The sequence below is a fragment of the Glycomyces rhizosphaerae genome (assembly GCF_042647865.1).
Lineage (GTDB): Bacteria > Actinomycetota > Actinomycetes > Mycobacteriales > Micromonosporaceae > Glycomyces > Glycomyces rhizosphaerae.
In genome coordinates this window covers 255630-368022 of record NZ_JBHRWO010000010.1, presented here as the reverse complement: position 1 = coordinate 368022, position 112393 = coordinate 255630, and the positions used below count along the sequence as shown (strand labels likewise).

Annotated in this window: 106 protein-coding genes, 3 tRNA genes and 1 riboswitch (1 of these 110 running past the window's edge); of the genes, 74 read left to right on the top strand and 35 right to left on the bottom strand. The window is 68.6% G+C overall.

Going from position 1 to position 112393, the window contains the following annotated elements; all coding sequences use genetic code 11:
• Positions 1-1048: the 5' portion of a hypothetical protein gene (locus ACFO8M_RS11370; RefSeq protein WP_387974831.1), read on the bottom strand. Its footprint begins 896 nt before the window's first position; only the first 1048 of its 1944 coding nucleotides appear in the window; it begins with the start codon at positions 1046-1048; its stop codon lies off the left edge, out of view.
• A gap of 188 nt (positions 1049-1236) precedes the next feature.
• Between ACFO8M_RS11370 and ACFO8M_RS11365 the strand changes: the two genes are divergently transcribed.
• From ACFO8M_RS11365 to ACFO8M_RS11355, 3 genes are all read left to right on the top strand, one after another.
• Positions 1237-2187, top strand: a complete 951-nt coding sequence (locus tag ACFO8M_RS11365; RefSeq protein WP_387974829.1) for a hypothetical protein — start codon at positions 1237-1239, stop codon at positions 2185-2187.
• 590 nt (positions 2188-2777) lie between these two features.
• Complete coding sequence (locus ACFO8M_RS11360; RefSeq protein WP_387974826.1) at positions 2778-3752, top strand: hypothetical protein; 975 nt, start codon at positions 2778-2780, stop codon at positions 3750-3752.
• Between the two features lie 25 nt (positions 3753-3777).
• Positions 3778-5139 (top strand): FAD-binding oxidoreductase, encoded by a 1362-nt coding sequence (locus tag ACFO8M_RS11355; protein ID WP_387974823.1) that lies wholly within the window; start codon positions 3778-3780, stop codon positions 5137-5139.
• Between the two features lie 332 nt (positions 5140-5471).
• Here ACFO8M_RS11355 and ACFO8M_RS11350 read toward each other — a convergent pair whose 3' ends face one another.
• Positions 5472-6326, bottom strand: coding sequence for an aminotransferase class IV (locus tag ACFO8M_RS11350; protein WP_387974820.1), 855 nt, complete (start codon positions 6324-6326; stop codon positions 5472-5474).
• A gap of 156 nt (positions 6327-6482) precedes the next feature.
• Between ACFO8M_RS11350 and ACFO8M_RS11345 the strand changes: the two genes are divergently transcribed.
• From ACFO8M_RS11345 to ACFO8M_RS11320, 6 genes are all read left to right on the top strand, one after another.
• On the top strand, positions 6483-6923 hold the full coding sequence (locus ACFO8M_RS11345) for a Fur family transcriptional regulator (RefSeq protein WP_387974817.1): 441 nt from the start codon (positions 6483-6485) through the stop codon (positions 6921-6923).
• Positions 6920-7978, top strand: coding sequence for a CAF17-like 4Fe-4S cluster assembly/insertion protein YgfZ (gene ygfZ / locus ACFO8M_RS11340; RefSeq protein ID WP_387974814.1), 1059 nt, complete (start codon positions 6920-6922; stop codon positions 7976-7978). Before ACFO8M_RS11345 ends, ygfZ begins: the two co-directional genes overlap by 4 nt.
• 21 nt (positions 7979-7999) lie before the next feature.
• Positions 8000-8977, top strand: coding sequence for an asparaginase (locus ACFO8M_RS11335; protein WP_387974811.1), 978 nt, complete (start codon positions 8000-8002; stop codon positions 8975-8977).
• Between the two features lie 87 nt (positions 8978-9064).
• Positions 9065-9147 (top strand) — tRNA-Leu (locus ACFO8M_RS11330).
• Between the two features lie 143 nt (positions 9148-9290).
• Positions 9291-9908, top strand: coding sequence for a bacterial proteasome activator family protein (locus tag ACFO8M_RS11325; protein ID WP_387974808.1), 618 nt, complete (start codon positions 9291-9293; stop codon positions 9906-9908).
• A 168-nt stretch (positions 9909-10076) separates the two neighbouring features.
• The gene (locus tag ACFO8M_RS11320) at positions 10077-10763 is read left to right on the top strand and encodes a lysophospholipid acyltransferase family protein (RefSeq protein ID WP_387974805.1); all 687 of its coding nucleotides are present in this window, start codon (positions 10077-10079) and stop codon (positions 10761-10763) included.
• Here ACFO8M_RS11320 and ACFO8M_RS11315 read toward each other — a convergent pair.
• The 4 genes from ACFO8M_RS11315 to ACFO8M_RS11300 form a co-directional block, all read right to left on the bottom strand.
• Positions 10760-11734 carry a peptidylprolyl isomerase gene (locus tag ACFO8M_RS11315; protein ID WP_387974802.1) on the bottom strand — a complete coding sequence of 325 codons (975 nt, stop codon included), beginning with the start codon at positions 11732-11734 and terminating at the stop codon, positions 10760-10762. The genes ACFO8M_RS11320 and ACFO8M_RS11315 overlap by 4 nt on opposite strands.
• Entirely contained in the window at positions 11692-13038 is a 1347-nt protein-coding gene (locus ACFO8M_RS11310) for an MFS transporter (RefSeq protein WP_387974799.1), read from the bottom strand. Before ACFO8M_RS11310 ends, ACFO8M_RS11315 begins: the two co-directional genes overlap by 43 nt.
• A 79-nt stretch (positions 13039-13117) precedes the next feature.
• Positions 13118-14188 carry an inositol-3-phosphate synthase gene (locus ACFO8M_RS11305; RefSeq protein ID WP_387974796.1) on the bottom strand — a complete coding sequence of 357 codons (1071 nt, stop codon included), beginning with the start codon at positions 14186-14188 and terminating at the stop codon, positions 13118-13120.
• Positions 14181-14864 (bottom strand): PadR family transcriptional regulator, encoded by a 684-nt coding sequence (locus ACFO8M_RS11300; protein WP_387974793.1) that lies wholly within the window; start codon positions 14862-14864, stop codon positions 14181-14183. Before ACFO8M_RS11300 ends, ACFO8M_RS11305 begins: the two co-directional genes overlap by 8 nt.
• A gap of 345 nt (positions 14865-15209) precedes the next feature.
• Here ACFO8M_RS11300 and ACFO8M_RS11295 point away from each other — a divergent pair, with 345 nt between their 5' ends.
• Complete coding sequence (locus ACFO8M_RS11295; RefSeq protein ID WP_387974790.1) at positions 15210-18494, top strand: transglycosylase domain-containing protein; 3285 nt, start codon at positions 15210-15212, stop codon at positions 18492-18494.
• A gap of 65 nt (positions 18495-18559) precedes the next feature.
• Positions 18560-20107 (top strand): glycosyltransferase family 87 protein, encoded by a 1548-nt coding sequence (locus tag ACFO8M_RS11290; RefSeq protein ID WP_387974787.1) that lies wholly within the window; start codon positions 18560-18562, stop codon positions 20105-20107.
• Here the strand turns inward: ACFO8M_RS11290 and ACFO8M_RS11285 are convergent.
• A complete protein-coding gene (locus tag ACFO8M_RS11285) occupies positions 19998-21422 on the bottom strand; it encodes a CCA tRNA nucleotidyltransferase (RefSeq protein ID WP_387974784.1) in 1425 nt (474 codons plus the stop codon). The two genes, ACFO8M_RS11290 and ACFO8M_RS11285, sit on opposite strands and share 110 nt — an antisense overlap.
• Before the next feature lie 216 nt (positions 21423-21638).
• Between ACFO8M_RS11285 and murJ the strand changes: the two genes are divergently transcribed.
• From murJ to trxA, 6 genes are all read left to right on the top strand, one after another.
• Entirely contained in the window at positions 21639-23270 is a 1632-nt protein-coding gene (murJ, locus tag ACFO8M_RS11280; RefSeq protein WP_387974781.1) for a murein biosynthesis integral membrane protein MurJ, read from the top strand.
• Positions 23271-23409: 139 nt separating this feature from the next.
• Positions 23410-24912 (top strand): protein kinase family protein, encoded by a 1503-nt coding sequence (locus ACFO8M_RS11275; protein WP_387974778.1) that lies wholly within the window; start codon positions 23410-23412, stop codon positions 24910-24912.
• A gap of 13 nt (positions 24913-24925) precedes the next feature.
• Entirely contained in the window at positions 24926-25705 is a 780-nt protein-coding gene (gene sigM, locus ACFO8M_RS11270; RefSeq protein ID WP_387974775.1) for an RNA polymerase sigma factor SigM, read from the top strand.
• Positions 25702-26487 (top strand): hypothetical protein, encoded by a 786-nt coding sequence (locus ACFO8M_RS11265; RefSeq protein ID WP_387974772.1) that lies wholly within the window; start codon positions 25702-25704, stop codon positions 26485-26487. Before sigM ends, ACFO8M_RS11265 begins: the two co-directional genes overlap by 4 nt.
• Positions 26488-26678: 191 nt before the next feature.
• Complete coding sequence (gene trxB / locus ACFO8M_RS11260) at positions 26679-27611, top strand: thioredoxin-disulfide reductase (RefSeq protein WP_387974769.1); 933 nt, start codon at positions 26679-26681, stop codon at positions 27609-27611.
• A gap of 35 nt (positions 27612-27646) precedes the next feature.
• Positions 27647-27964, top strand: a complete 318-nt coding sequence (trxA, locus tag ACFO8M_RS11255; protein WP_387974766.1) for a thioredoxin — start codon at positions 27647-27649, stop codon at positions 27962-27964.
• A gap of 53 nt (positions 27965-28017) precedes the next feature.
• On the opposite strand, the gene ACFO8M_RS11250 is transcribed toward trxA, so the two are convergent.
• Entirely contained in the window at positions 28018-28725 is a 708-nt protein-coding gene (locus tag ACFO8M_RS11250) for a GNAT family N-acetyltransferase (RefSeq protein WP_387974763.1), read from the bottom strand.
• 307 nt (positions 28726-29032) lie between these two features.
• Here ACFO8M_RS11250 and ACFO8M_RS11245 point away from each other — a divergent pair, with 307 nt between their 5' ends.
• Positions 29033-30280 (top strand): aminotransferase-like domain-containing protein, encoded by a 1248-nt coding sequence (locus ACFO8M_RS11245; protein WP_387974761.1) that lies wholly within the window; start codon positions 29033-29035, stop codon positions 30278-30280.
• The gene (locus ACFO8M_RS11240) at positions 30277-31242 is read left to right on the top strand and encodes a D-alanine--D-alanine ligase family protein (RefSeq protein ID WP_387974758.1); all 966 of its coding nucleotides are present in this window, start codon (positions 30277-30279) and stop codon (positions 31240-31242) included. The genes ACFO8M_RS11245 and ACFO8M_RS11240 overlap by 4 nt, the downstream gene beginning before the upstream one ends.
• Positions 31243-31363: 121 nt before the next feature.
• Here the strand turns inward: ACFO8M_RS11240 and ACFO8M_RS11235 are convergent, their stop codons facing one another.
• The gene (locus tag ACFO8M_RS11235; protein ID WP_387974755.1) at positions 31364-31810 is read right to left on the bottom strand and encodes a hypothetical protein; all 447 of its coding nucleotides are present in this window, start codon (positions 31808-31810) and stop codon (positions 31364-31366) included.
• Between the two features lie 407 nt (positions 31811-32217).
• On the opposite strand from ACFO8M_RS11235, the gene ACFO8M_RS11230 reads away from it, so the two are divergent.
• Positions 32218-32793: a GNAT family N-acetyltransferase gene (locus tag ACFO8M_RS11230; RefSeq protein WP_387974752.1), complete on the top strand. Its 576-nt coding sequence runs from the start codon at positions 32218-32220 to the stop codon at positions 32791-32793.
• 321 nt (positions 32794-33114) lie between these two features.
• On the opposite strand, the gene ACFO8M_RS11225 is transcribed toward ACFO8M_RS11230, so the two are convergent.
• From ACFO8M_RS11225 to rpmH, 8 genes are all read right to left on the bottom strand, one after another.
• Positions 33115-34188 (bottom strand): ParB/RepB/Spo0J family partition protein, encoded by a 1074-nt coding sequence (locus tag ACFO8M_RS11225; RefSeq protein ID WP_387974749.1) that lies wholly within the window; start codon positions 34186-34188, stop codon positions 33115-33117.
• A gap of 3 nt (positions 34189-34191) precedes the next feature.
• The gene (locus ACFO8M_RS11220; RefSeq protein ID WP_387974746.1) at positions 34192-35205 is read right to left on the bottom strand and encodes a ParA family protein; all 1014 of its coding nucleotides are present in this window, start codon (positions 35203-35205) and stop codon (positions 34192-34194) included.
• Positions 35206-35696: 491 nt separating this feature from the next.
• Positions 35697-36380, bottom strand: coding sequence for a 16S rRNA (guanine(527)-N(7))-methyltransferase RsmG (gene rsmG, locus ACFO8M_RS11215; protein ID WP_387974742.1), 684 nt, complete (start codon positions 36378-36380; stop codon positions 35697-35699).
• A gap of 8 nt (positions 36381-36388) precedes the next feature.
• Positions 36389-36883, bottom strand: a complete 495-nt coding sequence (locus tag ACFO8M_RS11210) for a Jag family protein (protein ID WP_387974740.1) — start codon at positions 36881-36883, stop codon at positions 36389-36391.
• Positions 36884-36975: 92 nt separating this feature from the next.
• Complete coding sequence (gene yidC, locus ACFO8M_RS11205) at positions 36976-38094, bottom strand: membrane protein insertase YidC (protein WP_387976347.1); 1119 nt, start codon at positions 38092-38094, stop codon at positions 36976-36978.
• Positions 38094-38348 carry a membrane protein insertion efficiency factor YidD gene (yidD, locus tag ACFO8M_RS11200; RefSeq protein WP_387976344.1) on the bottom strand — a complete coding sequence of 85 codons (255 nt, stop codon included), beginning with the start codon at positions 38346-38348 and terminating at the stop codon, positions 38094-38096. The genes yidC and yidD overlap by 1 nt, the downstream gene beginning before the upstream one ends.
• A 74-nt stretch (positions 38349-38422) precedes the next feature.
• Positions 38423-38848 (bottom strand): ribonuclease P protein component, encoded by a 426-nt coding sequence (gene rnpA / locus ACFO8M_RS11195; RefSeq protein WP_387974737.1) that lies wholly within the window; start codon positions 38846-38848, stop codon positions 38423-38425.
• 57 nt (positions 38849-38905) lie between these two features.
• Positions 38906-39043 (bottom strand): 50S ribosomal protein L34, encoded by a 138-nt coding sequence (rpmH, locus tag ACFO8M_RS11190; RefSeq protein ID WP_091033296.1) that lies wholly within the window; start codon positions 39041-39043, stop codon positions 38906-38908.
• Between the two features lie 610 nt (positions 39044-39653).
• Here rpmH and dnaA point away from each other — a divergent pair.
• The 9 genes from dnaA (at position 39654) to ACFO8M_RS11145 (ending at position 51444) form a co-directional block, all read left to right on the top strand.
• Positions 39654-41555, top strand: coding sequence for a chromosomal replication initiator protein DnaA (dnaA, locus tag ACFO8M_RS11185; RefSeq protein WP_449267470.1), 1902 nt, complete (start codon positions 39654-39656; stop codon positions 41553-41555).
• A gap of 392 nt (positions 41556-41947) precedes the next feature.
• Positions 41948-43096, top strand: a complete 1149-nt coding sequence (gene dnaN / locus ACFO8M_RS11180) for a DNA polymerase III subunit beta (RefSeq protein WP_387974730.1) — start codon at positions 41948-41950, stop codon at positions 43094-43096.
• Positions 43097-43164: 68 nt separating this feature from the next.
• Positions 43165-44040 carry a phosphogluconate dehydrogenase (NAD(+)-dependent, decarboxylating) gene (gene gnd / locus ACFO8M_RS11175; RefSeq protein WP_387974727.1) on the top strand — a complete coding sequence of 292 codons (876 nt, stop codon included), beginning with the start codon at positions 43165-43167 and terminating at the stop codon, positions 44038-44040.
• A 22-nt stretch (positions 44041-44062) separates the two neighbouring features.
• Positions 44063-45199 carry a DNA replication/repair protein RecF gene (gene recF, locus ACFO8M_RS11170; protein WP_387974724.1) on the top strand — a complete coding sequence of 379 codons (1137 nt, stop codon included), beginning with the start codon at positions 44063-44065 and terminating at the stop codon, positions 45197-45199.
• Positions 45189-45644, top strand: coding sequence for a DciA family protein (locus tag ACFO8M_RS11165; protein WP_387974721.1), 456 nt, complete (start codon positions 45189-45191; stop codon positions 45642-45644). Before recF ends, ACFO8M_RS11165 begins: the two co-directional genes overlap by 11 nt.
• Positions 45645-45950: 306 nt before the next feature.
• Positions 45951-47909 (top strand): DNA topoisomerase (ATP-hydrolyzing) subunit B, encoded by a 1959-nt coding sequence (gyrB, locus tag ACFO8M_RS11160; protein WP_387974719.1) that lies wholly within the window; start codon positions 45951-45953, stop codon positions 47907-47909.
• Positions 47910-48054: 145 nt separating this feature from the next.
• The gene (gyrA, locus tag ACFO8M_RS11155) at positions 48055-50481 is read left to right on the top strand and encodes a DNA gyrase subunit A (RefSeq protein WP_387976341.1); all 2427 of its coding nucleotides are present in this window, start codon (positions 48055-48057) and stop codon (positions 50479-50481) included.
• Complete coding sequence (locus ACFO8M_RS11150) at positions 50482-51195, top strand: DUF3566 domain-containing protein (RefSeq protein ID WP_387974716.1); 714 nt, start codon at positions 50482-50484, stop codon at positions 51193-51195.
• A 172-nt stretch (positions 51196-51367) separates the two neighbouring features.
• Positions 51368-51444 (top strand) — tRNA-Ile (locus tag ACFO8M_RS11145).
• Between the two features lie 55 nt (positions 51445-51499).
• On the opposite strand, the gene ACFO8M_RS11140 is transcribed toward ACFO8M_RS11145, so the two are convergent.
• Positions 51500-52657 (bottom strand): hypothetical protein, encoded by a 1158-nt coding sequence (locus tag ACFO8M_RS11140; RefSeq protein ID WP_387974713.1) that lies wholly within the window; start codon positions 52655-52657, stop codon positions 51500-51502.
• Positions 52658-52907: 250 nt separating this feature from the next.
• On the opposite strand from ACFO8M_RS11140, the gene ACFO8M_RS11135 reads away from it, so the two are divergent.
• From ACFO8M_RS11135 to ACFO8M_RS11125, 3 genes are all read left to right on the top strand, one after another.
• Positions 52908-53495 carry a flavodoxin family protein gene (locus tag ACFO8M_RS11135; RefSeq protein ID WP_387974710.1) on the top strand — a complete coding sequence of 196 codons (588 nt, stop codon included), beginning with the start codon at positions 52908-52910 and terminating at the stop codon, positions 53493-53495.
• A 114-nt stretch (positions 53496-53609) separates the two neighbouring features.
• Positions 53610-53741, top strand: coding sequence for a DLW-39 family protein (locus tag ACFO8M_RS11130; protein WP_218125197.1), 132 nt, complete (start codon positions 53610-53612; stop codon positions 53739-53741).
• 98 nt (positions 53742-53839) lie between these two features.
• Positions 53840-53912, top strand: a tRNA-Ala gene (locus ACFO8M_RS11125).
• A gap of 59 nt (positions 53913-53971) precedes the next feature.
• Here the strand turns inward: ACFO8M_RS11125 and ACFO8M_RS11120 are convergent.
• Positions 53972-54835, bottom strand: coding sequence for an alpha/beta fold hydrolase (locus tag ACFO8M_RS11120; RefSeq protein WP_387974707.1), 864 nt, complete (start codon positions 54833-54835; stop codon positions 53972-53974).
• 206 nt (positions 54836-55041) lie between these two features.
• Here ACFO8M_RS11120 and ACFO8M_RS11115 point away from each other — a divergent pair, with 206 nt between their 5' ends.
• Positions 55042-55365: a helix-turn-helix domain-containing protein gene (locus ACFO8M_RS11115; RefSeq protein ID WP_387976338.1), complete on the top strand. Its 324-nt coding sequence runs from the start codon at positions 55042-55044 to the stop codon at positions 55363-55365.
• Here ACFO8M_RS11115 and ACFO8M_RS11110 read toward each other — a convergent pair.
• Together ACFO8M_RS11110 and ACFO8M_RS11105 are read right to left on the bottom strand one after the other, a co-directional pair.
• The gene (locus ACFO8M_RS11110) at positions 55362-55949 is read right to left on the bottom strand and encodes a ClpP family protease (RefSeq protein WP_387974704.1); all 588 of its coding nucleotides are present in this window, start codon (positions 55947-55949) and stop codon (positions 55362-55364) included. The two genes, ACFO8M_RS11115 and ACFO8M_RS11110, sit on opposite strands and share 4 nt — an antisense overlap.
• Complete coding sequence (locus ACFO8M_RS11105; protein WP_387974701.1) at positions 55946-56575, bottom strand: ClpP family protease; 630 nt, start codon at positions 56573-56575, stop codon at positions 55946-55948. The genes ACFO8M_RS11110 and ACFO8M_RS11105 overlap by 4 nt, the downstream gene beginning before the upstream one ends.
• Positions 56576-56720: 145 nt before the next feature.
• Here ACFO8M_RS11105 and ACFO8M_RS11100 point away from each other — a divergent pair, with 145 nt between their 5' ends.
• On the top strand, positions 56721-57254 hold the full coding sequence (locus tag ACFO8M_RS11100) for a COG4315 family predicted lipoprotein (protein ID WP_387974698.1): 534 nt from the start codon (positions 56721-56723) through the stop codon (positions 57252-57254).
• On the opposite strand, the gene ACFO8M_RS11095 is transcribed toward ACFO8M_RS11100, so the two are convergent.
• Together ACFO8M_RS11095 and ACFO8M_RS11090 are read right to left on the bottom strand one after the other, a co-directional pair.
• Positions 57251-57940 carry a response regulator gene (locus tag ACFO8M_RS11095; RefSeq protein ID WP_387974695.1) on the bottom strand — a complete coding sequence of 230 codons (690 nt, stop codon included), beginning with the start codon at positions 57938-57940 and terminating at the stop codon, positions 57251-57253. The genes ACFO8M_RS11100 and ACFO8M_RS11095 overlap by 4 nt on opposite strands.
• Entirely contained in the window at positions 57937-59613 is a 1677-nt protein-coding gene (locus tag ACFO8M_RS11090; protein WP_387976336.1) for a sensor histidine kinase, read from the bottom strand. The genes ACFO8M_RS11095 and ACFO8M_RS11090 overlap by 4 nt, the downstream gene beginning before the upstream one ends.
• A 96-nt stretch (positions 59614-59709) precedes the next feature.
• Between ACFO8M_RS11090 and ACFO8M_RS11085 the strand changes: the two genes are divergently transcribed.
• The 3 genes from ACFO8M_RS11085 to ACFO8M_RS11075 are packed head-to-tail and all read left to right on the top strand — an operon-like array spanning position 59710 to position 62816.
• On the top strand, positions 59710-60708 hold the full coding sequence (locus ACFO8M_RS11085) for a Bug family tripartite tricarboxylate transporter substrate binding protein (protein WP_387974692.1): 999 nt from the start codon (positions 59710-59712) through the stop codon (positions 60706-60708).
• A 2-nt stretch (positions 60709-60710) separates the two neighbouring features.
• Positions 60711-61295, top strand: coding sequence for a tripartite tricarboxylate transporter TctB family protein (locus ACFO8M_RS11080; RefSeq protein ID WP_387974689.1), 585 nt, complete (start codon positions 60711-60713; stop codon positions 61293-61295).
• A 12-nt stretch (positions 61296-61307) separates the two neighbouring features.
• The gene (locus tag ACFO8M_RS11075) at positions 61308-62816 is read left to right on the top strand and encodes a tripartite tricarboxylate transporter permease (RefSeq protein ID WP_387974686.1); all 1509 of its coding nucleotides are present in this window, start codon (positions 61308-61310) and stop codon (positions 62814-62816) included.
• 63 nt (positions 62817-62879) lie between these two features.
• Here the strand turns inward: ACFO8M_RS11075 and ACFO8M_RS11070 are convergent, their stop codons facing one another.
• Positions 62880-64034, bottom strand: a complete 1155-nt coding sequence (locus ACFO8M_RS11070; protein ID WP_387974683.1) for a DUF418 domain-containing protein — start codon at positions 64032-64034, stop codon at positions 62880-62882.
• A 185-nt stretch (positions 64035-64219) separates the two neighbouring features.
• Positions 64220-64954, bottom strand: coding sequence for a DUF2306 domain-containing protein (locus ACFO8M_RS11065; RefSeq protein ID WP_387974680.1), 735 nt, complete (start codon positions 64952-64954; stop codon positions 64220-64222).
• A gap of 141 nt (positions 64955-65095) precedes the next feature.
• Here ACFO8M_RS11065 and ACFO8M_RS11060 point away from each other — a divergent pair, with 141 nt between their 5' ends.
• Positions 65096-65779 (top strand): TetR/AcrR family transcriptional regulator, encoded by a 684-nt coding sequence (locus ACFO8M_RS11060; protein ID WP_387974679.1) that lies wholly within the window; start codon positions 65096-65098, stop codon positions 65777-65779.
• A 72-nt stretch (positions 65780-65851) separates the two neighbouring features.
• Here ACFO8M_RS11060 and ACFO8M_RS11055 read toward each other — a convergent pair whose 3' ends face one another.
• Positions 65852-67198: a dicarboxylate/amino acid:cation symporter gene (locus tag ACFO8M_RS11055; protein WP_387974676.1), complete on the bottom strand. Its 1347-nt coding sequence runs from the start codon at positions 67196-67198 to the stop codon at positions 65852-65854.
• 346 nt (positions 67199-67544) lie between these two features.
• Between ACFO8M_RS11055 and ACFO8M_RS11050 the strand changes: the two genes are divergently transcribed.
• The 7 genes from ACFO8M_RS11050 to ACFO8M_RS11020 all read left to right on the top strand — a co-directional run bounded on the left by ACFO8M_RS11050 (position 67545) and on the right by ACFO8M_RS11020 (position 73797).
• Complete coding sequence (locus ACFO8M_RS11050) at positions 67545-67997, top strand: fluoride efflux transporter FluC (protein ID WP_387974673.1); 453 nt, start codon at positions 67545-67547, stop codon at positions 67995-67997.
• Complete coding sequence (locus ACFO8M_RS11045; protein WP_387974670.1) at positions 67994-68356, top strand: fluoride efflux transporter FluC; 363 nt, start codon at positions 67994-67996, stop codon at positions 68354-68356. Before ACFO8M_RS11050 ends, ACFO8M_RS11045 begins: the two co-directional genes overlap by 4 nt.
• A 137-nt stretch (positions 68357-68493) precedes the next feature.
• On the top strand, positions 68494-71022 hold the full coding sequence (locus ACFO8M_RS11040) for a S8 family serine peptidase (protein WP_387974667.1): 2529 nt from the start codon (positions 68494-68496) through the stop codon (positions 71020-71022).
• A gap of 220 nt (positions 71023-71242) precedes the next feature.
• Positions 71243-71683: a hypothetical protein gene (locus ACFO8M_RS11035; RefSeq protein WP_387974664.1), complete on the top strand. Its 441-nt coding sequence runs from the start codon at positions 71243-71245 to the stop codon at positions 71681-71683.
• Positions 71684-71716: 33 nt separating this feature from the next.
• Complete coding sequence (locus ACFO8M_RS11030; protein ID WP_387974661.1) at positions 71717-72670, top strand: hypothetical protein; 954 nt, start codon at positions 71717-71719, stop codon at positions 72668-72670.
• A 46-nt stretch (positions 72671-72716) separates the two neighbouring features.
• The gene (locus ACFO8M_RS11025; protein WP_387974659.1) at positions 72717-73277 is read left to right on the top strand and encodes a hypothetical protein; all 561 of its coding nucleotides are present in this window, start codon (positions 72717-72719) and stop codon (positions 73275-73277) included.
• A 229-nt stretch (positions 73278-73506) separates the two neighbouring features.
• Positions 73507-73797, top strand: coding sequence for a hypothetical protein (locus ACFO8M_RS11020; protein WP_387974656.1), 291 nt, complete (start codon positions 73507-73509; stop codon positions 73795-73797).
• Positions 73798-74540: 743 nt separating this feature from the next.
• Here ACFO8M_RS11020 and ACFO8M_RS11015 read toward each other — a convergent pair.
• Positions 74541-74807, bottom strand: coding sequence for a hypothetical protein (locus tag ACFO8M_RS11015; protein WP_387974654.1), 267 nt, complete (start codon positions 74805-74807; stop codon positions 74541-74543).
• Positions 74804-76288 carry a hypothetical protein gene (locus ACFO8M_RS11010; protein ID WP_387974651.1) on the bottom strand — a complete coding sequence of 495 codons (1485 nt, stop codon included), beginning with the start codon at positions 76286-76288 and terminating at the stop codon, positions 74804-74806. The genes ACFO8M_RS11015 and ACFO8M_RS11010 overlap by 4 nt, the downstream gene beginning before the upstream one ends.
• A gap of 473 nt (positions 76289-76761) precedes the next feature.
• On the opposite strand from ACFO8M_RS11010, the gene ACFO8M_RS11005 reads away from it, so the two are divergent.
• From ACFO8M_RS11005 to ACFO8M_RS10975, 7 genes are all read left to right on the top strand, one after another.
• The gene (locus tag ACFO8M_RS11005) at positions 76762-77136 is read left to right on the top strand and encodes a hypothetical protein (protein WP_387974649.1); all 375 of its coding nucleotides are present in this window, start codon (positions 76762-76764) and stop codon (positions 77134-77136) included.
• A gap of 12 nt (positions 77137-77148) precedes the next feature.
• Entirely contained in the window at positions 77149-78996 is a 1848-nt protein-coding gene (locus tag ACFO8M_RS11000; protein ID WP_387974647.1) for an alpha/beta hydrolase, read from the top strand.
• Entirely contained in the window at positions 78993-79718 is a 726-nt protein-coding gene (locus ACFO8M_RS10995) for a hypothetical protein (protein WP_387974644.1), read from the top strand. The genes ACFO8M_RS11000 and ACFO8M_RS10995 overlap by 4 nt, the downstream gene beginning before the upstream one ends.
• Before the next feature lie 734 nt (positions 79719-80452).
• Positions 80453-81070, top strand: a complete 618-nt coding sequence (locus ACFO8M_RS10990) for a hypothetical protein (protein ID WP_387974642.1) — start codon at positions 80453-80455, stop codon at positions 81068-81070.
• Positions 81071-81324: 254 nt separating this feature from the next.
• On the top strand, positions 81325-81882 hold the full coding sequence (locus tag ACFO8M_RS10985; protein ID WP_387974639.1) for a hypothetical protein: 558 nt from the start codon (positions 81325-81327) through the stop codon (positions 81880-81882).
• Positions 81883-81914: 32 nt separating this feature from the next.
• Positions 81915-82583, top strand: coding sequence for a hypothetical protein (locus tag ACFO8M_RS10980; protein ID WP_387974636.1), 669 nt, complete (start codon positions 81915-81917; stop codon positions 82581-82583).
• On the top strand, positions 82580-83212 hold the full coding sequence (locus ACFO8M_RS10975) for a hypothetical protein (protein WP_387974634.1): 633 nt from the start codon (positions 82580-82582) through the stop codon (positions 83210-83212). The genes ACFO8M_RS10980 and ACFO8M_RS10975 overlap by 4 nt, the downstream gene beginning before the upstream one ends.
• Positions 83213-83281: 69 nt before the next feature.
• Here the strand turns inward: ACFO8M_RS10975 and ACFO8M_RS10970 are convergent, their stop codons facing one another.
• A complete protein-coding gene (locus ACFO8M_RS10970) occupies positions 83282-84022 on the bottom strand; it encodes an SDR family NAD(P)-dependent oxidoreductase (protein ID WP_387974631.1) in 741 nt (246 codons plus the stop codon).
• A 91-nt stretch (positions 84023-84113) separates the two neighbouring features.
• Positions 84114-84322: riboswitch (cobalamin riboswitch) on the top strand.
• A 41-nt stretch (positions 84323-84363) separates the two neighbouring features.
• Between ACFO8M_RS10970 and metE the strand changes: the two genes are divergently transcribed.
• The 7 genes from metE to tsaD all read left to right on the top strand — a co-directional run bounded on the left by metE (position 84364) and on the right by tsaD (position 91937).
• On the top strand, positions 84364-86616 hold the full coding sequence (gene metE / locus ACFO8M_RS10965) for a 5-methyltetrahydropteroyltriglutamate--homocysteine S-methyltransferase (protein WP_387974629.1): 2253 nt from the start codon (positions 84364-84366) through the stop codon (positions 86614-86616).
• A 151-nt stretch (positions 86617-86767) separates the two neighbouring features.
• A complete protein-coding gene (alr, locus tag ACFO8M_RS10960; protein WP_387976333.1) occupies positions 86768-87907 on the top strand; it encodes an alanine racemase in 1140 nt (379 codons plus the stop codon).
• A 77-nt stretch (positions 87908-87984) separates the two neighbouring features.
• Complete coding sequence (locus ACFO8M_RS10955) at positions 87985-89205, top strand: alpha/beta fold hydrolase (RefSeq protein ID WP_387974626.1); 1221 nt, start codon at positions 87985-87987, stop codon at positions 89203-89205.
• 51 nt (positions 89206-89256) lie between these two features.
• Entirely contained in the window at positions 89257-89733 is a 477-nt protein-coding gene (tsaE, locus tag ACFO8M_RS10950; protein ID WP_387974623.1) for a tRNA (adenosine(37)-N6)-threonylcarbamoyltransferase complex ATPase subunit type 1 TsaE, read from the top strand.
• Positions 89730-90434 carry a tRNA (adenosine(37)-N6)-threonylcarbamoyltransferase complex dimerization subunit type 1 TsaB gene (gene tsaB, locus ACFO8M_RS10945; RefSeq protein WP_387974620.1) on the top strand — a complete coding sequence of 235 codons (705 nt, stop codon included), beginning with the start codon at positions 89730-89732 and terminating at the stop codon, positions 90432-90434. Before tsaE ends, tsaB begins: the two co-directional genes overlap by 4 nt.
• A gap of 4 nt (positions 90435-90438) precedes the next feature.
• Positions 90439-90882, top strand: a complete 444-nt coding sequence (rimI, locus tag ACFO8M_RS10940; RefSeq protein ID WP_387974617.1) for a ribosomal protein S18-alanine N-acetyltransferase — start codon at positions 90439-90441, stop codon at positions 90880-90882.
• Entirely contained in the window at positions 90879-91937 is a 1059-nt protein-coding gene (tsaD, locus tag ACFO8M_RS10935; protein WP_387974614.1) for a tRNA (adenosine(37)-N6)-threonylcarbamoyltransferase complex transferase subunit TsaD, read from the top strand. Before rimI ends, tsaD begins: the two co-directional genes overlap by 4 nt.
• A gap of 4 nt (positions 91938-91941) precedes the next feature.
• Here tsaD and ACFO8M_RS10930 read toward each other — a convergent pair whose 3' ends face one another.
• Positions 91942-92349, bottom strand: coding sequence for a DUF6463 family protein (locus ACFO8M_RS10930; RefSeq protein ID WP_387974611.1), 408 nt, complete (start codon positions 92347-92349; stop codon positions 91942-91944).
• A gap of 59 nt (positions 92350-92408) precedes the next feature.
• Between ACFO8M_RS10930 and ACFO8M_RS10925 the strand changes: the two genes are divergently transcribed.
• A complete protein-coding gene (locus ACFO8M_RS10925) occupies positions 92409-93002 on the top strand; it encodes a TetR/AcrR family transcriptional regulator (RefSeq protein WP_387974608.1) in 594 nt (197 codons plus the stop codon).
• Here ACFO8M_RS10925 and ACFO8M_RS10920 read toward each other — a convergent pair.
• The gene (locus ACFO8M_RS10920) at positions 92992-94158 is read right to left on the bottom strand and encodes a Cmx/CmrA family chloramphenicol efflux MFS transporter (RefSeq protein WP_387974606.1); all 1167 of its coding nucleotides are present in this window, start codon (positions 94156-94158) and stop codon (positions 92992-92994) included. The two genes, ACFO8M_RS10925 and ACFO8M_RS10920, sit on opposite strands and share 11 nt — an antisense overlap.
• Positions 94159-94373: 215 nt before the next feature.
• Here ACFO8M_RS10920 and ACFO8M_RS10915 point away from each other — a divergent pair, with 215 nt between their 5' ends.
• From ACFO8M_RS10915 to ACFO8M_RS10870, 10 genes are all read left to right on the top strand, one after another.
• On the top strand, positions 94374-94994 hold the full coding sequence (locus ACFO8M_RS10915) for a mycothiol transferase (RefSeq protein WP_387976330.1): 621 nt from the start codon (positions 94374-94376) through the stop codon (positions 94992-94994).
• Positions 94995-95005: 11 nt separating this feature from the next.
• A complete protein-coding gene (locus tag ACFO8M_RS10910) occupies positions 95006-95992 on the top strand; it encodes a phosphotransferase (RefSeq protein ID WP_387974603.1) in 987 nt (328 codons plus the stop codon).
• Between the two features lie 39 nt (positions 95993-96031).
• Positions 96032-97486 carry a serine hydrolase domain-containing protein gene (locus tag ACFO8M_RS10905; RefSeq protein WP_387974600.1) on the top strand — a complete coding sequence of 485 codons (1455 nt, stop codon included), beginning with the start codon at positions 96032-96034 and terminating at the stop codon, positions 97484-97486.
• Entirely contained in the window at positions 97483-98469 is a 987-nt protein-coding gene (locus ACFO8M_RS10900; RefSeq protein ID WP_387974598.1) for a sensor histidine kinase, read from the top strand. The genes ACFO8M_RS10905 and ACFO8M_RS10900 overlap by 4 nt, the downstream gene beginning before the upstream one ends.
• A complete protein-coding gene (locus tag ACFO8M_RS10895) occupies positions 98466-99119 on the top strand; it encodes a response regulator (protein WP_387974595.1) in 654 nt (217 codons plus the stop codon). The genes ACFO8M_RS10900 and ACFO8M_RS10895 overlap by 4 nt, the downstream gene beginning before the upstream one ends.
• 111 nt (positions 99120-99230) lie before the next feature.
• A complete protein-coding gene (locus ACFO8M_RS10890; protein ID WP_387974593.1) occupies positions 99231-99731 on the top strand; it encodes a hypothetical protein in 501 nt (166 codons plus the stop codon).
• A gap of 83 nt (positions 99732-99814) precedes the next feature.
• Positions 99815-100294, top strand: a complete 480-nt coding sequence (locus tag ACFO8M_RS10885; protein WP_387974590.1) for an NUDIX domain-containing protein — start codon at positions 99815-99817, stop codon at positions 100292-100294.
• 403 nt (positions 100295-100697) lie between these two features.
• Positions 100698-101936, top strand: a complete 1239-nt coding sequence (locus ACFO8M_RS10880) for a PP2C family protein-serine/threonine phosphatase (RefSeq protein WP_387974587.1) — start codon at positions 100698-100700, stop codon at positions 101934-101936.
• Between the two features lie 105 nt (positions 101937-102041).
• A complete protein-coding gene (locus tag ACFO8M_RS10875; RefSeq protein ID WP_387974584.1) occupies positions 102042-103070 on the top strand; it encodes an endonuclease/exonuclease/phosphatase family protein in 1029 nt (342 codons plus the stop codon).
• 96 nt (positions 103071-103166) lie between these two features.
• Entirely contained in the window at positions 103167-103733 is a 567-nt protein-coding gene (locus ACFO8M_RS10870; RefSeq protein ID WP_387974581.1) for a dihydrofolate reductase family protein, read from the top strand.
• Positions 103734-103778: 45 nt separating this feature from the next.
• Here the strand turns inward: ACFO8M_RS10870 and ACFO8M_RS10865 are convergent, their stop codons facing one another.
• The 3 genes from ACFO8M_RS10865 to ACFO8M_RS10855 all read right to left on the bottom strand — a co-directional run bounded on the left by ACFO8M_RS10865 (position 103779) and on the right by ACFO8M_RS10855 (position 106565).
• Positions 103779-104324, bottom strand: coding sequence for a GNAT family N-acetyltransferase (locus ACFO8M_RS10865; protein ID WP_387974578.1), 546 nt, complete (start codon positions 104322-104324; stop codon positions 103779-103781).
• 87 nt (positions 104325-104411) lie between these two features.
• Positions 104412-105392: a S66 peptidase family protein gene (locus ACFO8M_RS10860; protein WP_387974575.1), complete on the bottom strand. Its 981-nt coding sequence runs from the start codon at positions 105390-105392 to the stop codon at positions 104412-104414.
• A gap of 84 nt (positions 105393-105476) precedes the next feature.
• The gene (locus ACFO8M_RS10855; RefSeq protein ID WP_387974572.1) at positions 105477-106565 is read right to left on the bottom strand and encodes a hypothetical protein; all 1089 of its coding nucleotides are present in this window, start codon (positions 106563-106565) and stop codon (positions 105477-105479) included.
• A 96-nt stretch (positions 106566-106661) separates the two neighbouring features.
• Here ACFO8M_RS10855 and ACFO8M_RS10850 point away from each other — a divergent pair, with 96 nt between their 5' ends.
• The 3 genes from ACFO8M_RS10850 to ACFO8M_RS10840 all read left to right on the top strand — a co-directional run bounded on the left by ACFO8M_RS10850 (position 106662) and on the right by ACFO8M_RS10840 (position 111239).
• Positions 106662-107240: a histidine phosphatase family protein gene (locus ACFO8M_RS10850; RefSeq protein WP_387974569.1), complete on the top strand. Its 579-nt coding sequence runs from the start codon at positions 106662-106664 to the stop codon at positions 107238-107240.
• A 340-nt stretch (positions 107241-107580) separates the two neighbouring features.
• Positions 107581-109863, top strand: a complete 2283-nt coding sequence (locus ACFO8M_RS10845; protein WP_387974567.1) for a glycoside hydrolase domain-containing protein — start codon at positions 107581-107583, stop codon at positions 109861-109863.
• Between the two features lie 50 nt (positions 109864-109913).
• Positions 109914-111239 carry a glycosyltransferase gene (locus ACFO8M_RS10840; RefSeq protein WP_387976328.1) on the top strand — a complete coding sequence of 442 codons (1326 nt, stop codon included), beginning with the start codon at positions 109914-109916 and terminating at the stop codon, positions 111237-111239.
• Here ACFO8M_RS10840 and ACFO8M_RS10835 read toward each other — a convergent pair.
• A complete protein-coding gene (locus ACFO8M_RS10835) occupies positions 111232-111891 on the bottom strand; it encodes a class I SAM-dependent methyltransferase (RefSeq protein WP_387974564.1) in 660 nt (219 codons plus the stop codon). The genes ACFO8M_RS10840 and ACFO8M_RS10835 overlap by 8 nt on opposite strands.
• Positions 111892-112067: 176 nt before the next feature.
• On the opposite strand from ACFO8M_RS10835, the gene ACFO8M_RS10830 reads away from it, so the two are divergent.
• Positions 112068-112319, top strand: a complete 252-nt coding sequence (locus ACFO8M_RS10830) for a hypothetical protein (RefSeq protein WP_387974561.1) — start codon at positions 112068-112070, stop codon at positions 112317-112319.
• The last annotated feature ends 74 nt before the right edge of the window (positions 112320-112393 follow it).

Sequence of the window (112393 nt, the reverse complement as noted above, 5' to 3'; positions counted from 1 at the left end):
GCACCGTCTCGGGGTAGGCCGTCGCCACGGCCGCGTGCCGGTCGGCGATCCACAGGACGCCGAGGCTGAAGACGACGCCGCCCAGGCCGTCGGCGGCGAGGGTCTTCCATTTCAGCGGCGGGCGTTTGACGAGCCAGAAGCAGCCGACGACGACCGCGATCGCCAGCATGATGTACACGAACGTGAGGCCGAGCGCGACGCCGATGCTGAACTGCCACAGCGCGACCAGCCATCCGGCCAGGGCCCAGCCGGGGCGTTGGCGCTCGGGCCGGAGGCCGCCGCGCATGGAGTAGCCGTGGCCGCGCGCGAGCATGGCCAGGGCCAGGACGATCGCGCCGGAGGAGAGCACGTTGAGGTGCCCGAGGTGCGCGAGTTTCCAAGGGGCGTAGGCGAAGGCCGCGGCGCCGACGGCCGATCCGGCGACGCGTGCGCCGAGTTGGCGCAGGAGGGCGTACATGCCGAGGAAGGCGAGTCCGAACGTGCCGATGAAGAGAAGGTTGTAGACGACGAGCGCGCTGGTGGCGTCGGTGACGGCGAGCGCGAGTGGGGCGTAGCCGAGGAGGGTGTCGGTGAACAGGAACGAGTCGGTGGCGGGCCAGAAGCTGTTGGTGCCCCAGATCCCGCCGGGGTCGTTTCGCAGGGCGTCGCCGAGCCAGCCGAGCGTGTAGGCCTGGAGCAGGGGGTCGCCGAGGTCGTGGGGGATGACGTGGTCGAGGTCGCGGGCGAGGGGCCAGGTCATGGCGACGGCGAGGAGGAGGCTGAAGAGCCCGGCGAGGGTCCATTCGCTGCGGGCGGCGCGGCGCAGGCCGCGGCCGAGGGCGCGCAGGCGGCCGGGCCGCGGCGGCTCGGGCGCGGGGTCGCTGACGGCGAAGCGCTGCCAGCGTTCGTGGTCTTTGATGTTGCTGTCGCCGGTGCCGGTCTTCGGTGCCTGGTCCGGGGCGATCGGGCCCGTGGGCGCGGGGGCCCCGGGTTCGCGCGCTTCGCCGGATTCGGATTCGGGCTTGGTGGTCGCCATGGGGTTCTCGCGGTCCTCGCTCGGTGCTGTCACGCACATCCTACGGACGGGTGCGCCGCCCGATACGCGCGCATGAGGACGCATCGGACGCCCGGTCCGGGATTCGCCGCGGACGGGGCCGTCACCTTTCCCGAGTTGGCTCGTTGAACGGGGTTGAGACCTGATACCCGCTGATGATCGGGTCGTCATCCGGACAAAGACGCAGTTGGAGAGACGTAGCAATGGGAAGTCACACCACGAAGCCCGGTAAGCAGTCCCGGGCCCAGACGCGTCCTCCGCTGCCGTACCCGGTGAACGACGGCCGGATCCCCCCGGCGATCCGGGAGGCCATGGACCGGCGCGCGCACCGGCGCAAGTCGCGCTTGGCGGCGATTTCGGCGGCTTCGATGCTCGCGGTCGGCGGTGCGGCCGGGGTGAGCATCGCGACGGCCGACGAACCGGAGGCCGGGAGCGGCAGCGAGGTCGTCTTCAGCGGCGACTGCGGCACGCTCGACGTGCTCTCGGCGACGTCGGCGCCGGACGCCTCGGAGCTGACGGTGGAGCAGGGCACGCAGGTCCGGTACACGAACGAGCTGGGCACGGACGCGTCGCTGCACGTGGGCGACGAGGTGTACGACATCGCCGGGGGCTCGAGCCAGGTGTTCGAGATGAACCGCTCCGCCGAGGTCGCGATGGTCCCCGACTGCCACGGCCTGTTCGCCGAGTACTCCTCGGCGCAGGTGCGGGTGGTCGAGTCGCAGTCCGACGATTCGCAGTCCGGCGGTGAAGGGCCGGGCGAGGAGACGAACGAGCTTCCCGCCATCGGCGACGATGACGAAGCGGCCCAAAGGGATCCGCAGGACCACGGCTCCGACGACTCCGGCACGGACGGCGCTTTCGGCGCTTACGGCGCCGACGGCGAGGTCCAGCAGGGCCCGGACGCCGAGGACGCCGCCGAGGTGGAAGAGCCCGCCGCGGAAGAGGAAGTGAACGCGTTCGGTCCGCCGCCTTCGACGGAGGACACCGGCGCGGGCGGCGACGCTCCCGCAGTCGAGGACGAGGTCGTGGCGGTCGACCCGAAGGCCGTGGCCGACGGGGCGAACGGCCTGCTGGCTCTCGTCGGGATCATCTGCCTGGTCGGCGTGTCCGCTGCAGTGGCCCGCACCCTTCTCAAACAGCGGGTGACGGCGTGACGCCGGTCCCCGCCCCGAGCCCGGCGCCGCAGGCGGCCGCCGCGACCGTTCCGACCAACGGTCTTCCCGCTCCGTATCCGCACGGCTCGCAAGCAGCCTCGGCGAAGCTTGCGAGCCGTAAATCGGCTGCGCCGTGGGTGCCGAGCGGGCGGGTCCGGAACCGGCGCGACCGGCAGCGCGCGGCCCGGTGCCTCACCGGCCCTGATCAGGCCCGCGCTTCGCGGGCCGCACGGTTGCGGCGCGGTGCGGTGGAGTCTCCGTGAGGCACTGAGGTTCGAGCGGTCGTGGATGGTCATTTCCTCCCCAGGTCCCACTCCGAACGCCCGTCCCAGTGCCTCACGGCCCCGCCGTGACTGCTGATTCTCAGCTTCGTTCGAGGCGCCCGCCGGTCAGGCGGGCGCTTCGTCGTTGCGGGGTCGTACGGTGCGAGAGACCATGGAGAGAGCATGATCACCGCAGCGGTTCAGGCGCTGTTGTGCAACCGTTACTGAACTCTCAATCAACCCTGCTTGTGATCGCTTCGATGACTGCTTTAGCGTGGGCCGCAGTATTCCGTTCGCTCCCCCGCAATGAACAGTCAGGTTCCAGTTGTGTCCTCCCAGCCCAAGCACGCCCCTTCGCGACGGCTCTGGCCTTACCTCGCCGTCCCGGCCGTCGCCGTGGTCATCGCCGCGACGATCTACGTCCTGGACCTCTCCGGCGACGACGGCGGCACCGGCGCTTCCGCCGACGGGACCCTGCCCGGTTCGCAGCAGTCCGCGGAGGACGACTCCTCGATGCAGCCCTCGGACGAGGAGCTGCACGCGGCCGCCCAGGACCGGCTCCAGGCCGACCTCGACGCGGCCCTCAGCGAGTACGTGACAGGTCTTGAGGACGAGAACTTCTACGTCTCGGTCGCGGCGGACGACAGCGAGTTCCAGCTCGCGTACGAGGGCGAGGTCCAGCACGACACGGCCTCGATCGTGAAGGTCGAGATCCTCACGATGGTGCTCGAGGAGTACGGGACGCTCGACGAGGTCCCGGACTGGCTGCTCGACAGCGCCGAGGCGATGATCAAGGACTCGAGCAACGACGCCACCAACGACATGCTGTACGGCGGGACCTTCGATGACGGCCACGACGCGATCCGCCAGGCGCACGTCGACTTCGGGCTCGAGAACACGAACCCGAACGAGACCGAGCAGTGGGGCAAGACCCTGACCACCGCGGTCGACCAGCTCAAGGTGCTGGAGCTCGCGCTGTACGAGGACGTGCTCGACGCCGAGCAGGTCGAGTACGCGCGCTCGCTCATGGGCGATCTCGCGGAATCGCAGCAGTGGGGCGTCTCGGCGGCGGCCGAGGACGGCGAGACCGTGTGGATGAAGAACGGCTGGGACACCCGCGATTCCATGGGCGGCGAGTGGGTGGTCAACTCGATCGGCGTGATCAACGGCGACACCGAGGAGCCGATCAAGATCTCGATCCTCACCGGCGGCTCGGCCTCCCACGAAGAGGGCATCGACCGGGTCGAGGAGCTTGCGGCGATCATCCGCGGGGTCGTGGACACCGACCCGTACGAGGAGTAGGTCCGCGAGGCTCTACCCTCGCGGGATGAGCGATCTGATCTCCGCGTTGACCGGGGCCGGGCTGGCGCCCGTGACCGATGCCGACGTCCTGGCCTCGCATTCGGTGGACCATGCCGCGCTCGTGCCGCCCGGACGCGCCGTCGCGCTCGTGCGCGCGCGTTCGACCGAGGAGGTCAGCGCCGTGCTGCGGGTCGCCGCCGAATTCGGCGCTCCCGTTGTGGCCCAAGGGGCCCGCACCGGTCTGGCCGGCGCGGCCACCGCCGTCGACGGTGCGATCCTCCTCGACCTCTCACCGATGGACCGGATCCTCTCGATCGACCCGGTGAACCGCCTCGCGGTCTGCCAGCCCGGCGTCCTCAACGCCGCGATCACCATTGCCGCAAGCGGATTCGGCCTCCGCTACAGCCCCGACCCGGGCTCGTGGCGGATCTCGACCATCGGCGGGAACATCGCCACGGCCGCGGGCGGCATGTGCTGCGTCAAGTACGGGACCACCCCCGAATACGTGCTCGGCCTCGAAGTCGTGCTCGCCTCAGGGGAGGTCATGCGCTGCGGCCGCGAGACCGCCAAGGGCGTCGCCGGCTACGACCTGGTGCGCCTGTTCTGCGGTTCCGAAGGGACCCTGGGGATCATCACCGAGGCCACGGTCAAGCTCTCGCCCGTCCCGGCCGGGCGCCTCACGCTCGCGGCGGTCTTCGACACCACCGCCGACGCCGGACGCGCCGTCACCGCGATCATGGCCGCCGGTGCCCAGCCGAGCCTGCTCGAACTCATCGACAACGTGCACCTGCGGGCCCTGGAAGCGCTGCGGCCCATGGGATTGCCGACTGAGGCCGCCGCCCTCCTGCTGGTGTGCGCCGACGCGGACCCGGCCGAGGAACTGGCCGCGATCGAAGCGCTCTGCGAAGAGGCCGGGGCCACCGAGGTCTACCGCGCCGGCGACGCCGAGGAGGCCGACGCACTCCTGGAATCGCGGCGCAGCGCCTACCACGCCATGGAGAAACTGGGAACGGTCCTGGTCGACGACATCGCGGTCCCCCGCTCGAAACTGGCCGAAGCGCTCGACGGCGTACAGGCCGCCGCCGCGAAGCACGGCGTGGTCATCGGCGTCATCGCCCATGCGGGAGACGGGAACCTGCACCCGAACATCATCGTGCACCCCGAGGACCCGGCCTCGCTCGCGGCCGGGCGCGCCGCGTTCGACGAGATCCTGGAGATGGCACTCGCCATGGGCGGCACCATCACCGGCGAACACGGCGTGGGAATGCTCAAACGCGATTGGCTGGCAAAGGAACTCGACCCGGTGAATCTCGCGGTGCAGCGACGGATCAAAGAAGCGCTCGACCCGCTCGGCATCCTCAACCCGGGGAAAGTCCTCGCAGGTTGAGCGGCACGCCGTGGTTAGCGCAGGGTCAATTCTGATGCGCCCGATACGGTTTCGTGTCGTTCCTGTGACACATTAATGGGGCCGCAGCGCTTGCCCATTCGCTGCGGCCCCGATAAAGTGGAGGAGCTCCACTTTTCATTGGCACCAGTAGGGCTGTGCCCGATTGCCCTTACTGGTTTTGTGCCCCCGGATTGTTCCGTGCCTCCCGGAAGACTGCCCATGTCCGTCCGTTTGGCTTGTCGGCGTGACCGGAACACTCATTACTATGAGGACCGTCTCTGGGCGTGGCCTGTGCTGAGCCTGGGAAGAACCTGGGAAACGATGTCAAACCGTTACGCAGGCACTTCGAATCCCGCGAGTTTGTCCAGCTCAGCCGTGATGTCGGGGCGCTGCGAGACGAGATCGCCGTCGATCTGAGTGATGAAGGCCACACCTCGAACCGAGGAGCTGAGCCACGCCGCTTCGGCGTTCTTCAAGTCCCCCACCGAGATCAGACGCTCGGTCGTCTTCAGGCCCGCCTTCGGGGCCTGCTCCAGCAGGTACGCGCTCGTCGTCCCCGGCAGGATGCCCGTCGAGGTCGGCGTGGTGCAGAGCGTCTCGCCCTCCAGCCACAGGAGCGAGGAGGTCGGGCCCTCCAGCGCGAAGCCGTCGGCCGAGACCCACAGGGCGTCGTCCGCGCCCTGAGTCTTCGCCCAGCGGGTCACCGCCATCATCGAGGCGTACGAGAGTGCTTTGACGCCGCCTAGAAGCCACGGGGCTTCGCCCCGTGCGTCGGCATTCACCCCCAAGGTCGCAGTGGCGATCTTCAGGCCGTCTCGGCGCGGCAGGATGCGTTCGCGCGGAACGGGGTCCACGGTCGCGTAGACGGTGGGCGGCCCGCCGTGCTCGCGGCCGCGGGTGGCGACCAGGCGCAGCGCGCCCTCGCCGTCGGCCCGCTCGCGCCAGGCCTCCAGGGCCTGTTCGGCGAGCTCGGCCATGTCGTTCTTCGCCGGCAGCTCGAACTCCATGCGGCGCGCGGAGTTCGCCATGCGGTCGAGGTGCTCCGAGAGCAGGAACGCCTGCCCGGAGCGGACGTTGATGGTCTCGAAGACGCCGTCGCCCCGGAGGACTCCGAGGTCGTCGGCGCACAGGAGCGGCGCGTCGGAGTCGACGACGCCGCGGTGCAGTACTGCGGTCACTAGTGCCATGAGCCCATTCTGCCCCGGTCCCCCGTCCACAAGCCCCCACCCACCACGAGAGGGGAAGATACCGTCCAGCGTTGCGCGGGGGTGCGACAAGAACCGGGCCCCGCGGCGCCCTTGTCACCCGAACGTGTTCCCACGCGGGCGCAGTACGATGCAACTATGCCCACCGAAGCCGAGGCCGAGACCGAACTGGCTGCGGTGCTGCGCTCCAAGGGCCTGCGCATGACCGCGCAGCGCCAGCTGGTCCTGGAAGCGGTCCGCGCCCTCGGGCACGCGACCCCCGAGCAAATCCACGAGCGCATCCGCGGCCAGGTCGAAGGCGTGAACATCACCACGGTCTACCGCACCCTCGACCTGCTCGAAGAGCTCCAGCTCGTCTCGCACACCCACCTCTCCCACGGCGCCCCCACCTACCACCTGTCCGGCGACCGCGGCCACGCCCACCTGGTGTGCCACCGCTGCGGCCGGATCACCGAAGTCGACCCTGCCCTGTTCGCGAACGCGCGCGAGGAAGTCGCCGACGCCAGCGGGTTCGTCATGGACATCGGCCACGTCGCCGTGTTCGGAACCTGCGCCGAATGCCTGGAGAAGCACGCATGACCGACATCGCACCGTCCCCGCTCCTGTCCCTGCGCGGAGCCGTCGCCACCGACGCCGGCCGCACCGCCTGGCACTACGGCGGGCCGCTCACGGAGCAGCGGACGGCGATGGAGACCGGCGCGCTGTTCGACCGCTCCGACCGCGACATCATCACGGTCACCGGCCCGCAGCGCCTCGAATGGCTGCACTCGCTCTCCACCCAGCACCTCACGAGCCTCAAACCGCACGAAGGCACCGAGACGCTCATCCTCTCCCCCACGGGCCGGATCGAGCACCACGCCAACGTCTACGACGACGGCGAGACGGTCTGGCTCGACGTCGAACCCGGCCGCGGCGAAGCGCTCCAGAAGTACTTGGAGCTCATGAAGTTCCGCACCGAGGTCGACATCGTCGACGCCTCCGGCACATGGGCGCTCTTCACCTACACGATGATCGAACCCGCCGACGAGCACGCGCCCGTGACGCAGCCGGTCCCGGTGGCGAAGTTCGCCTCGAAGGACATCCTGTCCGTCCCCACCGCGGTCCACCCCGGTTCCGCGCTCGACCGCACCGAAGGCTGGACCCGCCGCACCGACGCGCTCGGCGTCCCCACGTACGACGTCCTGCTCAAGCGCGAGGACATCGAATCCGAACTGCTCAAAGGCGACGCCGTCCCCGCCGGCACCTGGGCCTGGAACGCCCTCCGCGTCGCGGCCGGGCTGCCCGCCTTCGGGATCGACACCGACGAGAAGACCGTCCCGCACGAGGTCCACCACTGGCTCGCCGCCGCGGTGCACCTCGACAAGGGCTGCTACAGGGGCCAGGAGACCGTCGCCAAGGTCCACCACCTGGGACAGCCGCCGCGGCGCCTCGTCCTGCTCCACCTCGACGGCACCGACGAGCACCCGCCCGCCTCTGGCACCCCGATCACCTTGGGCGACAAGCAGGTCGGCGTCATCGGCACCGCCGTGCAGCACTACGAGCTCGGGCAGATCGCCCTCGCCATGGTGAAGCGGTCGGTCGCCGCCGACCCTGACGTGCGTCTCATCGCGGGCGATCAGGCCGCAAGCCTGTAACGGCCGGATTAGCCTCGCTGTATGAGTGCTTCCTACCGCGGCGGCGAACCCGTCGCCGAGATCGTCCGGTCCGGATTCGCCGAGAGCCTCCACCGGGGCAGCGTCGCCGTGACCGACCCGTCCGGGAACCTCGTCGCCTCGATCGGCGACACGGGTTCCGCGGTCTTCCCCCGTTCCTCCAACAAACCCATGCAGGCCGTCGCCATGCTCCGGGCCGGATGGGAGCCCGGCACCTCTGCCGACCTCGCCATCGCCTCCGCGAGCCACCGCGGCGAGGCCTTCCACCTCGCCCAGGTCGCCTCCGTGCTCGGCAGCGCCGGGATCGGCGAGGACCGGCTCCAGTGCCCGGCCGACCTGCCGAGCGACCCCGACGCCCGCACCGCGGTCATCGCCGACGGCGGTGCGACCCGCCGCGTCTACATGAACTGCTCCGGGAAGCACGCCGGGATGCTCGCCGCCTGCGTCGCGGGCGGCTGGGACCTCGCGACCTACCGCGACCCCGAGCACCCGTACCAGCGGCTCGTCATCGCCACCGTCGAAGAGCTCACCGGTGACCCGGTGCAGGCCATCGGCATCGACGGCTGCGGCGCACCCGTCCTCGCCGTCACCCTCGCCGGCCTCGCCCGCGCCTTCGCCCGCCTCGTCGAAGCCCCCGCCGGCTCTCCCGAGCGCCGCGTCGCCGATGCCATGCGCGCCAACCCGAAGCTCATCGACGGCACCAGGGGCCCCGACCACCGCATGATGACCGCCGTGCCCGGTCTGCTCGCCAAGGGCGGCGCCGAAGGCGTCCACGTCATCGCCGCACCCGGTGTCGGCGCGGTCGCAGTCAAGATCGACGACGGCGCCGGACGGGCCTCCACGCCGGTCGCGCTCCGGGCGATCACCCAGATCAGCGGCCTCGAGATCCCGCACGAATCCAAACCGGAGATCGACGCGCTCCTCTGGCCGGAAGTCCACGGCGGCGACCAGCCCGTCGGGCGCCTGCGCACCCTCTTGTGAGTGGGCTGCGACTCAACAAGGGCAATACCCCGTTGAACAGCAACGACCGGACACGGTAATATCGTCGCGTCGCAAGTACTGACACTCGCGCGAGTGGCGGAATGGCAGACGCGCTGGCTTCAGGTGCCAGTGTCCGTAAGGACGTGGGGGTTCAAGTCCCCCCTCGCGCACCGACAGGGCCCGGAGGTTTCGACCTCCGGGCCTTCTCGCTTCTTCCGGGCCGGTCGCGAGCGGGAACACCCCGCGATTCCGGCGCGTTAGGCTCGGGAAGAGGAACCGGAAGAGCATCGAGACGAGTGGGGCCACACCGACCATGACTGAAGCGAACAGCAAGCCGGAGCAGGGCGGCTACGAGGAGCGCGAGTCGGAGGACCCGCCGTTCATCGTCGACGCCGAGGGCAACCCGGTCACCGCCGACGCGGAAGCCTCCGAGGTCGAGCGCGAGGACCGGTACGAGTCCGACCCGACGAAGCTGGTCCCCGAACCGGCCAAGGTCATGCGCGTGGGCTCGATGATCAAGCAGCTCCTCGAAGAGGTCCGCGGCGCCGACCTCGACGACAAGGGCCGGCAGCGCCTTCGCGACATCCACCAGCGCTCGATCGCCGAACTCGAGACCGGGCTGGCCCCGGAGCTCCGCGACGAGCTCGAGCGCCTCTCGCTGCCGTTCAGCGCCGACGAGATCCCGACCGAAGCGGAACTGCGGATCGCGCAGGCCCAGCTGGTGGGCTGGCTCGAAGGCCTGTTCCACGGCATCCAGGCGGCGCTGGTCGCGCAGCAGATGGCGGCGCGTCTCCAGCTCGACCAGATGCGTTCTGGCGAGTTGAAGGCCCTGCCCGCGGGCGAGGACCTCCCGCCGCAGCTCCGGGCCGTGATGGCCGAGCGGGCGGCGCGCGGTGACGACCGCGACCACCATCCCGGCCAGTACCTGTAGTCGCGGCATATGGCTTAGACTCGGGCCTGCCTTCCCGGCGGGGTCCGGCCGCGCCCGCGGCGAAGGCCATGGGGTTTGCGGGTTCCGCCTGGAGCGGTCCGCGGGCCATAATTGGCTTCAACCGGATGCTTCCCATGCCGGGGTGAGACCACTGGAGAGCTGAACACGGTGCTGTACAAGACGTTGCAATGGACGGCCGCGCCGACCATCAAGCTCATCTACAGGCCATGGATCGACGGGAAAGAGAACATCCCCGAGACCGGTCCGGTCATCCTGGCGTCCAACCACCTTTCAGTGGCCGACCACTACTTTCTGGGTCTGACCACCAAGCGGCACATCGCGACCATGGCGAAGATCGAGTACTTCACCGGTGCCGGCGTGAAGGGCAAGCTCATCTCGTCGACGGTGAAGGCGCTCGGTCAGGTGGCCGTGGACCGCTCGGGCGGTCGCAAGAGCGCCGCGTCGCTGGAGCCGTCGCTCGAGGTCCTCGAGGAGGGCCGGGTGTTCGCGATCTTCCCCGAGGGCACGCGTTCGCCCGACGGGCGGCTGTACCGGGGCAAGCCGGGGGTGGCGCGTCTGGCGCTGACCTCGGGGGCGCCGGTGATCCCGATCGGTCTGATCGGGACGGAGAAGGTGCTGCCGATCGGCGAGTCGCGGCCGCGCGTGGCGCCGGTGGGCGTACGCGTGGGCAAGCCGCTCGACTTCACGCGGTACAAGGGCATGGAGAACGACCGGGTGGTGATCCGCGCCGTCACCGACGAGGTGATGGACGCGATCCGGCGACTCACGGGCCAGGAGTACGTCGACAAGTACGCGAAGCGCAACGGGTCCGGCAAGTCCGAAGGCGACGACTAAGGGCCGGTGGTCGTGGCGGCGCCGGTCGGCGTCGCCGTGCCGGTGGGAGTCGCGGTCCCGGTCGGTGTGCCGCCGGTCGTCCCGGGTGCGGGGGTGGTCGTCGCTCCCGCAGGGGCGGTCGCGGTTCCCGTTGGGGCCGTGGGCGTCTCGCCGATCGTTTCGGTTCCGGTCGGCAGGTCGCCGAGGTCGGTGACGGTGATCCCCCAGATCTCCACGGGCTGCGGCGGTGCGCCGTCGTATTCCACGGTCTCGGTGAGGGCCGCGATCTGGTCGAGGACCTCGTAGCCGTCGACGATGCCGCCGATGACGCTGACGCCGGCGGTGGGGACGGCCGCGCCGCGGATGAGCGCGAACGAGCTGCCCGCCTTGCCCTTGTCGTCGGTGATGAGCGCGAGCACGTCGGCCACGTCGTTCCCCGACATGCCGGTCTCGGCCTGGAAGCGCCAGCCCGGGCCGTACGACTCCTCCGAATCCGCTTCGGGGTCGGTGCCGGGGCTGCCGCAGCGCAGGATCGCGGTCGGGTCGACCGCCTGCGTGGTAAGCCGGTCGCATTCGTGCGAGGCGTAGAACGCGGTCTGGGACAGGTGCGTGAAGGCCTCGACGCCGCACGGCGCCAGGTCGCCCCACAGCATCACCACGATCTCGCCGTAGTTGGTCTGAACCGTGGCCAGGGATCGCTCAGCGGGAGCGCCGGGCTCCATCGGGTCGGCGCCCTGCCCGGCGTCGTCGGCCTCGGTCACCGTGCACCGCTCGGAGATGACCTCACCGGCCTCCTCGGCCTCGCCGTTCGTGTCGCGGAACGCGAGCCAGGCGACCGCCGCGACCGAACCGGCGGTGAGGAGCACGGCCCCGAGTCCGGCGAGCCCGCGTTTCCAGCTGCCGGTGCCTTCACGCTGCCAAGGGGCGGTGCCCCGGTACGGGTTGGCACCTACGTGCTCGTGCTCGGTCTCGCTTCCGGGGCGGGGGTCCATGATTCTGCATCGTACGGTGCCTCGTCTCGCGCGAGGTAGGCGTATCCGACGCAGATCAGACCGTAGGAGACTGCCACGGCGACCAGCGTGCCGGGCGCGTATCCGTCCTTCGGCACCACGACCGCGGCGGCGAAGAGGCCCGCGAGGTAGCCCACGTTGTAGACCGTGTCGTTGACGCTGAAGACGCGGCCGCGGAAGGCGTCCTCCACGCCCCGCTGAATACTGGTGTCCACAGTGATCTTCAGGCCCTGTGACGCGATGTTCACCAGCAGGACCGCGACCGCGAACATCACCGGTTTCATCGTCCCGGCGAGCGCGGCGACGATCACCGCGCACAGCGCCATCAGGACGACGATCCAGTTCTTCGGCCCCCACACGCGGGTCGCACGCGGCGTCGCGACCGCCGCCGCGAGCACGCCCACGTTGCCCAGGACCGCGAGCACCAGCAGCCACGAGATCGTCGTCGTGCGGGTCGGATCCGACTCGACGTCCCAGAAGAAGCCCATGAACAGGGCTATCGCGATGATGAACACGATCCCGTACAGGAACCGGTGCAGCCCTTGGACGGCCATGACCAAAGCCGGGCCCTTGCGACGACTCAGGTGCCGGAAACCCGCCCACATCCCCGAGGTGGTCTGCGCGATCCCCCGCCACAGGCCGCGGGCCGCAACCTCACTCGGCGGCGGGCCCAGGTCGGCGCGGCGGAACGAAGCGGCGACGATGAACGCCGAAGCGAGGTACCCGCAGCCGGCGGCCAAAGCGAGCATCGAATACGAGACGCCCGAGTCGAGGAGCTTCGCGATCCCGGTGGTCGCCAGGCCGAGGCCGTAGGCGAGCGCGCCGAGGGTCGAGGCGAGGGAGTTCGCGGTGACCAGGTCGCGGGCCGGGACGACCTGCGGGTGGGCGGCGCCGAGCCCCGCGAGGACGAACCGGTTGGCGGCGAGCACGATCATCGCGCACAGCACCCAGGACCAGTTGAAGCCCCCGGCGAGCGTCACACCGATGACGATCATCAGCGCGGCCCGCAGCAGATTGGCCCCGCCGATGAGGTTGCGGCGGCTGAACTGGTCCAGGACCGTGCCGACGTAGGGCCCGAGCAGGGAGTACGGGCCGAGGAGGACGGCGACCGCGGCCGCGTACCGGAACGGGTCGCTGGCCTCGCCGAGCGCCGGGTTGAAGAACACCGAGAGCGCGAGGGAGGCCTGGAACATGCCGTCCGCCGCCTGGGACGTCAGCCGCACCGCGAGCAGGTGCCGGAAACGGCGGTTGCCCACGAGGTGCCGAACGTATCCGTCGGTGCGCATTGTCCGAGGATAACGCCGGGGAATGCCAAGGGGGACCCCGAATTTTGAATCGGAGTCCCCTTTGCGGGTGCGTGGTGCGCTAAAGGCCCGCGATGAAGTTCTCGACGGAGATGCGAGCTTCCTCGTCCGAGAACTGCTTGGCCGGCGACTTCATGAAGTAGCTGGACGCGCTCTCCACCGGGCCGCCGTGGCCGCGGTCGAGGGCGATCTTGGCCGCGCGGACCGCGTCGATGATGACGCCGGCGGAGTTCGGCGAGTCCCACACCTCGAGCTTGAGCTCCGCGTTGAGCGGCACGTCGCCAAAGGTGGTGCCCTCGAGGCGGATGTACGCCCACTTGCGGTCGGTCAGCCACGGGACGTGGTCCGACGGGCCGATGTGGACGTCCGCGCCGAGCATCTCGTGCGGGATCTGCGAGGTCACGGCCTGCGTCTTGGAGATCTTCTTGCTCTTGAGGCGGGTGCGCTCGAGCATGTTCATGAAGTCCATGTTGCCGCCGAAGTTCAGCTGGTACGTGCGGTCCAGCCGCACGCCGCGGTCTTCGAACAGCTTCGCCAGCACGCGGTGCACGATGGTGGCGCCGACCTGGGACTTGATGTCGTCGCCGACGATCGGAATCCCGGCGTCGGTGAACTTCTGCGCCCATTCGGGGTCGGAGGCGATGAACACGGGGAGGGCGTTCACGAACGCGGCGCCCGCGTCGATCGCGGCCTGCGCGTAGAACTTCGCGGCCTTCTCGCTGCCCACCGGCAGGTAGCAGACCACGACGTCCGTCTTGGCCGCCTTGAGCGCGGCGACCACGTCGACCGGCTCGTCGGAGGACTCGGTGACCATCTCGGTGTAGTACTCGCCCAAGCCGTCGTGGGTCGGGCCGCGCAGGACCGGGACTCCCGTCGGAGGCACGTCGGCGAACTTGATCGTGTTGTTCTCCGAGGCGAAGATCGCGCTGGCCAGGTCTTGGCCGACCTTCTTCGCGTCGACGTCGAACGCGGCGACGAACTCGATGTCGCTGATGTGATAGTCGCCGAACTGGACGTGCATGAGGCCGGGCACCCGGTCCTCGGGCTTGGCGTCGCGGTAGTACTCGACGCCTTGGACCAGCGAGTTGGCGCAGTTGCCCACGCCGACAATGGCTACGCGGAGCTTACCCATCGCGCATGCCTCCTTTGCCTTGTTTATTTGGGTCTCCGGCGCTCGCGGCCGGATCGGGTGTTCCCTGGGCCGGGGCGGCCTGGTGTCGTCCCGGTTCGACGAATGGCTCGCCGAAGTCGTCGTGCCGCTCAGGGCGGCGGCTCTCCTCGGAGGCGATGAGCTCGTTGAGCCACCGCACTTCCCGCTCGGCGGTCTCGAGCCCGTGCCGCTGGAGTTCGAGCCCGTAGGCGTCGAGCCGCTCGGCGGTGCGGGTGAGGGCTTCGCGGATGCGTTCGCGGCGCTCCTCGACGCGGCGGCGGCGGGCCTCGAGGATCCGCAGGCGCGTGGCCGGGTCGGTGCGGGAGAAGAACGCGAAGTGCACCCCGAACAGGGCCTCGTCGGCCGATTCGGGGCCGGCGTCGGCCATGAGCTGAGCGAAGTGCTCTTTGCCTTCGGGTGTGAGCCGGTAGACCTTGCGGGCCCGGCGCCCAGTGAGCAGCGGGGTCTCTGCCGCACCCTCTCGGGGGGCTTCCTCGGCGATGAGTCCACGCTGACGCATGCGCTTGAGGGTGGGGTAGAGGGAGCCGTAGCTGAACGCGGCCCGGATGGCCCCGAGCAGGGCCAGCAGGCGTTTGCGCAGCTCGTAACCGTGCATGGGGGTCTCGTGCAGGAGCCCCAGGATGGCCAGCTCAAGCATCGCGTCCCTCCTCTCACACGGCGATCTAACGTTTTGATGTATCGGCTCGATACATCAGCGTTAACCATAGCGGCAGGCGCAAATCACGTCAAGGCAAGCGTCTACGCCCTGTTCAGGGGCGCTGTCATCCGCTAAGCTCGGGCCCACCAAGCGATCTAGCAGAGTTCTCTCAGATTCGATGTGCGAAACTGCGAGACGACCGGCCACCCCCCATGCCGGGAGTAGACCTTTGCGAAATCCGGTCTACCGGGCGCGTTCCCCTCGGGATGCTGCGCGCCGGGTGCACCGGGCCGACCGGCAAACCCCGGCCCATGCCTGGGTTACACAGCACGTGGATGGTTGAGCATGAGCGACTACGGTTATCGTCCCGCCCCGCCCCCCGAGGACGGACGGCCTCAGGGCCACGGCGCCGGACAACCGGACGGCCGCGCCTACGGCAACGCCCCCGGCGGCTCCGGCGGCAGGCAGGGCGACTCCGATTACGGCTGGGGCGGCGGATCCCAACAGCAGGGCGGCGGCTACGGCCAGGCCCCGCGGCCGCGCCAGCAGCCGTACGGCACACCTCCCTCCGGGCAGGCCCCGGTCGGTCGCGGCTCGGCCTCGGTCGGACGGCCCACCGGTTCGGCATCCGTGGGACGACCTACCGGCTCGGCATCCGTGGGCGGCGCCACCGGCAGCGCCTCGGTCGGCGGTGCGGGACGCACCGGCCGCGCCTCAGTGGGCTCCGCATCCGTGGGTTCGGCTTCGGTCGGCTCGGCGTCCGTGGGCTCGGCGTCCGTGGGCTCGGCCTCGGTGGGCGACTTCGACAGCGAGAGGACCGGCCGCGCCAGCGTCACCGGCGCGCGCCGCGCGGGCAAGGGTCCGCTGAACAAGAGCGACCTCGAAGCCGAGGGCGGCAAGAAGAAGCGCAAGCGCCTCGGCCGCAAGATGCTCGCCGCGATGATCGCGATGGGCGTCCTCTTCATCGCCGGCGTCACCATCGTCGGCTCCTATTTCTTCGTCACCGTGGACGACCCCGGGAGCATCTCCCGCGCGGGCGAGTCGTCCAGCTTCTACTTCTCGGACGGAACCCAGGCCGGCGGCTACGGCGAGACGCTGCGCCTGCAAGCCGAGGAGAATGAGATCCCCAAGATCGTGAAAGACGCGCTCATCGCCACCGAGGACCGCAAGTTCCGTGACCACAGCGGTGTCGACTTCACCCGCACCATGGGCGCCCTGGTGAACAACCTCAGCGGCGGCGACACGCAGGGCGCCTCGACGATCACCCAGCAGTACGCGGGCATGGTCATGGCCATCCGCAACGAGATCTCCTACGACCGCAAAGCGAAAGAAGCGGCCATGGCGATCAAGATGGAGCAGGAGTACTCCAAGGACGAGATCATCACGGCCTACCTCAACCTGGCCTGGTACGGGCGCGGCGCCACCGGGATCGAGGCCGCCGCCAAGGTGTACTTCAACAAGGGCCTCAACGACCTCACTCCCGGCGAGGCCGCGTACATCATCATGCAGGTCAAGTCCCCCGACGGTACGTACGACCCGTATTACGAGGACGTGTTCGACCCGGAGGCCACCCAAGCGCGGTGGGACTACTCCATGGGCGCCATGCTCGAAGAGGACTACATCACGCAGAAGGAGCGGGACGCCGAGGAGATGCCCGTCCCGATCGACGAGTTCAACTCCGCCGGTTCGTGGGGCGGCAACACGAACGTCGGCTTCATCATCAACGAACTCGACGGCTACGTCTTCGACGAGCTCCAAACCCGGTACGGCCTCACGAAGGCAGACCTGTACGGCGGCAAGGAGGGGAAGGGCGGCGGGTACTCGGTCACGCTCACGATCGACCCGACCATCCAGAACCAGCTCGCCGCCACGGGTTCCCGCGGCGAGATCGCGGTGGATACGAACGAGGCCGGCGAGTTCCTCAACGAGGCGGGCGAGGTCGTCGCGACCCGCGAAGAGGCCAAGAAGGACCTCACCAGCGAGGGCTACGCCCAATTCGAGAACACCAACGAGGAAGCGGCGCTGGAGGCGTACGAGAAGTACATGATGACGGCCATGGTCGCCATCGATCCCGAAACCGGGGACATCGTCGGCTACTACGGCGGCGACAACGGCTTCGGCGTGGACAAGGCCGGGCCCGAGTCCCCGCACCCGTCGTCCTCGACGTTCAAGATGATCACCGCCGCCACCGCCATCTCGGAAGGCGACTCGATCGACTCCTGGTTCAACGCGGACTCGCCGCGGAAGTTCGACAGCCTCACCGACAACGAGACCGAGCAGTGCATCGGCGGCGGCGAATACCCGAACTGCACCCTGCGCAACGGCAGCCAGGACAAAGACCTGGAGATGCAGCTCACCGACGCGGTGCGCGACTCGAAGAACACGCCGATGTACTCGATCGCCGAGAAATACGGCGCTTTCAAGGTCCTCGACTACGCCGACAAGATGGGTCTGAGCTTCATGAGCCAGGCCCGCTCGCTCACCGACTCCGCAGGCAAGACCTGGGACGACAGGAGCGTCAACTACCAGTTCTACGACGACGGCACCTACTCCCAGCACGGTATGGCGGTCGACGCCAAGGGCGAACCGGTGACCGACGGCTCCGGCAACTGGAACACGCTGGCTCCCGTCCAGGTCGATGGGGACTGCAACCCGATCGTGAACACCGAGGGCTACTTCATCCAGACAGAGGACGAGCGGCCGGTGCCTTGCCCGATCGGCGACAAGGGCGACACCGACCCGTTCTACAACCACATCGCGTTCGGCCAGTACCCGACGAGCGTGCGCGACATGGCCTCGGTCTACGCCACCATCGCCAACGACGGCGTCTACAACGAGTCGCACTTCGTCGCCGAAGTGAAGGACAACAAGGGCAACGTGGTCGAGGAGATCAACCCGCTCACGCTCGGCGAGCAGGCCATCGACTCGTCCGTGGCCCAAGACCTCCAGTGGGTCGGTTCGGAGATCGGCGGCGAGTCCGAGACCGACCAGCTCTCCCGCGACTACTTCGGCAAGACCGGTACGTGGGAGGCCAGCTGCGAGGAGTGCGAGTCCAGCTGGAACGCCCACGCCTGGTATGTCGGTGCGATCCCGCAGCTCTCCATCGCCGCGTGGGTCGGCAACGTGACCTCCGAATCCGATCCGATCGCCGACCCCAATGGCGACAAGAGCAACGTGTTCGGCTCGAACACCGCCTATCCGGTCTGGTTCAAGGCCATGGAGGGGATCCTCGAGGCGACCGGCTGGGAAGAGGAGTCGTGGGAAGGCAAGGCCAACGCCGGCAACGAGACCTGGTGGGACATCGAAAAAGCCGGCGTGAACGAGGGCGGCCAGTTCTGCGCCGCCAAGCCCGACAACGAGTTGTGCGCCAGCCAGCAGGAGGAGGAAGAGACCGAATGCGAGGACGGCGAGAACGGCAATAACGGCGGCGGCAACGGCAACCAAGAGGAGTGCGAGACTCCTCCGGAAGACGGCGCCTCGCCGTCCACCGATCCATCGGAGGACCCGAGCACCGACGACGAATGCGACGCCATCATCCCGCCACCCAGTTGCAACGAGGAGTCCACGGATCCCGAAGAGGGAATGACGTCGACTCCGGAAGAGGGCGACAACAACAACGGCAACGGTTGACCTCGCGGTTAACGCAGCGAACCGCAGATAGCGCCGAGACGGCGGCATGGGCCACAATAGGGCCCATGCCGCCGTCTTTCACTGAGCAGCCGCGTTCGGCCGAACGCCCCTCGGCCTCCCCCACCCTCACCGACCGCTTCGCCCGATTCGCCTCGGGCTTCATCGGCGGCCCCTTCGGCGACCACGCGGTCGACCCGCCCCGGCGCCGCTACTGGACGCCGATCCGGGTCATCCTCCTCACCGGACTCATCGCCTTCGCCGTCAACTGGCTCCAGAAATACCCGTGCGCGGCAGGCGGCTGGACCGACTGGTCCCAGTACACGAACGCCTGCTACACCGACATCCGCGCCCTGTGGGGCGCCGAGCGGCTCAACGAAGGCGCCATCCCCTACCGTGACCACCCGGTCGAATACCCGGTACTGACCGGCTGGTTCATGGGGATCCTGGGGCAGATCGCCTACCGCATCGGCTCCGTCGCGGGCACCGACGGCGGCCCGATCTTCTACCACCTCAACGCGATCGTCCTCTTCATCTGCGGCGCCGCCGCCATCGCGGTCCTCCACAAGATCCGCGAGGACAACCGCCGCACCGACCTCCCCGGACCCAACCCCGACCCGGCGCTCGTCAGATCCCGTCCCTCAAGGCCCTGGGACGCGATGATGCTCGCCGCCGCGCCCGTCATGCTCGTCACCGCCACCGTCAACTGGGACCTGTTCGCCATCGCCCTCTCGATGCCGTTCTTCCTGTACTGGCAGCGAAGCCGCCCCATCATGGCCGGGCTCTTCCTCGGCCTCGCCGTGGCCGCGAAGTTCTACGCGCTCCTGTTCATCGGCCCGCTCCTCGTACTCGCGCTGCGGCAGCGAAAACTCCTGCCCGCGCTCCAGACCACCGCGACCGCCGCCGTCGTCTGGGCCGCCATCAACGCACCCGTCGCCTACCTGTGGCCCGAGTCGTGGATGCGGTTCTTCGAACTCAACTCCGAACGCCCCGTCGACTGGGGCACCGGCTGGTACGTGCTGCGCGGCGTCACCGGCTGGGAGCGGCTCTGGGACTCCGAGTTCGTGAACGACCTCTACCTGGTCCTGTTCGCCCTGTCCTGCATCGGGGTCGCGCTCCTGGGCTGGCTCGCCCCGCGAGGCACCGCCAAGCGCGCCAGCGCCTGGCCGGGCCTGAAGCCGACCGCGCTCATGGACGACCTCATGCCGCGCCTGGCGCAGCTGTGCTTCCTCGTCCTGGCCGCGTTCCTGCTCTTCGGCAAGGTCTGGTCGCAGCAGTACGTGCTCTGGCTCGTCCCGCTCGCGATCCTCGCCCGCCCAAAATGGGGCGCGTTCCTCGTCTGGCAGGCCGCCGAGCTGTTCTACTTCATCGCCTTCTACGGCAAGATGCTCCAGGTCTCCGCCGAAGAGGACGGCCGCGGCATCCCCGAGGCGCTCTTCCTCACCGCCGCCGCCTCCCGCTGGATCATGGTCGCCTTCATGTGCGCCCTGGTGGTGCAGGAGATCCTCATCCCGCGTCTTGACGCGGTGCGAACCCTTCCCTCGCCGCCCAAGCCCGCAGCTCCGACTCCGCTTCCTCGCGCGGCATCGGGCCCCGCTCCAGCCGAAGCTCCTTGAGGTACGCCCAGGCCCGGCCCACCGCGGGGCCGGGCTCGAGGCCCAGGAGCTCCATGATCGCGTTGCCGTCGAGATCGGGGCGCACCGCGCGCAGATCCTCCTCGGCGCGGATCCGCGAGATCCGGTCCTCGAACGCGTCGTAGTCGCGGCGCAGCCGCTCGGCCTTGCGGCGGTTGCGGGTCGTGCAGTCCGACCGCACCAGGAGGTGCAGCCGGTCGAGCTGGGCGCCGGCGTCCGTGACGTACCGGCGCACGGCCGAATCCGTCCAGCCCGCTTCGCCGTACCCGTAGAAGCGCAAGTGCAGGCTGATGAGCAGCGAGACCGCCTGCACCTCGGCCTTCGGGTACTTCAGCTCGCGCATCCGCCTGCGCGCCAAGCGGGCCCCGGCCACATCGTGGTGATGGAACGTGACGCCGCCGCCAGCGACGATGTCCTTGGTCTCGGGCTTGCCGATGTCGTGCAGCAGCGCCGCCAGGCGCAGCAGCAGATCCGGCCCGGCCTGCTCCAGTGCGATCGCGTTGCGCAGCACCTGCAGCGAATGCTCGTAGACGTCCTTGTGCTGGGCGTGCTCGTCGATCTCCATGCGCAGCGCCGGCAGCTCCGGCAGGAACTGCTCCGCCAGGCCCGTGTCGATGAGGATCCGCAGGCCCACCACCGGATCGGGCGCGAGCATCAGCTTGTTGAACTCGTCCCTGATCCGCTCCGCGGTGATCCGCGCGAGCTCGGGGGCCATGCGCCGCATGGCGTCGAGGGTCTCCGGGTCGATGTCGAAACCCAGCTGCGCGGCGAAACGCGCCGCACGCAGCATCCGCAGCGGGTCGTCCGCGAACGACGACTCCGGCGACGCCGGCGTCCGGATCGTGCGCCGCGCGATGTCGGCCAGACCCCCGAACGGGTCGGCGAACTCGTGCCCGGGCAACGAGACCGCCATCGCGTTCACCGTGAAATCGCGCCGCTCCAGATCGTCGACGAGGCTGTCCCCGTACCGCACGATCGGATTGCGGCTCACCCGGTCGTACGCGTCCGCGCGGAACGTCGTCACTTCGACCTGCTCGCCCCGGAACATCCCGCCGATGGTCCCGAAGTCCGCGCCCGTGGTCCACACCGTCGAGCAGTGCGACCGCAGGATCGCCTCCGTCGTCTCCGGACGCGCGTCCGTCGTGAAATCGAGGTCGCTCACGTTCCGGCGCAGCACCGCGTCCCGGACCGGGCCGCCGACCAGATGCAGCTCAAAGCCCTCGCCCGCGAACACCCGACCCAGCTCATCGGCAATGGGCGGGACCGTGATTTCCTTACCGCTACTGTTGTCAGACATCGCCGGGCAAGCTTAGCGGAGAGTGCGAGAATGGCCGAACCTAGCGCGAGACCGGGCCCTGGCCCCGGGCACTCGCCGTCTGGCCCCTTCCGAGGCCCACACCCCCACGGGAACCCCCAGGACCCGTACCCGCCCGGACCCCAGACCGGCAACGGGTACGCCCCGATCGGCGCGCCGACACCCCCGCCGGCTCCACCGAAGCCGCAGGGCAAGAACGTGGTCCGCTCCAGCCTCCTCATGGGCGCCGGGTCGCTCGTCTCCCGCATCACCGGGTTCGGGCGCACCGTCGTCATCTCCGCCGCCATCGGCGCCGGACTCCTCGGCAACTCCTACACGACCGCGCAGTACTTCCCCCAGATGATCTACGAGCTCGTCCTCGGCGGCGTGTTCGCGAGCATCATCCTGCCGCTGTTCGTCAAAGCCCACAAGAACGACCCCGACGGCGGCGACCTCTTCGCCCAGCGACTTCTCACCCTCGCCACCCTCGTCCTCGGCGGCGCCGCGATCCTCGTCACCGCCTGCGCCCCGCTCATCTCCCTGTTCATGGCGAACCCGGAGCAGCAGGGCCTCGTCACCGAGTTCTCCTACTACATGCTCCCGGCTCTGCTCCTGTACGGGCTGTTCGCGATCCTCTCGGGCATCCTCAACTCCCGCGAGCACTTCGGCGCGCCCATGTGGGTGCCGATCATCAACAACCTCGTCGTCATCACCGTCGGCGTGGTCTTCTACCTGGTCTACACGCGCGACGCCGAGGCCGCCGCGACCGGCCCGCTGTTCGACAGCGCCGACGACGTGACGAACGGCATGATCGTGCTCCTCGGCGCGGGCACCACCGCCGGCGTCGTCATCCAGGTGCTTTGCCTCGCCCCCGCGCTGCGCAAGGCCGGCTTCAAATGGCGGCTGCGCTTCGACTTCCGCAACCTGCCGCTGCGCACGATCCGCCGCATGGCCGCCTGGACCCTGCTGTTCGTGGCCGCCAACCAGATCGCGGTGATGGCCGTCATCAAGGTCGCCAACGTCGCCAGCGACACCGCCCGCCAGACCGAGGAATCGGGGTTCGTGCCCGGCGTCACGGTCTACAACAACGCCTACCTCATGATGATGATGGCCCACGGCATCGTCGCCGTCTCCGTCATCACCGCGCTCATGCCGCGCATGACCCGGGCCGCCGACGACCGGCGCTGGCCCGAGCTGGCCGACCACCTCTCCAGCGGCATCCGGCTCGCGTCGTTCCTGCTGGTGCCGATCGCGGCGGCGTTCGTGGCGCTGCACGAGCCGATCGCGCTCATGATCTTCCAGTGGGGCGCTTACGAACCCGAGCAGGCCGTGGCCACCGGTCAGGTGCTGCTCATGGCCGGGATCGTGCTGCTGCCGTTCTCGATCAGCCAGCTGCAGATCTACGCGTTCTACGCGCAGACGGACACCCGCACGGTCGCGCTGTTCAACCTGCCGGTGATCGCGATCCGCATCGGCGGGTACCTGCTGGCTTTCGCGTTCCTGCCCCTGCCGTGGGTCGTGGTGGGCCTGTTCGCCGCCAACGGGATCTCGTACCTCGTGAGCCTGCTTCTGTCCATGAGCCTGCTGCGCAAGCGGATCGGTCTGCTCGACATGCGCAAGACCGCGAACGGCCTGATCCGCACGGGATCGGCGGCCCTGATCGCCGGTGCCGCCGCGTACGGCGGATGGCTCGTCTGGCCTGATGTGTCCGGTTCGAAACTGGGGCAGTTCGGGGCGTCGATCGTCCTCGGGATCGGCCTGCTGGGCGTGTACTTCACGGCCTGCCTGGTATTCCGCGTCACTGAAATGGCGTCGCTCCAGGCAACGGTGCGCGCAAAGCTGCGACGATGATGCAAGTACGATCCATACGTGCACTCTGGCCGGATCCCGCAGAGCCACTTGGACCGCATCATGACCGAACCGGCCCACAAAGGCCCCGGCCGGCAAGACCCCTCCGCGGGGTCGCATTGAGAGGGGAGGACCCCGCATCATGACCACCGCCGAAGTGCCGTCCGTGGGCGACCTGCTCGCGGAGCGGTACCGCCTCGAAGAGCACGTCGGAGGCGCGAACGGCTACCGCCAACTGTGGCGGGGCGTCGACGTCCTGCTCCACCGCTCAGTAGCGGTCGTGCTCCGCTCCCCCGGCGGTGAAGACGCCGCACCCACGATGACCGCCGCCGTCGCCGCCTCGCGCGCGCACGTCGACTCGATGGTCGACGTGTACGACGCGGTCGACGAGGGCCGCTTCGCCTATGTCGTGCGCGAATGGGTCAACGGCTCCTCGCTGCGCGGCGTCCTCGAACGCCAGACCCTCGAGTCCGTTCACGCGCTCGAGCTGGTCGCGTCCGTCGCCGACGCCATCGCCGCCCTCCATGAAGGCGGCGTCACCCACGCCGACCTGCACCCGGGCACGATCCTCCTCTCCGAGGACGACCGGGTCATGGTCACCGAGCCGCGCAACGAGCCCGGAAACACCCCCGTCGAGGATGTGCGGGCGCTCGGCGCGACCCTCTACGCCTGCCTGACCGGGACGTGGCCGCGCGTCGTGGCCGCCGAGAACACCGGGCTCCCTGACGCCGCCACCGACGAATGGGGCGCCGTCCTGGCCGCCGCCACCGTCGTCCCCGCGATCCCCGCGGCCCTCTCGAAGCTCACCGCCGACCTGCTTGACCACGCGCAGACGCCGCCGTCCGCGGCCGAGCTCGCGGTCGACCTGCGCCGCCTCGCCGAGACCGGCGGGGCCGAGCCCGCGGCCGCGAGCCACACGCCCACGAGCGTCCTCGGCGCGCTGAGCCTGGGCCGCCGCAGCACGAGCGCGGACGCGCCGCCGGTCGGCATGAAGCGCCTCGCGGTGGTCGCGGCCGTCATCGCCGCGGTCATCTTCGCGGGCGTGGTCACCAGTGCCGTCATCTTCGGCGGCGGTGACGACTCCGCCGGGGCCGAGGACCAGGTCACCGGCGCGGACACCGGTGCCGACGACACCGCCGCCTCGGACGAGACCAGCGACGCCGCCGCACCCACCGAGGTCGAGCTCACCCCCGATTCGATCCGGGTGGTCGACCCGCCGGACGGCGACCGCGACCAGAGCGAGGGCGTCGAGAACGTCATCGACGACAACGCCTCCACCGGCTGGACCACGAACACGTACTACCGCGATCCCCGCTTCGGGAACCTCAAGCCGGGCATGGGCATCCTCATCGACCTCGGCGAGGCCCAGGAGGTCGCTTCGGTGCGGGTCCAGATGACCAGTGCCGGTGCCACGGTCGGTCTGCTCTCGGGCGACGAGGACCCGGGCGACTCCAGTGAGGGCGACCAGGCGATCGTGGACGGCTTCTCGGTCCTGGCCGAGCCGGTCGCCGACGCGGACACGAACATCGAGCTGAAGCCCAGTGGCGAGGCGACCCGCTACATCGTGGTGTGGGTGACCGAGCTGCCCGCCGTCGCGGACGGCTACAAGCTCACCATCAGCGACATCAACGTCTTCGTCCGGTAAGAGCGGAACAACGATGCCCGCCCCTCTCCCGCGCGACCGGGGCCCGGCCGGAAGCCCGGGCTCCGCAGGCGACGCCCTCGACGTCCTGAGCGACGCCGAGCTGCTGCGCCGCCATGTCGGCGGCGAACGGGAGGCCTTCGGCGAGCTGTTCCGCCGCCACCGCGGGCGGCTGTGGGCCGTCGCGGTGCGCACCTTGGGCGACCCCGAGGACGCCGCCGAGGCGGTGCAGGACGCGATGATCAAGGCCTACCAGGCCGCCGGGACCTTCCGCGGCGGCTCGGCGGTGACGACCTGGCTGCACCGGATCGTCGTGAACGCCTGCCTCGACCGGATCCGTGCTTCAGGGCGGCGCCCCACGGTGCCGCTCGCCGACGACGACGCCGTCGCCATCCCGGCCGCGGCCGGCGCCGACCACGACCCGCAGCAGGCCGCGCTCCGGCTCAGCGTGCACCGGGCCCTCGCGGAGCTGCCGTTCGACCAGCGGGCGGTCCTCGTCTACGTCGACATGCTCGGCTACCCGGTCGAGGAGGTCGCCGCGATCCTCAAGGTGCGTCCGGGAACGGTGAAGTCGCGGGCGTCGCGGGCGCGCAAGCGCCTCGCGGCGAAGCTCCCCGAGTTCGATCCCTCGTTCCACGACGTCGCCGCCGGGAACGGCGTTCCGGGCGGCGTGCGCGATGACACCCTCTCCGGCGGCGGTCCGGCCCCGGCGACGGGGAACCCGCCACGGCAGCCGAACGTCGAACCAGGTACGACGTACCGAACGGGCAACGGCCGAGAGGAGGGGAACCGATGAGCCCACAGCGCCCGAGTGACGCCGAGGCCGAAGCTCAGGTCAGCCGTACGCTGCGGCAGGCCTCCAGCGGCTACGGCGACCTTCCCGAGCACGTCGGGGACCGCCTCGACCGCGTCCTCGACTCCCTGCCTCCGGCCGACACCCTGCACACGGGCCCTCGCGAGAGCGCCTTCGAGAGCTGGGCCGAGCGGTGGGCGGAACGCCTGCGGCCCAAGCGGGTCCGCTACGCGATCGTCAGTGCCGCGGCGGCGGTGCTGGTCACGGTCGGCGGCGTCGCCACCGCCGTCCAGTTCGTCTCCGGCCCCGGCAATGAGGACAGCGGCGCCTCCGCCGACCTCCAGGCCGAGAGCGACACCGAGCGGAGCGACGACGCCGGGGCGCCCGGTGCGGCGGACGAAGAGGAAACGCCCATGTCGGGCGCCGAGACCGAAGACGAGGCGGCCGCCGGCGGCATCACCGGCGTGGAGACCTTCGCCTCCGGCAGCGACTACAGCGAAGGCACCGACCTGCTCACGGCCTTGCGCGAACTCGACGCCGACTCCGCCGCCGGTGAAGTCCCAGCCGAACTGACCGAGCTCGCCGCCGGCGGCGAGTTCTGGAAGAACTGCGAAGAGGCCATCGCGCACGAGTACGCGAGCCTGCTCGTCGCGGTCGACTTCGCCCACTACGATTCGCAGCCGGCGATCGTGGCGCTCATGGTCGGCGAGAGCGGCGACATCGCGGTGGCCCTCACGCCCGCTTGCGCGGACGGCGTCATCGAGCCGCTCGCGAAGCAGCCCTGAGCCCCGCCGGGCCCTGAATCACCCCCGTTCGCGGCCCGTGTACGGGTGAGGTTCCCCACGATCGGGATATTCGCCTGTCACAAGCCCGCGACAGCGCCGGGCGGCGGAATTTCGGGTCAATAAGATGGCGTTGAAGCTGTCAGTTCAGGGAGCCCTCCCTGGAACGCCGAACCATTTCAGGAGCGAACCCGGTGAGCGAAATCCGCGACGTCATCATCATCGGCTCGGGCCCCGCCGGCTACACCGCCGCGCTGTACACCGCCCGCGCCGACCTGCGCCCGCTCGTGTTCGAGGGCTTCCAGTTCGGCGGTGCGCTCATGCAGACCACCGAGGTCGAGAACTACCCCGGCTTCCCCGAGGGCATCATGGGTCCCGAGCTCATGGACTCCTGGCGCAAGCAGGCCGAGCGCTTCGGCGCCGAACTCGTCTCGGACGACGTCACCCGCGTCGACCTCTCCGGACCGGTCAAGAAGGTCTGGGTCGAGGACCGCGAGTACCAGGCGAAGACCGTGATCCTCGCGACCGGCTCGGCGTTCCGCCCGCTCAACGTGCCCGGCGAGAACGAACTCATGGGACGCGGCGTCTCCGCCTGCGCCACCTGCGACGGCTTCTTCTTCCGCGACCAGCACATCGCGGTGGTCGGCGGCGGCGACACGGCGATGGAGGAGGCCACGTTCCTCACCAAGTTCGCCTCCAAGGTCACCATCGTGCACCGCCGCGACGAGTTCCGCGCCTCCAAGGTCATGGCCGACCGGGCCCTGGCGAACCCGAAGATCGAGGTCGCCTGGAACTCCGCGGTCAAGGAGATCAAGGGCACCGACGGCAAGGTCTCGAGCGTCGAGCTCGTCGACACCGTCACCGGGGAGGAGCGCGAGCTGCCCGCCACGGGCCTGTTCATCGCGATCGGCCACGACCCGCGCTCGGAGCTGTTCAAGGGCCAGGTCGAGCTCGACGAGTCCGGCTACGTGAAGGTGGCCGCCCCCTCGACCCGCACCAACGTTGAAGGCGTGTTCGCCGCGGGCGACCTCGTCGACCACACCTACCAGCAGGCGGTGACCGCCGCCGGCACCGGTTGCACGGCCGCACTCGACGCCGAGCGCTACATCTCCGCCCTCAACGACTGATACCCCGCACTTTTTAGACACACAGGAGGATGCCCATGGGCGCCATCAAAGCAGTCAACGGCCAAGCCGAGTTCCAGGCCGAGGTGCTGGACTCCGACAAGCCCGTGCTGGTCGACTTCTGGGCCGAATGGTGCGGTCCCTGCAAGAAGGTCGCCCCGGTGCTCGAGGAGCTGGCCGCGGAGACCGACGACTTCGTGATCCGCAAGCTCGACACCGACGCGAACCCGGAGATCACCCGCGAATACCAGGTGATGAGCGTGCCGACCATGATCCTGTTCAAGGACGGCAAGCCCGCCCAGCAGCTCATCGGCGCCCAGCCGAAGGCCGCCATCCGCAAGTTCCTGGGCCAGTAACCCGGACAACGGCGACGGGCGCGACGCCGCTGGCGTCGCGCCTTCTTCCATCCCTAATCGCGGTCGAAGAATTCGCCGTCGCGTTGCGCCCCTAGGCGGTCGATCCGGGAGCGACCGCCGGTAGTCGGCTCGCCGAAGAACTTGTCCAACTCGACGTCGTCGAGCTTGAACCACTCCACCGAGTCGGTGAACACCGACGACTCCTCCGCCTCGACGCTCCGATCGAGCGCCGTGCGCAGCTCCAGGCGCAGCCGCGGATAGCGCGGGTCCTGCCGGACCGTCTTGAACCCCACCGAGCGGTAGAAGTCCGCCGGCACCAGGCACGCGCGCGCCTCGCCGCGGGCATCGCCGAACGTCTCGATCGCGTAGATCCCCCGCCGCGCCACGTCGGCCGCCACGGTCTGCACCAGTTGACGTCCCAGGCCCGTCCCCGCATAGGCCGGATGCACGAAGGCGGTCATCAGGAGCGCCGCGTCGGGCGAGACCGGCCCCGAGGGGAACTCCATCGAGCGCGGCACGAACTTCGGCGACGCGTAGGTGACGTACCCGGCCACGTCCTCGCCTTCGTAGGCGATCCGGCCGCACCCGCCCCACTCCAGCAGCGTGTGCGACAGCCACGCCTCCTTCTCGAGCGCGGGCTCGCCGACGTCGCGGGCGGCCTCCGCGCACAAGGGCGAGAGCTCCCAGAACACGCAGGCCCGGCAACGCCCCGGAAGGTCTTCCAAGGAGTCGAGTGTGAGGTTGACCATGCGCCGATGCACCCGACCAGACTACGTCGGCGAGGAGTCCACATGACGGAAAACACGCGGGGCCTTCGCTCCCCGTGCTAGTAGAGTGGGTCGATCCAGCGTCAGTTGTCGTACGCTGGTCGGAACGCTGTTCCGGCCCCGCGGGTCAACCGCGAGCGACGGCCGGGCGTGTACCTACGAGATCCCGCGCGAGCTGCGCCGTTCGCATACCGAGCCGCCGAACACGGCGGTCTTGAACGGCAGTGCTTCGGACGACGCAGCCGCACCGACCCGCGACCACGGATCGCGGGCGACGAGGACCACCAGAGGAGGTCTCCGCGTGTCCGGTACAACACTCGACGATTACACCGGTCGCTACGCATCCCGGGTTCACGGGATGGCACAGTCGGAGATCCGCGCACTGTTCTCGGTCGCATCGCGCCCCGAGGTCGTCTCCCTCGCCGGAGGGAACCCCTACACCGCCGCGCTCCCGATGGACGAGCTCGGCGAGATGTTCACCCGCCTCCTCTCCCAGGTCGGCGCCGAAGCGCTCGGCTACTGTCCCGGCCAGGGCAGCGTCGCGCTCCGCGAAGCGCTCTGCGGAGTCCTCGAGCTGTCGGGCATCCGCGCCTCAGCGGACGACCTCGTCCTCACCACCGGCGCGCAGCAGGGCCTCGACCTGCTCGCCCGCACCTTCCTCGACCCGGGCGACATCGTGCTCGCCGAGGGCCCGACCTACGTCGGCGCGCTCGGGGCCTTCCAGGCCGCCCAGGCCGACGTCCGGCACCTCCCGATGGACGACGACGGGCTCATCCCCGCCGGCCTCGAAGAGGGCCTCGCCGCGCTCCAACGCGAAGGGCGCCAAGCGAAGTTCCTCTACACGATCCCGACCTACCAGAACCCGGCCGGCGTCACCCTCACCGAGGACCGCCGCGAGGAGATCCTGGCGATCGCCGAGAGGCACGGCCTCCTCGTCATCGAGGACGACCCGTACTCGATGATCAGTTTCGAAGGCGCCCCGCCCGCGCCGCTGCGCGCCCGCGCCGAGCGCGGAGTGATCTACCTCGGCACGGTCTCCAAGATCTTCGCCGCCGGCCTGCGCCTCGGCTGGGTCCTCGCGCCGCCCGCGGTGCGCGACAAGCTGCTCCTGGCCATCGAGGCGTCGATCCTGTGCCCGTCCGGGCTCACCCAGGAGGCCACGCTCCGCTTCCTCACCGAGATGGAGTGGCGCCAGCAGGTCAAGGTCTTCAACACGCTCTATCGGGACCGGCGCGACGCGCTGCTCGGCGCCCTCACCGACTACATGCCCGAGGGCATGACCTGGACGCGGCCGGGCGGCGGCCTCTTCATCTGGGCCACGCTCCCCGAAGGGCTCGACTCGAAGGCGATGCTGCCGCGGGCGCTCCAAGAGCGCGTGGCCTACGTCCCGGGCACCGGTTTCTACGCCGACGGCAATGGCCGCAGGGAGATGCGCTTGAACTTCTCGACCCAGACCTCCGAGACCATCCGCGAAGGCGTGCGCCGCCTCGCCGGCGTGGTCGCCAGTGACATCGACCTGCGCGACACCTTCGCCGGAGGCGCGGCATGAAGGCGAGCGCCGCAGCCTCGGACATCCGCGTGCTCATCCTCGCCGGAGGCATGTCCTACGAGCACGAGGTCTCGCTGAAGTCGGGCCGCCGCGCCGCGGACGCCCTGCAGCGCCAAGGCATGAACTGCGAGGTCCGCGACCTCGACGGTGAACTGCTGCCCGCACTCCAGGAGTTCCCGCCCGACGTCGTGCTGCCGCTCGTGCACGGATCACCGGGCGAGGACGGCTCGCTGCAGGCGGTGCTGGAACTCTCGAACATCCCGATCGTCGGCACCGGCTCGATCGGCGCGCGCCGGGCGTGGAACAAGATCACCGCCAAGGACCTCCTACGGACGGCCGGGATCCCCACCCCGAACTGGACGGTCATGCCGCGTCAAGCGTTCTCGGACTTCGGGGCCCGCAAACTCCTGGACCGGATCGCCGCGAAGATGGGCCTGCCGCTCGTCGTCAAGCCGAACTCGGGCGGCTCGGGCCTCGGCGTGCACGCCGTGCACAAGGAGGACGACTTCCCCTCGGCGATGATGGGCTGCTTCTCCTACAGCGACGAAGCGCTCATCGAATCGTTCGTCGAGGGCCGCGACATCGCGGTCGGCGTCGTCGACCTCGGTGGCGGCCCGACGGCACTGCCGCCGGTCGAGATCGCGCCGCTCCACGGCGACTACGACTACGCGGCCCGGTACAACCCGGGCGCGACGCGCTGGACCGTGCCGGCGCACCTGAGCGAGCCGGTGGCCGCCCGCGTCGCCGAACTGGCGGTCCAGGTCCACCGGACCCTCGGGCTCGGCGACATGTCCCGGATCGACATGATCGTGGACGACGCGGGCGACATCCAGGTGCTGGAGGCGAACGTCGCCCCCGGCACCACCGAGACCTCCTTGCTGCCCATGGCGATCAAGGCGGCCGGGCTCGACTTCGGCGAGACTCTGGCGACCATGGTCCGCCAGGCACTGGCCCGCTCCTAGGCCGTACGACTCCAGAACGACTGAGGGTGTCGATGTTTCACGTGAAACATCGACACCCTCAGTCGTTCAACAGTGCTGTCGTTCAATAGTGCTGTCGCGCCAGGCGCGGTCGTGCTTTGGTTCAGTCGTCGGAAAGCCAGGCGGCTATGTACTCCAGGTTCATTTGCCATTCGTGCTCTTCAACCGGCGGCAGTATCTCGTCCCACATCGTCATGAACGGGCCTCGCAGTTGTAGATAGCCGTGCGGGCGGGCCAGGAACCACTGCTGGAGATGCGCGGTGCCGTCCCCCCAGCGGTTCACGTGGACCTGCGCCACGGACTCCAGTGACCGGATGGCCCGCTCCAGCCGCACCGTCAGCACGCCGAGTTCGGCGGCGTGCATCGTCGACAGGTCCCCGAGGTCGAGGTGCGCCCTCGGTTCCAGGATCACCACGACGGGCAGGCCGCTCGGCGCCGGCGGGCTCTTGAGCCGCCACCGCTCGTTCGACCAGAGGTACGTCGAGTCGGGGGTGTGGCAGGCCGCGCATTGCTCTTGACGGTCGCCGCGCCGCGGCGGCTCGGCGTCCACCGGTTCCTGCAAAGGTTTGATACGGAGCTCGCCTTCGAACGGGAAGGCGGGCCAGTCGACAAAAGGGGGCAAGGCAGGGCGGACGCCACTCGCGCGCGGATTCGGGTGTTGTCGGCTCTGGTTCGTCAGGTCGGGCTTGGAATTCGGGCCGGGGGTACTCGCAGATGCCACCATCGAAAAATACCGCATGATTGCGAGACTGGAAACCACCGGAAACGACCTTTTGGCAGATTTCCACGAGGTTACGCGGCGAGTCGCAGGGTCGACAGCCGATAGTGGACTGACATATAACCCGCGAACCAGGCGAATCGTCGACAGAACACGAGATTCGGGTCCGATAGTGACGTGCGCCCATATGGCGGGAAGGGACTGTCGGTCGGGCGGGTTCGTAGGGCAAGCTGGAGGGCGTGCAAGCAACAGTGACTGACAGTCCCACGCCGGAGGCGACGCCCGTTTCGGGCGACGACATCGCCGTGCTGGTGGATCCGCCGGTCACCGCCGCGCTCGTTGACGAACTCAGCCATCTCTGGGTGAGAGTGACGAACGCCGGCGGTTCCGTCGGATTCGTCCCGCCGGTCAACATCGAAGAGGTTCGCCCTCACACCGTTTCCATTCTCGCGCGAGTGATCGACCAGACTGACACGCTGGTCGCTCTTAAGGAAGGAGCCGCCATTGTCGCTTGGTGTGTTCTCACATCAAACGACAGCCCGCCGCGTCAGGGCTGGCGGACCATCCGCCACGTCCAGGTGGACCCCTCCCGACAGGGCAGCGGTCTCGGCGGCAAACTCCTGGCGGCAGTCGATCAAGTCGCACGCGAAGAGCTGAAGCTCGAGGCGCTGACCCTCAAGGTCCGCTCGGGCACCGGCGCCGATGCCTTCTATCGGCGACACGGGTTCAGTGAGGTCGGACGTCTGCCGCGCGCGGTGCGCATGGCGGATAACGACTACCGGGACGACATCATCATGTGGCGGGAGCTCTCCTAACCGAGGCTCGCGGTTCCTGACGGAGCCGCACCGACCACTGCGTTCCAACCGAACAGAGTAAGACGAAGCCGGGGCGATGTTTCACGTGAAACATCGCCCCGGCCTTTTCGTCGCTTCGCCGACCGCGCCAGCTCGGCAAGTCGCACACCTCACGTCCGCTTTCGCTCGGACGAGTGAGACTGGAAGGCGGCATCTTGTCGCACCCCGCGCGTATTTTTAAGCCTAGGGGTCCCCCGGGGGGACATTTCGGGAATATCCGCTTTCACGTTCGCCGGGGGCGATCTGAAGGGCTTCGATTCCTTTGGGCCCCAACGGGTCCGGCTACTTGATGCCGATCTGCTCGACGATGCGGTCAAGGTCGGCGAGGGAGCCGAATTCGATGGTGATCTTGCCTTTCTTGCGGCCCCAGGAGATCGCCACCTGTGTCTCGAAGTGGTCCGAGAGGCGCTCCTTCAGGTCCTCGAGACCGGGAGCCTTGATGCGGTCCTTCGGGGTGCGAGGGGAGGCGTTCCGGGGCTCGTCGAGTTCCGGCTTCTCCTCCAAGCGGTTCGCCGTCACGAGTTCCTCGGTGCTCCGCACCGACAGTCCCTCGCTGATGATCCGCTCGGCGATGTGCTCCTGAGCGTCCGCGCTGTCGAGGCCGAGCAGCGCCCGGGCGTGGCCCGCCGTGAGGACGCCGGCGGCGACCCGCGTCTGCACCGCCGCGGGGAGACCGAGGAGGCGGATCATGTTCGAGATCTGCGGGCGGCTGCGCCCGATCTTCTTCGAGAGCTCGTCCTGGGTCACGTTGAACTCTTCGAGCAGCTGCCGATAGGCCGCGCCCTCTTCGAGCGGGTTCAGCTGGACGCGGTGGATGTTCTCCAAGAGCGCTTCGCGGAGGAGTTCCTCGTCGGCCGTGCCGCGGACGATGGCTGGGACGCTCTCCCAACCGAGCGCCGTCGCGGCGCGGAGACGCCGCTCCCCCATGACGAGTTCGAAGCGCGCGCCGTCTTCCCGGGGCTCGTCGGCATTGCGCTCGCGCACCGCGATGGGCTGGAGCATGCCGACCTCGGTGAGGGAGGTCTGGAGTTCGGCGAGATGATCGTCGTCGAAGATCTGCCGCGGCTGCTTCGGGTTCGTGCCGATGTCCGTGATCGGGATCAGCTGGAAGCTCGCGCCCGGGACGGGGACGAGTTCCGGCCCGTCCGATGTTTCACGTGAAACATCCGCCTGAGCCGGAGCCGATGTTTCACGTGAAACATCGCGCTTCTTCGGCGTCGCCTGGCGGGGCGCCGCGACCTGAGCGGGAGCCGGTTCCGGCTCCTCGTCCTCTTCGATCGTCGTAGTCTCGGCCAGGCCGGTCGGGATGAGCGCCCCCAGTCCGCGACCGAGACCTCCGCGTTTCGCCGCAGCCATCGACTAGTTCCCGCCCTTCTGGTTCTTGCCGCGCCTCGGGGAGAGCTTCGCGCCTCGGCGCGCGATCTCCTCAGCCGCTTCGAAATAACTCGTCGCTCCCCGCGAGCCGGGGTCGTACGTCATGATCGACTGCCCGTACCCGGGAGCCTCGGAGACACGGACGCTGCGCGGGACCACCGCGTCGAGCACGATCTCGCTGAAGTGACCGCGCACCTCCTGCTCGACCTGATCGGCGAGCTTGGTCCGCTTGTCGTACATGGTGAGCAGGATCGTGGAGACACGCAGGCGCGCGTTCAGGTGCGCCTTGATCAGCTCGATGTTCCGCAGGAGCTGGCCGAGCCCTTCGAGCGCGTAATACTCGCATTGGATCGGGATCAGCACCTCCTCGGCCGCCACGAGCGCGTTCACCGTGAGCAGGCCGAGCGACGGCGGGCAGTCGATGAAGATGTAGTCGAGCTCCCCGCTGAAGGTCGCGATGCTCTTCTCCAGGCGCCCTTCTCGGGCGACCACGTTGACGAGTTCGACTTCGGCACCGGCCAGGTCGATCGTCGCCGGAACGCACAGAAGCGAGGGGATGCCGTCGACCGGGGTCGCGATCTCGTCGAGCGACATGCCTTCGACGACGGCCTCGTACACGCTCGGCGTGCCCGCGCCGTGCTCGACGCCGAGGCCGGTGGAGGCGTTCCCCTGCGGGTCGAGGTCGATGACCATCACGCGGTTCCCATGCAGCGCCAAGGCGACCGCAAGGTTCACAGTGCTCGTGGTCTTGCCGACCCCGCCCTTCTGGTTGGCGATCGCGATGACACGGCGCCGCGGCGGCCGCGGCATGGTCACGTTGCCCCCTGGATTGAGGACCCGCACGGCCCGCTGCGCTTCGCGCGCGAGTGGCAGGTCGTCGTCAAGAGGATCGGGTTGTGTCGGCACTGGCGTTTCGGTTTTCACCTTGGCGGCTTTCGCCGTCTCTTCGGGCGCCAAGTGCCGTCCCGATCGGCCCCGCTGCGATGTGGATCTGCGCATCCCGTCCCGCTCCCCCCCGTTGTCAATCCGGGCCTCCGGCCTATCGCCGTCCGCACCGGACTCCATCGTCACCGATTCTGGCCCACCCTGGCCGAAGGCCGGGGCTGCGCCACCCGGCGTCGGGGAAGTTTCTCGATAGCGGTGCCGTCGAGAGGGAGGTGCCTCCTCCTTCACCGCCGCGTCAAGGAGGTTCTTGATGCGCCGTTCGGCGTCGGTATCGCCGCCAAGGGAGTTCTGGTGTTCACGATCTTCAGGGGGAAGGGGGTCGCGCACGTTCACCGCCACAGACTACGGGCCGGATGTTTCACGTGAAACATCGCCCTGCTCGGAGAAGCTTACGAGCCATACACTATCCGAACCCTGCGCTATCCGCCGAGCGCAAAGCGTGGAAACCACAACGATGAGTGCCGCGATGATGGTCTCATCGCGGCACTCGTTGCGGTACAGGAAAATTCGAGGTTGTGGGGGTGAGAGACCGTTGCGGCTCTTGGTCAGCGGATGCGCTCGATCTTCACTACCGTTGCGGGAACGGTGAATACGGGATCGGACAACTTGGACGCGCCGCATTCGAGAATCTCGGCCTTGCCGCCGCCCGCCCGCTTGATGAGACCGCCGCTCTCGGTGACCTCCAAGGAGGCGCCCTGACCCTTGATTGCCAGCATCGCGCCGCCGACGCGGGCCAGCGGCAAACACCAGCCGACCAGCTTCGACAGCGGCGCCACCGCACGGGACACCACGACGTCCGCTCGGCCCTTCGGATCCACTTCGGCGGCGCGGGCGCGCAGCACCTCCAGGTTCGGGACGCCGAGCGCCTCGATGACCTCATTGAGGAAGTCCACGCGGCGCTGCATCGGCTCGACGAGGGTGACCCAGAGGTCGGGCCGCGCGATGGCAAGCGGGATGCCGGGGAGGCCGCCGCCGGAACCGACGTCGATCACGTCGGACTTCGCGGGGATCAGCTCCTCGACCACGGCGCTGCTCAACACGTGCCGGCCCCACAGGCGCGGCACCTCCCGTGGCCCGATCAGGCCGCGCTCGATCCCGATGGTAGACAGCAGGCCCACATAGGCCTCGGCCAGAGCGATGCGGTCGTCGTCTGCTCCGAACACAGAGGCCAATGTTTCACGTGAAACATTGGCCTCGGCGATGTCGGAGCCGTTCGGCTCCTCAGTCATGTTTTGTCCTACTCGGCTTTCACGACGACCCGGCGGCGCGGCTCGGCGCCCTCCGACTCGCTCTGCACGCCATCGGTGGCGTTGATGACGTCGTGGACGCACTTCCGTTCGAAGGCGCTCATCGGGTCCAGCTTGACCACTTCGCCGGTCTCGATGACCTTCTTGGCGGTCTGCTCTGCAAGCTCCGCGAGCTTCTTGCGGCGTCCGGCGCGGTAGCCCCCGATGTCGAGCATCAGACGCGAGTGGTCACCGGTCTTGCGGTACACCGCAAGGCGGCAGAGCTCCTGCAGCGCCTCGAGGGTCTGCCCCTTCGGGCCCACGAGGCCACCGAGGTCCTCACCGACGATCTCGACCTGAGGGCGGTCGCCGACCACCAGTTCGTCGATGTCCCCGTCGAGGTCGAGGATGTCCAGGAGGCCTTCCATGTAGTCGGCCGCCACTTCGCTCTGCTCAAAGAGGTCGTCTTCGGAGGCCACCTCGTCCTCCCGCACCGTTGCTCCCATAATCGTCAACTCGTCCTATCGCTAGTTATAAGCCTAGTTTGCACCATTGTGGCTGATCCGGCGGCACCTGCGCGGCCGCGCGGACCGTCCCCCTAGCCTTTTTTCTTCTTGGAGGCCTGCTGCGCGCCGCTGACCTTCTTGGCCCGGGCGATGCGTTCCGCCCGTGAGAGGTTCTTGCCCGCGCCGGGGCCGCCCTTGGTGGTCGACTTCGGCTCCTCGGAGCCGTTCGCCTCGGCGGTCTGTTCCGGCTTCGGGGTGGGCTTCGCTTGCGCACCGGTCTGCTTCGGCCGCTTGCCCGGCTTGGGGGCCAGGTCCTTGCGGCGCTGTTCGGCCTCGCGCTGCTCCTCGAGCATCTTCTCGTGGGCCTTCGAGCCCGGCTTCGGCGGCTTGGCCGAAGCGCTCTGCGCGGGCGGCGGGTACTTGTGCAGCACGTACTGCTGCTGCCCGAGCGAGAACAGGTTGTTCACGGTCCAGTAGATGACCACGCCGATCGGGAAGGCGCCGGCCGAGAAGATCATGATCACCGGGATGCCGTAGAGCATCACCTTCTGGATCATGCGCTGGTTCGGGTCCTCGTTCCAACCGGTCTTCAGGATCATCTGACGCGTGGTCAGGAAGGTCGTGAGGATCATGGCCGCGCCCAGGACGGCGGCGACGAGCTTCACGTTGAGCGCGGAGGCATCGACCTGCGCGAGCTGGTCCGCGGGAGTGAGGAACGTGCTCCAGAACGGCGCGCCGAAGAGATTGGCGTGGACGTAGGACAGCCAGTCGCCGGTCGGGCCGGCGTCGATGCCGCTCCAGCCGTACGAGTCGGTCAGCTTCGTCTGGTCCGGGTCGGGACGGCGCAGGACGTGGAACAGCGCCAGGAAGACCGGCATCTGGATGAGGATGGGAAGGCAGCCCATGAGCGGGTTCGCCTTCTCCTTGCGGTACAGCTCCATCATCTCTTTTTGGAGCGTCTCGCGGTCACCCTTGTAGCGCTCCTGGAGCGCCTTGATCTCCGGGGCGAGCTTCTGCATTGCGCGCTGCGACTGGATCTGCTTCACGAAGAGCGGGAAGAGGATGATGCGCAGGGTGAGCACGACGCCGATGATGGCCAGAACCCAGGCCCAGTCGGTGTCCAGGAAGCCGTTCTCGCTGCCGAAGACATTCGTCCAGAGGTCATGCCATCGCAGCAGTACCCAGGACACGCCGTCGTAGGCCCACTCCATCACTTGCGGACTCCAGTCTGCTCATTCTTAGAACTCAAAACGTGCTCATGCCGTGGGGGTACGGGGTCATGTCCCCCAGGATGAAAGGGGTGGCACCGTCCCAGGCGGCGAAGGCTCAACCATATGCCACGAACGACTCCGTGCCGGGACAGCGCCTCAAGGGTATATGCGCTGCAACTGGGGTAGAAGCGGCAGCGGTCGGGAAGCGCGGGGCTTACCCACCGACGGTACGCGATCACCGGGGCCGCGACCACTCGCACCGCGAGGCTTCCACCGGTGCGCGAAGGGCTTTCGACCGGCGGGTTCGTCGGCACGGGCGCGGCGTGCGTCATGGCGCGCTCCGGCGCTCGTTCGCGCGATTCCCTTTGGGGGCACGGGCCGCCTGCACGGCTTCGGTGAGGTCCCGTTGCAACTGGGCGAAGTCGCGTTCGGCGGCGCGGGGCGTGGCCCGCACGACCACGTCGGTGCCGGGGGGCCAGTGCGGCAGTTCGGCGGCGACGGCGTGCCGGAGGCGACGCTTGACCTTGTTGCGCGCCACGGCGTTGCCGACGGCCTTGGAGACGACAAAACCCGCCCGCGCCGTGCGGTTCGCATCGGCGGCGGGCGGTGTCGGCGGCGGTGCCGCGGTGTCTTCGATCGATGCGGTCGCAGGTGCCCAGTGCACGACGACGCCGCCGCGGGCGGCGCGGCGGCCTCGCTTGAGCGCCGAACCGAAGTCCCGGCTGCTGCGAATGCGCGCGTCGGCTGGAAGCACTTGGATCACGTCCTCGTCGAGGCCCCTAGAGCCTGCAAGGGACCGGGAGGCAAGCGCTCAGACGGTCAGCTGCTTGCGACCCTTGTTGCGGCGCGCGTTGACGATGGCGCGGCCGGCACGGGTCCGCATGCGCAGCCGGAAGCCGTGGGTGCGGTGACGACGGCGGTTGTTCGGCTGGTAGGTGCGCTTGCTCACGACGGATGTCTCCCATTACGAATCAAAAAGCCTTTGCGCCGGACCTCGGGGCCCAGCCCCGGATCGGGGCTACGGGGACGCGGAGAACAGCCTAGCAGGGCATTCATGCGGCGCCCGAGCCGCGGACGACGGGTGTGGCATGCCCCTCTGGATTAGCGGGCAACTCGCTCATGTTACTCGCCGCATCAGGACCGCGGCCACCGCGGGGGTGGTTCGGCGGCGGGCCGCGGGGCGCCTCCTCTGTCCTTCTCGGAAGGGCCGCAAATCCTCGGTCCACGCCTGTGCAGGAACGTTGCGACCCTCGCGAGCAGCCTGTGGATAACTTTGCCCGAATCGTGGACGACTTCGGCGACGCCCGAACGGCTTCGTCAGCGGACTCACACAAAAATGCTGGTCATGACCGTGATTCAGGAAACATTGTCACAAGGGGCGCATGTGCACAGGGCAACTGAAGGCCTGTGGATAACCTGTGGAAAACTTGCTGGGACGCACTGGGGATAACCGGGTGCGGCGGTGCGGATCGCCTGTATCGGAGCCTACCTGGTGCGGCCTCTGAACTTCGCGAAACGACCCGTTCACGGACAGAACATCGAAGCGAGGGATGGCGAAGGTGACCGACCGAGAACTGTCGGCAGTCTGGTCGGCGGTGACCGCCGAACTGGCTGACGCGTCGGCACTGACCCGTCAGCAGGCGGCGTGGATGCGTCTGTCCCAGCCGGTGCTGTCGATGCCCGGGACGTTCATCGTCGCCGCCCCCGACAAGTTCGCCCGTTCGGCGTTCGAGTCCAAGCTGCGCGTACCGATCAGCGAGGCCCTTTCCCGGCAGATGGGTCAGCCGACGCAGGTCGCGGTCACCTTGCAGGAGAAGCAGGCGGAACCGCCCGCCCAGGTCTTCGAGGAGCCTCCGGCGGCCGCGATCTTCGAGGAGCCGCCCGCGCCACCGGCGCCCAACGCTGCGCCGCCCGCTCCGGTCATGGACGCCACGATCGTCTTCGATCGCCCGGCCTCGTACGACCAGCCCCAGACGGCGCAGCCGCAGTCTGAGCCCGAACCGGCCCCGGCCGCGCCCCGCAAGGCCGTTCCGGCGCAGAACCCGCCGAGCCTGTTCGACACCGCCGCCTTCCGTCCTGGCGAAGTCGCGGTCCGTCCCGCAGAGCCCGCGGCCGAGCGGGCTCCCGAGCCGGTCGAGGCCCAGGGCACGCAGGAGCAGGTCGAGCGGCCCGCCGCTATCCCGCACCAATCGGTGCGGCCCGCCCCCGCTGAGCCGGATCAGCACCGCTGGGAGGAGCACGCCCCCGAGCCGCCGGCCGACGAGCTGGAGCGGGTCCTCTCGGAGTCGGCGACCCGCCAGGGCGCCAAGGAGCACGGCGGCTTCCCGCCGGTCGCGCCGCCGCCCTCCGACGACCCCGACCCCGCGCGCCGGGGCGGGATCACCAAGCCCGGCGGCGGGCCCGCGCCGGTCAAGGCCGTGGACGGGGTCGGCCGGCTCAATCCGCGCTACAACTTCGACACCTTCGTGATCGGCTCCTCCAACCGCTTCGCGCACGCGGCGGCGTTCGCCGTGGCCGAAGCACCCGCGAAGGCGTACAACCCGCTGTTCCTCTACGGCGGTTCGGGACTGGGCAAGACGCACCTGCTCCACGCGGTGGGCCACTACGCGCACGACCTGGGCACGGCCCACTCGGTGCGGTACGTGACCACGGAGGAGTTCACGAACGACTTCATCAACTCGCTGTCCGACCGCCGCCAGCAGGCGTTCCAGCGCCGGTACCGGGACGTCGACATCCTCCTCATCGACGACATCCAGTTCCTCATGGACCGCGAGCGCACGCAGGAGGAGTTCTTCCACACCTTCAACGCGCTCCACAACGCCAACAAGCAACTGGTGATCTCCTCGGACCGCTCCCCCAAGCAGCTCCAGACCCTCGAGGACCGCCTGCGGACCCGCTTCGAATGGGGCCTGCTCGCCGACATCCAGCCGCCGGACCTGGAGACGAGGATCGCGATCCTGCGCAAGAAGGCGGTGCAGGACGACCTCAACATCCCCACGGACGCAGTGGAGTTCATCGCCACGCAGATCCACCACTCGATCCGCGAGCTGGAGGGCGCGCTCATCCGCGTCACCGCGTACGCGAGCCTCAACCGCAAGCCGGTGGACCTGGGCCTGGCCGAAGAGGTCCTGCACGACATCATCCCCGAGAGCGGCAAGAACACCGAGGTCACGGTCGACCAGATCATGCAGGCGACGGCCGACTACTTCGGGGTGCAGGCGGCCGATCTCAAGGGGAACTCGCGCTCGCGGGTACTCGTGAACGCCCGCCAGGTGGCCATGTACCTGTGCCGGGAGATGACGGACATGTCGCTGCCGAGGATCGGCCAGGCGTTCGGGGGCCGCGACCACACCACGGTCATGCACGCGAACAAGAAGATCCGCAAGCAGATGGCCGAGCGGCGCGCCTTGTACAACCAGATCGCCGAATTGACGAACCGTTTGAAACACACCGACGATTGAACGAGCCTGTGGACAACTCTGTGGAAAAGCTGTGGATAAACCCGCATTTCTGTGGAAAGCCTGTGGACAGTGTGTGGAAAACAAGCGGGAGTGCGATTCTGATTCGCGATTTTCCTGTGGGCAACCCTGTGCATAACCTGTGGAAAACCTGTGGATGAGGCTGTGGACGAGATGTGGAAAACTCGGCGATTGTCGGGGGCTGTGGATAAGCTCCTGATTCATCCACAGGTTCTCCACAGTCCGTCCACAGCCCCATACCAAGGAAGAGCTGCGAAAAGGCAGGTTTTCCACAGTTTCCACAGCACCGACGACTACGACGACAGTTATATCTATAGAGAGTTCATTAGTAATAGCGCTGTGAACAACCGAGCTTCAGCCAGAAGGAGCGACCCATGAAGTTCCAAGTTGATCGAGACACCTTCGCCGACGCTGTCTCGTGGACCGCCAAGAGCCTCCCGGCCCGCCCGTCGGTGCCCGTCCTCGCCGGCGCCCGCCTGTCGGTGGACGAGGGCCAGTTGACGATCTCCGGTTTCGACTACGAGATCTCCACCCGCGTCACCGTCGACGTCACCGGCGAGTCCGCCGGGACCGCCCTGGTCTCCGGCAAGCTTCTGGCCGAGATCGTCAAGGCCCTGCCGAACAAGCCGGTCGACTTCGTCGTCGACGGCCCCCACGCCGAACTCACCTGCGGGTCGGCGCGCTTCACCCTGCCGACCATGCCCCTGGAGGACTACCCGAGCCTGCCGCAGATGCCCGAGGCCATCGGCACCATCGACGCCGACGAGTTCGCCCGGGCCGTCGCGCAGACCGCCGTCGCCGCGGGCAAGGACGAGACCCTGCCGACGATGACCGGCGTCCAGGTCGAGATGACCGGCGGCGGCATCGGCATGCTCGCCACCGACCGCTACCGCATGGCGATCCGCGACTCCTCCTGGGAACCGGGGACCTCCGACGTGGCCGTCACGGTCCTCGTGCCCGCCAAGGCCCTCGCCGACACCGCCCGCACCTTCGGGTCGCTGTCGGGCCCGGTGACCATCGCCGTTCCCACGGGCACCGAAGGCGCCCCGGGCATGATCGGCTTCATCTCCGGCGGCCGCCAGACCACCTCGCGCGTGCTCGACGGCCAGCTGCCGCCGCTGCGGAGCCTCTTGGCGACCTCGTACGCGACCACGCTGCGCGTCAAGACCTCCGAGCTGATCGAGGTCGCCCGCCGCGTCGCCCTCGTGGGCGACCGCAACTCGCCGATCCGCCTCTCGTTCGACGAGGACGGCCTCGTGGTCGAGGCCGGCGGCGCCGAGGACGCGAAGGCCTCCGAGGCGATGGACTGCACACTCGAAGGCGAGCCGGGCAAGATCGCGTTCAACCCGACGTACCTGCTCGACGGACTCTCGGCGATGGACGCCCCGTACACGGCGTTCAAGATGAACGAGCTCGGGAAGCCGGTCGTGATGACCGGGCAGCCCGCGCCCGAAGATGAGGAATCTGACACAAACCACGACGTGTACCTGTACATGCTGCAACCATTGCGATGGGACGCCTGACCGCACAACGACGTGACTGACCCTGGCGCGTACTTCGCTCACATGCGGATCTTGAAAGGGGGCGCGACATGCAACTCGGCATGATCGGGCTCGGCAAGATGGGCGGCAACATGAAGTTGCGGCTCGAAAAGGCTGGACACAAGGTCGTCGGCTACGACCGCAACCCCGACGTCGCCGACGTCGGCTCCCTGGAGGACCTCGTCGCCGCCCTCGACGGCCCGCGGGCCGTCTGGGTGATGGTCCCGGCCGGCGAGGCCACCCGGTCCACCGTGGCCGAACTGGGCGCCCTGCTGTCCAAGGGCGACATCGTGATCGACGGCGGCAACTCCCGCTTCACCGACGACGCCGTGAACGCCGCGCTCCTGGCCGAGCACGGCATCGGCTACGTCGACGCGGGCGTCTCCGGCGGCGTCTGGGGCATCACCGAGGGCTACGCGCTCATGGTCGGCGGCGCCGAGGGCGACGTCGAGCGGCTCATGCCGATCTTCAACGCGCTCAAGCCCGAAGGCGAGTTCGGCTTCGTGCACGCCGGCGGGGTCGGCGCGGGCCACTACGCCAAGATGGTCCACAACGGCATCGAGTACGCCATGATGCAGGCCTACGCCGAAGGCTACGAGCTGCTGGAGGCCTCCGAACACGTCGACAACGTGCCCGAGATCTTCAAGTCCTGGCGCCAGGGCACCGTGATCCGGTCCTGGCTGCTCGACCTCATGGACCGGGCCCTCGACGAGGACCCCGAGCTGGCCCGCGTCAAGGGCTACGTCGAGGACTCCGGCGAAGGCCGCTGGACCGTGGACGAGGGCATCCGCCTGCGCGTCCCGCTCCCGGCCATCACCGAGTCGCTGTTCGCGCGCTTCACCTCCCGCCAGGAGGACTCCCCGGCCATGAAGGCCGTTGCTGCGCTGCGCAATCAGTTCGGCGGCCATGCCGTGAAGAGCGAATAAAGCAAGCGGGCATCATAGAGGCGTGCGTGTACGACAGCTGCAATTGACGGACTTCAGGTCCTACGCGCACGCCCAAGTCCTGTTCGACGAGGGGCCCTCGATCCTGGTGGGCCCCAACGGACACGGCAAGACCAACCTGGTCGAGGCCCTGGTCTACCTGGCGAACCTCCGCTCCCACCGCGTCTCCACCGACGCCCCCCTCGTCCGGCAGGGCTGCGAGCAGGCGGTCATCCGCGCCGAGATCCTCCACGACTCCCGCCGGCTCCTGGCCGAGCTGGCGATCATCCCCGGCAAGTCGAACAAGGCGCGGCTGAACAAGACCGCCCTCCCCCGACCCCGCGAGATCATCGGCGCGCTCAAGGCCATCGCGTTCGCCCCCGAGGACCTCGCGCTGGTGCGCGGCGAACCGTCCGCGCGCCGCCGCTACCTCGACGAGCTGCTGTGCGCGCGCTTCCCGCGCTTCGCCGGGGTCCGCGCCGACTACGAGCGGGTCCTCAAGCAGCGCAACACGCTCCTGCGGACGGCGTACCTCGCGAAGAAGACCGGCGGCCGCGGCCCCGGCGGAGCCGAGATGGCCACCCTCGACGCCTGGGACGCCCACCTCGCGCAGCACGGCGCCGAGCTCCTGGCCGGGCGCCTCGCGCTCCTGGAGGACCTGACCGAGCCGGTCGCCAAGGCCCACGCGAAGATCGCCGACGGCCGCGCCGAGGTCCACCTGACGTACGAGTCCGATCTCGGCGAAGGCCTCACGCCCGACCAGGACGTGCTCACCGCGCGCCTGGCCGCGGCGCTCGCGGCCGCCCGCTCCAAGGAGGTCGAGCGGGGGACGACCCTGGTCGGCCCGCACCGCGACGACCTCGACCTCCGGCTCGGTTCGATGCCGGTGCGCGGGTACGCCTCGCACGGCGAGACCTGGTCGGTGGCGCTCGCACTCCGCTTGGGCGCCTTCGAACTCCTGCGCGCCGACGGCACCGCGCCGATCCTCATCCTCGACGACGTGTTCGCCGAGCTCGACGCCACGCGGCGCGAGCGCCTCGCCGAGTACGCCGAGGCCGCCCCGCAGACGCTCATCACCTGCGCGGTCGCCGGGGACGTCCCCCAGCGGCTCGCCGGTGCCCGCTACGACGTGTGGGAAGGCGAGGTGAAACGTGTCCTCTAGCGGCGGTTACGACTACCGGCCCCGTCCCAGACGGCGGGGCAAGTCCGACGACCCGCGCTTCCGCAAGGAGTGGTCCGGGCCCGGCCCGGACAAGCGCGACCCGGAACTGCTCGGGAGCCTGCTCCCCCAGATCGTGCGCAAGAACGGCTGGACCCGGAAGGTGGCCGACGCTTCGGTGTTCGGCCGCTGGGAGGCCATCGTCGGCCCCGACATCGCGAGCCACTGCCGGCCCCAGCACCTCGAGAACGGCGAGCTCCTCGTCGTCGCCGAGTCCACCGCCTGGGCCACCCAGCTGCGGTTGTTCTCCCGCCAGATCCACGGCAAACTGGCCGCGGCACTGGGCCCGAGCGTCGTCAAACGCCTGAAGATCGTCGGACCGCAGCAGCCGACACGTTCCTTCGGTCCGAGGCGGGTACGGTTTAATGGCTCCCGTGACACGTTCTGAAGCCGCTCACCCCTGAGTCCGTAGGGGGGTTCATGTCCCCGCCTCCCGATGCGACTGTGACGACAACGAGGCGCACGGAAGCGGTTACAGAAGTCCGGACCAAGTAGACTTGACCGATGCGGTCCGGCCGGCGCCACCAGCGTCCGGCCACCTGCCTTGAGCAGGGCGACGACACGGGCACGGCCCCCTCACGCCGCGGCTCCGGATCAGACATCCGGCCCAAGCGCGGTCAGACGGCTGAAAGTGTCACAGCCATGGACTAGCTTTCTCACTACCGACCGTGTACGACGACAGAAGGAGTTGCCGGTGGCGGCGAAGCAGCAGGACGAGTACAGCGCCAGTTCGCTGACAGTCCTCGAAGGCCTTGAGGCGGTCAGGAAGCGCCCGGGCATGTACATCGGCTCGACCGGCGAGCGCGGCCTGCACCACCTCATCTGGGAAATCGTCGACAACTCCGTCGACGAGGCACTGGCGGGCTTCTGCACCGACATCGACGTGACGCTCCTGGCGGACGGCGGGGTCAGCGTCAAGGACAACGGCCGCGGTTTCCCGGTCGACCTCCACCCCAAGCTGAAGAAGCCCGGTGTCGAGGTGGCCCTCACGGTCCTCCACGCGGGCGGCAAGTTCGACTCCAAGTCCTACGCCGTCTCCGGCGGCCTCCACGGCGTCGGCGTCTCGGTGGTCAACGCCCTGTCCACGGGCGTCTCGGTGGAGATCCACAAGAACGGCCACGTGTGGCGCCAGGAGTACAAGCACGCGCAGCCCGGCCCGCTGGAGAAGGGCGAGGCGACCGACGAGACCGGCACCAAGCTCTCGTTCTGGCCCGACGACTCGATCTTCGAGACCCTCGACTTCGACTACAAGACGATCTACCGCCACCTCCAGGAGTACGCGTTCCTGAACAAGGGCCTGGCGATCACCTTCAGCGACGAACGCCCCGACCACCTCGACGAGGACGGCAACGTCAAGTCGGTGACCTTCAAGTACGACGAGGGCATCGCCGACTTCGTGCGCCACCTGAACGCCTCGAAGAGCGCGATCCACCCCACGGTGGTCTCGTTCAGCGCCGAGGAGGAGGGCCAGTCGCTCGAGGTCGCGATGCAGTGGAACGAGTCCTACAGCGAGTCGGTCTACACCTTCGCGAACACGATCAACACCCACGAGGGCGGCACCCACGAAGAGGGCTTCCGGTCGGCGTTGACGAACGCGGTCAACAAGTACGGGCTCGAGAAGAAGATCATCAAGTCCGAGAAGGACCGCCTCTCCGGCGACGACATCCGCGAGGGCCTGGCGGCGATCATCTCCGTCAAGCTCGGCGAACCGCAGTTCGAGGGCCAGACGAAGACCAAGCTCGGCAACACCGAGGTCAAGGGCTTCGTGCAGCGCGTCTGCAACGAGTGGCTGCCCGACTGGCTCGACCGCCACCCCAAGGAAGCCCGGATCATCGTCCAGAAGGCCTCCAGCGCCGCGAACGCCCGCAAGGCCGCCGCGCAGGCCCGCAAGCTCGCGCGCCGCAAGAGCCTGCTGGAGACCTCCTCGATGCCCGGCAAACTCGCCGACTGCCAGTCGACGAACCCCGAGGAGTGCGAGATCTTCGTCGTCGAGGGCGACTCGGCCGGCGGCTCCGCGAAGCAGGGCCGCAACCCGCGCACGCAGGCGATCATGCCCATCCGCGGCAAGATCCTCAACGTGGAGAAGGCCCGCCTCGACAAGATCCTCAAGAACAACGAGGTCCAGGGCATGATCACCGCCCTGGGCACCGGGATCCACGAGGAGTTCGACGCCGAGAAGCTCCGCTACCACAAGGTCATCCTGATGTCGGACGCCGACGTCGACGGCCACCACATCAACACCCTGCTCCTGACGCTGCTGTTCCGGTTCATGCGCCCGCTGATCGAACTCGGCCACGTCTACATGAGCCAGCCGCCGCTGTACAAGATCAAGTGGAACAAGAAGGGCGACCTGGTCGACTACGCCTACTCCGACGCCGAGCGCGATCGCATCGTCGAAGCGGGCGTCGCCTCCGGCAAGGCCGACCCGCGCCGCTCCGAGGGCATCCAGCGCTACAAGGGTCTCGGTGAGATGAACTACACCGAGCTGTGGGAGACGACCATGGACCCCGCGCAGCGCAACCTGCTCCAGGTTCAGCTCGACGATGCGGCAACCGCCGACGAGCTCTTCAGCGTCCTGATGGGTGAGGACGTGGAGAGCCGCCGCCGCTTCATCCAGGAGAACGCCAAGGACGTCCGGTTCTTGGATATTTAGCGGCAGGGTTTGGACATCTGGCGGGCGGAGCCCGCACCACGTTCCGACGACAAGCAAGGAAGCACTGGTGCCTGAGAACAACCAAGACCAGCTTGAGATCCCGGAGGGCCACGGCCGCATCGAGCCGGTCGGCATCGAAGTGGAGATGTCGCGCTCCTACCTCGACTACGCCATGAGCGTCATCGTCGGGCGCGCGCTGCCCGACGTGCGCGACGGGCTCAAGCCGGTCCACCGCAAGATCCTGTACGCCATGTACGACGGCGGCTACCGCCCCGACCGCGGGTACGTCAAGTGCTCCCGCGTCATCGGCGACGTCATGGGCCAGTTCCACCCCCACGGCGACTCCGCGATCTACGACTCGCTCGTGCGCATGGCCCAGCCGTGGAGCCTGCGGTATCCGCTCATCGACGGCCAGGGCAACTTCGGTTCGCCGGGCAACGACCCCGCCGCCGCGCACCGCTACACCGAGTCGCGCCTCGAGCCGCTCGCGATGGAGATGCTGCGCGACATCGACGAGGAGTCGGTCGACTTCGAGCCGAACTACGACGGCAAGACCACCGAGCCGACGATCCTGCCCTCGCGGATCCCGAACCTGCTCATCAACGGCTCCGAGGGCATCGCGGTCGGCATGGCCACCAAGATCCCGCCCCACAACCTCCGCGAGGTCGCTGCGGCCGTCGACTGGTGCCTGGACCACCCCGAGGCCACCGAGGAAGAAGCCCTCGAGGCCATCCTCGGGATCATCACGGGCCCCGACTTCCCCACGGGCGCCACGGTTCTGGGCCGCGCCGCGATCGAGGACGCCTACCGGACCGGCCGCGGCTCGATCAAGATGCGCGCCGTCATCGAGGTCGAAGAGGACTCCAAGGGCCGCGCCTGCCTCGTCGTCACCGAACTCCCCTACCAGGTCAACCCCGACAACCTGGCCGAGCGCATCGCCGACCTCGTCAAGGAGGGCAAGCTCGGCGGCATCGCCGACATCCGCGACGAGTCCTCCGGCCGCACGGGCATGCGCATCGTCGTCGTGCTCAAGCGCGACGCGGTGCCGAAGGTCGTGCTCAACAACCTCTACAAGCACACGCAGCTGCAGGACACCTTCGGCGCGAACATGCTCGCGCTGGTCGACGGGGTCCCGCGCACGCTGAACATCGCCCAGATGGTCCGCTACTACGTGGCGCACCAGATCGAGGTCATCGTCCGGCGCACCCAGTACCGGATGCGCAAGGCCGAAGAGCGCGCCCACATCCTCCGCGGTCTGGCCAAGGCCCTCGACCTGCTCGACGAGACGATCGCGCTCATCCGCCGCTCGCCTTCGGCCGAGGAGTCGAAGCAGGGCCTGATGAGCCTGCTCGACGTGGACGAGATCCAGGCCGTCGCGATCCTCGACATGCAGTTGCGGCGCCTCGCGGCGTTGGAGCGGCAGCGGATCATCGACGAGTTGGGCGACATCGAGACGAAGATCGCCGACCTGGCCGACATCCTCGCCAAGCCCGAGCGGCAGCGTCTGATCCTCCGTGAGGAGCTCGGCGCGGTCGTGGCCCGCTGGGGCGACGAGCGGCGCACCGTGATCATGCCCGACGCCGGCGAAGTGTCCATGGAGGACCTCATCGCCCGCGAGGACATCGTGGTCACGATCACCCGCGGCGGCTACGTCAAGCGCACCAAGACCGACTCGTTCCGCTCGCAGAAGCGCGGCGGCAAGGGCGTCCAGGGCGCGCAGCTCAAGCAGGACGACATCGTCAGCCACTTCTTCGTGTGCACCACGCATGACTGGATCCTGTTCTTCACCAACAAGGGCCGCGTCTACCGGGCGAAGGCCTACGAGCTGCCGGAGGCGTCCCGCACGGCCCGCGGCCAGCACGTGGCGAACATCCTGGCGTTCGGCCCCGACGAGCACATCGCGCAGGTCATCCAGCTGGCCCACTACGAGGTCACGCCGTACCTGGTGCTCGCGACCCGCAACGGCCTGGTGAAGAAGTCCAAGCTCACGGACTTCGACTCGCCCCGCACCGGCGGCATCGTCGGCATCAACCTGCGCGACGGCGACGAACTCGTCGGCGCCGCACTGGTCGAGCCCACCGACGACCTGCTGCTGGTCTCCCGCAAGGCCCAGTCGATCCGCTTCCAGGCGACCGACGAGGCGCTGCGGCCGATGGGCCGGGCGACCAGCGGTGTGATCGGGATGCGCTTCGTCGGCGACGACGAATTGCTCACCATGATCGTTCTGCGCGATAATATGGACATCCTCGTGGCCACCAGCCGCGGTTACGCGAAGCGGACTCCGGTCGACGCGTATCCGCCGCAAGGCCGCGGCGGCAAGGGCGTCCTGACCGCGAAGATCACGGAACGGCGCGGCGACTTGGTTGGGGCGCTGTCGGTGACGCCGGACGACGAGCTGTTCGCGATCACCTCGGAGGGAGGCGTCATCAGGACTCCGGTGCAGCCGGTCCGCAAGACTTCGGACCGCAACACCATGGGCGTCAAGCTGATCGACCTGCCCGATGAGGTCTCGCTGCTCGCGATCACCCAGAGCGCCGAGGAACCGGAACCCGATGAGGGGCAGGACGAGTAGATGACCGACGCGAAGGCCACCGCCGCGGAGACCGAGCAGCGCGAAGACGACGTCCCGGAGTTCTCCTCCGAGACGCCCGAGAAGGCCGAGCGGCAGCAGTCCGAGGACGCGTCGCCGGTGTCGACACCGCCGTCGGCCGCTCCGGCCCATGACCAGACCTTGACGCTGCGCCGCCCGCCGGGCATGACGCCGCCGCCGGTGAAACCGGAGTCGGTCCCGTCCCCGTCCACGGGCAACACCGCGGCGAACCAGGCCGCGGGCGTGGCCTCCTCGGCCCGCGTCGCCGACGCGGTCCGCGCCGCACGCGCCGCGGTGAGCCAGGCGGCCGCGCGCGGTCCGCGCCGGGCCCGCCTGCGGCTCAAGCGGATCGACCCGTGGTCGGTGATGAAGTTCTCGTTCGCCGTCTCGATCGTGCTGTTCATCGTGATGGTCGTGGCCACCACGGTCCTGTACATCGCGCTCGACGCGATGGGCGTGTTCGACACCGTGAACGACATGCTCCAGATGCTCATGGGCACGAACACGACGGACACCGGGACGGCTCCCACGGACGACTTCCGGATCACCGCCAAGGGCGTCATCGGGGCCGCGGCCCTGCTCGGCGTGGTGAACATGGTGCTGTTCACCGCTCTGGCGACGCTCGGCTCGTTCATCTACAACGTGTGCGCCGACCTCGTCGGCGGCGTCGAGGTCACGCTCGCCGAACGCGACTAGCGACAAGCAGCACGGGTGCCCGCGGCCGACCGGCCGCGGGCACCCGTTGCCGTTCCGGAGCCGTGCATCGAGACCAGTGACGGCCGTCCCTTCACGCAGGGGCCCGGTTTCGCGTATCGGCCAGGGATGCGGTAATCTTTCTCAGCGCTGCCGATGAGGCAGCACCCTATAAGGGCGTATAGCTCAGGTGGTTAGAGCGTCGAGCTGATAACTCGAAGGTCCCAAGTTCGAGTCTTGGTACGCCCACCAGTAAAATCCCAGCTTCGGCCGAGTGCCGAGCTGGGATTTTCGTTCGTCCAGGCTGCTACCGGCCGGTGAGGCGGCGGCGCACGCGTCGGCCGACCACCCGGAGCAGTTCGGCGGTGGGCACCTGGTCGACCGCGGGTTGCCGCCGCAGTGCGGCCTTGGACGCCGCCCGCTTGCGGGCCCGCTCGTCGTCCCGGGCGATCTGCAAGACCCTGACCATCGCGAGCGCCGCGGCGGCGGGGGCCACCGCCGAGTCCTGGGGCTCGGGCTCGAACGGCGCGGGGCCGTGGAGCGCGTTGAGGTCGCCGAGGACGCGGACGCCGGAGCGGCGGATGTGCTCGACCGCTTCGACGCTGAGCTCGGAGGCCCGCTCCTGGGCCCACTTGGGCGTGGTGATGCGCGGCTCGTGGCGTTCGGGCCGACGGGTGCTCTTCATGTGGGCGATGGCGCCGCGCTTGAAGTACTTGCGCGAAATGTCGTGCGGGATGCCGGCGGCGGCGATCGCCTCCCAGCATTGGCGAATGAACTCGGCTTCGCCGGCGGTGAAGGACCGGTTCTCGTTGGAACTGCGGAACTCGAGCGTGCCACGGGTCAGACCGAGCAGGTCCTCGAAGCCGTGGCGCAGGCGATCCTTGTCGCTCTCGTCGACGACGATGACCGTGACCCCCTCGGGTCCCCCGGCGGCAGCGGCCCAGCGTTCGACGAGTTCGCCGTGGCGCTGGCGGTGCCAGAACATCGGGTTCGGGGCGTTGGAGCCGTCGCCTTCGAGCGTGGAGCGGAGCCATTCCTCGTATGGCGGGTTGCCCCGGTGGCGGGACAGCTGGGACCAGGAGGAGGGCAGGATCTTCACCAGCGGCCGCAGGGTGATGACGATGTGGACCCGGTCGCCGCCGAGTTCACCGATGATGCGGGCTGCGGCCTCGGGGTCGGCGTCGGACAGGTACTCGCTGCTGACCACCGCGCGCCGATCGCCGGCCTCCTCGACACGTTCGACGAGCCGGAGCCATTCGGCCCGCGCCGGATCGGCGGGGTCGGCGGTGATCGCGCCGCGCGGTTCCTCCACGACGTTCCCCCGCTCCGGGACCCACACGCCCTGGCGCGCGAGTTCCTCACGGCCGTGCTTCAGCGCGGCCTGGAGAGCGGTGGTGCCGGTCTTGTACGGCCCCACGTGGAGCAGCCGGGCGCCGATCGGAAGCGCGAGATCCGGTGCGGACATGGAGGAGTCCTCCTTCAACGTGGCGGGAGCATGCTTGCGGAAGGGTCGGCGGGGTGCGCAAGGTCGGACTCGCATTGGGAGGGAGCCGAAAAGGAGGTGTTCGCACTTCCGATCGCCACGTTAGCAGAGCAGTGCCCGTCGAATCGGCGCCGAGGACCGGCCGTGAATCCCGGACCGGCGGGAATAGCCGGGCCGCCGCACGGCCTTGAACCTGGAGACCTCCGATCGCCCCGCCCGAAAGCAGCCCGCCATGGCCGACGCACCCCGATCCTTCCTGTTCCTCCTCGGCAGCGCCCGCCACGGCGGCAACACCGAGGCGCTCGCCCGCGCCGCCGCCGGGCACCTCGAACCCGAGGCAGGGCAGCGCTGGATCCACTTGGGCGAGCTGGGCCTGCCGCCGTTCACCGACCGACGCCACACCGGCGACGGCACGACCCCGTTCGCCGAAGGCCCCGAACGCATCGCGCAGGAGGCGACCCTCGCCGCCACGGATGTCGTGATCGCCTCGCCCCTGTACTGGTATTCGACGAGCGCCACGGTGAAGACCTACCTCGACTACTGGTCGGGCTGGCTGCGCGTCCCCGGTCTCGACTTCAAGGCCCGCATGGCCGGCCGGCGCCTGTGGGGCGTCACCGTCCAGGGCGACGAGGAACCGGACGTGTCCGCGCCGCTGGCCGGGGCCCTGCGCCTGAGCGCCGAGTACATGAAGATGGACTGGCGCGGCGTGCTCCTCGGCTACGGCTCACGGCCCGGCGACATCGACCGCGACGATCGGGCCCAGGCGGGCGCGAAGACGTTCTTCGAGCCCGGAACCGAGACGCCCGGCGTCGTGTACTGACAGGTACCGGCCCGGTAGTCCCGCGGGTCACGGTTCGCTATGCTGAGGCGCATCGTGCAATGCCGATCACGGCATTGCTGTTCGCGGGAATCGCTGATAAAGGGGCCTGGGTCCATGTGGAAGAAGATCTTGATCGTCGCCGGGGTGGCCACGGTCGCGTTCGTAGTGGCCAAGAAGGTCAAGTCGATCAACGACGACCGCACCCTGTGGCACGAGGCCACCACCTCCGCGGAAGACGTGCGCTAGCGAATCGCGTTAGCCAGTTCACTGCGATCCGGGTATCCTCGCTGTTGCAGTGAGGGCTGCGGGGATACTCGTAGGGTTCAGTCCGCGCGACTGACCGAGGGGCCTTAGCTCAATTGGCAGAGCACCTGCTTTGCAAGCAGGGGGTTAGGAGTTCGATTCTCCTAGGCTCCACAACCGCACATGTGAAGAGCGGCCGCCCGATGGGCGGCCGCTCTTTCGGTTTCCTGGAGTCAGTCGTCGAGGACCTCGTGGAGCTTCGCTGCGAAGGCTTCGGGTTCGCCGGTCTGGCCGTATTCGCCGCCGAGGAAGCCGCCGTGGTCGCCGGGGAAGGTCGTCGGTGCGATGCCGAGGCGTGCCGCGACGGCCCGGGCGGTGCGGGCCGGGAGGGCTTCGCCGGTGGTGGCGCCGACGCCGATGACGACCTCGGTGGCGGCGTTGCGCAGGGCGTCGAAGTCGTGCCGGTAGGCGTTGCAGGTCCACATGTTCTGCGCCAGCAGCGGGTCGTCGCGGTTGCCGTCGTCCTCGGTCGGGAGTCCGAACGCGGCGGGGTCCGGGGCCGGCCGGTCGAGGTACTCGGCGGTGATGGGGCCCTGGTGCATGACGAGCGCGATGAACTTGGCCATCGCCGGGCCGTTGCCGGCGGCGAAGTAGGTCTCGCGGATGTCCTTGCAGACGGCCAGGGCCGCTTCGTGGTCGGGCAGTTCCCGGGTGGCGGGCGGCTCGTGCGCGACGAGGGTCCGCACCTGCTCGGGGTGGCGGGCGACGAGGGCGAGCGCGTTGACCGCACCGCCGCTGGAGGCGAACAGGTCGACGGGGCCAGCGCCGACCGCGTCGATGATCCGGCGCAGGTCGTCGGCGTGCTCCTCGACCTGCGTCTCGTCGGCGCCGTCGGTCCGCACGCTGCGTTCGGAACCGCGCGGGTCGTAGGTGACGACGGTGCGGTCGGTGAAGTGGCTCGCGAGCGTCGCGAACCCGGGTGCGGCCATGGGCGAGCCGATCAGGAACAGGACGGGCTTGTCGCCGCTGCCGTCGCGGACGTCGTAGTGCAGGACGGCGCCGCTTGCTTCGATGGTGTGGGACTTCGGTTCGGTCATGATGTCTCCTCGGCCGGTGCGGGTGTTCGCTGTGTAGACGAGACCCGGTGTCTGGATTCATCGCAGCACATCGGCCGTTCTGCTCACGGCGAAACGTCCTGGTCTGGCGGTGTATCGCGGTCCTACGATGAGGCATGGACGAGATTGCCGCCCCGAAGCCCGCTCCTTCGAACACTGCGCCTCTGAACACCGCACCTCTGAACGACATGCCGAGCCGCGAGGGCGGCGACTCCCAGAGCGAGCCGCTGTGGCGCGACGCGCTCGGCGACTGCCTGCGGGACCTGCGCCATGACCGCGGCGAGAAGCTCACCGACACCGCGTCCCGCGCGGGGATCTCCCCGCAGTACCTCTCCGAGATCGAACGCGGCATGAAGGACCCCTCCAGCGAGATGATCGCCGCGGTCGCCGGGGCCCTCGAACTCACGCTCACCGACCTGACCGTGGCCGTGGCCGAACGCCTGCAGGCGGTCCAGTTCACCGCGTCCGTCGCCGAGTACGTCCACAACTCGGCGTACGCGCTGGCCGCTTAGCGCTCTTCCATGACGTGGTCGATGAGGCCGTAGCTCTTCGCGGCCTCCGCGGTGAAGACGCGGTCCCGGTCGGTGTCTGACCGGAGCGTCTCGGAGGTCTGCCCGGTGTGACGGGAGAGGATCGTCTCGATGTCGGCGCGGACGCGGACGATCTCGTCGGCGGCGAGGATGAGGTCGGGGATGGTGCCGCGGCCCTGGGCCGCGGGCTGGTGGAGCACGACGCGGGCGTGCGGCAGCGCGGCCCGCATGCCTTCGGCGCCGGCGGCGAGGAGCACCGCGCCGACCGCGACGGCCTGGCCGACGCAGGTGGTCGCGACCTTCGCCTTGACGTACCGCATCGTGTCGTAGATGCCGAGCATCGCGCTCGGGTCGCCGCCTTCGCAGTTGATGAAGAGGTTGATGGTGCGCTCGGAGTTCTCCGCGTCCAGGTGGAGCAGCTGGGCGACGAGCGCGTTCGCGACTCCGGCGTCGATGCCGGTGCCCAGGTAGATGATGCGTTCGGAGAGCAGGTACGAGTAGACGTCCATGATCCGCTCGCCGCGGTCGTTCTTCGTGATGACGTTGGGGATCGAGTAGGTGCTCATGCGGAGGCTCCTTCGCGGGTGAGGGCGAGGCCGATGCTGCGGCGCGCTTGCGGGGCGATCTCGTCGAACGAGGAGACGATGGCGTCGACGAAGCCGTAGTCGAGCGCTTCAGCGGCGGTGTACCAGCGGTCGTGGAGGGAGTCCTCGAAGACCCGTTCGAGCGGCTGCCCGGTGTCTTCGGAGATGAGCCCGAGGACGGTGTCGCGGGTGTGGCGCAGGTCGTTGGCCTGCAGTTCGATGTCGACGGCGGCGCCGGCGATCCCGGCCGAGCCCTGGTGCATGAGGACGCGCGCGTGCGGCATCGCGCGGCGCTTGCCCTTGGTGCCGGAGGAGAGCAGGAACTGCCCGGCGCTGCACGCGAGGCCGAGCGCCAGTGTGGACACATCGCAGGGGATGAGCCGCATGACGTCGCGGATGGCGAGCATCGAGGGGACCGACCCGCCCGGGGAATGGATCCACAGTGCGATGTCGGCGGAGGCGTTCTCGCTTGCGAGGGAGAGCATCTGCGTGGCGAGCAGGGTCCCGTTGTCGTCGTCCAGGGCGCCGTCCAGGACGAGGACGCGCTGCTGGAACAGCTCGCGCCTGGCCCGGTCGTCGAATTGCGGTGGTGTCCCGTTGTCACTCATGCCTCCACCTTGCGACCCGATCCGGCTGCGGTGCAAACGGATCTGCCCTGGGCGGATCCGCTCAGAGCAGCGCGGGGCGGCGCGGGACGGTCGAGAGTGGGCGAAAATCCCCCGGCCCCGGCCTTTCGCTGCCTACGCTCCCTCCATGACCAGATCGATGAAATACCAGCGTGCGTGCGCCTTCGCGGCGGCCGCGCTTCTCATGCTCGGCGCCGCGGCTTGCGGGGACGCCGACTCCGGCGACGACACCGGGCCCTACGGCGGGGCCACCTCCGAGGCCGAGCAGTCACCCACTGACACCGGCACGGCCGCGGCCGCGGTGTCGCTCGCCACGGCGACCGACGACACGCTCGGGGAGTTCCTGGTCGACAACGACGGGATGACGCTCTACCTGTTCACGCCCGACACGACCAGCGAGTCGACCTGCTACGACACGTGCGCGACCGCCTGGCCGCCGCTCCTGACCGACACTGAGGACGTCGCCGCCGGCGACGGCGTGGACGAGGCGCTCATCGGCACGACCGAGCGCACTGACGGGTCCATGCAGGTCACCTACAACGACCACCCGCTGTACTACTACGCCAAGGACGCCGCGCCGGGCGATACGACGGGCCAGGGCGTGCAGGACATCTGGTGGGTGGTGAACCCGGCCGGCGAGGGTGTCACCACCGCGCCCTAGGCCCGCGGGCCGTCCGGCCGGCGCCAGCGGTAGCGGCGCTCCGGGCGGCCCCGGCCCGCGTACTTCAACGCGACCTCGGCCCGGCCGGTCTCGGCGAGCTGCTCGAGGTAGCGGCGGGCGCTCACCCTGGAGACGCCGATCCGCTCCGCGCATTCGGCTGCCGACAGCGAGCTCTCGGCCTCCCGCAGCGCACCTTCCACCAGTTTCGCGGTCTCGTTGCTGAACCCTTTGGGCAACATGGCGATCGATCCGGTCGGGGGCCGGTCGAAGGCGCGGTCGACGTCCGCCTGGTCGCGGACGGCCGCCGCGGCGAGGCCCGCCCGCCGGTTCGCGTACTGCTCCAGGCGCTCCTCGAATTCGTCGAAGCTGAAGGGTTTCAGCAGGTAGGCGACGACGCCGAGACGCACTGCGGCGCGCACGGCCTCGGCCTCGCGGGCCGCCGAGATCACCATGACGTCGCATTCGTGGCCTTCGGCGCGCATGCGCCGCAGCAGGTCGAGTCCGAACACGTCGGGCAGGTACAGGTCGAGGAGCACCAGGTCGGGCTGGTGCTCGACGATCGCGGCCATGGTCTCCTCGCCGGTTCGGGCGCAGGCGACGGCCCGGAATCCGGGGGTGCGTTCGACGAAGCCGCGGTGGATGTTGACCAGCCGGAAGTCGTCGTCGACGACCAGCACATCGATCATGTCGGTTCCTCACCAATGGGGAGCTCGAGGCGGGCGGCGGGAGCGGCCGCGAGTGGCAGGACCGCGGTGAAGCGGGCGCCATGCGCGGTGTTCTCCAAGGTCACCGAGCCGCCGTGATGCTCGCACACGAGCTTCGTGAGCGCAAGTCCGATGCCGTGCTCGCCCCCGGCGGCCTTGGTCGTGTAGCCGTGCGCGAAGACCTCGCCCGCGGTGTCAAGCGGGACGCCCGGGCCGGAGTCGTGGACGGTGATGCGCACGGCCCCTTCGGATTCGCGGATGTCGACGGCGACCCAGCCGTCGCTGTCGCTGCGGCGCGGAAGGGGCGCGTCGTCGGCGTGGCGGGCCGCGGCCTCGACGGCGTTGTCGACGAGGTTGCCCAGGACGGTGCCGACGTCCGCGGAGTCCTCGGGCTCGAGCGGACCGAGGGCGCTCCCGTCGACCATGTCGAGGCGGACGCGCCGCTCGGAGGCCTGCGCGGACTTCGCCATGAGCAGCGCCGCGATGGCCTTGTCCCGGATCGGTTCGGCGATCGAGAGGTCGAGGGACCGGCGGTGCCGGTTGAGCGCGTCGATGTACTGGACGACCTCCTCCTGCTCGCCGATCTGGATGAGCCCGGAGATGGTGTGGAGCTTGTTGTCGAATTCGTGGGCCTGGGCGCGAAGGGCTTCGGCGGTGGACCGGAAGGACCCGAGGTCGCGTTCGAGCTGGGCGAGTTCGGTGCGGTCGCGGAGAGTGGCGACCGAGCCGAGGCTGCGGCCGTCCTTGGCGACGGGCATACGGTTGACGACGAGGACGCGGTTGCCCTGGAGGACGACCTGGTCGGGTCCGTCAGCGGTGCCGGTGAGGACGTCGCGCAGGCGGGCGGTCAGGTCGAGCTCGCCGAGCGTGCGGCCGACGGCGCTCTCAGGGAGGTCGAGGAGGCGCCGGGCGACGTCGTTGACGAGGGTGACGCGATGCTGCAGGTCGAGCGCGACCACGCCTTCGGCGATGCCGTACAGCATCGCCTCGCGGTGCTCGGCGAGGCCCGCGATCTCGCGCGGCTCCATGCCGAACGTCTGCCGCTTGATGCGGCGGGCGAGCATCCAGGATCCGGCGACACCGAGCGTCGAGGCGATGCCGAGGTACAGGAGCAGGTCGGGGCTGTCCCCGGCGAGCAGCGCGCCCGGGGAGGGCACCTCCTGGCCGACGACGGCGACGCCGAGCTGCACGACCGGGCCCTCGTCCCCGTCCTCGGGGCCGAGCACGGGCGCCTGGCCGACCAGCTCGGTGCGCCCGCCGAGTTCGATCTCGCCCCGCCAGCCGCGGCCTTCGAGCACGCCGTCGGCGAGCGGCAGCTCGGTGCCGATGAGCAGCGGGTTCGTGGAGGCGACGACCTCACCGGCGGCGTCGGCGATCGTCACCGAGGAGACCTGCCAGCGCTCCAGGCTGCTCTGGATCTCGGGCGCGAGCGTCTGCGCGGGGGCCGGTGCGGGAAGGCGCCCGCGCACGAGGTCGGAGGCGGCGAGGCTCTCGGCGAGCTGCGTGACGCGCCGGCCCTGCTCGATCGCGAACACCGACTGGGACTGCGCGAGCGAGACGCCGGCGACGGCGGCGAGCACCACGAGGATCACCGTCAGCTGGAAGACGAGCAGCTGGCCGGCGAGGGTCGGGCGTTTCGGGGACCTGAACACAATGAACTCAATGATCGTTACGGACACAAGGCTGACGTCGGGGCCGCGCCAGGGTGACCATCGTCTCTCACACACCCTCGAAACGAAAGAGTAACCACGATGAAAATTCACCGGAGGGCCTTCCTCAGCGCCGCGGCGGCCGTCCCTGTCGCGGCAGCGGCATCGGCCTGCGGCATGACCGCCGACGACAGCACGAGCGACAGCGGCCCCCTCACCGGTCTGCGCATCATGGTCCCCAACAGCCCCGGCGGCGGCTACGACACCACCGCCCGCTCCATCGGCCGCATCATGGAGGACGAGCAGATCGCCAAGGGCATCGAGGTGTTCAACCTCGAAGGCGCCGGCGGCACCGTCGGGCTCCAGCGGACCGTGAGCGAATCGGGCAACGGCGACCTCGTGATGCAGATGGGCCTGGGCGTCGTCGGCGCCTCGTACACCCAGAACTCCGAGGCGAAGCTGACCGGGACCACCCCGATCGCGAAGCTCGTCGAGGAATCCGGTGCCATCGTGGTGCCCACCGCCTCCCCGTTCCAGACCATCGACGACCTCGTCACCGCCTGGGCGGCCGACCTCTCCGGCGTCACGGTCGGCGGCGGCTCCTCCCCCGGCGGCCCCGACCACCTGCTGCCGATGCAGCTCGCCGGCGCGGTCGGCATCGACCCGACCAAGGTCAACTACGTCACCTACGACGGCGGCGGTGAACTCCTGCCCGCGCTCCTCGGCGAGAAGGTCTCCTTCGGCGCCAGCGGCGTCGGCGAGTTCATCGACCAGATCGACGCCGGGCAGCTGCGCGTCCTCGCCGTCTCCGGCTCTGAGCGCGTCGCGGTCGTCCCCGACGCCCCCACGTTCGCCGAATCCGGCATCGACCTCGAGTTCACGAACTGGCGCGGCTGGGTCGCCCCGCCCGAGATCGAGGACGCCGACCGCGACAAGTGGATCGACGCGCTCACCGCCATGCACGACTCGACGGCCTGGCAGGACGAGCTTGAGAAGCAGGGCTGGACCGACGCGTTCGTCACCGGCGAGGACTTCGGGACCTTCCTCGAGGAGCAGGACCAGATGGTCGCCGACACGCTCGAGCGGTTGGGCCTGGTGTGACCATGTCCGACGAGAGCACCGCGCGCACCGCCGAGGAGGTCGGGCGCGATCCCGACGTCGCCGACGCGGCGCTGGGCGGCGTCGAGGAGGGCGCGGTCGCGACCGCGCCGCCGAAACGCGACCTCAGCCAACTGTGGGTCTGCGGCTTCCTCGTGATCCTCGGCGTCCTCGCCATCGTCGACGCCTCCCGCCTGGGCGGCTTCACGGCTTCGAACGACCCGATCGGGCCCAAACCGGTCCCGATCATCCTCGGCATCCTCCTGTTCGCCGTCGCCGCGTTCTATGCGCTCGACGTCCTCCGGGGCGGCCGAGGCGAGGCCGAGAACGGGGAGGACGACGGGAACTTCGACTGGAAGACCATCGGCCTGCTCTGCGCGGTGTTCATCGCCAACGCACTCCTCATCGACTGGCTCGGCTGGGTCATCTCCGGCGCGCTCCTGTTCTGGGGTGCCGCGATCGTGCTCGGTTCCCGGCGCTACTTCATCGCGCTGGGGGCCGCGGTCGCCCTGTCCCTGGCCACGTTCTATGGATTCGCCATCGGGTTGGGCGTCGGCCTGCCGGCCGGCGTCCTCCAGGGAATCCTCTAGGAAGGCCGCACCATGGACAACCTCAATGCCCTGATGGACGGCTTCGCCGCGATCCTGACTCCCGGCAACCTGCTCATCGCCCTCATCGGCGTCACCATCGGCACCGCGGTCGGCGTCCTTCCCGGCCTCGGCACCGCCATGGCGGTCGCGCTGCTGCTGCCGATCACGTACGGGATGGAGCCGACCCAGGCGTTCATCATGTTCGGCGGGATCTTCTACGGCGGCATGTACGGCGGCTCGACGACCTCGATCCTGCTCAACACCCCCGGCCAATCGTCCTCTGTGGTCACCGTGCTGGAGGGCTTCAAGATGGCGAAGAACGGCCGGGGCGGGCAAGCCCTGGCCACGGCCGCGATCGGCTCGTTCATCGCCGGGACGATCGCGACGCTGGCCCTGGTGTTCGTCACGCCGATCACCGTCCAGTTCGCGATCACGCTGGGGGCACCGGACTACTTCGCGATCATGATGCTCGCGCTCCTCGCGACCGCCTCGGTGCTCGGCTCCTCGCGGATCCGCGGTTTCGCTTCGCTCCTGGTCGGCCTGATGATCGGCACGATCGGGATCGACGCGGTGACCGGGCAGCAGCGCCTCACATACGGGGTCGACGAACTGGCCAGCGGCGTCGACATCATCATCGTCGCCGTCGGCATCTTCGCGGTCGGTGAAGCACTGTGGACGGCCGCGCGCCTCAAGGCGGGCGCCGACGACGTCATCCCGGTCGGCAAGGTGTGGATGGGCAAGTCGGACTGGAAGCGGTCGTGGGGTCCGTGGCTGCGCGGTTCGGCGCTCGGGTTCCCGTTCGGTGCGGTGCCCGCAGGCGGTGCCGAACTCCCGACCTTCCTCTCGTACATCACCGAGCGGCGCTTCTCCAAGCACAAGGAGGAGTTCGGCCACGGGGCGATCGAGGGCGTCGCCGGTCCGGAGGCGGCGAACAACGCTTCGGCCGCGGGCACGATGGTGCCGATGCTGGCGCTCGGCCTGCCCGTGAACGCGACCGCCGCGGTGATGCTGGCGGCGTTCCAGAACTACGGGATCCAGCCGGGACCGCTCCTGTTCGAGAAGGAGTCGGCGCTGGTGTGGACGCTCATCGCGAGCCTGTTCGTGGGCAACGTGATGCTGCTGGTGCTCAACCTGCCGCTCATCCCGGTGTGGGTCAAGCTGCTGCGGATTCCCAAGCCGTACCTGTACGCGGGGATCCTGTTCTTCGCGTCGATGGGCGCCTATGCGGTCAACGCGCAGCCGTTCGACCTGTTCCTGCTGCTCACGCTCGGGCTGATCGGTCTGGCCATGCGCCGGTTCGGGCTGCCGGTGCTGCCGTTGATCGTCGGCCTCATCCTCGGCCCGATGGCCGAGCGCCAGGCGCGCATGTCGCTGCAGCTTTCTGGCGGGGACCTGTCCGGTCTCGTCGGCGGTCCGGTGTCCTGGACGATCTACGCGGTGATCGCCGTCATCGCATTGTGGCCCTTGGTCACGTACTTCAGACGTCGCGCTGCTCGCGACCGGGTCGCGGTCGCCGCATAGCGGCCGCGGCAAAGAGGGGGAGGTGCGGGCCGGTTCGCCGGCCCGCACCTTTTGCTGTGCGTCCTAACGAAGGACGGCCTTCTGGAGCATCTCGGCAGGGCCGGTCGAGAAGCGCCGCAGCCACAGCCGGGCGCCGACGAGCAGGACCAGGGCGATGGCGAGCCAGAGCCCGGCCACGAACCACGCGTTCGATCCGTACTTCGCGGCGAGCCCGAGGCCCCAGCCGTAGCAGACCGCCGACGCGATGAGGTTCTGGAGGATGTAGCCGCTGAGCGCGGTGCGGCCCAGGCTTTCGAAGGCGGACATGACGATCCCGCGCCGCATCTTCTCCACGATGAGGCCGATCAGGCCGATGTATCCGAGCATGACCACCGGCGCGGCCGCGTACCGCTCGAGGAAGAACAGCTGATCGGGGCCGTTCATCAAGGCGAGGTTGAGCGGGACGCCGATCCCCAGGCCCCACCACAGCAGCCTGCGGCGGATCCGGCTCCCCTGCGCTTCGGCTCCGAACGCACCGGCGCGGAAGAGCCTGACGCCCAACAGGAACAGGAACACGAGCAGCGGCAGCGTGACGACCGGTTCGATGCGGAAGGCCAGGGCGTTGTCGAGGCGGAACTGGACCTGCTCGATCCACGAACCGGAGACGTAGAGCGCCTGGACCTCGGGGTTCGGCTCCGGGGCGATCCCGGGGCCGGAGAACATCGCGGCCGTGATCAGCCCCATCAGGGTGAGGTGCAGGCCGAGCGCGGTCCACATGAGGGCGTTCTGGGCGCGCTGGGAGCGTTTGAGCATCCACGCCACGATGATCGCGGTGACGGCGTAGCCCATGAGGACGTCCCAGGCGAACACCAGGATGAAGTGGATCGTGCCTTCGGCGAAGAGGAACAGGGCTCGCCAGTGGTAGCGGCCCGGCCAGCGGCGGCCCTTCTTCTCCGCGGAGCGGTACTGGATGGCGAGACCGACGCCGAAGAGGACGGTGAGCATGGACAGGAACTTGCCGTTGGCGAGGAACTGGAGTGCGCCGCCGACGATGCCGCCGCTGGTGACGCCGAAGCCGATGAGCGGCCCCGCCTCGCCGTGAGCGGAGGTGAAGAGCCAGATGTTCGTGCCGAGGGTGCCGACGATGGCGACGCCGCGCAGGACGTCGAGGAGCGGGAGCCGTCTCGCGGCTGGTGCGGTTTCGGCGGCGGGCGCGGCCGTCGCGGCGGTGGTGTGCATGTTCTCAGGTTCGCGCGCGGCGGGTGCGAAAACATCCTTCTGCGGCATGGACTTTCGCCCTCCGGCAGCGCGACCGGAGGCGCACGTCGGCCCGCGCCGAAGGTGGCAGGCCTCGATCACCGACTACGACTTTGGTGGCAGGACGGGGTGCCGAGGCGCCCCGTCCTGCCGGGTTTCCAGTGAGGTCAGGCGGGCTGCGGCGTGCGGGCGCGGCGCCTCGGCTTCCGGTCCAGCCACCATTGGGCGATCATCAGGTTGACGACCCAGCTCGTCCAGATCGAGGCGACGGCCGCGTCCTCGATGAGCGGGTCGATGTCGCCGCCGTAGTAGCCGTCCAGGAACGGCATGAGCGCCAGCATGAACAGCACGAGCCACACCCGGTTGACCACAATGGAGACGCACAGGGCGAAGCTGCGGATCATCCAGCGGCGGTGCTCCTGGTAGCGGCGGCGCCGGGCCGCGACCAGCCCGGTGAAGGTGACGGCGAACCACAGGAGCGCGAGGAAGACGTTCCCGATCTTGCCCGCGGGGCCGATCACCGAGAGGATGCTGACGACCAGTGCGAACAACCCGGACGGAACGACGCCGGCGAAGACGTAGACGCGGCCGGAGATCCGGTGCACCTTCGGGTGGTGCTGCCGCAGCCACGGCCACACCTGCATCGAGCAGGTGATGATCGCGATCGAGCCGAACAGGATGTGCCCGGAGAGCATCAGGTAGTGGGTCTCGGGGAAGGCGCTCTGGAGTTCGACGAGCGAGTCGCTGGTGTCGAAGGTGAGGTAGGAGGGCAGCCGCGCGGCCACGAAGAGGCCCACGATCACGAACAGCGGGACGATCCAGGGGCGGCGGTACCACTTCGGTTTCGCCTGGGCGGGCGGGGATTCGGGTTCGGGGTGGGTGAGGAGGGTCGGCTCGGACACGGGGGTCTCCGATCTTGGGGTCCGATCGATGCGTATGCGATACGCTTATTAGCGTACATCATACGCACGACTGACGGGTGCCGTGCGCACCGAGCCGCGACGTAGGCTGCGGAACGGGACGCGAGCGGAAGGGACACACCAGTGGGACAAGCCGAATTCGAGCTGCTCTGGGGCGAGGCGACCCGGAACGCGCGCGGCAGGCCCGCCGGACTCAGCCGGGAGCGGATCGTCGCCGAAGCCGTCGCCATCGCCGATGCCGAAGGGCTCCAGAAAGTCTCGATGAAGCACCTCGCCGAGCGGCTCGGCAGCGGCGTCATGTCCCTCTACCGCCACGTCCCCGGCAAGGACGAACTCGTCCTCCTCATGTACGACTCGCTGCTGGCCGGGCCCGCGCCCCTTCCCGAAGCCGACCACTGGCGGCAGATCCTGCGCCACTGGGGACTGGGCGTCCGCGACCTCTTCACCACCCACCCCTGGGCGCTCACGGTCGCCACCTCCGAACGGACCATGGGCCCGGGCGAGGCCGCCTGGGTCGACACCGTCATCGGGCGCCTCACCGCCGTCGGCATGCCCGTCGAGCTCGGGCTCACCGCCGTGCTCACCGTCGACTGCTTCGCCCTCGGCGCCGTCCGCCCCGAGATCAACGGCGCCGAAGGGGACACCCAGTTCTTCAGCTTCCTCGCCGACCCGGCGATACGCGCGCGCTTCCCCCACCTCGCCCGCCTCGCCGAACCCGACAAGGTCACCGACATGTTCGACCACTTCGAGTTCGGGCTCGACCGCGTCCTCGACGGCCTCGAGCAGTACATCGAAGCGAATCCCTGACGCGCGAACGCGAAACGGGGGGCCGGTCCTTGTGCGGACCGACCCCCCGATCTATCAGGAGAGAATAAAGCCTTAAGCGGGCTGCAGCGCGGGCTCGCCCTTGCGGGCCGGCTCCTCCGCACCGCCGAACGCGGACTCGGCGTCCAACGGGACCGGCGCGGCGTCGTACACCTCGCGGTCGAGGATCTTCTCCGACTTCGCCACGATCACCGGCACCACCATCTGCCCGGTCACGTTCGTGGCCGTGCGGATCATGTCCATGATCGGGTCGATCGCCAGCAGCAGACCCACGCCCTCCAGGGGCAGGCCCAGCGTCGACAGGGTCAGCGTCAGCATCACGGTCGCGCCGGTCAGGCCCGCCGTCGCCGCCGAACCGATCACCGAGACGAACGCGATGAGCAGGTAGTCCTGGATGCCCAGGGGCACGCCGTAGACCTGCGCCACGAAGATCGCGGCGATCGCCGGGTAGATCGCGGCGCAACCGTCCATCTTCGTGGTCGCACCGAACGGCGACGCGAACGACGCGTAGTCGCGCGCCACCCCGAGCCGCTCCGTGACGATCCGCTGCGCCAGCGGCAGCGTGCCCACCGACGAGCGCGACACGAACGCGAACTGGACCGCCGGCCACGCCTTCCGGTAGAACTGCAGCGGCGAGACCTTCGCGACCAGGCGCAGCAGCACCGGGTAGACCACGAACATCACGATGAGCGCGGCCGCGTAGATGTCGATGCTGAACACCGCGAGCGGCTCCAGCAGATCCCAGCCGTACGCGAACACCGCATTGCCGATCAGCGCCGCGGTACCGATGGGCGCCAAGCGGATCACCCACCACAGGGCCTTCTGGATCAGCGCCAGCGCCGAAGCGTTGAACTTCAGGAACGGCTCGGCCTTGTCGCCGAGCTTCGCCGCCGCCGCGCCGACCACGATCGCGAGGAACACGATCTGCAGCACGTTGACGTTCACGAACGCGTAGACCACGTTCGTCGGGATGATGCCGGTGAGGAAGTCCGTCCACGAACCGGTGGTCTCCGGCGCGGCCGCCGAACTCGTGAGCGTCACGCCCTCACCGGGATTCGTGGACAGACCGATCGCGAGGCCGATGGCCACCGCGATCGCGGAGGTGAGCGCGAACCAGCCGAGGGTCTTGGCGACCAGGCGGCCGGCGTTCGCGAGGTTGCGCAGGTTCGCGATCGAGGCGACGATCGCGGTGAACACCAGGAACGGCACGATCAGGAACAGGAGCTGCACGAACAGCTCCCCGATCGTCTCGAGTGTGGTGCCGAGCCAGGCGACGGACCATTCGCGGGCGACGTAGCCGAGGACCAGGCCGAGCACGAGGCCGATCAGGAGCTGCCAGGCGAACGGGATCTTGAAGCGTTTGCGCTTCACGGCTTCGGAAGCTTCCGCGGTTGCGGACATGGTGAACCTCTTGGATTCTGAGCGGACAGCGCACGACGGGGACGCGCGGCTGCGGGGCGTTCAAGGAGACGCTGGCATGGGCTCAAACCCAGCGGAGAGAGGAATACATCGGCGAGCCCGCCGGTGAAGAGAATCGGAGCTAACGACAGAGCACGGTGGACACGCGGCAGAAGTCGAGGTGACGCCTGCGTGTCAGATGCTGGTTCGTAACTGTGTAGCTCATCGCCCGCCAACGCTAACGGATCTCGCATGACGGGCGCAAGAGTCAGTGAGTGATCGCATACGGTGCGGCCGGAGGGAATACCTGCGGCCGCACTGGCGCAATCCCAGCGGCTAGATTCGTGGCATGCCCGACCCGCAACGCCCGCCTTTGCGCCAGATGCTGCGCGCCGTATCGGTCCCCGCGCTGGTCGCGGTCTCGCTCGGCGGCGCGATCGGGGCGCTCGCCCGGTACGGGCTTACCGTCGCCTTCCCGACCTCGCCCGGATCCTTCGACCTCGCGACGTTCATCGCGAACACCGTCGGCGGACTGCTCATCGGCGCGCTCATGGTCGTCGTCACCGAGGTCGCCCCCGGCCTCCGGATGATCCGGCCGTTCTTCGGCGTCGGGATCCTCGGCGGATTCACCACGTTCTCCACCTACATCGTCGACATCGGCCACGCCGCGAACGCCGGAACGACCCTCCTTGCCGTCGTCTACGCGTTCGCGACCATGGCCGCCGCGCTCCTCGCCGCCGCCCTCGGCATGTACGCGACCCGCCGCGCAGTCGCGCGGAGCCGCGGCAGCGAGGCCGCATGACACTCCTGCTGATAGCTGCCGGCGCCGCCGTGGGCGCGCCCACGCGATTCCTCACCGACCTCGTCGTCGCGCACTACGCGGGTCGCTTCCTGCCCTGGGGCACATTGATGGTCAACGTCTTCGGCTCGGGCCTCGCCGTGTTCCTCGTCGTGGCCGTCGCCGACCCCGGCTGGTCCGCCCTACTCGTCACCGGCTTCTGCGGCGCCCTCACCACCTACTCCACCCTCTCCTACGAGACACTCCGCCTGGTCGAGGACGGCCGCTGGCACCACGCCCTGTGGAACGTCGCCGCGAACATTTCCGGCGGCCTGGCCGCAGGCCTCATCGGCTTCGCCATCGCCCACCTCACCACCGGCTGACCGGCCGACACGCAACACGACCGAGCGGTAAATCCGCGCTTCGAGCACCGCCATGCCCGACGATCGAGGTCCTGCCATAACTGCCGGTCGGGAGCGCCCAAGCCCTCCCGACCGGCACAAATCGAAAGGGACCCCTGATGCCGGGCTTCCGCGCGTACTCGAGCCTGCGATCCGCACCCAACCGCCTCGCAGGTCGGCCGACCGCAATTCTCGCCGCCGCCATCGCCCTGCCGCTGCTCGCGTCCGGAGCCCCGGCGGCCCAAGCGAACCCGGATGACGAATCGTCCCAGGTCTGGCTCCTTGAACTCGCCCCCGGCGCCGGACCCTCCGCCCTCGACGCCGTCGCCGAAGGACTCGACTACACCGTCCGCCACGACTTCGATCGCATCTGGAACGGCGTCTCCGTCGAGGCCGACCCCGCCACCGCCCACCGCCTCGGGCGCCTCGACGTCGTCGAGCAGGTCTGGTCCGACATCCGCTTCAACGGACCCGCCCGCGTCAGCGACCAGCAAGCCCCCGAAGAGTCGCAACCCGAACTGGCCCAAGCCATCCAGACAACCCGCGCCGCCGACGCCCACGAGCGCGGCGTCACCGGCGAAGGCGTCAAGGTCGGCATCATCGACACCGGCATCGACTACACCCACCCCGACCTCGGCGGCTGCTTCGGCTCCGACTGCCGCGTCGCCTACGGCACCGACTTCGTCGGCGACGACTTCAACTCCGACGACCCTGAACACGCCGAACCCGTCCCCGACGACGACCCCGCGGACTGCGGCGGCCACGGCACGCACGTCGCCGGGATCGTCGGTGCCGACGGCAAGGTCACCGGCGTCGCGCCCGACGTCGAATTCGGCGCCTACAGGGTCTTCGGATGCGACGGCTCCACCAGCTCCGAGATCATCATGCAGGCGCTCGAAGCGGCGCTTGAAGACGGCATGGACGTCGTGAACCTCTCGCTCGGCCAGTCGTTCCAGTGGCCGGGCTACCCGACCGCCGTAGCGGCCGACAAGCTCACCGAAGAGGGCGTGACCGTGGTGGCCTCGATGGGCAACGACGGCGAGGCCGGGGTCTACTCCGGCTCGGCGCCGGGCGTCGGCGAAGACGTGATCGCCGTGGCCTCCACCGACAATCCGAAGCAGCGCATGGACGCCGCGTTCGTTCCGGCGCTCGACCGCCGGATCGGCTACCGGTCCATCGACGACACGCCCGAACCCGAAGCGGCGACCGACCCGCTCGTGTGGCTCGGCCGCGCCTGCGCCGACGATGCCTCCGAAGGCGACGTCAACGGCATGGCCGCGCTCATCGTCCGCGGCACCTGCACGTTCAAGGAGAAGTACGCGCGGGCCGTCGCCGAGGGCGCGACGAGTGTCGTGATCTACAACGACCGCTCGGGTCCCTTCGGCGGTGGCGGCATCGAGGACGGTCCCGTCCCCGCGGTCGGCCTCACCGACGCCGACGGCAAGGACCTGCACGACCTGGCGACCATCGGCAAGAACCCGGTCCTGGAGTTCCCCGGCGGCACCGTCCTCGTCGACCTCCCGCGCGGCGGCCTCGCGTCCTCGTTCACCGCTTACGGTCCCGCGCCGGACCTGACCTTCAAACCCGACCTGGCCGCCCCCGGCGGCGGGATCTGGTCGACGGTGCCCGTGGCCGACGGCTCCTACGAATCCCTTTCGGGCACTTCGATGTCCTCACCGCACGTCGCCGGCGCCGCCGCCCTCCTGATCGGCGACGACCCGCGCCTGGAGCCGCGCGAGATCCGCACGCGACTGGCCAACTCCGCCAAGCCGGTCGCGTGGGGCGAGAACCCGGACCTCGGCGAACTCGAAGCGGCGCACCGGCAAGGGACCGGCGTCATCAACGTGATCGACGCCCTCGACGCCGAGGCCTGCCTCCACCCCACGGGCGTCAACACCGGCGACGGCACGGCCCCGCGCACGTTCGAACTGACCTTGACTTCTCGCGACCGCACGACCCGGGCCTACGCGCTGACCCACCGGTCCACGATCGCCACCACCGGCGACGAACGCGACCCCGGTTTCGATGCGGCCGAACCGAAGGTGACCTTCGAACCGAAGTCGCTCAAGCTTTACCCGGGCGAGTCGGCGACCGTTCAGGTCACTGTGGAACCGAGCGCGGACCTGCCGCTCGGGAGCGTCTTCGGAGGCCGCATCACCGCCCGGTCCACTGACGACGGCGAATCACTGACCGCCGCCTACTCCGGCTACCAGGGCGACTACCTCGCGATCCCGGTCCTCGACCACCCCGACTACCCGAAACTCGCGGCCGTCGTCGGGCAGGACCCCGAGACCCACGAGTTCGACTATCGGGACTTCGAGGACGGCGAGACCTTCAGCCTCACCGAAGGCCCCGACCTCGCCGCCCTCGTCTTCCTCGGCCACCAGGTCGCCGAACTGACGATCAGCGCCGAGAACACCGACACCGGCGAAACCACCGAATGGGAGCCCGAGCAATACCTCCAACGCTCCCCTGGCCCGGACGACGCCATGGGCATCCACCTCCAAGACCTCCTCGCCGAACACCCGAACGCCCTCGAACCCGGCCACTGGACCCTCCACATCAAGGTCCTCAAGGCCCTCGGCGACGAGTCGAACCCAGCCCACTGGGAACACTGGCAATCCCCAGCGTTCACCCTCACCGAATAACCCCAAAACCCATGCGCCCCACCGGCCCGCCGGTGGGGCGCATCGCTTCCCCTTCCCCACCCCCTGGCGCCCGGTCCAACCCGTGAACGCCCGATCACTCGCGTACCCCGCGCGCAACGCGTCTGGGATATAACTGACGACGACTCCCAAAATCGACATGAGAGACGATCCCCATGTACGCACCGCCCACCCCCCCGCACCTCATCCGGAGTTCACCCTCATGCCTGATTCATACGGGGAAGGCGGCGAGTTCGCCGCCGACCTTGGCGAGCTCTACGAAGTCGCCACCAAAGGCCTTCGGCCGCTTTCCAACGAGTACAGCCGGTTCTCCTCCGCGTTCGAGGACTCGACCCAATACGACCTCGACCAACCCCCCAGTGGCGGCACGGTCAGCAGCGGACAGAGCGCGCTCCGATCCGGCGGAGCCGTGACCGCCCTCCGGGACGACCTCCAGTACGTCTTCGCGAAGAGCTGCGAAAACGTCGAATCGGCAGCGGTGACCCTGATCGATGTCGCGAACAACTACGCGGCATCGGACGAGGACACCCAGTCGGACTTCGACGCGTTCCTCGCGGACAACGACCTCGCGGGCCCGACCCTGGCCCCGCCGAAGCCCCCGGTATACCCCGACGGCCGAAACCAGGCCGTGCCGCGGGCCTAGGGCCCAGAAAACTGAAATCGCAGGAGACCAGCCATGGCTGAGGAATACACCCTGGAAGCCCTCGAGCGCGACCTGTACACCCTTGCTCTCAAAATGCACGAGATCGACAACCTCGAGCAGACCGTCGACCAGTTCTGGACGGCGGCAGCCGTTCAGGCGATCCCAATCGCCGGTCCGGCGTTTTGGCAGTTGTACACAGAGATCCAAGCACAGAACGAAGCGAGCATCATCAGCGCGGACTCCGTACTGCTCGGCTCGCTTCCCAACCGTTGCCGCCGCATCGTCGGCATCGATCAACATCAGTTCATAGGTGCGCAAGAGCGTTTCGAGCCTGTCGCCCTCGACATGGCCGACCTGTACGGTGCCCCAGGGAACATACTGACCAACATCGGCAGTTGGAGCGGCAGCGCCGCCGAAGCATTCGAAACCTACTTCACGGGATACGAACCGGCGCAGGCACGGCAAGCCGCACTCCTCGCCGCAGAGATCAACGCATGCGCTTCCTTGACAAGCCTGGTCGTGCAATCGAAGGCGGCGGTCAAGAATCTACTAGAAGTGACTATCGGTCTCGCCGACGAGATGATCACGAAATACAAAGAGACCTTGAAGGCACTCGCAGTCGGCCTCACGGCGGCGGTGTTCACCATCGTGGCCACTGGGTTCGGCATCGGCGCGGCTGCGGGTGCGACTGCAGCGTTGGCGGTGACGGGTGCGGCGGCAGGCGGAGTCGGGTCCTTGATTTCAAGCGTCTACGGGTTCGATCAGGCATACGCGGAGATCAAAGGGCAAGATCGGGAATCGTTGTTCGACAGCATCTCCTTTACTCTGGGTGAAATCGAGGGTGCCATCGATACCGCCGATCAGGAGATCCATGACGATCTTGAGAAGATTCGCTCTGAATGGAGCATTAGCCAGATCGCGATCCCGGCCCCACCGGGGAGCGATGAGATCTCGGGAGACAGCTTCTACCATGAATCCGCCTATTAACCCGAATCGGACGCGGACTAACACCCGCAGTCGGAATCGACTTATCTTGCTGACGGCGGTGCTGGCGGCAATTGCAGTAGCTGTCGCCGTCATCATTCTTGTCTGGCCGCCAGCCTACCGGTATGAACTTCCTGCGGCGTGGGACGAAGGTTGTCTCGGGACCCCAGAGCCAGAGGTCATTAGCGCTGTCTTCGATCCAGGTTCGTTCTCCGAGGCCGGAATCACGCATGACGATTACGGCGACAGTCGCTGGTACCAGTGTTCTTGGACCTGGAACCACGAGAATAGCGGCGGAACACGCCAATCTATTGATCTCAAGATCGATGTGCTTGACGGCGATGAATTCGACGACTACAACGTTATGATCGAAACCATCCGGAGCGAAAGTGTCTTTACGACTCTCATAACTGACGAGATCGCCGGGTTCGAATCGGGATACTGCGCGAGCAGCATTGGACTCGACGATTACGAATGCTACGCGGTCGACAGCAATCTGAAGGTTGCGCTCCTGACGTATGGAGGCGGCGAAATCGGTGGGTCCGGTATCGCTGTCGAGGACTACCTCGCCGAGGTCGGGGCCTACATCCAGAACCAGCTTGCCCGGTGAGACGTACGGACGCACCGACGCTCCGGTATCCAGGAAGCGGTATTGGCGTGACCAGGTTTCCTCGCCTGACCGCACGGGCCGTAGCGGTCGCTTGCGCAACGATCTTTCTGGCTGCGTGTGATATGAGGTTCTGGACGGGACTGAGTCGATCATCCTCGGAAGCGGGGCTGTCGATTTCATTCTTACGGAGGGGCCGCCTCCGTGGGCTTCAACGTATCTCGATGGCGACTTGGACTTCTCAGCGTTTCCGGCCGCAGCCTACTTCGAATCGTGGCAGGGCACCTCGCAGAGCATTGAATGGGATCAGTCGTACTCCATGCAGGCGAGCAAGGTCATCTCTTTCAAACTGTTCACCAGTTTGGACAACCTCTACGTGAACGCGAACTTGTACTTCGTGGTACCTGATGAGATCGCCCTGGACGATGGTGATCAAGTACCTGAGGCGGAGATCGCGGTGGCAGCTTACGGGGTTCTTGATGTGCTGGTTCCTCCTGTCGTAGACGGGCTGAAACGGGAGTAAACAAACAGGGTGCCGCCGGGCTTCACCTGGCGGCACCCAACATCGCTGGTCAGCGGTTGCAGGTTCTGGTGTTGGTAGCCCAGATTTGGGTGGCGTGGTCGGTGAGGGCTTCTTCGTAAGGGCCCATTCGGTGTGGTGGGGTTCGGCGATGACGAGTCTTGGGTTTGGTGTTTCGAGGTTGATGATGTGGCCGATGAGGTTGGGGTGGATCTCCTTGTAGGTCAGGCGGAAGCGGGTTTGTCCGATCACGAGTGAGAACTGAACCCGGCGGTCGTCGATGGTTTCGGTGGCGAGGATGGGGAGTCCGGCGAGGTCGATCGGGAGGATCTGGTCGGGTGGGTCGGTGCGGTGGACGGGGAGCGGAATGTCGTTGAGCGCCTTGATGCAGCAGGTGCGGATGCGGCGGGTGGTGTAGCGGTCGGGGGATCATGCGGCCGCTCCGTACGGCTTCTGCGGAGCGAAGTGGGCGGCGCGCAGTTGCGCGGAGTTGGCCATGAAGCGGTCGAAGGCGTCTTCGCGGAGCTTGGAGAACCGGTACTCACCGGTGGTGTCTGCGCCGCTTCGGCGAACCCTCGCGCTCGCCGCTGCCGCGGTCTCCCTCTCCCTCACCGAATAGGCGCAGGGTGCGCCAGGGCCGACTGGCCCCGACGCACCCCGAAAGCCCATCGCACCTCTGGGTGAGAATCCCTGAGCTTGAAGATACGGGCGGCTATCTGAAGCGGAGCTGAAGTGTGGGTCTTCCCTCACCCGTCGCGTTCGCCGGTGATCTCGCCCCAGACCCATACCGCCTGGTCCACGATCACCTCGTAATGCTCGACAGCCCACTCGACGTGCAGCGGCGCCGACACCCGAAGTCCCGGCCCGGTGGTGTCGAGCTCGATGACGGACCCGAGCGCCTCGGGTTCACTGCCGGTGAAGATCACGCGAAGTCGAGGCTGCTGAAGCACCGGCTCGAACCGAAGCCGACGCCCGTCCACCCAAGCGGCGGCGATGAACTGCAGACGGTTCACAGCACCACCGCCTCCCCGAACGCGCGGTGCGCATCGAACGCCCGCTCCCACCGGGCCATGTAAGGCAGAGGCGAAGGACGCGGACGCTCCTCCCGGGGTCGGCCGCGCCAATGCGCGCCGCCAGTCTCCCCGGCCGACCGCGGTGCGGCACCGCGAGTGGCTTGGGCCGCGTGGCGAGCCGTCTTGGCCTGGTCCGATTGCGCTTCGCGGACGGCTTCGGTTTGATCCGATTGCGCTGCTTGGCGAGCCGCTCCGCCCTGGTCTGCTCGCGTCTCGCGGGCGGCTGCGGCGAGCCGGACTCTGGCGGCTTGCACGCTTCGGATCGCCTGCGCCATTTGCGCACCCGGAACCGGCCGCGCCTCCTGCGCGGCCTGCCGGGAGTCCTCGCGCGACAGCGCCGACCGTGCCGCCTCGGCGGATTGTGTCGACCGCGCCGCCTCAGCGGTTCGCGGCGCTTGATCCGCATGCGGCTGCACCTGGCGGGGCACCGGCAGCGGGGTCGCAACCGACACGGACGCCTTGTTCGCGCTGCGGCCCTCGACCACCGCCGTCAGCCACCGGAACATCCGCAGCACCATCGCGACCGGCCACCGGTGCTGGTACTCCAAGGTCCGCCGATCCGCCCAGTGGGCGGCCGCGAGTTCGGAAGACTTGATGACGAACCGGTCCCAAGCATCCTCGCGCAATTTCTCGAACCGCCACGGTTCTTCCTGCGCCGTTTCGCGACCCGACCGTTCTTCCTTGCGCTCCTCCTGTTCCTCCTGCCAGAACCTCGGGCTGCGGCGCGGGGTCGGCTCGGAGCGGTCCGGGGTGATCGGCAGGCCCGGCCGAGCGTGGGGCGCGGGCGAAGCGATCGCCTCCGGTTCGGGTTCCGGTGCGGGTGTGGAGGTTCGCCGTCGAGGACGCCAAGGCGGCTCTCCGCCGCCCACTTCCGGAACGTCGGCCTGCCCGGCGGCTTCTTCGGCATTGTCTTGGGCGGCTCCGCCTGCTTCCCAGGGAGGGATCGGGTCGGGGAGTTCGTCGCGGCGGTGGCGGCCGGTACGGGGATCCGGTCGCCAACCGGGGGAACCGAACGAGCCCGAGTCGTCGGGGTCGTGCGGGCGGTTGCGATCGATGATCCAGGTGTCACCCGGCTTGTGCCGCAGGTGCGGCGGCTCGTAGCGCGGAGAGGCCGGATCGGAGTCGGGCGCTGCGAGGTCGCAGAGGTCCGGCCGCGTCTGGTACCGGTACGTGCCTGGTGTGGCCGGATCGGGTGAACCGTCTTCGAGGAACAGGCGGCGGCCCGCCCAGTCGTAGTACCCATCGACCTGCTCGATCAGGCCGGGGTTCTCCGGATGCGGGTAGACGCGGTTGCGGGGCTGCGCGTTTCGACCTATCGGCTCAGGCCGATTCTGGCGTACGCTGACGCTAACCATGGGAGGTCTTCCTTCCTGGGTTGGAAGGTGGGTCGCCTCGAGATGCCAGTCCGTTCGGCGACCCACCGTCTGTTTTCAGTTGTTGTGGAATACGCCCACTGGGCGCTTCTCTCACATTGACACACACGTGTGACGGTTGCCAGTCAACGACACACCCCCGCGCAAAAGCGTCTAGAACCCCCCTGACCTCTCCGCGTCTCCGTGTACCGCACGGAGGGTGATTCACCGGTACCCTGAATCTCGCCGCCAAAAGCCCGATTCGCCCCGAAGGTCTTCCCTGTGCCCCAACGTGCCCTGCCCCGAATCCAATGAACGCGTGTCGCCCGGTCCGCCGCAAACTCACCCGGGCGGACACGACTCACATTGCACCGCAAACACCTGTGATCTTGACATCCGAGTCGTGTACCCCATGTGACGCAACAACTCGATACAGTGAGCAACCGTCCCGAGCCTTTCCCCACGGAGACAGCACATGACACCCAGCCCCAGGTGCCTTACCCGCCCAATTACCCTCCAGCACAGCGCGATGGAGACTGCACATGGCCGGCGCTGATGTCTTCACGATGGAGCCCGAAGAGGTCCACAAGTCGGTGGAGATCCTCTTCGATGTCGAGTCCGAGGTCGATGCGCAGACGGTGACGCTCATTGACGGCACCAGCGAACTCGCGCAACAACTCAAGGACTCAGACACCGCGCTCGGCCCAGCGCTGGCCGAGGCTGCCGAGTGGTGGCAGCAATTCCGCGCGGGCGGCTTCTCAGGTCTGTGCGGCAATACCGGCGAGTACCTCGCAGTCTGCGCCGAAGAGGCCGTAGAAGTCGACAACTACAACGCCGGCGACTTCGCCTCCCTTGCTGACCACGACCGCTACCCCGGCCGGGCCAACGAGAACGCCTCAACCCGCCCCGACTGGTAGGAGCCATCTCTCATGAGCGACATGTCCTGGAAAGACCTCCGCGACCTAGACTGCGCAGCGATCCAGTCGGTAGCTGAGTCTTGGTCGGCGTACGTGGGCAAGATGATCGAGCAGACCGAACGGCTTCGGACGGAAGTTATTGCCGGGCACCTGAATACGGAGAATTTCGAATCCGACACAGCGAACCAAGTCCGCGAGCACATCGACCTCTTCGCAGGACGCTTCGAAGACGACCTGTCGGATTATGCCCAGACTCGCGTACGTACGTCGCTTCTGGAAGCCAGCGATGCTCTCAAGGCCGAGCAGGACGAACTCCTTGAGCTCGTCGGCCTGATCGAGGAGCGCGACTACGAGATCGAGGGCGACAAGCACGATTACGAGGTGAATCCGAGCGGGAAACTGCACCGCTCGATTTACCTGCACCTTGACCCACCGCAGTGGCTGTGCGACCGCGTTGGGATCGACAAACCGTCGGCCTGGTATGACCTCCTCAGCGAAGCCGAGGTGTTGTCCAAGCTCGATGACTTCTATAACTCGGCGAGAGAACTAGGCGCTCAGTACCAGGACTGGCTGCGCGCCATCATGTCCCGAGCCCACGACGCCGATGACGATGCGGCTGCCGCGCTCAAGGAGATGCGCGAGAACCCGTCGGAATTGCCTCCACAGCTCGGGGCTACCTACGACGACTTGATCGACGACTATAGGACCGAGCTGAGCGAAGAGGTCGCCGCCGAGATGGAGGCGATCGCGAACGGCGAGTCCGACATGTCCCCGGAGCAGGTCAACCAGTGGTGGGAGAACCTTAGCGACGCCGAACAAGAGGCCCTGAAAACTGAACACCCTGAATGGGTAGGTCCCACCGACGGTATCCCCATCGATGTGCGTGACACCGCCAATCGAACCAATCTCGACAACCAGATTACCGGCCTTGACCAGCAGATCGAGTCGATCGAAGCTCAGCTGGAAGCCGCCGGAGGCGACCCGAACGCCGGTTTGATGTACGACGGCCAACCAGTGGACTACGGACAGCTCGAAGCCGAACTCGCGGAGCTCCAGCAGGAACGTACCGAGCTGACCGATCTACAGGACAAGATCACCAAGGAGGACGGCACCTCGGAGACCTTCGGGAACCAGAAGCAGCCCTATTACCTGCTGGACTACAACCCGGAAGACAGCGGACAGCTTGTCGTCTCGATCGGCAACCCGGACACCGCCGCCAACGTAAATGTCTACGTGCCCGGTACTACAGCGAGTTTCGACGGAGCGGGCAACGACGAAATGGGCCACGCCGAATCCATGGCTGCCGACGCCCAGCGATGGGGCGTATCGGGGCAGGACACAGCTACCGTGTTGTGGCTCGGTTACGACGCGCCTGACAATGCATACCCCAGCCAGGCCGGAATTTGGACGGATGTCGAGGCCGCACACCCTGACTATGCAACCGACGCCGCCGAGGACTTGGAGTCCTTCAGCCAGGGGATCCGCTCCACAGCTGAAGATGGTCCGTCAAATCTGACCTTGAGCGGGCATTCATACGGCTCTACTGTCATCGGAGCCGCCGCCGCATCCGAAGGCGTCGAGGCCGACAACCTTCTCTTCCTCGCTTCTCCTGGAGTCACCGTCGACACCGCCGACGCACTCGGCGTGGAGAATGTGTATGCGACTCGCAACGATGCGGACGTCATCCAATACACACCGTTCCATGGCAACGACCCGATTAGCGAAGACTTCGGTGCAACCGTAATCGACAGCGAAGCGGACGGGTTGGACCCACTCCACAACCACGGCACCTACTGGGGCGCAGCCAATAAGCAAGGACGTGAGGACATGACCGATGTGATCACCGGAGTAGCATCATGACCTCCCTGGCCTCATCCCCTCAGAAGCCCGCGTTCGAGCCCGGACGGATCGTTGTGACCAGTGTGATCACAGCACTCTTGACCGCTTCTTGTTCCTCTTTTGGAGACGCATTGGACGCCCCGCCTGAATCCGAGTACACCCAGGCCGAAGCCTATGCACCGATGGAGGAAGCGGTTGACAAAACGGTGACGGTCCTCCCGGAATTCCCTGGCTTCGAAAGTCGCTGGTGGCACGAACTCCCTTGCGAGCACAACGGCATAAGCAGTGCCGACTACACCAACATCGAGATCGAGTACACCTTCTCGACAGACGACTCGGCGACGGAACTGACTCGCGAACAATATGTCGATGTCCTCAGGGAGCATTGGACCTCGCTCGGGTACGAGATCACTCGAGACGAGGAGCGGCAACGTGGCGATAGGCTCGACCACGACCTGGTCGCCGAACGTGAGGACGGGATCAGCCTCTGGTACACCCTCGGGTCATACAACGCCTTCCTGATCCAGTCCGGTTGTGTTCCGGTCAGCGACCCAAGCGAAATCGAGTACATCGCCCCGGTCGGTGGCATCGAGCCCGGCGGCGACATGGACATGGTCGACGACTACTTTCCCGACGGCATTCCCACCGACCAGGCCGCCGCCATCGACCCGTTCGCGGGTACTCAAGCTACCTACGCGCCTGTTCCCTTCGAATCGCCTGAGTCTTACGAGGGCCAGATCTGAGATGCGCGAGGTTTGGAAGCCCTCGATCGGCATCGCTGTCCATGCACGGCTTGTGTATTTCGGCTGGTCTGCGGTCGTCCTCCTCTCGTTCATGTTTGGCATCTCTGGCCGTGTCTCCGGTAAAGGTGACGAGTACGCGATGTGGACCGACGTAGGGTTCTACTTCGCGATCGTTGCGCTCGTGATTGGCGGAGTCCTGAGCGTGCTTGCTCTTTGCATCTGCAGCCGTTCTCGTGTGGCACATGTGCTTGCAGTTTCGATCTACGGGATACTTGCGCTCCTTTTGATCGCGTGGATGTCCGAAGTTGAAACCACCGGATGGCTCTTCCTGACGGTCTTCGCACCCGCTATCGCAGGGATCGTCCTGCTCATGCTCCCCTCGTCGCGGGCCTGGTGCTATGGGCAGCGCAGTGACGCGCAATCCAGGCCCGGACCTTGTGACGAGCGCCCAGCCGCCGCGCCCGGAGCCGAGAACGTCTGGTCCACCAGAGCCGACTGGGATGTCATCGACCTTGCGGCCTCGGAGGCAACGTCTTCGAAGCCGACGCGATCAGTACGAGTCCCCTCAACATCCACGAGGACTGCCTCAGGGAAAACGACAACGGCGAACCCAACCAGGCACGAGACACCATGGCCCAGATCATCACCGGCCAGAAAGACTAGGTCACCCGATGCGCCGACGAATCATCACGCTGCTGTCAGCACTGGCCCTCATGCTCGGAGGATGCTCTCTCATGCAAGACCCCCCGCCGGAACGCGAATTCGGCGAAGCCGAGGCCTATCCGCTCCTGGAGCAGATCGTTGCCGACACTGTCACTGACCTACCCGACTTCCCCGGGGTCTATCGCCGCGGTTATGCCAGGCCACAGGACTGTGGCGAAACGTCCGGCAGTCAATATGACGGCTGGGTGGCGATAGAAATCTGGTATGGGTTCACTGGGGACATCTCGGCTACCGATCTGGTCAAACTCGAATACACCAATTTGCTGCGTCAGGCTTGGACCGATGCCGGATACGACGTCCACCGCGACACCATCAACCCCGACACCGGGCGCGGGTCACTGGAAGCAGTTCGACCCGACGGGATCAACCTATGGTGGTCGGTGGCTGACGGCGTCTCGTTGACCCTCCAAACCGGCTGTGTCCCAGCCACCGAAGGATTCGAGAAGCCCGAATACATCCCTCCGGCCGGTGGCGTGCTTCCTGAGAACGACCTTGCAGTGAAGGGGGACAATTTCGAGAACCCGCCAGAAGACGCCACCGACGAGGCGGTCGATCCGTTCGCCACCGCCCAGCCCGTCTCCGCGCCGGTGCCCTTCGATTCGCCCGATTCGTACGACGGCCTGATCTGAGCCTCCCCCGATTCCCCTTACTTTGCGGAAAGGCGACCGTGTACCAGAATCCGAATCCCCAGCAGCCCAACGGGCAGCCGCAGCAGCGGCCGCCTGGTCCGCCGCCGCAGCCGTATCTGCAGCCCGGGACCTATCCGCCACCGGCGATGGCGGCTCCGCCGCCGTATTCGCCTGGCGCGCAGGGCTTTCATCCTGGGTATCCGCCGCCTCTCCCTCCCCGCGAGCGGCGCGGTGGTGTCGTTGCGCTCGTTGTCGTGCTTGTGCTTCTGGTCGTCGTCGGCGGCGGCGTTGGGGTGTGGTGGTTCCTGTCCGATCAGGGCGGCGATGGTCCCGGTGCGACCCAGACGGAAGGCCTCACCATCGAGGACTCCGAATCCGGTATCTCCTACACCCTCCCTGAAGGCTGGGAGGAGTTCGCATCTGAAGACCTCATCGAAGCCTTCACCTCAAGTGCGAGCGTCTCCACCGAAACCGGTGGAGCGTCGGTGTTCGCGTTCTCCGGTGAGGCGATGGCCGATGAGGAGATGTCGATGAGCACCTCCACCATCGCGGGCGAGAACTCCGAGTACTTCTACCCGTACGCCGAGGACCGCCAGATCCTGCTCTCCGAACCTGCCGAAGTCGATGGCCAGGAGGCCTACCGGTTCACCTGGGAGGTCAGCAAAGCCGATGACGAGCCGATGTACGGGCACATCGTCCACATCCTCACAGACGACAACCGCTCGGTCTTCCTCATGGGCATCGTCTACCCCGACGACCCTGCCCTGCGGACCGAGATCGACGCCGTCCTGACCAGCGTGACTCTGCTATGAAGCCATCGCTCTGGTGCGTTGCATTGGTGCCCGTGGCATTCGTGTCCATCGCGGGCTGCGCTACCGAGCCGGAGCTCAACGATGATTATGCGACCTACGCGGTGTTGTCCGACCCCATCCCGTTGACACCTATCCCGGGTGCCGACATCGCCGCATGGGCTGAGGCGATCGACGGGCTCGACTTCGGTGAATGGTTGAGTTCCGGAGACCTCGTGACGGACCAGTATGTGCCTGCAAGGGCTGAACCGGTCGAGGACCCGCGCGTCGGGGGCGATCGGCTCTCCTGGGTGATGGAAGGGGAACCTCCGCATGTGGACACCGACTTCACCTTCAACGCTCGTGCGGTCACTGACGTCGACGAGGGGGTGCTCAGCATCTACTGCGCGGCTGACTATGACATCCACACGGAGTACCTGGACGAAGCGCTGACGTCGCCCGTATTCGATGAGGTCCGGCGGAATCTGCAAAGCTGCATGACGGGCTCCGGAAACGACGCCATTGGTCCCGATGTTCTGTCCGCATGGCTCAACGAGCAAATGGACGCTGCTGAAGCAACCTATGCGGCCGATAAGTCGCAGTATCGCTACGAAGCTTCGACCATGCTCGACGTCGCGAACGTATTGGTCTGGTTCGACAGCAGCGAACGCGAGACGTCCGTGTCGCTTTCCGTCGATCCGCGCGCCGAACCGGGGCCTTCATGACCGACAGGAACACACCGGCGGGCCAGAAGCCGGTTCGCTGGCCCGTCTACGTGACCATCAGCGTTTTGCTGGTGGTTGCCGGGTGTGCCGGCGCGTACCGCTGGATCAGCTACGACCTTGGAGAGCGCCCGCCCGAGCTCACTTCCGAATACGAATCGAGCGAAGCGCTCCTCGTCTCCGAGGATCTGGCTGGCCAGCTCATTGCGGGACTACCGGTGGGCGGCGACGGTACTCCCGCCTTCGAAAGTCGATTGTGGAACACCGAGACCTGCCTGTCGGGCTGGGACGACCACCTCGTCTGGGACGGTTTCGTATCGGTCATGGTCAGTTACGGCCTCGACATTCGCGAGGACAACCGCGCCCAGCGGATCGAGTATGTGCAGGTCATCGCCGATGAGCTTGAAGAGATGGGCTTGGAGCCGACCCAGGAACAACACGGGGAGGGGAGCACCTCGGTACATGTTGACCGAGACGACGGCCTCTCGATCCGGTTCACCTCAGAGGGGGGCCTGACCATCTCGACGGACTGTGTCGCACATGGCGGCGAACCCGTCTACACGACGCCGCATGTCAGGATCTCACCCGCGAATGACGACCAGGATCTCGAACGCTGGCCCCAATCCGACTGACCGCTTCGAGCGGCCCCTTGCAGACGACTTCGGCCCGGCGGAAACCACCGGGCCGATTTTGTTGCGCTGCTATTGGTTACGGCGGTGGACCTGCTGCGCCCCGGTTTGGTCGCGGGGCATGATCGTGATCTGGTCGACGTTCACGTGCGCGGGTCGCGTTGCGACCCAGGTGATCGTGTCGGCGATGTCGTCGGCGGTGAGTGGGGTCATGCCCGCGTAAACCGCGTCGGCCCGTTCTTGGTCGCCTTCGAAGCGGACCAGGCTGAACTCGGTTTCGACCATGCCGGGGTCGATCTCGCAGACGCGGACCGGTTGGCCGAGGAGTTCCAGGCGGAGGACGCGGGTGACGGCGGCTTCGGCGTGCTTGGCGGCGTTGTAGCCGCCCCCGCCGGGGTAGGGCTGGTGGGCGGCGATGGAGCCGATCACGACGACCTGGCCGTTGCCGGAGGCGACCAGCTTCGGCAAGAGCGCCTTGGTGGCTCGGATCGTGCCGAGCACGTTGACGTCGTACATCTGCTGCCACAGGTCGAGGTCGGCCTCGGCGATGGATTCGAGTCCGAGCGCCCCGCCCGCGTTGTTGACGAGGAGGTCGCAGCGGCTGATGACTGCGGCGAAGGCGGCGACCGAATCCTCGTCGGTGACGTCCAGCGGCAGCGCCGTCCCCCCGCACTCGGCGGCGACCTCGGCGAGCCGGTCGGCCCGGCGGGCCCCCAGCACGACGTCGAAGCCGGCCTTGGCGAGGGCTTTCGCGGCGGCGGCCCCGATCCCGCTGCTCGCGCCCGTGACTACTGCTACAGGTCTGGTGCTCATGGGGCCCGAGCCTACCCATTCGTCCGCCGGCCCGATCCGCCCTCGTCCCACTCTGCGGCCGCGTCCGAGGCACGTGACGGTGCGCGGCCGTACCATCGGTGACGACGCTGGTTCCGAGGCGGCGCTAGACCGCTTCGGCTAAGAGGGAATCTGGTGTGAATCCAGGACTGCCCCGCAGCGGTGAGAGGGAACGAAACCCGCCAGAAGCACTGGGCCCCATGGTCTGGGAAGCGGCGGGCGCTAGGTGCCGGAGACGGCGCGCCCTCGAGTCCGAATACCTGCCCGCGTACCGCGCGCGTCCGCGTGCGGTCCCGTTGTCGCAAGTTCGAGGGAACTGACACATGAACACGACTACCGCCGTGCCCGCACAACGCCTCGGAGCCACCGCGCTCGGATATCCGCGCATCGGACCGAACCGCGAGTTGAAGCGGGCGTTGGAAGCCCACTGGTCCGGGAGGCTCGACGCCGCCGGTCTGGAGGCCGCTGCCGCCGCCGTCCGCTCCGGGATGCTCGACGATCTTTCGGTGCTGGATTCCGTGCCGACCGGCACCTTCTCCTTCTACGACCACGTGCTCGACACGATCGTCGCCGTTGACGCGCTCGCGTCCCGGCACCGCCGTGAGACTGCGCTCGCTTCGTATTTCGCCGCCGCACGCGGTGATGCCGAGGCCGTGCCGCTGGAGATGACGAAGTGGTTCGACACCAACTACCACTATCTGGTCCCCGAGATCGGTCCCGAGACCGCGTTCGCCGCGAAGCCCGAGAAGGCGGTCGCCGAGTTCCTGGAAGCGAAGGAGCGAGGTCTCGACGCGCGGCCGGTGCTGCTGGGGCCGGTCTCGTTCCTCTTGCTGGCCAAGCCGAGTGAGGGCGCTCCTGCCGATTTCGTGCCGTTCGACAGGCTCGGCGACCTCGTCGAGGTCTATGTCGAGCTCCTCGCGGCCCTCGGCGAAGCCGGGGCCGGACTCATTCAGCTCGACGAGCCCGCGCTGTGCGCCGACCGCACGACCGAGGAACTCGCGGCGACCGCCGCCGTCTACCGGCGACTGGTCGGCAGTGCCGGAATCCTGGTCGCGGGCGGTTACGGTCCCTTCGGCGAGGCGCTGCCCGTCCTGCTCGAAGCCGGTGTCGAAGGCGTGGCCCTGGACCTCGTGCGTGGCCGCAGTGACCTGGAAGCACTGGAGACACTGGATGTTTCACGTGAAACATTTTTGCTCGCCGGGGTGATCGACGGCCGCAACATCTGGCGCGCCGACCTCGCCAAGGGCGCGGCCGACATCGCACGGCTGCAAGCCATCAGCGACCGCGTCGGGGTCGCCTCTTCCTCCTCGCTGCTGCACGTCCCCGTCGACCTCGACGCCGAGCACGAGCTGCCCGAGGCGCTGACCGAGCGCCTCGCCTTCGCGCGGCAGAAGCTCCGCGAGATCACCGCCCTCGCCGACCCCGAAGGCTCCCGCGAAGCCCGGCCCGAGGCCCCGGCCGCCTGGCGCGACGAGTCCGTCCGGACGCGCCTGGCCGACCTCGGACCCGACGCCGACCGGCGCCTCCCGTACGTGGAACGCCAAGCGGCCCAGGCCGAGCGCGTCGCGCTGCCGCCGCTGCCGACCACCACGATCGGTTCCTTCCCGCAGACCGCCGAGCTGCGCAACGCCCGAGCGGCCCACCGGCGCGGCCTCATGATCGACGCCGACTACAAGTCGCGCATGAAGGCCGAGGTCGCCGCCGTCATCGCCGAGCAGGAGAAACTCGGCCTCGACGTGCTCGTCCACGGCGAGCCCGAGCGCAACGACATGGTCCAGTACTTCGCCGAGCAGCTGACGGGTTTCGCGACCACAGCGGGGGGATGGGTGCAGTCCTACGGTTCGCGTTGCGTCCGGCCTCCAGTGCTCTACGGGGACGTGGCGAGGAACGCGCCGATGACCGTCGAGTGGACCTCGTACGCCCAGTCGCTCACCGAGAAGCCCGTCAAGGGCATGCTCACCGGGCCCGTCACCATCCTGGCCTGGTCCTTCGTCCGCGACGACCAGCCGCTCGCCGACACCGCCGACCAGGTGGCGCTCGCCCTGCGCGACGAGGTCGCCGACCTCGAAGCGGCCGGGACCGCGATCATCCAGGTCGACGAGCCGGCGCTCCGCGAACTCCTGCCCGTGCGCGCGGCTTCCCGTGCGGCGTACCGGGACTGGGCCACCCGCTCGTTCCGCCTCGCCACCGCGGGCGTGCGGCCCGAGACCGCGATCCACACGCACCTCTGCTACTCGGAGTTCGGCGAGGTCATCGACGCGATCGCCGCCCTCGACGCCGACGTCACCTCGATCGAGGCCTCGCGTTCGAAGATGGAGATCCTCGCCGACCTCGACCGCGCCGACTACCGCAGCGCGGTGGGCCCGGGCGTGTGGGACATCCACTCGCCGCGTGTCCCGGCCACCGACGACATGGCCGAGGCCTTGCGCCTGGCCGTCGCCGCGCTCGGCCCCGACCGGGTCTGGGCCAACCCCGACTGCGGCCTGAAGACCCGCCGCTATGAGGAGGTCCGGCCATCGCTCGCAGGGCTCGTCGAAGCCGCCCGCATCGTCCGTGAGCAGCTGGTCAGCCCGTAGACCGAGGTGACACGTGCTCGCCACGGCCGAGCCGCAGCGCTGCCTGCGACCCGGGCATCGGCGCTGTCGGCCCCGGCCGCGGCGGGCACGTACCCTTGCATATGTGGCGATCGACAACTACCGCGTCCTGACCGAGCCGGAATTCGGCACCATGTCCGGGCTGGCGAAAGCCAGCGCCGACTGGCGGCGGCTCGCGCACAACGTGGAGACCCTGGCTGCAATCGCCGGGGTGCCGATGATGGCGATGGTCAAGGCCGACGCGTACGGGCACGGCATGGTCCCGGCGGCGCGCGTCGCCGTCGAGGCCGGGGCGGCGAGCCTCGGCGTCGTGACGCTCAGGGAGGCATGGCAGCTGAAGCGCCTGCCTGATCTGGCGGACACGACGGTGATGGCGTTCTTCTTCTCCCCGGACCAGCCTGGCCTGGCCGAGGTGGTCGGGGCCGGTGTCGAGCTCGGTGTGTCGTCGCTGGCGCAGCTGGATGCGGTCGCCGCGGCGGCCGATCGGGCGGGGCGGCCGGCGCGGATCCATCTCAAGGGCGACACGGGGATGTCGCGGGGCGGTGTGTCCGAGCACGAGTGGGAGCAGGTCGCGGAGGCGGCCGCGAAGCATCAGGCGGCCGGGTCGGTCGTGGTCGTGGGTGCGTGGAGCCATATGGCCTGCGCCGACGAGATCGGGCACCCGGCGAACGCCGAGCAGAAGGCCGCGTTCGAGCGGTTCCTGGCGACGGTGGCCGCGTCCGGTCTGGAGCCCGAGGTGCGGCACCTGGCGAACTCGGCGGCGCTGATCGCAGATCCGGAGACGCGATATGACATGGTGCGACCGGGGATCGCGTTGTACGGGTACAACCCGGTGCCGGAGGTGCCGGTGGATCTCAAGCCGGTGATCGAGGTGCGGTCGGTGGTGATGTCGGTGAAGCGCGTCCCGGCCGGCGCGGGGATCTCTTACGGGCACACGGTGCATCTGGAGCGGGACAGCAATGTGGCGCTGGTGCCGCTCGGGTACGCGGACGGGGTGCCGCGGGCCGCTTCGGGGCGGGCCGAGGTGTACCTGGCGGGGAGGCGCCGCCGGGTTTTGGGTCGGATCTGCATGGACCAGTTCATGGTCGACTGCGGTGACGACGTCGTGAAGCCGGGCGAGCCGGTGATCCTGATCGGTGCGGGTGAGCAGCATCCGGATGCCGACGACTGGTCGGTGTGGGCCGGGACGATTCCCAATGACGTGTTGACCGGGATCGGTTCGCGGGTGCCGCGGCTGTGGAACCGGGGTCTTTCGGGGCCGCCGCGTGGGTGATTGATCCAGGTTCGTTTCGCGTCCTGGTGGGGGCGCAGCCTCTCGAGATTTGCCGTTCGATGACACTGCGAGGCCGCATGAGTGAGAAGCAGTCCCGTCGCCGTTTGCGCGGTTTGGCGATCGCCGGTGGGGTGACCGGCGGTCTGGCGGTCGGTGCCGCTCTGGCGTGGGGGGTGCCGCGTTATCTGGCGCGGCGGACGCGGATGGCGTCGACCGATCCGTATGCGCACGAGCCGTTCGAGTTGCCGCCGCAGAGTTCGGTGCGGACGGTGGACACGCGGGATGGCGTGGCGGTGCATGTGGAGACGGCGGGTCCGGATGACGCGGATCTGACGGTGGTGTTCGCGCACGGCTATATGCAGGACATGGCGACGTTCTACTTCCTGCGCAAGGCGATCGCGGAAGCGGATCGCGGCGGGATGTCGATGCGGGCGGTGCTGTACGACCAGCCGGGGCATGGGCGTTCGGGTGCGTTGCCGCGCACGGAGTACGGGATCGACGACCTGGCCGAGGTGCTGCACGACGTGCTGCAGGCGGTGGCGCCGGTGGGCCCGCTGGTGCTGGTCGGGCATTCGATGGGCGGCATGACGATCCAGGTGTACGCGCGGAAGTACGAGGCGGATTTCCGAGAGCGCGTGAAGGGCGTGGCGTTCCTGTCGAGCAGCGCGGCGGGGCTCGACACGGTCGAGACGAAGCCGATGCGGGCGCTGCGGCGCCTGCGGCGGACGGTGCTGCCGATGCTGCAGCAGGTCGCGGGGTGGACCCCGGACCTGATCGACCGTTCGCGGCTGCTGGCGGGAGACCTGGGGTGGCTGCTCACACGACGGGCGGCGTTCGGGCACGCGGATCCGCCCGCGTCGCTGGTCAGCCTGGTGGAGCAGATGAACCGGCGGACCTCGATCCAGAGCATCGTCGGTTATGCCCGCGCTATTCTCGATCACGACGAGACGGCGACGTTGCCGCTGTTCAAGGGGCTGCCGTCGCTCGTGGTGGTCGGTGACGTGGATCTCCTGACGCCGCCGGAGCATTCGCGGCGGCTGGCGGCGGCGCTCGAAGGGTCGCGATTCGCGCTCATAGCCGAGGCGGCTCATTCACCGCAGCTGGAGTATCCTGGTGAGATCTCACAACTGTTGTTGGAGATGATCGACAAAGTCGTGGCTGAGATCGGTGAAGGTACCGCCGCGTCCGCTGCTCCGGCGTCCTCAGGGACGCCGTCCCCGCAGTCGGAGCGCGATGGGGCGCGACACCGCAGGTGGTCGCCGTTCTCGCGTCACCACGGGCATCGTCTCGAACCGTGAACCCGGTTCCGCACCGCAGTTGCGGACCTTATCCACTTGGAGGAGTGAAACGTGAGGCTCCAGCTCCATACGGCCGCAGACACCCACGATTTCGGGCTGCGCCTGGCCGCGGTCCTTCGCGCGGGTGACCTCGTGATCCTCACCGGCCCGCTCGGGGCCGGGAAGACCGCCCTCACGCAGGGCATCGGCGCCGGCCTCGGTGTGGAGGGGCGCATTACGAGCCCCACGTTCGTGATCGCCCGCTCGCACCGCGCGGGCACGGCCGGGGTGCCGCTGGTCCACGTCGACGCCTACCGGCTGGAGACCCTGGACGAGCTCGACGACCTCGACCTGGACACCGATGTCGACGCGGCCGTGACCGTGGTCGAGTGGGGTGCGGGTCTGGCGGAGCGGCTCGCGGAGTCGCACTTGGAGATCGCGATCGAGCGCCGTTCCGATGAGACCCGCGTGGCGGTGCTGCACGGGCGCGGCGGCGACTGGGCCGAGCGGCTCGCTTCGCTCGAAACCCCGGTCGGTGCAGCCGCATGAGGGTCCTCGCACTCGACACGTCCACGTCCGCGGTGCAGGCCGCGCTGGTCGACCTGGACGACGACGAACTGTTCTTGACCGCGTTCCGCCGCGAGGTGGACGCGCGCGGGCATGTGGAGAAGCTCGCCCCGTTCGTCGAAGGCTGCCTCGCCGACGCCGGCCGCACGAAGTCGGAGATCGACGCGGTCGTCTCGGGTGTCGGGCCGGGCCCGTTCACGGGTCTGCGCGTGGGGATGGTCACGGCGGCGGCGTTCGCCGACGGTGCCGGGATTCCCGTCTACGGGGTCTGCTCGCTCGACGGGATCGGCGCGAACACGAGGGGCCGGGCCCTCGCGGCCACGGACGCGCGCCGCAAGGAGATCTACTGGGCCGTCTACGAAGACGGAGTGCGCGAAGGCGAACCGCAGGTGTGCAAGCCCGCGGATCTGCCCGAGACCGGTGCCGACTACGCGATCGGCGAGGGCGCGAGCAAGTACGCGGCCGAGCTGCCGATGGACGCCGAGACCGCCCCGATCTACCCGGACCTGGTGAAACTCGTCGAGCTCGCCGCTCCGCGCCTGCTCGCGGGCGCCCCGACGGAGAAGCTCACCCCGCTGTACCTGCGCCGTCCCGACGCGCAACCCGCAGCTCCCGCCAGCGCCAATTTATGGCTCGCAAGCGTCGCCAAGAGGCTGCACCCGACCCGGCGTGGTACAGCTTGATGCGATGAACGAGTTGCGGATCGACCGGCTGCGCTGGTGGCACCTGCCCGCCGTCGCCGAGATGGAGGTCGCGATCTTCGGGCCCGAGGCCTGGAGCGAGGGCCTGCTGTGGACCGAGCTGTCGGCGGGGCACGACTACCGCGCGGTCTTCGAGGGCGAGCGGATCCTCGGCTACGCGGGCACGGCCTTGAGCGACAACGAGATGTGGCTCAACAACATCGCCGTCGACGCGGGCGCCCGCCGCCGCGGCGTCGCGCGCATGCTCATGGACGATCTGATCGCGCGCGCGAAGGCGCACGGCGCGAAGGCCCTGTACCTGGAGGTCGCGGTCGACAACGTCCCGGCCCAGCGCCTGTACGACCGGTACGGTTTCGTGGGGCTAGGGGTGCGCAAGAACTACTACCAGCACACCGGCACGGATGCCGCCGTGATGAGGATGGAATTGTGAAGACCGAACCTGTAGTGATGGGTATCGAGACCTCGTGCGACGAGACCGGTGTCGGGATCGTGCGCGGCCACGAGCTGCTGGCCGACGCCGTGGCCTCGTCGGTCGACGAGCACGCCCGCTTCGGCGGCGTCGTGCCCGAGGTCGCCAGCCGCGCGCACCTCGAAGCGATGGTGCCCACGGTGCAGCGGGCCCTGGACGACGCCGGGCTCACCCTCGCCGACCTCGACGGCATCGCCGTCACCGCCGGTCCCGGCCTCGCCGGGGCGCTCATGGTCGGCGTCGGCGCGGCGAAGGCCTACTCGATCGCCACCGGCGTCCCGCTCTACGGCGTCAACCACCTCAGCGCGCACATCGCGGTGGACACCTTGGAGAACGGGCCGATCCCCGAACCGGCGATCGGCCTGCTCGTCTCCGGCGGCCACTCCTCGATCATGATGGTCGAGGACCTGGCGAGCAAGGTCACCCAGTTGGGCGCGAGCATCGACGACGCCGCGGGCGAGGCCTTCGACAAGGTCGCGCGCCTCCTCGGCCTGCCCTTCCCCGGCGGCCCGTACATCGACAAGGCCGCCAAGGAGGGCGACCGCGCGTTCGTGCAGTTCCCGCGCGGCCTCTCCGCCGCGAAGGACATGGAGCGCCACCGCTACGACTTCTCCTTCTCCGGGTTGAAGACCGCCGTCGCCCGCTGGATCGAAGCCCAAAAGGCCGAAGGCAACAACGTCCCGGTGAACGACGTGGCCGCCGCGTTCCAGGAGGCCGTCTGCGACGTCCTCACCCGCAAGGCCATCCTCGCCGCGAAAGAGCACGGCGTCGGCACGATCCTCCTCGGCGGCGGCGTCGCGGCCAACTCCCGACTGCGCACTCTCGCGATGGAACGCGCCGTCGACGCCGGCATCACGCTGCGATACCCGCGGCCGAAGCTGTGCACCGACAACGGCGCCATGGTCGCCGCCCTCGGCTCCCACCTCGTCGCCGCCGGTGTCGCCCCGTCCCGCATCGACTTCCCCGCGAACTCGTCAATGGACGTGGAAGTCGTGAGCCTGGCCGACCGGCTGTAGCCGTTCAGCTCGACAGGACCGGTTCGGGAGCCGCCGCGCGCTCGGCGCGGCGGACACCGACGAGGTAGAGAACCGATCCGACCACCGCCAGGATCCACGGCGAGGGCAGCAGGATCACGGTGTTGACCACCGCCCAGGCGAGGATCGCCCAGCCGAGGAAGCCGGGCGGCACGATGCCGCGGCGGTGCATCCACAGCACCGTGAACCCGAGCACCAGCAGTGGCACGCCGAAGCCGCCGACGCTGAGCCAGTAGGCGGCCATGCTCGGGCTCATCTCGATGACGCCCTCGTCGGGCCGCCACAGGTCGCCGCTGAACCACGACGCGGCGTGGCTCGGGGCGACCAGCACGAGGCTGAGCACCGTGTGTCCGATGCCGAGGAAGACGAAGATCCGTCCGGCCCATTTGATCATGACGACTCCTAATTACGGAACTGGTAGTTTCAATACTCTTGGTTCCGTATCCTAGGGCCATGTCGGAACCGAAGCAACCCGTGGGCCGCCCCCGCGACAGCCAGATCGATCACGCCATCGCCAGCGCCACAAGGGCACTCCTGGTCGAACGCGGCTACGCGAAGCTCACCGTCGACGCGGTCGCCTCGCGGGCGGGGATCGGGAAGGCCGCGATCTACCGGCGGTTCGCGACCAAGCAGGAGATGATCTTCGCGGCCACCGTGCACGACATGGAGGAGCAGCCGCCGCCGGACTCGGGTTCGCTGCGCGGGGATCTGGCCGCCATCTGCGACATCATCGCCGAGCAGCTCTCTACCGCGCCTCCCGATGTGCTGCACGGGCTTCTGGCCGACATCCACGGGGACCAGGCGCTCGGGGCCCGGTTCTCCGGTTCGTTCATCGAGCGCGAGCGGTTCGTCATCGACACGGTGCTCTCGCGTGCGGTGGAACGCGGCGAGCTCGCGGCGAAGCCCGACACGGCGATCGTCCATGCGCTGCTGCTCGGGCCGATCTTCTACTGGATCCTGATCCTCATCGGCGACCACGGGGCGCTGCCGGACCTGAGCCGGACCGTCGCCGGCATGGTCGCCGATACGTTGACCGCTAGCGTGTGAACGCCGGTTCTCTTGCGGCGCCGGCGAACACGCGCCTGCCCGCAATGGCGGGGAGCACTGCCGCCGCGACCAGGGCCGCGCTCGCCCAGATCGGGCCGACGGCCCCGGTGCCCAGTGCCCACCCGGCGGCGACCGGGCCGGCCGCGGCCCCGACGTTCAGGGCTGCCGTGGCGTAGGAACCGGCCATGGTCGGGGCGTCGGCGGCTTCGTAGAGGACCCTGGCGATGAGCGTGCTGCCGACCGCGAACGCCAACGCGCCCTGCGTGAACGCAAGCGCGAGGAGGACTACCGGGTTCGCGGCCCACAGGCCCAGGGCGCACCAGCCGAGGAGCAGGAGCGGCCCCGCGACGGCGATGACCGTGCCGGGGTTGCGATCGGAGAGGCGACCGGCCGCTGTGACACCGGCGAACGAGCCGATGCCGAAGAGCACCAGGACGATCGGGATCCACAGCGTCCCGAGGCCTGCGGGACCGGTGACGACGGGTGCGATGTACGTGAAGGCCCCGAACGTGGCCGCGTTCACCAAGGCGCCCAAGCCCATCACCAGGAGCAATCGGGGTCGGCGCAGGACGCCGAGTTCGGTCCGGAGCAGTGGACCTGAGGCTGCGGGTCGGGCTCGGGGGAGGCCGCGGAGCACGCCGAGGGCCGCGGGCAGGCACAGCAGCGCGACCGCCCAGAACGTGGCGCGCCAGCCGAGGAACGCGCCGAGCAGCGCCCCGCCGGGCACTCCGGCGATGGTGGCGATCGTCGTGCCGCCCAAGAGGACCGACAGTGCCCGGCCCTTCCGGTCGGGGGCGACGAGTCCGGCCGTCGCGGTGAGGGCGACCGCGAGGAAGCCCGCGTTCGCGAGCGCCGCGAGGATCCGCGTCCCGAACAGGACCCCGAAGCTCCCGGTGATCGCGCCGGCGACGTGCGCGGCCAGGAACAGGCCGAGGAAGACGAGCAGGCTCGAACGCGGCGGCCAGCGCCTGGCGAGTGCCGCGATGAGCGGCGCGCCCGCGACCATGCCGACCGCGAACGCCGAGGTGAGCAGGCCTGCGGTGGCGACGGGGACGCCGAGGTCGGCGGCGAGGTCCGGCAGGAGGCCGGCGAGCATGAATTCGGAAGTGCCCATGGCGAAGACGGCCAGGGCGAGCAGGTGGACGGGAAGCGGCATCGGGTGACTCCGAGGTGTCGAGCGGTCGGTTGGGACGTCTCGTCACCGCGGCCAGCGGCCCCGGGAATTGCCTGGTGGCTTAGGGGGCTGGCGGGTGACCGGCAGCCCCTGCCGTGTCCGATTCCGGATTCACCATGCCCGCACCCTATGCCTGCGGGCTCGGCGGTTGCAACGCATTTGGCGTGGATGTCGGGGGCGGGGTCTACGGTGTCGGCATGAGTGACGATTACTGGTGGGAGCCGCCGTTGGCGGGGACCGACGAAGCGCACTTGGTCGGTGCGCTCGACCGTTTGCGGGTGACGTTCCGCTGGAAGGCCGACGGGCTGGATTCGGCGGGGTTGAACACGCGCATCGGCGCGTCCGCGTTGACGTTGGGCGGCCTGCTGAAACACCTGGCGCGCGTTGAGGACACGACCTTCGCGTGGAAGCTGCGGGGCGAGTCCCCGGGTGAGCCTTGGGTTTCCGCGCCGCTCGACGATTCGGATGCATGGGAGTTCAGTTCGTGCGCCGATGACTCGCCCGAGTACCTGTACGACCTGTGGGACGGCGCGGTCGCGCGCTCCCGCGAGCGTCTCGCCGCGCTCCTGGAAGACGGTGGTCTCGACCAGCCCGCGCATCTGGAATGGCCCGGGAGGGGTCACCTCAGCGTCCGTAGGGTCGTCTTCGACCTGGTCGAGGAGTACGGGCGCCACACCGGCCACGCCGACCTGCTTCGCGAGGCCGTCGACGGCCGCGTGGGCGAGGACCCGCCGGGCGGATGGCGTCCCGTGAGCGGTTCGAACGCTTTATCGGCCGGCAGTCCGCTTAACCGTTTGCCCTGGGGGTCGCCTCCCTGAATGCTGTTCCCATGACCGGCAACCAGATCTGGCCGAACGGCGAGCTTCGGCTCGACCTCCCCGCGTTCCTGGCGCGCTTCGGTCTCGAGGCCCGCGGCGAACCCGAGCCCCTGGTCGGCGGCGAGGACAACATCAACGCGCGCGTCGCGACCGACCGAGGCGACGTGGTCGTCCGTGAGTACGTCCAGTCCCCTCTCGCCAAGGTCGGGGCCGAACTGGCGCTGGTCGCGCACCTTTCGCGCGGCGGCTTCCCGACCCCGGCCCCGTTCACCGCCGACAACGGTGAACCCGCAGTGCTGGTCGGCGGGAAGCCGATCGCGGTGTTCCCCTTCGCCTCCGGCGAGGTCCCGCCCGCGATGACCGCCGACCTCGCCGAGCAGAGCGGCGCCCTCCTGGCCCGCATGCACACGGCGACCATCGGACGGACCGACGACCGGATTCCGGTGTTCGACCGCCTCGGCATCCTCGAACAGGCCGCGCACAGCGACGTGGCGCTCGACGGAGCCGAGCGGTGGCGGGAGGAGACGCGCACGTTCCTCGACCGGCACGCCGAGGCTCTCGCGCTCCTCGCCGAACAGCCCTCGGGCCCGCTCCATCACGACCTGCACCGGCAGAACCTCCTGGTCGAGGACGGCGAAGTGACGGCCGTGCTCGACTTCGACGAGCTCAACCACGGCCCGCTCATCCTCGACCTCGCCCGCCTCTTCCACTATGCGGCCCTTGAACAGCCGGACCGGCGACTCCCGGTCGCCATCGCCGAAGCCGCCGTGGCGGGCTACCAGCAGGCGCGGCCGTTGTCGGCGACCGAACTCGAGCTCCTCCCGGTCGCCTTCGACCTGGCCGGCATCGTCGACGCGGCCGGATTCATCCTGTGGGCAGCGCCCTGCCTGGGCATCGACCGCGTCGACGACTGCCACAGCTGGCTTGCCCACCTCGCCAACCGAGACGTGCTCCGCGAGCCACCCCTGACTTTCGTCAGGGGTATGTCCGGCAATTAGACCGAGGCCGCGGGCCTGCGCGATCCATACCGTTGACGCATGCACCCGAACGCACCGAACCGGCCCCGATGGATCAGACGCATTGCCGCCGCGGCACTGGCCGCGACCGCCGCCGTGACGCTCGCGGTCCCGGGAGCCGCCGCCGCGCCCGCGACCGACCTGACCCCGGCATCGATCGACGCGTACATGACCGATCTCCGCGAAGCCACGGGCGTGCCCGGCATCTCGGTCGTCGTGACCCACGGCGACCAGATCGTCCACGCCGCCGGATACGGCCACGACTCGAACGGGGACGAGCTCACCGAGGACAGCCCGATGCGCGTCGCCTCCGTCTCGAAATCGTTCACCGCCATGGCCGTCATGATCCTCGCCGAAGAAGGCGCGATCGCCCTCGACGAACCCGTCGCCGACCAGCTCCCCGGCTTCGCGATGGCCGACCCTCGCGCCGGCGAGGTCACCGTCCGCCAACTCGTGAACCAGACCTCCGGGTTCTCGGACACCACGATCGACGTCGTCGAACTCGAAGACGCCATCTCCCTCGAGGACTACGTCGCCCGCATGGCGGACGACTCGCTCGCCGCCGACCCCGGCACCGACTGGGAGTACGCCAATCCCAACTTCAACGTCGCGGCCCGCCTCGTCGAAGTGGCGAGCGGCCGGTCCTTCGCCGACTTCATGGAAGAGCGGGTCTTCGCTCCGCTCGGCATGGAGCACAGCGCCACCCGAGACGAGACAGTCCGACCCGCCCTCGGCTACAACAACCTCTTCGGCCTCTGGCTCCCCCGCGAAGAAGCCCCCGGATTCCTCGACGACTCCGGCTCGGGAGGCATCATCACCAGCGCCGCCGACATGGGGCAGTGGCTCATCACCCAGAACGGCCAAGGCACGCAACTGGTCTCCGAAGCGGGCCTGACGGCGATGCACACCCCCTCCGAAGTCCAGGACTACGGCATGGGCTGGAGCGTCGAGGCCGACGGCACGCTCGTGCACTCCGGCAACCTCATGACCTACAACGCCGTCGAACGGATCGACCCCGAAACCGGCTACGGCATCGCGGTCTTGACCAACGGCGCCGGCATGGCCGACGCGACCTATACGGCCATGGAAGGCCTCGCAGCCATGGCCGCAGGCGAGGCACCCGCCGACCCGAGCGGCGACCAGTTGGCGCAGTTCGCCCTGGCCGCCCTCACCGCGATCGCCATCGCCTTGGGCGTCATCGGCATCGCACGCTCGCGCCGCTGGGCGAGCAAGCGTGCGGGCCAGCCGGCCTGGCGCATCGGGCTCCGCTTCATCCCCGTCCTGCTCCCGGCAGTCGTGTTCCTGGCCTACCCGTCCCTGGTCTCGCTCATCTCGAACGGACGCACGGTCACCTGGCCGTCGGTCTTCTACTTCGCGCTGCCGCTCACCCTCATGCTGCTCGTCGCGGCGCTGTCCGGGACGGTGACGGCGATCGCGCGGCTGCTTCGGCTCCGATCGGTAGGCTCGGCCGCATGAGAAACGGGGCGCTGCTGGCGGTCATCGCGCTGGCCGGACTTGTCGACGGCGTGGCGACATTCGCGCTGCCGATGTCGCGGCAGGCGCTCCTCATCGTGGTGGCCGCCGCGGCGTACCTCCACGGATGGCGCCTGGCGGACCGCTACGGCCGGTGGATCCTGGGATCCGTCGCGGCCCTGGGAGTCCTGCTCGGGCTCGCCACCGACCGCGACCCGTTCACGATCCTGCTCACCTTCGGCTCGTTCGTGGTGCTGCCCTGGCTGATCGGCCGGTTCAGGCGGCAGCAGGCCGAACTGATCGCCGCCTCGGCCGACCGCGTCACCCGGCTCGAACGCGAACGCGAACTCGTGGCCGGGCGGGCCAGGGCCCAGGAACGGGCCCGTATCGCCACCGACATGCACGATTCGCTCGGCCACGAACTGGCCCTGATCGCTCTTCGCGCCGGCGCGCTCGAACTGTCCCCGGACCAGTCCGACGCGAACCGCGAAGCGGCCGCCGCGTTGCGCCGCAACGCGGTCGACGCCACCGACCGGCTCCGCCAGACCATCGGCATCCTCCGCGACGGCCCGGCCCCGGCAGTGCCGCTCGACGAATCCATCGAGGCTCTGGTCGGACGCGCCGCCGAAGCCGGCATGCGGGTCACCTTGGAAACCGACGCCGTGCCGCTCCCGCCCTTGGCGGCCAAGACCGTGCACCGGGTGGTCCAGGAGGCCTTGACCAACGCCGCCAGATACGCCCCCGGTGCAGCGGCGCAGGTCCGCATCGAAGTCGCCGACGCGATCGCCCATGTGTCAGTGCGCAACAGCGGCAGGCGCATCGAGATCCCGTCAGGCAAGGGCAGCGGCCTGGTGGGCTTGGAGGAACGAGTCCGGCTGCTGGGCGGCGTCTTCACGGCGGGACCGTTCGAAGGCGGCTTCGAAGTCAAGGCCGAAGTCCCGCTGGAAACCGCCAAAATCGACGTGACCTGGCAGGTAGCCCCATGATCCGCGTACTGCTCGCCGACGACGAGACGATGATCCGAGCCGGAGTCGCGGCCATCCTCGCCACCGACCCCGAGATCGAAGTGGTCGCCGAAGCGGGCGACGGCGCCGAGGCCGTGGCACTCGCCCGCGCGCACCGCCCGGACGTGGCGTTGCTCGACATTCGCATGCCGAAAATGGACGGACTGGCCGCCGCCGCCGAACTCCGCAACGCCATGCCCGAGGTAGCGGTCATCATGCTCACGACCTTCGACGAGGACGCCTATGTCTCCCAAGCGCTCTCGCAAGGCGCGAGCGGCTTCATGCTGAAGGCCGCCGACCCGAGGGAACTCATCATCGGCGTGAAAGCCGCCGCCGACGGCGCGGCCTACCTCTCCCCGAGGATCGCCCAACGGGTGATCACCCAACTCAACGGCGGCAGACTCGAACGGGTCGCCCCGGCCCGGGAACGCATCAAAGCGCTCACACCGAGAGAACGAGCGGTCCTGGCCCTCATAGGGAAAGGAGAATCGAACCACGACATCGCCAAGCAGCTCCACATCTCCGAAGGCACCGTCAAGGGCCACGTGAGCACCATCCTCATCCGCCTCGAAGCCAAGAACCGAGTCCAAGCGGCGATCACCGCCTACGAAGCGGGCCTGGTAGCCGACTGAACCGGCGCCCGCGAAAGCGCGCTCGCGACCCGATTTCGCGAGCAGGTTCGACGCACGCTCCAGCCCAGGTGAGCGGGACCGGTCCCGCTCATCGGTGCCTACCCTCAGCCCATGTCCACCAAGAACCTGCGCACATGGCGCGCTCCGGCCGCAGCCGTCCTGCTCGCCGCCCTCGCCATGACCGGCTGCGCCGCCGACGCCGATGACGGCGCCGAAGACAAGCCCGACACCAGCACCGCCGACGCCGCCACTTCGGAGGAACCGCCCCCGTCGGCCGCGGACGGCACCGACTACTCGAACTGCAGCACCCATTGCGAGGTCGAGGTCGAAACCGGCACCGTCTTCGAGTTCGAGGCGTTCACGCTGACCGTGACCGAAGTGACCGAGGGCGGCATTGAAGTCTCCAGGGATGACGGGGACGGCAGCACCGGAAGCAGCTCGATGTCAGGCGGCTACTGCATCACCTATCTGACCAACAACAGTTCCGGAGGTAGCTGCTACGGCATCATCGAAGGCGAGCCGCCGGCACCCACCCCCGCAGCAGGTGAACTCGCCCTCGAACTCCTCGGCACGACCGACGGGACGGCGATCGTCCGCCTCACCTGGGGATAGCAGCCACTGCGGCCAGGCGCGCCTCAAGAGGTCCTGCGTAGCGGTCACCCTATGAACCTCGCCGCCGCACTAGGGTCGATGCCATGTCGCGCAACGAATGGCTACCGCCCGAGCAGTGGGTCGACCGTCTCCCGAAGAACATCGCCGCCGCTTGCGCGCTGTTCACCGATCCGACCGGCCGCGTACTCCTCGTCAAGCCGAACTACCGCGGCCACTGGCTCTTCGTCGGCGGGATGCTCGATGAAGGCGAAACACCCGAGCAGGCCTGTCGACGCGAGGTCAAGGAGGAAATCGGCCTCGACGTGGAATTCGGTCGTCTCCTGCTGGTCAACTGGACGCCGCCAATGCCGGAGAGGCCGCTGCCCCTGATCGTGTTCATCTTCGACGGCGGCGTCATCGAACCCGACCAGATCCGGTTGGACCCCGGTGAGCTCGACGAATACCGCTTCCTCGAACCCGACCAGGCGCTGCCGCTGCTGTCCGTCAACGAGCAGAAGCGGATGACGGTCGCGCTTGAAGCCCGACGAACCGGCGCCACCCGGTACCTGTCCGGCGGGAACTGACCAATTTCGGCCTCCTGGCTAGATCGGGTGTGCCGGGGAGCTCCGGGCCTGCCCGCGACCGAAACGACAAGCGCTGACCGCCCGTCAGCTCGCCGAAGCGCGATCGAATCCCGCCACAGCCCCCGCCACTCTTCAAGCCCGTCCGACTGCAACCCGCACTCCCCCGCCCCTTCGTCCCGCGAACATCCTGCACGAACCGGTTGAGGAGCGTCAAGGGGTCCGGGACGGCTGCTCCGACCACACGGTCCTGCGCTTCCCGGCCTGCGGCCTGGGCGAAACCGCTGCTCCGGGGCGGGAGTGGACGATACCGTGAACGTTGCTTCCCGGACCGGTACGTCGACCGGCGGCACGGCGGGATCTGGAGTGCGAACACGTCGCACGCAGGGCGCAAAGGCGGTTGGAGATGGCGGACCCCGATTACGCCGCATTGTTCGATGCGGCGCCGAGCCCGTACCTGGTGCTGGGCCCGGACCTGGTGATCGCGGGAGTCAACCGGGCCTATCTGGAGGCCACCGGCCGCACTCGGGAGGACCTGCTCGGGCAGCACGTGTTCGAGGCCTTCCCCGACAACACCGCCGATCCCGCCGCCGACGGGGTGCGGAACCTCAGGGCCTCACTGCACCGGGTCCTGCAGACCGGGGAACGCGACTCGATGGCGCTGCAGAAGTACGACATCCCCATCGCGAACCGGCCCGGGGCTTTCGAGGAACGCTGGTGGTCGCCGATCAACACGCCGATCCTCGCCCCTGACGGCACCGTCGAGTGGATCATCCACCGCGTCGAGGACGTGACCGAGTTCGTCGAGTCCCACCCCTCCATCGACGGGTTGCCGCTCAAGGAGCTGACCGCCACGGAGGCATTGGAAGCCGAACTGTTCGCGCGGGCCCGTGAGCTGCAGCGCCTCAACGAGGAGCTGCGGCTCGCCCACCAGCGCGAGCGCCAAGTGGGCCTCACCCTGCAGGAGGCCATGCTGCAGGTGCCCGACCTGGAGCACCACGACAACGTCACGGTGCGCTACCTGCCCGCCATCGAGTCGATGCACGTGTGCGGTGACTGGTACGACCTGGTCGACCTGCCGGGCGACCGCTTCGCGGTGGCGGTCGGCGACGTCGTCGGCCATGGCCTGGAAGCCGCCGCCGTCATGGGCATGCTGCGCAGTGCGCTGAGCGCCGCCATCCGCGCCCTGGAGCGGCCCGCCCAAGCCCTGGAGGTCTTGAGCCTGTACGCCCGCTCGATCGAGAGCGCCCTGAACACCACGGTCTTCAAAGCGATGGTGGATCCCCGCAGCAGCCTGATCATCTACAGCAACTCGGGGCATCCGCCGCCGGTCCTGGTCCACCCGGACGGCAGCTATGAACTGCTGAACCGGGCCGCAGACCCGCCGCTGGGCTCCCGACCCCAGCACGTCCCCTGCTCGCAGGCGGGGCAGTCCTACACCGCCGGCGACAAGCTCGTGCTCTACACCGACGGGCTCATCGAACGCCGAGGCGAGGACATCGACGCGGGACTGGCCCGCTTGGGGGAGGCCCTGGCCCGCCACTGCGAACACGACCCCGAGCGCCTGGCCGACGAGGTGCTGGCGGATCTCGGTGTGGCAAGCGGCGCAAGGGACGACATCGCCTTGATGATCGTCCGGTTGTGACCCCCGCCGGCATGGCGCCATGCCCTGCCCGGCTTCACATCGGGTCGGCCGCAACGCGAAATGGCCTGGGCCGCCGGTGGACGGGGCACTGTACGCTCCCGGCGCATGAGTGATGCGACCGTGATGTTGAAGGCCGTAGACCGGGACGGCTCCCCGAAGCGGCGGCCCTGGTACCGGTGGCGGTGGCTTCGGGTCCTGTCGTGGATCGGCACGGCCGGCGTGGTCGTGTACGGGGCGATTCGACTCCTCGGGCTGGAGACCGGGTTCCTCCTGGTCACGACCGTGGCGTTCGTTCCCTATTTCGTGGTCGCCGCGCTCGTCGGGGCGGGGTTGCAGGCGGCCATCCGGCACTGGCTCGCCGCGGGGGTCACCGCGGCCATGGCGGTCGGGTTGGCGATCGTGCTGGTGCCCCGGTTCGTCGCGGACGACCAGCCGGCGGCAGGCGGTGCGGAGCTCACGGTCATGTCCGTCAACCTGTACGTGGGCAACGCGAATTTCGACCACATCATGGACCTGGTCGAGGAGCACCAGCCTGACCTCCTCAGCGTTCAGGAGCTGACCCCGGGCGCTCCCGATGCGTTCACCGAGCGGGGCCTCGACGAGATCATGCCCTACACGATCCTCGAACCCGACGACCTGGCGATCGGGACCGGGCTGTACTCGCGGTATCCCCTGGAGCGCATCGAGACCGTCGGGCGCGACGCCATCTTCTACCAGATCGCCGCCGAGATCGACATGCCCGACGGGACGGACGTCCGCTTCATGGCCGCCCACCCCGCCGCTCCCGCGTCAGCGGAGCGGATCCCCTTGTGGGAAGAGGACTTCGAGCAGCTGCCGCGCCCGGACGGCGGCCTGCCGTGGGTGCTCGCCGGGGACTTCAACGCCACGCTCGACCACGAGAACATGCGCGAACTGCTCGACTCCGGGTACACGGACGCCGCCGAAGCCACCGGTGAAGGACTCGACGCCACCTGGCAGCCGACCGAGGGGTACCTGAACGGCCTCGTCAAGATCCCGGCCGTCACCCTCGACCACGTCATCGCCGAGGAGAGCATCGAAGTGCTCGACTGGGAAGTCCTCGAAAAGGACGGCAGCGACCACGCGCCGGTCGTGGCCCGCCTGCGACTGCCCTGATACTCGAAAGGATTTTCGGGCTTGCGATGAATCCCGCCGGGCTGCCTCGTCATAGTGAGTAGAAGCAGCAAGGTTCACTACTGGAAGGCCAGCAACATGCGCAAGCTCATCGTCACCGCGTTCGTCTCCGTCGACGGCGTCATGGAGGCTCCCGGCGGGGAACCCGGCTACCGCAACTCCGGTTGGACCTTCAAGGACATCGAGTTCCTGCCCGAGGCCTACGACATCAAGACCCGAGAGCAGGAAGAGGCCGGCGCGCTGCTGCTGGGCCGGAAGTCGTACGAGGCCTTCGCGCCCGTGTGGCCCGGCATGGTCGAGGAGTTCGCCGGGTACAACGCGATGCCCCGCTACGTCGTGTCCACGACGCTGCAGGAGCAGGACGAGCGCTGGCCCGCCACGATCCTCCGCTCGATCGACGACGTCGCGGCGCTGAAGGAGACCGAAGGCGGCCCCATCTCGGTGCACGGCAGCGCCACCCTCGGGCAGAGCCTCGCCGACGCCGGGCTCGTCGACCGCTACCACCTGCTGGTCTTCCCCAAGCTCCTCGGTGCAGGGAAGCGCCTGTTCAGCACCGCCGACAAGGACGCCCAGATCCTGGACCTCGTCGAGCACGAGGTCTACAAGAACGGCATCCAGATGCAGGTCTTCGACGTCGTCAAGTAGTCGCGAGTCACTGGGCCGGAAGCGATTCCGGCCCAAAAGGCTGTCTCAGGCCGAGTCGTCGGTGCTGTGATCCTTCGGAAGCGTCAGCCGCGCGCAGGGCAGTGAGGCGCCGCTGATCTCGGTGGTCTTGCGCTCGCCGTCGGGCACGAAGCCGTACCGCTCGTAGAAGCGCCGGCTGACCGCGTTCCCCTCGAGCTCCCACAGCCGGATCGGCAGCAGGCCCCGCTCGGTGAGCCAGCGTTCGCCCTCGCGCATGAGCGCGCGGCCCGCGCCGCGGCTCCAATGGTCGGGGTGCACGTAGATCAGCCGCACTTCGCCGGGGGTTCCGGGCCCGGCCTCGTCTTCGTCGGCTTCTGAATGGTCCCAAGTGAAGACGGCGAAGCCGATGACGTACGGGCCCTTCTCCGCCACGAGCGTGAGTTCGAGCGGGCGGTGTTCGGCGAGGTGGCGCACGTACCGCTCGGAGGCCTCTTCGGGGAGCCCTGCGAGCACTTCGGCGTCGACCAGGCCGGCATAGGCCGCACGCCATGCTGCGGTGCGGACTTGAACCATCTCATCGGCGTCTGCGGGGGTTGCCGTTCGGATCCTCATGTCTACCAACCGTGCCCGAAGGTCCACAAGAAAGCAACCACTTACACGCCGTGAATTGCCGGAGCAACCCGTTTGTGCAAGAAACGTCTAGTCGACGGGCGACTCCAGGAGTCGCAGGGTGCGGTCGGTGGCGTCCACCTCGGCCAGGGTGCCTATGGGCATAGGCAGGTTGGGGCCGGTATGTCCGAAGTCGACACCCGCAAGGACCGGGAAGTCATAGTCGCCCAAGACGTCGAGCACGATGTCCTTCACCGTCAATGGCCCGAACGGGGACTCCTCGGGGAGTTCCACGTCCAAGGGGATGCCGACGACCATCGCGCCGACGCGGTCGAAGACGCCTTGCATCCGCAGCACGTGCAGCTGGTTCCAGACATGGCCGAGGTTGCGGCCCACGTCCTCCCAGAAGTAGACCGCGCCGTCCCAGGTCTCGGGGGCGAGCGCGTAGGGAGAGGCCTGGACGTTGATGAGGCGATCGAGCAGGCCGCCGACGAGGCGGCCGGTGGCCCGGCCGGGTTTCCATGTCTCCCAGATGTTGTCGGCCGGGAGGCTCACCTCTTCGAGTTTGCCGGTGAGGAGGTCGCGGTAGAGGTCGCGCAGCTGCGCGCGGCGTTCCGGGTTCGTGTCCTGCCAGGTGCCGCCGAGCCCGGGTCCGGCGATGTCGGCGTGGAAGCCGACCAGGCCGGTCTGGGAGTGGAGGGCGAGGTGGAGGGCGGTGATGTCGCTGTAGCCGAGGAGCGGCTTGGGGTCGCGGCGGACGGCGTCGTAGTCGATGCGGTCCAGGTAGGCGGTGGTGGCGTTGCCGCCGGTGAAGGAGATGACGGCTCGCACCTCGGGGTCGGCCAGGAGCGCGTTGAGCTCGGCGGCCTGGACATGGGGCGTGGCGGCCCGCCAGTGGTGGTGCTTGCCGGATTCGACCAGCATGGTGCGGCGGACGCGGAAGCCCATGGCCTCGAGCTCGGCGGCGCCCGCTTCGAGCATGTCGCGGCGTTCGGGGAGCGCAGGGCCCGACAGACCCGCGATCGCGATCGTGTCGCCGGGGTGCAGTCGCTTGGGCCGCAAGGGTTCCATGGTTTCCGCCTCCAAGGGTTCGTGGCCGGGGCCGCCCACAGCCTACGGCTGGGGCGACCCCGGTGCAATGCCTGTGTGCAAGCGTTATCGCAGCGGCAGGGCGGGCTCCTGGGCGGCCTCAAGGGTCTCGTGCGAGCCGTCGAGGGCGGGGGCGTTGCGGGCCTTGCGGATCGTGAGCGCGATCCCGGCGACCGCGACGAGGATCGAGGCCGCGAACCCGGCCAGCGTCGCCGCATCGGGGGCGACGAAGGACTGGCCGCGCACGGCCTGCACCACCGTGGTCGCGAAGATCCCCAGGTAGCCGAGTGAGAGCCAGCGGACGATCGCGGCGCGGACGCGCTCGTCGCGAAGCCAGGCCCGGCGGACCGCGACGAAGCCCAGCAGCATCGCGACGCCGATGAGGACCTGGATGCCGTGCAGGCCGATGAAGTGCGGGACGCGCATGTCGCCGCCGGTGGTCGACCAGCCGGTGAGGAACATGCCGTTGCCGTCCAGGTCGCCGACGCCGTGCCCGGCGTTGAGGACGACCTCGTTCCCGTTGGCGTCCACCGCGGTGCGCTCGCCCTGGCCGCCGACGGTGACGATGAAGAACGCGGCGAACATGCCCAGGCTCGACAGGAGCAGGCCCCAGCGGACGACCGCCGTGACCGCCTTGTCGCCGATCCGCTGGAACAGCACGATCACGGCGATGACCAGGTTCGCCAGGAACATGACCGGCACGAACTGGAACGCCAGCTGCACGACCTGGTTGAACGGGTCCTCGGAGGTGTTGAAGTGGCTGTAGGTGCCCGCGGCCGCCGCCGCGACGATCACGCCGACCTCGGCCGCGCTGATCACGGCGAAGAGCGTGCCGAACGCCCAGCCGGTGCGCCGCAGCTTCGTCATGTGCGACAGGAGCCAGGCGAGGCTCAGGCAGTAGGCGGCGAAGGAGAAGCCGAACTTGAAGGCTTTGATCCACACGCTTTCGCCGTGAATGAGGCGGTCGTCGAAGGGGATCGCGAGGAGCGAGGCGAGGGCGACGACGCCGCAGGCGATGCCGAGGACGACCAGGGGGCGGTGCCAGCGGCGCCCGCCCGAGGTGAGGGCCAGACCGGAGGCGGCGGCGCGCTCGACGATCGAGGCGCGGCGGTGGCGGGCGGTGCTGACCTGGGCGGTCACGGGGGTCTTTTCCATGAGTCCGACGCTATTGCGGTTCGGGTTGCGCCACATTGACGTTGGCCACCGAATAAAGGGTGGGGCCTGCCTTACCCGCGGCGATACGCTGCGGCGATGGGAATCGTATACGTGGTGCAGCACGGAGAGAAGCAGCGGAACCCGGGGGACCCGGGCCTGACGGTGCTGGGACGGGCGCAGGCGCTGCTGACCGCGAAGCGGTTGCGCGCAGTGGACTTCACGGGGGTGTACGCGAGCCCGCTGCGGCGGGCTCGGGAGACCGCGGAGGCGCTGGCGTCGCTCTGCGGGTTGCCGGTGCTCGTCGATGAGCGGCTGACTGAGCGGATGAACTGGGACGGGAGCGTGCCGTTCGAGCGGTTCGCGGGGGACTGGGAGCGGACGAACGCGGACCGGGATTTCGTTCCGGCCGTGGGCGACTCGTCGCGGGCCGCCGGTGAGCGGTTCCGAGAGTTCTTGACGGAGCGCGAGACGGACGGGCCGATCGCGGTGGCCTGCCACGGCGGAGTGACCGTGGACCTGCTGCGGACCCTGCTCGGCGACGAGGCGGTGCCGGAGGCGCTGCTGCGAGAGGGCGTGCCCTCGGGCGCGATCACGACCATCGACGGGCTGCGGCCGGTGGCGATCGCGGAGACGGGCCACCTGGCGGGCTTGGCGACGGGGCACCGGCCGGGATAACCGCTGGTGGGGGGTGGTGTGCGCAAGCTTGTGGCCCGGGCCGTTACGGACCATCCCCATCCCCCACCCACCCAACAGGGGAAGCGACTGTAGGGCCCAGCGTGGCAGGGGGGTCCGACAAGAATCGGGCCGGATCGGGGCCCACGGCCGAAATGTCACCCGGAAGGGCACCTGTGGCGACGGTGTCTCGCGATAGCAGGCAGCGAGCGCGTGGGAGGCGGTGCGGTGCCGTGCGTCGGGTGTCCTCTTCGATCATGTTTCGGCTTGCGCAGCGGCGAACATTAGACGAAGTGCGCGCTAACGCTTGCGAGTTCATTGTCTCGTAACGAGGATGTGACGCATGGCATCTAATCTCAGTCGCATCTTGGACAGCGTTGACCCGTTCATCGGCACCGAACCTGCCGATCTGCCCGCGGCACAGGGGCTGGCCGCAACCTGGTGGTGGCCGAAAGCCCAGGTGGGGAACACCCACCCCGGCGCCTGCCACCCCCTCGGCATGGTCTCCGCCTGCGCCTGCTCCGGTGCCTACCCCACCGGTTACGGCCGCTACGGCATCTCCACCGAAGGCGTCCCCGCGCCCGTCTACGACGATTACCTCGCCAGCGGCTTCACCCACTTCCAGCAGTCCGGCACCGGCGCGATCCGCAAGTACTACAACTACTTCCGCGTCACCCCCATGATCGAACCCCTCGACATCCTCGGCACCCGCTGGAAACTGCGCGACGAGATCGCCGAACCCGGCTACTACGCCGCGACCCTCGAGAACGGCATCCGCTGCGAGCTCACCGTCGGCGAGAAGACCGCCGTCCACCGCTACACCTTCCCCGAGGCGTCCTCAGCCCGCGTCGTCCTCGACTTCTCCTACGGCGGCCTCGCCATCGAGCACGGCACCACCGTCCCCCTCCGCGCCGGCCTCGAAAGCCTCGGCCAGGGCTGCGCCCAGGGCACCGTGGTCATGGAAGGCATACCGCTGTCGGTCTACATCGACTCGGACACGCCGAAAGCCTGGCGACAACTCGTCTGGTACGACCGCCGCCGCGTCGACGGCGGCACCCGCCTCGACTTCGACTACATCCGCCGCACCACCTTGCGCCCCTTCGGCCTCATGTTCATGGGCCCGGCCCGCGCCGGCACCACGGTCGAACTCCGCATGGGCTTCTCCATGCGCGGCACCGACCAGGCCCGGCGCAACCTCGAGCAGTCCCTGCCCGGCGACTTCGAGCACGGCTTCGAACGCGTCCGCGCGCAGACCCACGAAGCCTGGAACGGCTACTTCTCCCAGGTCGAGGTCGACGGCGGCACCCCCGAACGCCGCACCGTGTTCGCCACGAGCCTCTACCACTCGCTCATCAAGCCCTGCTTCGCCGAAGACGAAAGCCCCTTCTGGCCCTCCAAGGGCCCCTTCGTCTTCGACATCGCGACCATGTGGGACATGTACAAGACCCAGTTCCCGCTGCTCACCGCCCTCGACCCCGCCAAGGGCGCCGCCATGGCCGAATCCCTCGTGCGCATAGCCGAAGAAGAAGGCAACCTCCCCATCGGCTACCGCATGGCCCGCGGCTCCGACCGGTTCTTCCGCCAGGCCTCGGCCCTCGCCCACACCGTGCTCGCCGACGGCTACCAGCTCGGACTCGAAGGCCTCGAATGGGACTGGGCCCTCGTCCACATGCAGGACGACCTGCGCCGCGGCTACGGCGAGGACTTCGCCGTACGGGGCATCGTCCACCCGGTCAGCCACACCCTCGACCTCGCCTCCGGCTACTGGTGCACCGCGATCATCGCCCGCGGCCTCGGCGACCACCGGCTCGCCGACGAACTCGAGACCAAGGCCCGCCTGTGGATCAACGCGTTCGGGCAGGACGGGCTCCTGCGCGACTCCAGCTTCTACGAGGGCGGGCGCTGGAACTACTCGTTCCGGCTCCTGCACGACATGGCCTCCCGCATCGAACTCGCCGGCGGCGACAAGGAGTTCACCGCGATCCTCGACCGCTTCTTCGGCTACGGCGCCGAACCGGTCACCCAGCTCGGCGTCCCGCCCTTCGGCCCCGAATTCGCCATCGGCCAGGACCTCAACCGCTTCGAAGGCCTCAACAACGAACCCGACATGGAGGCCCCCTGGGCCTACCACTACGCCGGGCGCCCCGACCGCACCGCCGAGATCGTCCACGCCGCCCTCGCCTACCAGTTCGGGACCGGCCGCGGCGGCCTCCCCGGCAACGACGACTCCGGGGCCCTGTCCTCCTGGTACGTGTGGGCCTCGCTGGGGCTATTCCCCGTCGCCGGCCAGAACCTGTTCCTGGTCAACGCGCCCGCGTTCGGCGCCGCCAACCTCCGCTTCGGCGGCAACGACTTCGAGCTCGTGACAACCGGCCATGCCGAGTCCGGCATCGGCGCGGACGCCGCAGGCTCGAAACCGCAGTACGTCCAGTCGGCCCGCTTCAACGGCAAGCCCCTGGACCACGGGTTCATCACCGGCAACCAGCTGCACGGCGGCGGGAGGCTGGAGATCGAGCTCGGCCCCGAACCGTCCGACTGGGCGACGAAGACGCGCCCGCCGTCCGCCTCCGACCGGCCCGAGTCCGCCCGGGGCGGCGGGGCCCGACTCCAGGAGTTCCTACCGTGACCCAGCAGCCTCGCGGCCCGCAGCAGCGTCATCGCCAGCAGCACAGCCGGATCGAGCAGCACCCGGACGTCGAGTACGACGGACGCCCGCAGCGGCGCCTCGTCATCGTCGTCCGCGCCGACCCGGTCATCTGCGGCCACGCCACCGAGGCGCGCGGCCTCGCCGAAGTCGCCCTCACCCGCGGCTTCGACGACGTGCGCATCGTGACCTGGCCGATCGAGGCGCTGCAGGCCGCGGGGCTCCCGCTCAAACCACTCGACGAACTCCTGCCCTACTCCGAGGGCATCACCGTCGAGCGGCCTGCGCCCGTGGGGGACTACCGCGTCCCCACCGGCCGCCACCTCCTCGGCCTCGCCGGACGCCTCTTCGAGCTGTTCACCGACGGCGTGCCCACCGTGTGCATGTCCATGTACCTCACCCCGCACGCGAACGCGGTCGTCGAGGCCCTCCGGTCCGTGCGCGCCTCCGGGCTCGACGCCGACGTCACCACCATCGCCGAAGCCGTCGGCTCCGACATCACCAACGTCGTGCGCTCCTGCATCGCCGACGGCGCGCTCGGCGCGGCCGCGTCCCTGTTCACGACCTACCTCGCGCACGACCGCTGCGTCGCCGTCTCCGCCTACACCAGGGACCTCATCCTCGAATCGGCCGTGCAGGTCGACCTCGCCTGCGGCACCCGCTTCGCCGACGAGGTCGCCGCCCGCGTTCAGATCTCCTACCCGGCCATCGACGCCGCCGCCTACACGAACCTCGATCCATCCGCAGTGGACGATGCGCTGGCCGCGCGCGGCCTCACCCGCGACGGCTACGTCCTCTTCCTCTCCCGCGTCGCCGCCGCCAAAGGCGCCGACGACCTCATCGCCGCCTACCGCGCCTCGCGCGCCTCCCAGACCCACCGCCTCGTCATCGCCGGCAACGGCCCCGCCCACGCCGAGACCCGCGCCATCGCCGGCGACGACCCGAACATCCTCTTCCTCACCGACGTCACCGATGAGGAGAAGCCCCTGCTCATGAACGGCTGCGCCGCATACGCCCTGCCGTCCAAACCCCGCCCCGAATTCGTCGAGACCTTCGGCATCGCCCTCGCCGAGAAGATGCTCGCCGGCGGCGGCCCCGTCATCACCACCCGTACCGGCGGCATCCCCGAAGCCGTGGGGGACACCGCGATCGAGGTGCCGCACTCCGACCCGGCGGCGCTGGCCGCCGCGATCGACCGGGCGCTCGCGATGGGCCCGGACGAGCGCGCGGCCGCCGCAGAGCGGGCCCGCGACTACGCGATGCGCTTCGACCGCGCCGCGGTCTTCGACAACCTCTTCACCGGGCTGCTCGACGACCCGGCCGGGCTGCCGGTCGACGCCCACGTCACCATCAGCTGACCGGCGAGGACGGCTTGCGGTAGATCAACACCGCGGTCTCGAACGACCGTCCGGTCTCGGGCGGCGCCTCGACAAGCCGCGCCTGCTCTACGAGCCCGGCCCCGCGCAGCAGCGCCGCGATCCGCTCCACCGATAGCCGCCAAGCCGGGGCCACCTTGTGGTCGAACTCCCAGCCCAGCTCTGCATCGTCCAGCGACGCAAAGAACTCCAGGTAGAGGTACCCACCGGGGGCCAGGACCCGATGGAACTCCGCGAACGCCGCCGGAAGCTCCTGCGGCGGCAGGTGGATCACCGACATGCGCGAGACCGCGCCGCCGAGGGACTCGTCCGGCAGGTCGAGCTCGGGCAGCGCGCCCTCCGCGAACTCGACTCCCGGAGTCTCCCGACGCGCGATCGCGAGCATTCCGGGCACCGGGTCGATTCCGAACACGTCGAGGCCGAGTCGGTGCAGCAGCGCGGTCACCCGGCCCGGCCCGCAGCCGATATCGGCCACCCGCCCAGACCCGCCCGCCTGCACCAGCTCGGCGAAGACCGTGAGCATCGCCCGATCGAACGGGTTGTTCCGCATCGTCTCGCGGAAGGTCTCGGCGTACTCCTCCGCCACCGCGTCGTAAGCGGATCGCGTGGCCCCCAATGAAACAGCGTCACTCATGCCTCCGCACACTACCCGGACCCGGGCACCGCTCGACCTGCGAGAACGCGCCGAGCCCAAAGGTCCGCAAAAAACTTTCGGATTCGGGGCAACCTTCGGGCTGCCCGCGGCAACTGCATGACGGTGCGACAACCCGGCTCCGTCGCACCCACCAACCACATTTTGGAAAGGGCGTCATGTCCTCACCGAATAGCAGGCGCAGGAACCGCACGGTGATCGCGGCAGCGGTCGCCGTCGCGGCGGGCGCGGCAGGGATCGGCCTCAGCTCGCGCACCGTTTCGGTCGCGAACAGCTGGGACTCGGGGGTGAGCGTCCCGTCGTTCAAGTCGACCGACGCGAAGCGGCCCACCGCGGCCCGCAGCTCCGGCGGCAAGCTCCCGGCGGTCTCGTTCCTGACGACGGTTCGACCGCGATCGGCGCAACGATGACGTACCTGTAGACGACCACAGGTGCACGAAAGGGCTTTCCTGCCATGGACAGCACTCTTTTAAGGACAGGCGGG

What these genes read in the sequence shown, in the direction of transcription:
- ACFO8M_RS11365 (WP_387974829.1), top strand. Translation starts at nt 1,237, where the DNA reads ATGGGAAGTCACACCACGAAGCCCGGTAAGCAGTCCCGGGCCCAGACG.
- ACFO8M_RS11355 (WP_387974823.1), top strand. Translation starts at nt 3,778, where the DNA reads ATGAGCGATCTGATCTCCGCGTTGACCGGGGCCGGGCTGGCGCCCGTG.
- ACFO8M_RS11350 (WP_387974820.1), bottom strand. Translation starts at nt 6,326, where the DNA reads ATGGCACTAGTGACCGCAGTACTGCACCGCGGCGTCGTCGACTCCGAC.
- ACFO8M_RS11345 (WP_387974817.1), top strand. Translation starts at nt 6,483, where the DNA reads ATGCCCACCGAAGCCGAGGCCGAGACCGAACTGGCTGCGGTGCTGCGC.
- ygfZ (WP_387974814.1), top strand. Translation starts at nt 6,920, where the DNA reads ATGACCGACATCGCACCGTCCCCGCTCCTGTCCCTGCGCGGAGCCGTC.
- ACFO8M_RS11335 (WP_387974811.1), top strand. Translation starts at nt 8,000, where the DNA reads ATGAGTGCTTCCTACCGCGGCGGCGAACCCGTCGCCGAGATCGTCCGG.
- ACFO8M_RS11325 (WP_387974808.1), top strand. Translation starts at nt 9,291, where the DNA reads ATGACTGAAGCGAACAGCAAGCCGGAGCAGGGCGGCTACGAGGAGCGC.
- ACFO8M_RS11315 (WP_387974802.1), bottom strand. Translation starts at nt 11,734, where the DNA reads ATGGACCCCCGCCCCGGAAGCGAGACCGAGCACGAGCACGTAGGTGCC.
- ACFO8M_RS11310 (WP_387974799.1), bottom strand. Translation starts at nt 13,038, where the DNA reads ATGCGCACCGACGGATACGTTCGGCACCTCGTGGGCAACCGCCGTTTC.
- ACFO8M_RS11305 (WP_387974796.1), bottom strand. Translation starts at nt 14,188, where the DNA reads ATGGGTAAGCTCCGCGTAGCCATTGTCGGCGTGGGCAACTGCGCCAAC.
- ACFO8M_RS11300 (WP_387974793.1), bottom strand. Translation starts at nt 14,864, where the DNA reads ATGCTTGAGCTGGCCATCCTGGGGCTCCTGCACGAGACCCCCATGCAC.
- ACFO8M_RS11295 (WP_387974790.1), top strand. Translation starts at nt 15,210, where the DNA reads ATGAGCGACTACGGTTATCGTCCCGCCCCGCCCCCCGAGGACGGACGG.
- ACFO8M_RS11290 (WP_387974787.1), top strand. Translation starts at nt 18,560, where the DNA reads ATGCCGCCGTCTTTCACTGAGCAGCCGCGTTCGGCCGAACGCCCCTCG.
- ACFO8M_RS11285 (WP_387974784.1), bottom strand. Translation starts at nt 21,422, where the DNA reads ATGTCTGACAACAGTAGCGGTAAGGAAATCACGGTCCCGCCCATTGCC.
- ACFO8M_RS11275 (WP_387974778.1), top strand. Translation starts at nt 23,410, where the DNA reads ATGACCACCGCCGAAGTGCCGTCCGTGGGCGACCTGCTCGCGGAGCGG.
- sigM (WP_387974775.1), top strand. Translation starts at nt 24,926, where the DNA reads ATGCCCGCCCCTCTCCCGCGCGACCGGGGCCCGGCCGGAAGCCCGGGC.
- ACFO8M_RS11265 (WP_387974772.1), top strand. Translation starts at nt 25,702, where the DNA reads ATGAGCCCACAGCGCCCGAGTGACGCCGAGGCCGAAGCTCAGGTCAGC.
- trxA (WP_387974766.1), top strand. Translation starts at nt 27,647, where the DNA reads ATGGGCGCCATCAAAGCAGTCAACGGCCAAGCCGAGTTCCAGGCCGAG.
- ACFO8M_RS11240 (WP_387974758.1), top strand. Translation starts at nt 30,277, where the DNA reads ATGAAGGCGAGCGCCGCAGCCTCGGACATCCGCGTGCTCATCCTCGCC.
- ACFO8M_RS11225 (WP_387974749.1), bottom strand. Translation starts at nt 34,188, where the DNA reads ATGGCTGCGGCGAAACGCGGAGGTCTCGGTCGCGGACTGGGGGCGCTC.
- ACFO8M_RS11220 (WP_387974746.1), bottom strand. Translation starts at nt 35,205, where the DNA reads ATGCGCAGATCCACATCGCAGCGGGGCCGATCGGGACGGCACTTGGCG.
- rsmG (WP_387974742.1), bottom strand. Translation starts at nt 36,380, where the DNA reads ATGACTGAGGAGCCGAACGGCTCCGACATCGCCGAGGCCAATGTTTCA.
- ACFO8M_RS11210 (WP_387974740.1), bottom strand. Translation starts at nt 36,883, where the DNA reads ATGGGAGCAACGGTGCGGGAGGACGAGGTGGCCTCCGAAGACGACCTC.
- yidC (WP_387976347.1), bottom strand. Translation starts at nt 38,094, where the DNA reads ATGGAGTGGGCCTACGACGGCGTGTCCTGGGTACTGCTGCGATGGCAT.
- dnaN (WP_387974730.1), top strand. Translation starts at nt 41,948, where the DNA reads ATGAAGTTCCAAGTTGATCGAGACACCTTCGCCGACGCTGTCTCGTGG.
- gnd (WP_387974727.1), top strand. Translation starts at nt 43,165, where the DNA reads ATGCAACTCGGCATGATCGGGCTCGGCAAGATGGGCGGCAACATGAAG.
- gyrA (WP_387976341.1), top strand. Translation starts at nt 48,055, where the DNA reads ATGTCGCGCTCCTACCTCGACTACGCCATGAGCGTCATCGTCGGGCGC.
- ACFO8M_RS11150 (WP_387974716.1), top strand. Translation starts at nt 50,482, where the DNA reads ATGACCGACGCGAAGGCCACCGCCGCGGAGACCGAGCAGCGCGAAGAC.
- ACFO8M_RS11140 (WP_387974713.1), bottom strand. Translation starts at nt 52,657, where the DNA reads ATGTCCGCACCGGATCTCGCGCTTCCGATCGGCGCCCGGCTGCTCCAC.
- ACFO8M_RS11135 (WP_387974710.1), top strand. Translation starts at nt 52,908, where the DNA reads ATGGCCGACGCACCCCGATCCTTCCTGTTCCTCCTCGGCAGCGCCCGC.
- ACFO8M_RS11130 (WP_218125197.1), top strand. Translation starts at nt 53,610, where the DNA reads ATGTGGAAGAAGATCTTGATCGTCGCCGGGGTGGCCACGGTCGCGTTC.
- ACFO8M_RS11120 (WP_387974707.1), bottom strand. Translation starts at nt 54,835, where the DNA reads ATGACCGAACCGAAGTCCCACACCATCGAAGCAAGCGGCGCCGTCCTG.
- ACFO8M_RS11115 (WP_387976338.1), top strand. Translation starts at nt 55,042, where the DNA reads ATGCCGAGCCGCGAGGGCGGCGACTCCCAGAGCGAGCCGCTGTGGCGC.
- ACFO8M_RS11110 (WP_387974704.1), bottom strand. Translation starts at nt 55,949, where the DNA reads ATGAGCACCTACTCGATCCCCAACGTCATCACGAAGAACGACCGCGGC.
- ACFO8M_RS11105 (WP_387974701.1), bottom strand. Translation starts at nt 56,575, where the DNA reads ATGAGTGACAACGGGACACCACCGCAATTCGACGACCGGGCCAGGCGC.
- ACFO8M_RS11100 (WP_387974698.1), top strand. Translation starts at nt 56,721, where the DNA reads ATGACCAGATCGATGAAATACCAGCGTGCGTGCGCCTTCGCGGCGGCC.
- ACFO8M_RS11095 (WP_387974695.1), bottom strand. Translation starts at nt 57,940, where the DNA reads ATGATCGATGTGCTGGTCGTCGACGACGACTTCCGGCTGGTCAACATC.
- ACFO8M_RS11085 (WP_387974692.1), top strand. Translation starts at nt 59,710, where the DNA reads ATGAAAATTCACCGGAGGGCCTTCCTCAGCGCCGCGGCGGCCGTCCCT.
- ACFO8M_RS11080 (WP_387974689.1), top strand. Translation starts at nt 60,711, where the DNA reads ATGTCCGACGAGAGCACCGCGCGCACCGCCGAGGAGGTCGGGCGCGAT.
- ACFO8M_RS11075 (WP_387974686.1), top strand. Translation starts at nt 61,308, where the DNA reads ATGGACAACCTCAATGCCCTGATGGACGGCTTCGCCGCGATCCTGACT.
- ACFO8M_RS11070 (WP_387974683.1), bottom strand. Translation starts at nt 64,034, where the DNA reads ATGCACACCACCGCCGCGACGGCCGCGCCCGCCGCCGAAACCGCACCA.
- ACFO8M_RS11055 (WP_387974676.1), bottom strand. Translation starts at nt 67,198, where the DNA reads ATGTCCGCAACCGCGGAAGCTTCCGAAGCCGTGAAGCGCAAACGCTTC.
- ACFO8M_RS11050 (WP_387974673.1), top strand. Translation starts at nt 67,545, where the DNA reads ATGCCCGACCCGCAACGCCCGCCTTTGCGCCAGATGCTGCGCGCCGTA.
- ACFO8M_RS11045 (WP_387974670.1), top strand. Translation starts at nt 67,994, where the DNA reads ATGACACTCCTGCTGATAGCTGCCGGCGCCGCCGTGGGCGCGCCCACG.
- ACFO8M_RS11040 (WP_387974667.1), top strand. Translation starts at nt 68,494, where the DNA reads ATGCCGGGCTTCCGCGCGTACTCGAGCCTGCGATCCGCACCCAACCGC.
- ACFO8M_RS11035 (WP_387974664.1), top strand. Translation starts at nt 71,243, where the DNA reads ATGCCTGATTCATACGGGGAAGGCGGCGAGTTCGCCGCCGACCTTGGC.
- ACFO8M_RS11030 (WP_387974661.1), top strand. Translation starts at nt 71,717, where the DNA reads ATGGCTGAGGAATACACCCTGGAAGCCCTCGAGCGCGACCTGTACACC.
- ACFO8M_RS11005 (WP_387974649.1), top strand. Translation starts at nt 76,762, where the DNA reads ATGGCCGGCGCTGATGTCTTCACGATGGAGCCCGAAGAGGTCCACAAG.
- ACFO8M_RS11000 (WP_387974647.1), top strand. Translation starts at nt 77,149, where the DNA reads ATGAGCGACATGTCCTGGAAAGACCTCCGCGACCTAGACTGCGCAGCG.
- ACFO8M_RS10995 (WP_387974644.1), top strand. Translation starts at nt 78,993, where the DNA reads ATGACCTCCCTGGCCTCATCCCCTCAGAAGCCCGCGTTCGAGCCCGGA.
- ACFO8M_RS10990 (WP_387974642.1), top strand. Translation starts at nt 80,453, where the DNA reads ATGCAAGACCCCCCGCCGGAACGCGAATTCGGCGAAGCCGAGGCCTAT.
- ACFO8M_RS10975 (WP_387974634.1), top strand. Translation starts at nt 82,580, where the DNA reads ATGACCGACAGGAACACACCGGCGGGCCAGAAGCCGGTTCGCTGGCCC.
- ACFO8M_RS10970 (WP_387974631.1), bottom strand. Translation starts at nt 84,022, where the DNA reads ATGAGCACCAGACCTGTAGCAGTAGTCACGGGCGCGAGCAGCGGGATC.
- metE (WP_387974629.1), top strand. Translation starts at nt 84,364, where the DNA reads ATGAACACGACTACCGCCGTGCCCGCACAACGCCTCGGAGCCACCGCG.
- alr (WP_387976333.1), top strand. Translation starts at nt 86,768, where the DNA reads ATGTCCGGGCTGGCGAAAGCCAGCGCCGACTGGCGGCGGCTCGCGCAC.
- ACFO8M_RS10955 (WP_387974626.1), top strand. Translation starts at nt 87,985, where the DNA reads ATGAGTGAGAAGCAGTCCCGTCGCCGTTTGCGCGGTTTGGCGATCGCC.
- tsaB (WP_387974620.1), top strand. Translation starts at nt 89,730, where the DNA reads ATGAGGGTCCTCGCACTCGACACGTCCACGTCCGCGGTGCAGGCCGCG.
- rimI (WP_387974617.1), top strand. Translation starts at nt 90,439, where the DNA reads ATGAACGAGTTGCGGATCGACCGGCTGCGCTGGTGGCACCTGCCCGCC.
- ACFO8M_RS10930 (WP_387974611.1), bottom strand. Translation starts at nt 92,349, where the DNA reads ATGATCAAATGGGCCGGACGGATCTTCGTCTTCCTCGGCATCGGACAC.
- ACFO8M_RS10925 (WP_387974608.1), top strand. Translation starts at nt 92,409, where the DNA reads ATGTCGGAACCGAAGCAACCCGTGGGCCGCCCCCGCGACAGCCAGATC.
- ACFO8M_RS10920 (WP_387974606.1), bottom strand. Translation starts at nt 94,158, where the DNA reads ATGCCGCTTCCCGTCCACCTGCTCGCCCTGGCCGTCTTCGCCATGGGC.
- ACFO8M_RS10915 (WP_387976330.1), top strand. Translation starts at nt 94,374, where the DNA reads ATGAGTGACGATTACTGGTGGGAGCCGCCGTTGGCGGGGACCGACGAA.
- ACFO8M_RS10910 (WP_387974603.1), top strand. Translation starts at nt 95,006, where the DNA reads ATGACCGGCAACCAGATCTGGCCGAACGGCGAGCTTCGGCTCGACCTC.
- ACFO8M_RS10905 (WP_387974600.1), top strand. Translation starts at nt 96,032, where the DNA reads ATGCACCCGAACGCACCGAACCGGCCCCGATGGATCAGACGCATTGCC.
- ACFO8M_RS10900 (WP_387974598.1), top strand. Translation starts at nt 97,483, where the DNA reads ATGAGAAACGGGGCGCTGCTGGCGGTCATCGCGCTGGCCGGACTTGTC.
- ACFO8M_RS10895 (WP_387974595.1), top strand. Translation starts at nt 98,466, where the DNA reads ATGATCCGCGTACTGCTCGCCGACGACGAGACGATGATCCGAGCCGGA.
- ACFO8M_RS10890 (WP_387974593.1), top strand. Translation starts at nt 99,231, where the DNA reads ATGTCCACCAAGAACCTGCGCACATGGCGCGCTCCGGCCGCAGCCGTC.
- ACFO8M_RS10885 (WP_387974590.1), top strand. Translation starts at nt 99,815, where the DNA reads ATGTCGCGCAACGAATGGCTACCGCCCGAGCAGTGGGTCGACCGTCTC.
- ACFO8M_RS10880 (WP_387974587.1), top strand. Translation starts at nt 100,698, where the DNA reads ATGGCGGACCCCGATTACGCCGCATTGTTCGATGCGGCGCCGAGCCCG.
- ACFO8M_RS10875 (WP_387974584.1), top strand. Translation starts at nt 102,042, where the DNA reads ATGAGTGATGCGACCGTGATGTTGAAGGCCGTAGACCGGGACGGCTCC.
- ACFO8M_RS10870 (WP_387974581.1), top strand. Translation starts at nt 103,167, where the DNA reads ATGCGCAAGCTCATCGTCACCGCGTTCGTCTCCGTCGACGGCGTCATG.
- ACFO8M_RS10865 (WP_387974578.1), bottom strand. Translation starts at nt 104,324, where the DNA reads ATGAGGATCCGAACGGCAACCCCCGCAGACGCCGATGAGATGGTTCAA.
- ACFO8M_RS10860 (WP_387974575.1), bottom strand. Translation starts at nt 105,392, where the DNA reads ATGGAACCCTTGCGGCCCAAGCGACTGCACCCCGGCGACACGATCGCG.
- ACFO8M_RS10855 (WP_387974572.1), bottom strand. Translation starts at nt 106,565, where the DNA reads ATGGAAAAGACCCCCGTGACCGCCCAGGTCAGCACCGCCCGCCACCGC.
- ACFO8M_RS10850 (WP_387974569.1), top strand. Translation starts at nt 106,662, where the DNA reads ATGGGAATCGTATACGTGGTGCAGCACGGAGAGAAGCAGCGGAACCCG.
- ACFO8M_RS10845 (WP_387974567.1), top strand. Translation starts at nt 107,581, where the DNA reads ATGGCATCTAATCTCAGTCGCATCTTGGACAGCGTTGACCCGTTCATC.
- ACFO8M_RS10835 (WP_387974564.1), bottom strand. Translation starts at nt 111,891, where the DNA reads ATGAGTGACGCTGTTTCATTGGGGGCCACGCGATCCGCTTACGACGCG.
- ACFO8M_RS10830 (WP_387974561.1), top strand. Translation starts at nt 112,068, where the DNA reads ATGTCCTCACCGAATAGCAGGCGCAGGAACCGCACGGTGATCGCGGCA.